The sequence below is a fragment of the Marinobacter sp. DUT-3 genome (assembly GCF_050379435.1).
Lineage (GTDB): Bacteria > Pseudomonadota > Gammaproteobacteria > Pseudomonadales > Oleiphilaceae > Marinobacter.
In genome coordinates, this window is sequence record NZ_JBNRMG010000008.1 from 115,344 (window position 1) to 230,686 (window position 115,343).

A 115,343-nucleotide genomic window follows, 5' to 3' on the forward strand; every position below is an offset into this window, starting at 1 on the left:
GGAAAGGCTCACTCGTGCCAGCACATCCGCGGGTTTCAGATGGTTGAGCTCCGCTGCTTCGGATTCGGTGAGCGTGTCGCGAACCGGCTCTTCCGGTGGCAGCGACAAGGTGTTGCCGGCATCGGCCAACAGGTTGGCCAGATCAATGCAGACATGGCCCCGGCCCACCTGATGGGAGGTCAGGGCAGCCAGCAGCAGGATCAGTGGATTCGGGCACTCGCCCTGCTCTTCCGAGAGTTCGCGGATCAGTCGGGCAAAACCCACATCCAGGGGGCGAACCCATTCCGCCTGTTGCCACTGATCCAGCAGGGCTTCGGTTTGCTCCAGGCTCGCCAACAGGCCGGCAGTATCGACGACCGGGTTAGTGCCTTTTTGCTGCGGGGCTGACGTCGGCTGGTCATCCCCCAGGTCCAGGGCGACCTGGTTTTCGGATTTGCGGGTCCGGCTCATGCGGCCACCTCCCCTGATACGGACTCGCCATCAAACAGGGCATCCAGTTGCTCGATCAGGGCCCTCGGTGGTTTGTCGGTGAAGGCGCCTCCAGTCGCTGAATTTACCCCGCGCAGGAACAGGTATACGGCACCGCCGATATGGCGGTCGTAATCGTAATCCGGCAGCCGCGCTTTCAGCAGGCGGTGTAGGGCCAGCAGGTAGAGTACGTATTGCAGGTCGTAACGTTTGTCGAGAATGGCGTCGCCCATGGCCTGATCGGTGTAGGCGTTGTCGTTCTCGCCCAGGGTATTGGATTTGTAGTCCAGCACGTAATACTGCCCGTTGTGTTCGAACACCAGATCAATAAAGCCTTTGAGCATGCCGTTGAAGTGGTTCTCCTCCACCCGGGGGCGGTCAGCTTGATTCAGGGTGTTCCGGGTAACCAGCTGATCGAGCTTTGTGATACTGACGTTGCGGCTTTCGAACCAGAACTCCAGCTCCGGGCGCAGGGTAGCCAGCTCACCCAGGCTGACGGATTCGCTGCCGGAGCGATCCAGCCGCAGGGGCCGGGTGATCAGCGCCAGCAGCCACTGCTCCAGCGGCGCTACCCAGTCAGACCAGCCGCGGGTGCTGCACCGGCGGCTGAGTTGTTCCCGCAGCATGGCGGGGTTATCCACAACCCGCTGGAAGCCCTGTTGGCTGCACCATTCCAGTACATCGTGCAGGAAGGTGCCGGGGCCGGCGCCTTTGGGGAAGTTGTGGTGGTTGCGGGTGTCCTGCGCTGGCACGGTGTCTTCCCCCTCTTCCTGGGCGCTTTCTTCCAGCAGGTTCTGGGTCTGGGCGTCTTCCACTTCTCCCGTGAAGGCGATTCCGGTGCCGGCCATGCCGGTGTATTCGATGGATGAGTAACTGGCAATCCACCAATCCTCTTTTGCCTCCCGGGTAGAAACCAGCGCCGGGCCAAGGGCTTCGGGAGCCTGCTCGGTGTATTGGGTCTGGTCCGCTTCCGGCAGCGGGGTCACGGTGATTTCCGGTCCGCCTTCGGCCAGTCTGCCCAGGCAATCCGGGATCTGGCTCTCCGCTTCGCCGGTGACCAGGTAACCCAGGCCGCTTTGCTGCCAGTTGTCGATGGCGGCAGCACCCACCCAGGTGGCGAAGCGGGCGCGGGTCAGGGCCACGTAAAGTTTGCGGATGTCTTCGCCCAGTCGTTCCTGATCGGCTTTGGCGACGTCTTCGGGGGTCGGGTCGAACACGGTGATCAGTGTGCCCTTATCGTCGTGGTAGCGCACAAAGGCCTGCTTTTCACTCTGGGCGCGGTAAGCGGTGCCGAAAGGCAGGAACACCAGCGGGTATTCCAGACCCTTGGATTTGTGCACGGTAATCACTTTTACCAGCCCGGCATCGCTTTCCAGGCGCAGGGTGCGGTGTTCGTCTTCCTCGTCCGCCGCCCGCAGGACCTGGGTGTAGTGGTGCACCAGGGCGTGTTCGCCGTCCAGTTGCAGGCTGTCCTGCTGCAACAGTTCGGCAATGTGCAGAATGTCGGTCAGCCGCCGTTCACCATCGGCCCGCTGCAGCAATCGGCCGGGTACCTGGAAATCCATCAGGAAGCTGCGCAGCATCGGCAGCACACCCTGTTTCTGCCATTGCTGCTGGTAACCCATAAAGCGTTCGATTTCCCGCTCCAGGGCGATCTCATCGGTGAGCAGCAGGTTCATGGCCTGCCAGGACTGCCCCAGTGTCGGTGTGGCCAGGGCCGCGCGGATGTAGGCCAGCTGCCGGGGCTCGGCAAAGGCCCGCAGCCAGCACAGCATTTCCTTGGCTTCCTGAGACGTCAGTACCGAATCCCGGTCCGACAGGTACACGCTCTTGATACGACGGCGACCGAGCGCGTCCCGCACCGCGCCCGCTTCGTTGCGGTTGTTGACCAGGATGGCGATGTCTTTTGGCGTGACCGGATCCAGATCATCCGGGTTGTCCGGTACGGCGAAACCTGCCTGTCCGGCTTGACCCAGGGTCAGCAGGCGGGCGATTTCGCTGGCGCAGGTCTCGGCCACATCGGCGGTAGCCGCGCCCTTGGCCAGGCCTTTCGGGTTGCCGTCTTTGCCCTCTTCATCGGATTCGTGGGTCCAGAACACCAGGCTGGGCTGCCGTTCGCCGTTGACTGACCACAGTCGTTTGGTGCCGTTGGCATCCACCCCCTGGAACGGCAGCGGCGAGCTGTCGCCCTTGCCAAACAGGAAGGCGCCGTCGCGGCTGTGCTGGTCGCTGTGTTCGAACACCCGGTTTACCGCAGCCACCATGGGTTTGGCGGAACGGAAGTTCCTGCCCAGGGTGTAGGTGCTTTGTTGTACGCCCTGGCGGGCCTGCAGATAGGTGTGGATATCCGCGCCGCGGAAGCCGTAGATGGCCTGTTTCGGGTCACCGATCATCAGCAGGCAGGTGTCCGGGTCGCTGCCGGCCACGTTATAGACCCGGTTGAAGATGCGGTACTGCACCGGGTCGGTGTCCTGGAATTCGTCAATCAGCGCCACCGGGAACTGGCGGCGGATGGTGGCGGCCAGCTGGTCGCCCCGGGGGCCGTGCAGGGCGTCGTCCAGGCGGGTGAGCAGGTCATCAAAGCCCATTTCCGAGCGCTTCTGTTTTTCCGATTCCAGCCGTTCGGCAATCCAGTGGCTGGCGTGGCGCAGGATGTCGGATTTGGCACTGGGCGGGTTCTGGCTGAACGCCATCAGCTCTTCGATAGCCTCGAAGGCCGGGTGATGGGGCGCGGGGTCATCCCCTTTCAGAATATTGTCCAGGCCCTCGGGGGTCTGGTTCCTGAAGCCGGCCTTATCGAGGCCTTCCGGCAGCAGGTCCTCGGATTCGGTCCAGGCAATCAGGGTGTCCCAGGTTTTCACCATGGCGTTCTTGCTGCCGCCATGGAGCCGTTTGCTCCTGTTCAGCTCGTTCAGCAGGTCGATCACTTCCCCCTGCCACTGAGCCCAGGGTTTTGCCTTCAGTTCCTGCGATCGTTCCAGGCGCTCGCTTACCACCTGGTTGATGGCCTGATGTACGTTTTCCGGCGGTGTGCCTAGGCTCTCCGGGTCATCGATCAGGTTGCGCACGGCCTTGCGCAGGTCAGCCGGGGTTTTCCAGTGGCTCAGGGCCTCGTCCATCAGTGCCGGTGGCAGCGGGTAAACAAACGTGCGCCAGTAATCCCGGGCCACGTCATCCAGCAGCTCGCTCTGGTCGGTTTCCAGGGTGAGCTTGAACAGGCTGCCGCTGTCAAAGGCGTGCTCGCTGAGCATGCGGTTACACCAGGCGTGGATGGTGGAGACAGCGGCCTCGTCCATCCATTCCGCGGCCAGCAACAGCTTCTTGCGGCACTCCGGCCAGGTGGCCGGGTCCAGGTAGCTGTCTTTGCGTAGCTGATAGATCAGCGCCGTTTCCGCCGGCGGATCGGCTTCGTCCGGCGCATCGGAAAACACCTCGGCGGCCTGGGTCAGGCGGGTACGGATACGGTCCCGCAGTTCCTTGGTGGCGGCATCGGTAAAGGTCACCACCAGCAGGTTGGGCGGCAGCAGGTTTTGCAGCGGGCTGTCTGTGGGCTGGCCATGGCCGAGTACCAGGCGCACATAGAGGATGGCGATGGTGAAGGTTTTGCCGGTACCGGCACTGGCTTCGATCAGGGCGCTGCCGTTCAGGGGCAGGGTTAACGGGTTCAGATTCGGATTGCGGTTGTTCATCTGGTCAGTCATTCCATGCTCCCGATCTGCTCTGCGGCCGACTTGCCCTGCTCTGTCTCCCACAGGGGGACATAGAGTTCATGCAAGAGGGCTTCGAATTCACCGCTGGCAAGCAGTAATTCTGCATTCTCGAACGCTCCCCGCAGGTAGCCCGTGTCCCTTTCCATGGCTGTGCTGTAGGCCTGCTCCGCATCACTGATCGCCCGTTCGTGGTCGCCCAGGAATTTCTTGCTCTGGTAGAAGCTGGTGATCCAGGCAAAGCCGGCTTCGCAGTGAATCGGCAGTGCCCGGGTGGTGGCGTCCATCCAGCGGCTGAGGATCGCGTCGAAATGCTGCCGGGCCTGTTCCGGCGCCATCGGGACAAAGCGGAACTTGCGGCCTTCTTCCTTGCCCAGGATCAGGGTTTCGAAGGGCTGCCCGCTGAGCTGACCGGCCAGGTGAATCACCCAGTCCCGCATCAGGTTGGCGTAACGTACTTTCTTGCTGTAACCGGAGCCGGTCAGCAGGCTGGAACTGGCGACCACCAGCCGGCACAACTGGCCCTCGGGGTTGCAGCGCAGGCTGTCGATCAGATCCACCACTTCCACTGAACCGATGGCGTTTTCAAACCGGTAATCGAAGGCCAGGGGCTCGGCCACCGCCTCCGGCCATTCGGCCAGGGCGTTACGGTAACGTTCGAACAGATCCGGCAAACGTCCGGACAGCTCGGAGCGCAGCCGGTGTTCGGTCACGCCCATACCCAGTTCGCCCCGTCGGGCCATGCGGTTCAGGGTGGTTTCCAGCCGTTCGTACAGTTCTTCCTCGGTGCCGGCTTTCAGCAGGCTTTCCTGAATCAGTTCGTTGTCCAGGCGCCAACGCTCCAGGCCATTCAGGTCGAAGTTTTCGTTGTCGGTGTCTTCGTCTTCCACATCGTCAAAGCGTACCTGCAGGCGGCGCTGGTAGAAGGTGTCGATGGGCTTTTTCAGGAAGCCGGCCAGATCGTTCAGGGTTATAGGTTCTTCCGGAGCCTGATAGGACAGCGCGTCCTGTGTCTGTTCGGCTTCCTCAACGCCATGGGCGCTGCGCCATTCCCGTTCGTAGGTGAACAGGTTACGGGCCTGAAGCACCTTGGCCAGCGGCTTCGGCGGGCTGTCCTCGCCTTCCTCCAGACCATTGGCTTGCGGGAAGTAGTCCCGGCTAAAGGGTTGCAGCGGGTGCTGGGTGGTCAGGGCTTTGGTGACTTTTGCATCGGGGGCGCCTGCCACTGTCCACAGGCTGTCGAGATGGTCCTGAAGCTGTCCCACCAGCACCGACGGTGGCCGCTCGGAATCGTCCTTGATGCTGCGCCCCACCCAGCTGATGTACAGCTGCTCCCGGGCCGACAATAGCGCTTCCAGGAACAGGTAGCGGTCGTCTTCCCGGCGGGAGCGGTCCCCTGGCCGATAATCCTGGGCCATCAGGTCGAAATCCACCGGCGGCCGGGAGCGGGGGTAGTCGCCATCATTCATGCCCAGCAGGCACACCTTGCGGAAGGGAATGGCCCGCATCGGCATCAGGGTGGCGAAGTTCACCTTGCCGGCCAGGAAGCGTTGGTTCAGGCCGCCTTCGTCCAGACCCTCCAAAAGCACATCCTTGACGATGTTCAGGGGCAGCTGCTGATCTTGCAGCCCGGCTGCCAGAGCATCGTCCAGCCACTGTTCCAGTTGGCGGCGGAAGCGGTTGAGCAGTAACAGGTCGCTGCCCTCGACCTTGTGGAAAAACTGCCCCAGCATGTCCGAGAACAGGGTTTCCCATTCGTCTGGGGTACGGATGGTTTGCAGCGCCTGCCACAGGCTTTCCAACTGATGCACGAATTCACTCAGTCGCCCGGCCAGGCTTGCCTGTAGGCCGCCGATCTCGCCATAAGGCTCCACCCCGGCCCAGGGTTCGTCCTCGCCCATGCCGTAACCCAGCAGCATGGCCCGCAGGCCGGATTGCCAGGTGTTGCGTTCCAGGTCCGCTGGCAGGTCCAGGCTTTCCCGGTGCCTGCCGTGCAGGCCCCAGCGGATGTTGGCGCCTTCCACCCAGCGCCGGGCCAGGGGAATCTCGTCTTCGCTGATGGCAAAACGGTCACGGATGCCGGGCACTTCCAGCAGGCTGATGATCTCACTCACGCCGAAGCGGCTGCGGGGCAGTGACATCAGGGTTTCCAGGGCAATCAGCACCGGTTCGTGGTGACGCTGGCCCTGATCGGAAATGGTAAAGGGTATATGGCGCTTGCGGCCGGGCTGGTAACGGCCGAACACAGCCTGGATGTGGGCCGCATAGACGTTGATATCCGGCACCATCACGATGACATCCCGGGGCCGCAGGTCGGGATCAGCATTGAATGCAGCCAACAGCTGGTCGTGCAGAATTTCCACTTCCCGCTGGGGACCGTGGGCATCGTGGAACACCAAGGAATGGTCGTGGGTCAGATCCAGCTGGCGCTGCTGCTCGCGGATTTCCTGCAGCGGGGTCAGGTTGTGGATATCGTTCTGCAACTGGTGCAGCAGGCAGGGCTCCTCGCCGGCACCGTGTTCCGAAAAAATATCGATCTTCTGGTCCGGGGTCTGGAAGCTGCTGCGATAGTCATCCGGGTTGTCGAACTCGTCCAGCAGACGGATATAGTCCCGGCCCTGCTTGCCCCAGGCTGCCAATAGCGGGTTGGCGTGCTGGTGCAGCTGATCCGGATCGTCAATCTGTGACAACACCGGATGGGCCGCGCCCCGCTTGCGCTCGGCTTTCAGCAGTTCCCGGTCGCTGATGATATCCGCCCAGTAAAACTGGCAGGGATTGTGAACACACAGCACCACCTGGCTGAAACGGCTGAGCACGTACAGGGCTTCCAGCGCCTGCCGGGGCAGTGACGACACGCCGAACACCACGATGCGTCTGGGCAGCCGGGCCGGATTGGCCGGGGTGTGAATGTGCTGGCCCTGTTCCATAAACCGGGTATGGATTTGCGAGCGGCTGGTATCGGAGGCTTCGCCCACGTCTTCCACCAGCTTGCGCCAGAGTAACGGTTGCCAACGGGTTTCCGGGTCCAGGGCTTTTTCTTCGCCCCGGGCGGTAATGATCACATCCTTGCCCTGCTCCCAGGCGGCCAGCCAATCGGCGCGGAACACCTGGTATTGGTCGAACAGGTCCGCCACTTTTTCGGCCAGCTGGAAATTGCGCAGATCCGGGTCGGTGCCTTCCAGAAACCGGGCCAGCGGGGTGAACGCCTCATCCTGCCCCACCAGTTCCGGCAGCAACCGGTACAGCCGCCATACCAGCTGGCGTTTGTCGAAAGGAGACTGCTCCGGCACTTCACCGTCCGGCAGCACCGCCCGGTAGGCCTGCCAGATGAAACGGGCCGGGAACAGGAAGTCCATGCCGGCAGCAATGCCCAGCCCGCCCTCGACACCGTCATCCGTGCGCTTCTCCGCCAGCGCCAGCTTCAGCCACTGGGCAATGCCGTTACTCTGCACCAGAAAGGTTTCGCTCTGCAGCGGCGGCATGGGGTTCTGCCGGCAGATGTACACCACGGCACGGCGCAGGTCTTCCAGGTGGTTGGCGTGGATGGCGTGAAAGCCGGGTTCGATGGCGCTTGTCTCGGGCATACCTGCTCTTTTGGGGTCCGGGTAAACGTGGCGACTACAGAGTAGCGCAAACCCGGGTGAAATTTCTCGAAAACCCATCCGCCAACCGAAGAATGGCGTAAGCTGTAGGTAGGGTTCCCGTTAAAGGATGCCGCTTATGACATCGTCCCTGATTCGTGCCCGAACCGGGCCTCCTGCCCTGTTGTTCATTGCCGTGTTGGTTTTCCTGGTACCGGCCTCGCCCCAGGCGGATAACACGGATTCTGAAATCCAGGGCACTATCCTGATGCAGATTGAGGCGTTCGCCAATGACGATGATGAAGCCGCATGGCAGATGGCGTCGGACGGGATCAAGCACCGGTTCGGCAGTTCGGAGGTGTTCCTGGAAATGGTTAAGCACGCCTATCCTGCGGTTCATCGTGCCAGTGCCATCGAATTTTTGAGACGGGTACCCCACGGTGATTTCGAGATTCAGGTGGTGCGTTTGAAAGGGCCGGAGGGTAAGCGCTGGGATGCCTATTACCGGATGGTGCTGGTTGAAGATGAGTGGAAAATCGGTGGTGTACAGATGCAGCCGGCGGAATTGGGTATTTGAGACTTGTTCCTGGCCATCGTAGAGTTTGGTGCACTGCAACCAAGCGGGTAGGTTCTGCCAAAATACGCTGTGAATACTTCCCTGTACGCTCGGCTCCGCCATCCATGGCTCCGCACGATTTTGGCAGAACCTACCCGTTTGATTGCGTGATAACTTGTGCCGGCTGCCTCGTTGAATAATTTTCCTGGAGCACCATGACCACCCAACCTAAAGGCCAACGCCTCCAGACGGCGGACCTTGAAGATCCCCTGTATTACCTGAGGAACATGGACACTGTCGTGTCGTGGGTGACCAGTCATCACGGGGATCTGCTGACCGCCGATGAGCAATCCCGTTTAGGTAATTTCTTCGTGCTATCTACTGCCGCGCGGGGACTGCTGACTCGCATGGTGATGCGAACGGGCGAGTTGTTTCGGGTGGACAAGCTGAACTATCCGGAACTGCCGGGTTCCGTGGCTGACGCCTTGGCCGAACTGAGCGACAGTCACTGGCTGGAGTCGTCCCCTTTGCTTGGGATTGATGATCTGTTCCGGCTGGTTACCCTCACCGAACTCCGACCGGTGTTTGCAAACCTACTGATGGAACTGGGCCTGCCAAAGAACCTGCCCAAAACCCGGATGCGTGAAGTATTGACGGAACATTTCCCGGAGCCGCAGCGCTTGTATGAATGGTTGGGTGATGAGGTTCCGGCGGTGGTTCGGCTACAGGATATGCCTCTGTTTGACCGCATCCGTTTGATGTTCTTCGGCAACCTGCGCCAGAGCTGGACTGATTTCGTGCTGGTGGAACTGGGTTATCAACAGTACGAGCAGGTGACTTTTTCCACCGATTCCCGGGCGTTTCATCAGCGGGCGGACGTGGATTGCTACCTGCGGATGCACCAGTGCCGGCAGTGGCTGGATGAGGGTGTGTCTGCCGTTGAGGTGTGGCCCGAGGTGCCCGGGCCTTTGGCTAATCCCTGGTTGAGCAGCCGGCGGGACCGGTTGTTGCTGGAATTGGGCCGGCAGGCGGAGCGGCAAGGCGAGCGGGAACTGGCGCTGGAAGTGCTGGCGGCCAGTCACCACCGGGAGGCGCGGCTGAAGCAGCTTCGCTTGCTGGAACGCCTGAAACGTTTCGAAGAGGCCTGGAACATCGCCCGGCGTTGGCAGACCCAGGATCTCAGTGATGCCGAGGCCCAGGGGCTGGCGCGTATCCTGAAACGGCTGGCGCCGAAAATGGGTGAGGCACCGCCGGTGGTGGATACACCACCGCCAATCCGCGAATTTACCGTCACCGTGCCGAAACCCGATACCGGTCCGGTGGAGCTGGCGGCCCAGCAGCATCTGGAAACCGATGAGGCCCCGGTGTTCTATGTGGAAAACACCCTGATCAACGGTCTGTTCGGATTGCTGTGCTGGAACACTGTTTTCGCGGCCATTCCCGGCGCCTTTTTCCATCCTTTTCACGTGGGCCCGGCGGATCTGATGCGGGAGGACTTTGTGGAACGACGCCAGCAGGCGTTCGATCAGTGCTTTGCCTTGTTGCAGGGTGACGATTACCGGCAGCGCATTCTCGAAACCTGGCGGGAAAAACACGGTATTGCCAACCCTTTCATAGTCTGGCCGGTGTTGTCGGAAGACCTGTTGATCATGGCCATGGACTGTATTCCGGCGCATCACCTGGAGCGGCTGTTCGAACGTCTGCTGAATAACCTGAAGGAGCACCGAAGTGGCTTCCCGGACCTGATCCGGTTGCACCCCAACGCCGCCGGCCCAGGGCCGCATTACGAAATGATTGAGGTAAAAGGTCCCGGTGATCGGCTGCAGGATCATCAGCGCCGCTGGCTGGCCTTCTTTGCCCGTGAGGGTATGCCCGCCAGCGTCTGTTACGTGCGCTGGCAGACGGATGAGGAAAGCGGATGAAGGTCGCCGTCCGTACCCTCTGTGAGTTCGCCGCTCGTCGTGGCGACCTGGACTTTCGTTATACCCCGGCACCCAGCGCTGAAGAGGGCGTTGCCGGCCATCAGTCTATCCAGTCACGGCGTGGCTATGGCTATAAGAGCGAGTACTTACTGACCGGGGAGTGTCTGGGGCTAGTGCTCTCGGGGCGAGCGGATGTTTACAATCCGCACAAGGGCAGGCTGGAGGAGATCAAAACCCACCGGGGTGACCTGTCCCGCATCCGCGAGCATCAGCGTGCACTCCACCGCGCCCAGCTCAGAGCCTACGGTGCCCTGCTATGCCGGCAGGAAAACCGCAAAAAACTGGAACTGGCGCTGATCTACTACGACACCGGTAAGGACAAGGAAACCCCGGTGACGGAAACCGCCACGGCGGATGAGCTCTGGCAGGAGCTTGAAGGCCTGTGCCGGCAATATAAGGCCTGGGCCGAGCAGGAAGCGCATCACCGGGAGCTGCGGGATGCCCTGTTATCCGAATTGACGTTTCCCTTCGCCGAATTCAGGCCGCGGCAACGCCAGTTGGCGGAAACGGTGTACAGGAATTCGATGAAGTCCGGCACGTTATTGCTGGAGGCGCCCACCGGTCTGGGCAAAACCCTGGGAACCCTGTTTCCAGCCCTGATGGCCATGCCGGCGGCTAGTCAGGACCGGCTGTACTACCTGACCTGCCGCAATACCGCCCGGCAGTTGGCCATGGATGCGGTGGCCCGTCTGCGTGCCGCCCAGAATCTGCCGCGTTGGCCGCTGCGAACCCTGGAGCTGGTGTCGAAAGACGATGCCTGTGAGCACCCGGACAAGGCCTGCCATGGTGATTCCTGCCCGCTGGCCAAAGGCTTTTTCGATCGCCTGCCGGATGCCCGGGCCGAGGCGGCACAGACGGAAGACACGTTGGATCAGGAAACATTGGCGAAGATCGCCGCCGGTCACGGCATTTGCCCCTATTTTCTCGCCCAGGAGATGGCGCGCTGGTGTGATGTGGTGATTGGCGATGTGAACCGGATGTTTGACCAGTCCGCCCTGCTCCACGGCCTGATTCGTCAGAACAACTGGAAGGCCAGCGTGCTGGTGGATGAAGCCCACAACCTGGTGGACCGGGGCCGGGGCATGTATTCCGTGCGACTGGAACAGCAACGACTGCTGAAGATCAAAAAGATTGCCCCCAGGCCGTTGAAGGCGGCAATTGACCGGACTGGCCGGGCCTGGCAGAGCCTGATCCGGGATCATCAGACCGACGACGACACCCCGGTGTTTCTCGACACCCTGTCCTCCCAGCTACTCGGGGCCTTGCAGGCCATGGTCTCCAGCCTCACCGATTATCTGGCGGACAATCCGCCGGATCTTGCCCTGCAGGAACTGCTGTTTGAAAGCGTGGCGTTCATCAAGCTGGCGGAGTCCTTCGGTGATCATTCCCTGTGCGAATTCCAGCGCACCGGCCGGGGCCGGGCCAGTCTCACCATCCAGAACCTGATACCGGCGGACTTTCTGCGGGAGCGGTTCGAGGCGGCGCAATCGGTCCTGTTGTTCTCTGCCACATTGAGTCCTGGCGTCTATTACCGGGACCTGCTGGGTATGCCAGAGGATGCCCGCTTCACGTCCCTGCCCAGTCCGTTCAGTGCTGATCAGTTACAGGTGCATTTCACGCCGGGCATCAGCACCCGTCAGAATCACCGGGAGTCCTCACTGCAGCCCATCGCGGACCTTATCGCCCGGCAATTCCGCGAACGGCCCGGTCACTACCTGGCGTTTTTCAGCAGCTTCAAGTACGCACAGGCGGTCAGTGAGACCCTTGCCAGAGAGGCGCCGGACATTCCCCAGCGAGCCCAGCAGCCCGGGATGAGTCCGCAGCAGCGGGCGGAGTTTCTGGCGGGCTTTCAGGAGCCTGAGGGGCGTGTTGCGTTTGCGGTTCTGGGCGGTGTGTTCAGCGAGGGCATCGACCTGCCCGGCGATCAATTGATCGGCGCCTTTGTGGCCACCCTCGGCCTGCCGCCCTTCGATGCCTGGCATGAGATTCTCAAGGCCCGTCTTGAGCGGCGATTCGGTGCCGGCTATGACTATACCTATCAGATTCCCGGCCTGCAGAAAGTCGCCCAGGCTGCCGGGCGGGTGATCCGTACCCCGGAGGACCGGGGCGTGATCTGGCTGATCGATGACCGGTTTCTGCGACCGGCGACCCGCTCATTGTTACCGCGATGGTGGTTTCAATAACCCCGTAGCTGATACGCGGATCACGCCGGCGTCTGATCAGGATTCCGGGTGTTTCCGTAACGAGGATTCCAGCGTTTTGGTTGCAGTAATATCCACCAGGGTGATGACGACCCCGTCAATCACATTATCCAATCTGCGGTAAGGTATGATCCTGACCGAAAACCAGCGGTCATCGTTGGTGGTAATCTGCTTCTCACTGACCGCCAGGGTCGTCAGGGTTTGCCGGGCGTCGTCCTGAAGCTCCGGGTAACGGAGGCTGGTGGTCAGGTCGCTGAGCGGGCGGCCGATGTCGTTCTCCCGCAGGCTGATAATGGCTGCGGCCCGCTCGGTATAGCGCCGTACATTCAGGTCCTGATCCAGGAACAGAACGGCGATTTCGATGCTGTTGAGCACGTTCTGCATATCGCTCTGGGCGAGCGCGAGGTCATCCAGCTTGGTTTGCAGCTCCGTGTTAATGGTTTGCAGTTCCTCGTTCATGGACTGCATTTCTTCTTTGGACGTTGTCAGTTCCTCATTGGCGGACTGCAACTCCTCGTTGGTGGACTGAAGCTCTTCGTTGGACGCCTGCAGTTCCTCCCGCGTCAGCTTTGCCTGTTGCCGCAGGCTTTCAATTTCCTTCTGATACCGCTGGATTTCCGCAGCGTGGTCCGATTCGTTGGCCGAGCCCGGTTTGCGGCGCCGGGAGGTCGCCGTCGCGGGAGCATCGCGGAACACCACCATGGTCATGCCCTTCAGGGCATCGGGGTCACGGATGGTCTGAAGGGTTACGTCAACGGCCTGAGTGCCAGCCTCGGTTTTCACCAATAATCCTGTGAGCTCCACCGGTTCTGTTTGGCCGGGCGTTTGTTTCAATGCGGTATACAGGGGTTCGCGCAACCCTTCCCGGGCCATGGCATGGATGTTCCAGTTGGCCTTGCCGGCTGCGGGTTCCAGATACTTGCCGGTACGCCCGCTGATATAAACGATATCAGCGTCTGCATTGAGCACCACGGCGGCCGGTGAATAGACCTGCAGCAGCAGATAATCCGCGGCGGATTGCAGGGTGGTGGCAGCCTCTTGTGAGGGAACCTGGTTGGATGGCACGGAATGCTCCTTCGGCAGGGTGGACATCGGAGGAAACGATTTTAGCAGGAAGTCAGAGTGGCGGTCGGATTGGAAGGGTTTGCATCGGTACAGGCGCATTTTCGGTTTCAGCGGTGAGAACAGATGATTCAGCCGGCCAATGGTTTCCGAGCTGCCGAGCATCAACAATCCGTTGGGACGAAGGCTGTAGTGGAACAGAGGCAGTATCCGGCGCTGCAGGGTGATATCGAAATAAATCAGCAGGTTGCGGCAGGCAATCAGGTCCAGCTTGGTGAACGGTGGATCCAGAATGACATCGTGCCGGGCAAACAATACCTTGTCCCGTATCGATGGACGTATCTGGTAATGATTGTCGTGTTTGGTGAAAAAGCGCGCCAGCCGGGTTTCCGACACGGAGTCTGCAATATTCAGTGGGTATTGCCCTCGCCGTGCCACGGTAATGGCTTCCGGGCTGATATCAGAGGCAAAGATCTGCAGGTCCAGTTTCCGGCCAGGTCCGATGTGTTCCTGCGCTTCGGTGAACGCAATGGCCAGGGAATAGGCCTCCTCCCCGGTTGAACAGCCCGCTACCCAGACGCGCAGGGTGTGTTCCGGTGACTGCCGGGAAAGGAGTTCTGGCAGCCCCGTATCGATCAGGTAGTCCCAGGTTTCGGGATCCCGGAAAAACTGGGTAACACCGATCAGCAGTTCCCGGAACAACAGCTCTACTTCCTGGTTGTTTTCGGTCAGGAAGCGGGTGTAATCGGTCAGATCAGAGATGCCATGAATGGCCATGCGGCGCTCGATCCGCCGGTTCAGGGTCGTCGGCTTGTAAAGGGAAAAATCGTGCCGGGTGTGCTGCCGCAGCAAGCGAAGGACGGGGTCCAGCCGTGTCAGCGAAGTGTGGGCCTTGGGAGTATGTTCCGGGCTATGGCCCGGCTCGGGAACGCGCCGGACATAGGCCAGTATGCGTTCCGGTAATTCATCGGCCGGCGCCACAATGTCGGCACAACCCGCGGCGATGGCGCTTTTGGGCATGGCATCGAACTGGGCCGAATCAGGACTCTGCACCACCGACAGCCCGCCAGTGGCCTTTATGGCCTGCAGCCCGAGGGTGCCATCAGAGCCCATGCCGGAAAGTACAACGGCAATGGCCCGCTCACTCTGTGCGCTGGCCAGGGATGAGAACAGTACATTGATGGGCAGGCGTAGCCCCCGGGGTTGCGCTGGCTGATCCAGCTTCAGGGTGTCATCAACCACCCGCAGCTCCCGGTTCGGCGGGATGACATAGACCGAATCCGCACGAACCGGCATGTTCTGCTCCACTTCATACACCGGCATTTCGGTATAGCGTTGCAGGAGTTCCGGCAGCATTGCCTTCTGGGTCGGGTCCAGATGCTGTACCACCAGAAACGCCATGCCGGTATCGCACGGCGTATTGCGAAAGAAGTCCTCAAGGGACGCCAGGCCGCCGGCGGACGCGCCGATACCAACGATCCGCATCAGGACCTGGCGGAGTCTGTCACGGCTTCAGTGAGGATTATCAGAACACAGTCACCGGAGACGGCAGAACTTGCGGTGATCGTCAGCCTCCTGAGATCCGGGAGCTCAACCGATACGCTTGCGGCACCCTTTGTACCTGAGTCTTGTTCTTTCGTCTTTCTGAGCAGAGCGTTCACTGCACCTTCCTGGCCGGGCGCCAGAAGCGCCTGCAGGGGCTTTCCGATCAGTGGCTGTGCGGATTCATCGAAAAGTACGCCTGCGGCCTGGTTGCCATCAATAATGTCACCGTCGTTAGCGACGATCAGATAGGCGGCGGGAGCCAGCTCATAGAGCGACTTGTAGTATGCCAGTTCCTCGCTGATTTCGTGTTCATTAGCCTGAAGCTGCTCATACAGAAGATCAAGCTCCACCTGATAGGTCTGAAGCTCATGGAGCAGTTTGAGGGCGTCGGCAGCGGATTCGGGTTTGCTCGCGCGCTGGTAAAGCAGTTGCAGCGCATCCACGCTGAGCGTACCGCTATGGTTGGGTGGCGGCACACCGTGGTCGATCAGATCCCTGGCGCTGCGGCGCAGCCGTTCATGGTTTCCGGCATTCGATTTTCCGTGGGTGTCTTCCATCGTGTCTCCCAAAAAAGTGCGCCCCAAAACCGGTTTCAGAGTTACATCAATTGAGTCTACTCCACCCTGAGGTCCCGTAATAGCGAGTGTTGGATGTTTCCGCCCAGAGGAATTCTCCTGTGTGCGTTAGCGAACGGACGATGTGCGGCCTGAGCCCCTAGTGTTACAGACGAGATACATTGCCGACCCGTGAAGCCGCGGAAATATCGAAAACAGGGAGTAAACCATGCTGCGATATCGAGATTTCTTCCCGATGGCGGCGGACACACAGGCCAACGCCGGCCTGGAAAAGAGCATTCCACTGAGTGATGCCCTGCCGTTGGGCATCCTGGTGACGGACCAACATGGCAAATGCCTCTATAGCAATGCGGCCTATCAGAAGCTCTGTGGCTGGCCCGCGGACGAGCTGATCGGATCGCACTGGAGTTCGGTTGTCCACCCGCTGGATCATGACAGGATCCTTCGGCACTGGAACGCGGCGGTGCAGGGGCATAAGGCGTTCCTGTGTGAAGCGCGGTTAAAGCGTGCAAACGGAGAGGTTATCTGGACCCGCCACAACGCGGCGATGCTGACCGATAATGTGCCCGGCGCTGGCTATGTGCATACGATAGAGGATATCACCATCTATAAAGCCCGTGAGCGGGCGGGGCGGAAGGCCGAGGAACAGCTGTACGAGGAGAAGGAGCGGGCCCAGGTCACCCTCGACTCCATTGGTGACGCGGTGTTGAGCACTGATATTGACGGGCGGGTTTCCTACATGAATCTGGTGGCGGAGACGCTGACTGGCTTCAGCCGCTACGAGGCCATCGGGCGGCCCTTGAGTGACATTTTTCGTGTGGTGGACGCGAGTACCCACAAACCGAAAGCTGATCCGGCCCGGCGCGCCATTCAGTCAGACAGCATTGTGGCACTGGAAGCGAACGCACTGTTGGTGGCCAAAGATGGCGTAGAGCTGGCGATCGAAGACTCGGCGGCGCCTATCCACAACCGCTTCGGTGTCGTTGTCGGAGCTGTGATTGTATTCCATGACGCCCGCTTTTCCCGGGAAACCACCGCCCGCATGGCGTATCTTGCCCAGCATGATGAGCTGACCGGCCTGCACAACCGCAACGCGTTCTATGAGCGATTCGAGCAGTCCCTTGCGTTGGCCCGGCGGCACAGCAAACAGATGGGACTGTTGTTTATTGACCTTGATAATTTCAAGGATATCAATGATGTTCTCGGTCATGACAGCGGCGACATTATCCTGGCGGCACTGGCCGGCAAACTGCAGAGTTGTGTAAGGGCGACGGATACTATCTGCCGCTATGGTGGCGATGAGTTTGTAGTGTTGTTAAGCGAGATCGCCCAGCCCGATCACGCCTTTGCCGTGGCCGACAAAATACGCGAAGCGGTTGCTGTTCCCATAGATATCGAAGGGCATGAGGTGGCGCTCAAGCTCAGTATCGGGGTGAGCGTGTATCCCGACAACGGCGAGACCGCCGAGGAGCTCCTGAAACAAGCGGATACTGCCATGTACCAGGTCAAGATACTGAACCGGCGGCCCGTGATCGGGGGGCTGACTCCTGTCCCGGAAAGACAACAATCAACCTAGTGTCCCGCAGTAGGTTAACGAATTAGCCAGGCGGGACACTAGTACTTCAGGTGGTCGGTAGCCAGACGGTCGGTTTCCCGCTTCACCACGGCGTAGCATTCACAGGAGAGCGCTTCGAGGCGTGACCTGTCAATGACCGTTATGTGGCCGCGATGATATTCGATGACGCCCAGTTTCTGTAGCTTGCCAGCGGCCTCGGTGACGCCTTCCCGGCGGACGCCCAGCATGTTGGCGATCAGCTCCTGGGTCATCGTCAGCTGGTTGTCTGGAAGGCGATCAAGGGATAGCAGCAGCCAGCGACACAGTTGCTGATCGATCGAGTGGTGGCGATTGCATACGGCGGTCTGGGACATCTGGGTGATCAGCGCCTGGGTATAGCGCAGCATCAGGACCCGCACGTCGGCGTCGTTGTTGAATTCACCCTTGAGTTCCGTCGAAGGCATCCGGTAAGCAAAGCCCCGGCTTTGCACGATGGAACGGCTGGGGGTGCTGTCTCCTCCCATGAACACCGCAATACCAGCCATACCCTCGTTACCCACCACCGAGATTTCGGCGGAAGCGCCGCTGAGCATCACGTAAAGCAGTGAAATGATGCAATTGGTCGGGAAATAGACAAAATCGATGGGCTGGCCGGATTCGTAAATCACGTCGCCCAGCTTCATTTCAACCAGTTTGAGCCGAGGAAAAATCCGTTCTTTGGCACTGTCCGGCAAGGCGGCCAGCAGATGATTCTGCTCGGGGACGATTGATGTGTCAGTCATTGTCACCTCCCTGGCAGAGTTGTGGTTGATGATGGCATGTCCTGTGCTGGTGTTCGGTGGCGGCTGGAGTGTGCACGCCATTAACCACATGAAGCTAACACAAAGTCATCATTCTGGCTGCAACATTATCGTTTAATGATGGTCTCCGCGGTTGAGTCTGGCCACTGGTCGCTTTTTGAGCGTCCGGTTAATGGTGACCGTTTTAACTGCGCTCTCATGTCCAATAGCGGCTATCGCCTGTGCCAGGGTCGCTGTGGCAATGGCCTCATGATTCTGGGGCAGGGAGTTTACCGCAAGGGGCAGGAAGTCCAGCAGGCGGTCATCGCCGAAGGTGGCCAGGCGCAGGTTGTCCGGCAGTCCCCCGGGTTGTTCGAGCAGCACATCCAGAACCCCCTGAAGCAGGGTGTAGGATGCGGTTACCAGGGCGTCTGGAAGGCCCTGATCCCGGAGAACCCGCTGCATCATTGCGGCACCGGAAGCGCGGTCATAATGGGGGCCGCTTTCTACGATGGTTGTGACACCGGCGTGATTGGCGGCGGCCAGAAAACCCTCGCGGCGCTCCCGTGTCATGGCAATCCCGGGTACGGCATCCAGCCAGGCGATGGTCGCGGTATCACTGTCCAGCACGGACCGGGTCAATGCTTCCGCTGCGGTCTTGTTGTCGCTGACCACGCAGCGGATCACATCCGGTGACTGGGCCCGGTCCACCGCAATCACCGGCAGGCCGTCCTGCTGTAATCCAGGGTAGAAAGAATCGTCCCGGGCCAGGGCACTGGCGACGATCAGCGCATCGCAGCGCCGCGCCTTGAGGGCCAGGGCTAACGCTTTTTCGGTGTCCGGGTTATCGTCCGAGCCGGCAATCAGCAACTGGTAGCCCTGGGCGCGGGCGCCTTGTTCCAGCAGTTTGGCGAGCCGGGCGTAACTGGTGTTCTCCAGATCCGGCAGGATGAATCCCAGCGTTCGGCTCGCGCCTCCCCGCAGGGCGGCGGCCTGGGTATCTGGCTGGAAGTTGTGTTCGCGGGCCACCGCCAGAACCTTGTCGATGGTGTCCGGCTTGATCCGCCGTGCCGCGCCCTGGCCATTGATGACATAGCTGGCGGTGGTTCTTGATACACCGGCCAGTCGGGCTAGTTCGGCGAGTGTCATGAACGGCTACTCCCTCGGTTTGTTTTCGACATCCAGAGATTGCTTGATTTCTGATCATATCTGTTTCATTATCGATTTTAAGCATGCTGACACGATTCAGCAACGAAAATATGATACCGCCGTATCACAACAACAAAGCGAGGCAACGATCATGCTGACGCTGACCGCCAACGACGTTCGACTCGGTGTAACCGCCACTGACTGGCAGGATGCACTGCAGCAGGCTGCCCGGGATCTGGAATCGGCCGGCCGCACTTCTACAGATTACCTGGCCGGCATGATGGCCCGGGAACAGCAGTCTTCTACCGTTCTGGGTAACGGCATTGCCATTCCCCACGGTACCCCTGAAAGTCGTGATGCGGTGCTGGATACCGGTATCCGCATTCTGCAGTTCCCACAAGGCATAAACTGGCACGATGGCGCCCGCGTTCATGTACTGGTGGCCATTGCCGCCCAGTCCGACGAGCACCTGGATATCCTGAGGCATCTGACCCGTGTGCTGGACAAGCCGGGCCTCGCCGACCAGTTGGCGAAGACGGCGGATGCCTCCGAACTGGTGGCACTGCTGTCCCGGGCGCCGGTGGTGTCGAAATGCGATGGTGACACCCTGTGCCTGGGGGTGGAGGCCCGAACAGCCAATGAGCTGGCGTTGATCGCGGCGGCCCGTCTGCAGAGTCTCCAGTGCGTGGGCACGGACTTCCTCAGCGAGATCGTTGGCCAGCCGCCGGTTGCGCTTGGGCAGGGGTTCTGGCTGACCCATCATACCGTCGGTGCCAAACGCCCCACCCTGTCACTGGCGACCCCAAAAAAGCCAACGGCGGAACTCAAGGGTGTGTTCTGTCTCGCCGGTCAGGGGGATGAATGCCATGACCTGCTGGACCGTATCGATAACTTCCTTGCCCGCAATGAGCCCATCGAAGGGTTGGGTGCCGACGCCGTGCTGGCGCGGTTGTCCGGTGAAGCGGCGAATGCGGTTACCGCAAAAGTGACCCTGCTCAATGCCCACGGACTGCATGCCCGACCGGCGAAACAACTGGTGCAGGAAGCCAGGCGTCACAATGCCTGTATTCGGGTGCGATTGCTGGACGGCGATGGTAGCGCGGTGTCCGCCACCAGCCTGACCCGGGTAATCGGTCTGGGCGCCCGCCGTGGTCAGGTGCTGTTGCTGTCGGCCACGGGCGAGGACGCTGAACAGGCCATTGCGGACCTGTCCCGGGCGATTACCGAAGGGTTGGGAGAAGAGGTTGCCCCGTTGCGGTCCAGTGAACAGGACGGGCTGGAGCAATCCCGGGCCGCACCCGATCCGTTGGTGGACGACCAGCCACTGAAGGCCGTTGCGGCCTCCCCCGGTTTGGCCCTGGCGCCGGCGTTCGTCCTGCGCCAGCCCACCCTGGATTACCCCGCCACCGCTGACGACAGTGAGCAACAGATCCAGCGGCTGAGTCGGGCCATTGACGACGCCGACGGCCAGTTGCGTACCCTGATTCGTCACGCCGAAGGTGGCGAGGCGGCGCCGATCCTGTCGGTGCATGTGGAAATGCTGCAGGACGATGACCTCTACCAGGCGGCACTGGAAGCCATCAACGAAGGCGGGTCCGCCGAGGCGGGCTGGTGGAAGGCCATCGATACCGCGGCCAGGGCCCAGGAAGCGTTGGCCGACCGCCTGCTGGCAGAACGTGCCGCTGACCTGCGGGACGTCGGCCGGCGCGTGCTCGCCAATCTTTGTGGTGTGACCATGCCGACGCCACCGGAGGCACCCTACATACTGGTGGCGGATGACCTCGGGCCTTCCGATGTCGCCCGCCTGGATACCTCCCGGGTTCGCGGTCTGGTGACCGCCCGTGGCGGCGCCACCTCCCACAGCGCCATTCTCGCCCGTGCCCTGGGGTTGCCAGCGGTAGTGGGGGCCGGGGAACAGGTGCTGACCATTGCCGATGGCGCCGACCTGGTGGTGGATGGCGAGCGTGGCTGCCTGGTACCCAATCCCGGTGCGGAGCGTTGCGAGCGCATCCGTCGCCGGTTGGAACAGCTGGAAACCCTGCAGGCACAAGCCCATGAAAATCGTCACCAATCCGCCACCACCCGTGACGGCCACACTCTGGAGGTCTGCGCCAACCTCGGCAATACTGCGCACACGCCGGATGCGGTGGAGCGGGGGGCGGACGGCATAGGGCTGCTGCGCACCGAATTCATCTTCATGGCACACCCGGAAGCACCGGATCTCGACACCCAGGTGCGGGAATACCGCCATGCCTTCGACGCCCTGAACGGTCTGCCCCTGGTGGCCCGCACCCTGGATGTCGGGGGTGACAAACCGCTGGATTACTGGCCCTTGCCCCAGGAAGACAATCCGTTTCTGGGCATGCGCGGCATTCGCCTGTCGCTGACCCGACCGGAGATTCTTGAAACCCAGGTGCGCGCGCTGTTAACCGCTGCCGGCGACCGTCCGCTGCGCATCATGTTTCCAATGGTCAAGGACCTGGAGGAGTTCCGCGCCGCCCGGGAGATTGTGTCAAAGGTTCAGGCTGAAGTGCCCGCCAGCGACGTCCAGGTGGGGGTAATGATCGAGATCCCCTCCTGTGCCCTGCTGGCACGAACCCTGGCGCCGGAAGTGGATTTCTTCTCCATTGGCACCAACGACCTGACCCAGTACACCCTGGCCATCGATCGCGGCCACGGTCAGTTGTCCGCCGAGTCCGATGGCCTGCACCCGGCGGTGTTGCGCCTGATCCAGCTGACGGTGGAAGCCGCCCATGCCCACGATCGCTGGGTGGGGGTGTGCGGCGAGCTGGCTTCCGATCCCCAGGCGATTCCCGTGCTGGTGGGGCTGGACGTGGATGAGCTGTCGGTGACCAGCCGCCGGGTGCCGCTGGTCAAGGCCTGCATCCGTGGCCTGACCCTGGACGGCGCCCGTCAGCAGGCGGAACTGGCCCTCGGCAAGGCCAGCGCGGCGGAAGTCCGCGATGCCCTGGAGGCACTGTGATGGCCAGCATTCTCTGCATCACGCTTAATCCCGCCCTGGATCTGACTGCCGACACTTCCACGGTCATTCCGGGCAGTGTGAACCGGGCCGAAAGTACCCGTCTGGATGCCGCCGGTAAGGGTATCAATGTCGCGCGGGTGCTGGCGCGACTGGGCCATTCGGTGACGGTCAGTGGGTTTCTGGGGGAGGCCAATGCCGCGCCCTTTGAACGACTGTTTGCAGACGAGAACCTGCAGGACGAATTCGTCCGGGTGCCCGGCCAGAACCGCATCAATATCAAGATTGCAGAACATGATGGCCGGGTGACGGAGCTGAACGGTCCGGGCTTTGAGGTCACGGGAGAGGCGTTGACGCAGCTAGAGCGTCGACTGGCGTTACTGATCCCCAAAAGTGACGCGGTAGTGATCGGTGGCAGTCTGCCGGGCGATTTTCCCGAATCTTCCCTGGCTGCATTGATTACAGGGATCAACGATGCGGCAAAGCCGGTATGGCTGGATACCAGTGGTGAAGCGTTGAAAGCCGGTGTGAAGGCTATGCCTACGGCCGTTAAACCCAACATTGATGAGCTCGCGGATTGGGCCGGTTCTTCTCTGGATTCTCTGGCTGCGGTGGCCGACGCCGCGGCCAGGCTGCAGTCAACCGGGATCTCGCAGGTCATCGTCTCTATGGGGCCGGACGGTGTGCTTTGGCTCTGCTCCGGCGGGAGTCTGCGGTCGTCACCCCCGGCGGTGTCCGTGGCCAGCACCGTCGGTGCGGGCGACACCCTGCTGGCGGGGATGGTGCATGGTGACCTCAGTCGCCATGGGGCGGAGCAGGTACTGGCCTTCGCCACGGCTCTGTCCGCGGAATCCGTCCAACATGTCGGTGTTGGCAACCCCGCCGCGCCGGCATTCCAGAAACTGCTTGAACAAACCCGGGTTCGGCCCTGGCCGGGCGAGAACAACAATGGGGAGATGCCGTTATGAATGTGATTCTTGTGACTTCCTGCCCCCAGGGCGTGGCCACCAGCTTTCTGGCGGCCCGGGCCCTGGAGCGGGCCGCCAGGCAACGCGGGTGGCATGTGACCACCGATATCCGTGGCCCCGGAGGGAAGGCGTCGTCGGCCCCGGATGACGCCACTATCCACGATGCGGATCTGGTCATCGCTGCCCTTGGCGTACCGGTGGATCTTAGCGCCTACGCTGGCAAGCCGCTGTATCAGTTGACGGTGACCGCCGCCCTGCCGGATCCCGCAGCCGTTCTGGACAGCGCGGTACAGGAAGCAACGCCCTGGGATCCGGAGGCGGCGGATGACGTTCCGGAAACCGCTTCACCGGCTTCCATGGGTAGTGGCCGGACGATTGTTGCCGTCACGGCCTGCCCCACCGGCGTCGCCCACACGTTTATGGCGGCTGAAGCCCTGACGGCGGCGGCGCAGGAAGCCGGGCACCACATCCGGGTAGAAACCCAGGGCTCGGTGGGCGCCCAGGATCCCCTGACCGACGAGGAAATCAAGGCAGCTGACGTGGTCATCCTCGCCTGCGATATCGAGGTCGACCCCAGCCGTTTTGCCGGTAAACCGGTGTGGCGTACCTCGACCGGTGCGGCGCTGAAGAAACCGGCGGACACCGTGCGCGAGGCCCTGTCGGATGCCGTTGTCCTGGATACGGACCAGCAGAAGGTGAGCGCCAGTGCCGGCAGCGGAGAGAAACGTGGCCCATACAAGCACCTGCTGACCGGGGTGTCGTTCATGCTGCCGATGGTGGTTGCCGGCGGCCTGCTGATTGCCCTGTCCTTTGTGTTCGGTATCGAGGCGTTCCAGGAAGAAGGCACCCTGGCGGCTGCGTTGATGCAGATCGGCGGTGGTACCGCCTTCAAGCTGATGATCCCGTTGCTGGCCGGTTACATTGCCTGGTCCATTGCCGACCGCCCCGGGCTGGCGCCGGGCATGATCGGTGGCTTCCTGGCGGGCGAGCTCGGCGCCGGCTTTCTCGGCGGTATCGCCGCCGGTTTCCTGGCGGGTTATGTGGCCCGATTTATCAGCCAGAAACTGCCCATGCCGGAGAGCATTGAGTCTCTCAAGCCGATCCTGATCATTCCGTTACTGGCCAGCCTGGTGACCGGTCTGGGCATGATATACGTGCTGGGCGAGCCCATGGCCGCCATCATGGATGGATTGACCGGTTTCCTGGAGAGCATGGGCACCACCAATGCCATTGTGTTGGGCGGCATCCTCGGCGCGATGATGTGTTTCGATCTGGGCGGACCGGTCAACAAGGCGGCCTATACCTTCGGGGTGGGGCTGTTATCCGAGGGCAGTGGCGGTTCCGCGCCCATGGCCGCCATTATGGCGGCGGGCATGGTGCCGGCCATTGGCATGGGTGTGGCCTCATTTGTGGCACGCCGCAAGTTTGCGGAAGCCGAGCGCCAGGCCGGTAGGGCGTCGTTCGTGCTGGGACTTTGCTTCATTTCCGAGGGCGCCATTCCGTTCATGGCCAAGGATCCGTTGCGGGTGATCCCGGTATGCATGATTGGCGGCGCGATTACGGGTGCCCTGTCGATGCTGTTCACGGTCAAGCTGATGGCGCCCCATGGCGGGTTGTTTGTGTTGGCGATACCCAATGCCGTCAGCGTGGTGTTGCCCTACCTCCTTGCCATCGCAGTCGGTTCGCTGGTAATCGGGTTCGGATACGCGCTGATAAAGACCGGCAAGGCGGAGGTGGTGCCCGGTCCTGCCTGATGGCAGGGGCAACCCACTGCAAATACCCACATAAAAAACATGGTTACAATTGCTGACAGAAATTCCCCGGAAAATCTCTAGAATTCATCGGCATAAAGGACGGAGGTCGTCCCTGTCACTGATTAAGGGGTAATCCTGGGATGAACAATACGGATCTGGTGTTTCAGAGCTACGGACGTTGCTGCAAGGACGAACAGTTCTTTGTGGATTTCTATGATCACTTTATGGGCAGCTCTGACGCCATTCGCAATCGTTTTGTGAACACCGATATGGCGGCTCAGCGCCATTTGTTGCGCAACGGCATCATGCAGCTGATTCTTGTCGCCCGGGGCATGTCGGATCGCAAGCTCCGGGATCTGGGGGAAAGTCACAGTCGCCATCATTACGACATCAGTCCGGAATGGTACGACTTGTGGCTTGAGGCTCTACTGAGAACCGTGCGGATGCATGATCCCGAGTACACGCCGGAGCTCCGTGAGGCGTGGGAACAGGTTCTCAAACCGGGAATCGAGATTATCCGCGGTGCTTATTGAGGCTCGGATTGCTCTGGCATGAGCCAGGTTTTTTGGAAATCAAATGGCCCCCGGATGAGGGCCGCTTCTGTTAACCGAAGTGGAAAAACGCCAGCTTGTTGCCGTCCGGGTCTTTCACGTAGGCGCCATAGAACTGATTCGGAATGCGCTGGCCCGGCTCACCGTCACAGGTCGCACCCAAATCAATCGCCTTGTGGTAGTGGGCATCCACCGCCTCCTTCGACCCTGGATGAATGGCCACCATGTTGCCATTACCCGGGTGATTCGGTTCACCGTTATACGGTTTGCAAACCGCCAGCATGGGAGAGCCCATGTTCTTGCCGATGAACGCGATGCGTTCCATATCCAGCAGCACTTTCGCACCCAGGTCGCCGAGCAGATCTGTGTAGAACTGCTTGGCCTTGTTCATATCGCTGACGCCAATGGTTACGTATCCGATCATGTTGTTCTCCGGTGTTGGTCCTGACTTCGTTTGTTGATGTTGCTGTGTTGCTGATCATGCCTCTGACCTCTTGTCTTTGTCTGCAACGCGAGACGCTTGAGGTAAATCAAAGCCTATCAAACAAAGTGGTCTAACTGGCGACTACCGGCCACCAGCCAGAGACAGGTACTTTCTCTGGTGCCGATACCGGTCCGAGAATATTCTCAAAAAGATATAGGGGGAAGATACGGAGACTACTGAAAAGACGGGAAAGTGGTCGGCGTGGCAGGATTCGAACCTGCGACCCCTTCGTCCCGAACGAAGTGCGCTACCAAGCTGCGCCACACGCCGATCAACGGCCGGTATTATACGGATTCGCTCTGGTTTTACCAGCCCCACTCGTGGGTCGGGTGCAAAAAAACCGGCCGGAATTTATGCACCACGGCATGGGAAATCACCGGTAAAGGGTGTATAAAACTCCCTCCAAGCGTGGTGTGTCCGGTTAGTGTGCCGCACCCTTCCTGCTAACGACCAATCAGGGTTCTGCTTGTTGTGAATATCCTGCCAATTGTTCAGATTCTGGGCTTCCTTCTGATCCTGCTCAGTTTTCTGATGACGTTACCTGTAAACCTGCTGATGTTCGGTGAGACGCCGGACTGGCTGGCGTTTGTAAAGTCCGCCGTCGTTTGCTTTGCGATTGGCCTGACTGCCTTGTTGCTCGCGGGACGGGAAAAACACGCGCTCCGACAGCGCCAGATGTTCATGTTGACGGTATCCGCCTGGGTCATTATTCCGCTGTTCTCCAGTTTGCCGCTGTTGTTGAGCGACATGAAGCTGACAGTGACTGATGCCTTTTTTGAGAGTATCTCCGGGGTGACCACAACAGGCTCAACGGTTTTAAGCGGACTGGACCATCTGCCCGATGATATCCTGTTGTGGCGTTCGATCATGCAGTGGATGGGGGGTATCGGTATTATCGGAATGGCAGTCGCCATCCTGCCATTCCTGAGAATTGGTGGCATGCGGCTGTTTGCCACGGAATCTTCCGAGTGGAGTGAAAAAGTGGTCCCCCGCACCAACAGCCTGGCCAGGAGCCTGGTGGTTATATACCTGGGGCTGACGTTCAGCTGTATTCTTACCTACTGGCTGCTTGGCATGGATCTGTTCGGCGCACTGAACCATGCCCTGACTACCGTCTCCACTGGCGGATATTCAACATCTGACAATTCCATGGGCCAGTTCGATTCGCCCTCTATCCTGCTTGCGTCCACCCTGTTCATGGCCACCGGGGCGATGCCATTTTTCCTCTTTGTCCGGTTTATCCACGGCCAGCGCCAACCTCTTCTCAGGGATCAGCAGGTGCGCTTTTTCCTCGGATTGTTAGTGGTGATTGCATTAATGTTAACGATCTACCGGGTTCTGAACGAGTCCGCCAATCCCTTTGATGCGTTCGTGCACGCCTTGTTCAACGTCACCTCCGTGGTGACAACCACTGGATATGCCTCGGCGGACTATTCTCTCTGGGGGCCATTCGCGGTGGTGGTTTTCCTGTTTATTACCTTTGTGGGCGGGTGTTCGGGATCGACTTCCGGAGGGATGAAAATTTTCCGTTTTCAGCTATCCATGCTGCTACTTCGTGAACAGGTTCGGCGCCTGCTCCATCCCCGTGCGGTATTTGCCCGGCATTACAATGGCAGGGTCATTGGTGACGACATCGTCGCGTCCAGTGTGGCATTTTCCTTCATTTTTCTCGCGACCCTGGCCGTGGTTACCGCTATTCTCGGGGCCCTCGGTCTGGATCTGGTCACCAGCCTTTCCGGCGCCGCCACGGCGCTGACCAATGTCGGGCCCGGTCTTGGCGATATCATCGGGCCGGCGGGCAATTTTCAGCCCCTGCCTGACACCGCCAAATGGGTGCTGATGGTTGCCATGGTGTTGGGGCGGCTGGAGCTGTTGAGCGTTTTTGTCATGCTCTCACCGGATTTCTGGCGAAGCTGAGCCGCCAGCCGGATCAGGGATTGGTCCAGATCACCCAGTCAGCGAAGGTGGCCAGGTTGTCGAAATGACGGACACCCGGGAGTGGCCGGGTTTCAAGGTGGTGTGTGGTATCCATGCCATTGCCGGTCATCACCAGAACCGGCTGGCAACCGGCATTCAGCCCGGCCTCAAGATCCTTACGGCTGTCGCCAACCATAATGGCCCCTTGCAGGTTATCCAGATGAAAGTGATCGCGGATCTGGTCCAGTAAGCCGGTCAGTGGTTTGCGGCAGGCGCACTGGTCCGTAGGGTGGTGCGGGCAATAGGCAATGATATCGATGCAACCGCCTTGCGCTTCAACCAGCTGTTCCAGTTTATCGTGCATGGCGTCCAGTTCATCGACGCCATAGTAGCCCCGGGCGATGCCTGACTGGTTGGTGGCGATGGCGATGCGATGCCCGGCGTTACAGAGCCGGGCAATTGCCTCAATGCTGCCGGGAATGGGGATCCACTCCTCTGCTGAGCAGATGTAGCTGCCATCGTATTTGTTGATGACCCCATCCCGGTCCAGAATGATCAGCATTGTGCTTTTACGCTTGCCTCTGGCTCAGCTCGCTGTTGGCAGCAGGGAGATGTCTGCCACCCGCAGGAACAGGTTACGGAGCTGGTTGAGCATGGCCAGACGGTTATTCCGAATGGCTTCGTCTTCCGCCATCACCATGACCTCGTCAAAGAAGGTGTCTACCGGCTCGCGCAGGCTGGCCAGCGAGGTCAGCGCGGCAGCGTAGTCACCTTGCTCGAACAGCGGCAGGACCGTGTCTGCCTGCTGGCTGATCTGCTCGGCCAGTGCCTGCTCGGCCTGATCCTGCAGCAGGCCCTTGTCCACGCGTTCACCGATGGCGTCGCCACCCTGCTTGGTGAGAATGTTGGACACCCGCTTGTTGGCGCCGGCCAGGGCCAGGGCTTCCGGCAGCTGGCGGAACGCTTCCACGGCTTTCACCCGGCGGTCAAAGTCCAGCGGTTTGGTGGGACGACGGGCATGTACCGCCAGGTAGACTTCCGCACCAATGCCCTGCTCTTCGTAATGGGCCCGGAAACGTTCCAGCATGTAGTCCACCACGGTGGCGGCGGTGTCCTGCTCGGTGAGGACTGTGAAGTTCTCTTCCGCCCACTGGCAGCAGGTTTGCAGGTCCAGCGGCAGTTCGCGCTCAATGATGATGCGCAGTACGCCCAGGGAGGCGCGGCGCAGGGCGAACGGGTCGCGGGTGCCGGACGGTGGCTGGTTGATGCCGAACAGGCCGACCAGGGAATCCAGGCGGTCGGCGATGGCGACGGCACAACCGGTCAGCGTGGTGGGCAGGTCGTCACCGGCGAAGCGCGGCATGTACTGTTCGTTCAGGGCCTTGGCAACGTCTTCCGGCTCGCCGTCGTTGGTGGCGTAGTACTGACCCATGATGCCCTGGAGATCGGTGAATTCCAGAACCATCTCGGTGACCAGATCGGTCTTGGCGAGCATGGCGGCGCGCTCGGCCAGGGCCGGATCACTGCCAATGGCGTCGGCAATCTTCTTCGCCAGCGCAGCGACGCGTACGGACTTGTCATAGATGCTGCCGAGCTTATCCTGGAACACGATCGGTTTGAGCTGTTCGATACGGTCTTCCAACCGCGTCTTGCGGTCGGTCTCATAGAAGAAGGCGGCATCCGCCAGGCGTGGGCGGATCACCTTTTCGTTCCCGGAGACGACCTGGCCGGGGTCTTTGCTTTCCAGGTTGGCCACGGTGATGAACAGCGGCAACATGTCGCCATTCCCAGCAACCACGTGGAAGTATTTCTGGTGTTCCTTCATGGAGGAAATCAGAGCTTCCGCAGGGACATCCAGGAAGCGTTCCTCGAACCGGCCGATCAGCGGTACCGGCCATTCGTTCAGGGCGGTCACCTCGTCCAGCAGGTCTTCATCGATCACTGCCTTGCCGCCGGCCTCCTTCTCTGCCAGTGCTGAAACACCGGCACGGATCTGCTCCCGGCGCTCGGCGAAATCGGCAATCACATAGCCTTCCTGCTTCAGCACCACCTCATAATCGCTCGGTGTCGGCACGATCAGGGATTTCGGGCAGTGAAAACGGTGGCCGCGGGTCTTGTTGCCCGGGGTCAGTCCCATGATGGGTGCATCAATCACCTTGTTGCCAAACAGCATGATGGCCCAGTGCACCGGCCGAACAAACTCGGTGCGGTGGGCGCCCCAGCGCATGCGCTTGGGAATGGGCAGCCCGGCCAGGGACTGATCCACCAGTTCCGGCATCAGCTCGACGGTGGGACGGCCCTTCTCGACCGTGCGGTAGACCACCCAGGCGCCCTTGTCCGTTTCCAGGGTGTCCAGTTGATCCGGGGTCACGCCCAGCGACGTGGCGAAACCGGTCAGTGCCCGGGTCGGGTTGCCGGCGTCGTCAAAGGCGGCTTTCACGGCTGGACCGCGTTTTTCCACGGACTTGTCCGGCTGGGCATCGGCCAGATCACGGACCCGTACCGCCAGACGGCGTGGTGCGGCAAAGCTTTCGACCTTGCCAAAGGCGATGCCGGCGTCTTCCAGGCCTTTGGCGATACCGGCGGAAAAGGCGTCAGAAAGCGGCTTGAGGGCCTTGGGGGGCAGTTCTTCGGTGCCCAGTTCGACCAGAAAATCCTGTGTTGCCATGATTATGCGTTCCCCTGTTCCTGCTGAACTTTCTTCGCTTTCTTACCCTTCTTGCCTTTGGCCTTTTCATCGGCGGCTTCGGCGGCGGCCAGCACTTCCTTGCGCAGCGCATCCGGCGCCAGCGGGAAGCCAAGCCTGCGGCGGCTGTCGAAGTAGGCCTGGGCAACGGCACGGGCCAGGGTGCGAACGCGCAGGATGAAGCGCTGACGCTCGGTCACGGAAATAGCGTGGCGGGCATCCAGCAGGTTGAAGGTGTGGGAGGCTTTCAGCACCTGCTCGTAGGCGGGCAGTGCCAGGCCGGCTTCGATCAGCCGCGCGCTCTCACGCTCATGGACATCGAAGCTGTGAAACAGGAACTCGGTGTCGGCATGCTCGAAGTTGTAGGTGGACATCTCCACCTCCTGCTGGTGGAAAACGTCTCCATAGGTGACCACGCCGTCCGGGCCTTCGGTCCACACCAGGTCGTACACGCTGTCCACGCCCTGCAGGTACATGGCGATGCGCTCCAGGCCGTAGGTCAGCTCGCCGGTGACCGGATAGCATTCCAGGCCACCGACCTGCTGGAAGTAGGTGAACTGGGTCACTTCCATGCCGTTGAGCCAGATTTCCCAACCCAGGCCCCAGGCGCCGAGGGTGGGCGATTCCCAGTTGTCTTCCACAAAGCGGATGTCGTGAACCAGCGGGTCCAGCCCCAGGGCCTTCAGGGAATCCAGGTACAGCTCCTGGATGTTGTCGGGCGAAGGCTTCAGTACCACCTGGAACTGGTAGTAATGCTGCAGGCGGTTGGGATTCTCGCCATAGCGTCCGTCGGTGGGACGGCGGCTGGGCTGAACGTAGGCGGCATTCCAGGTTTCGGGGCCAATGGAGCGCAGGAAAGTAGCCGGGTGAAAGGTGCCCGCACCCACTTCCATATCCAGTGGCTGGAGTACCACGCAGCCATGCTGCGCCCAGAAGTTCTGCAGAGCCAGAATCAGACCCTGGAAAGTTTTGACGTCCGGGGTATTGTGAGAAGTTGCCTTGTCTGTCACGACGATTGCCTGCTGATCGGTCTGTGTGTGGCACCCCGCCAAAAACGATGGGGTACTCTGAAAAAAGGCGCATTATACGCTGGCCAAACGTGTATTTCTAAGTGGCGTTCACAGCCTTGTTTTTGCGCTGTTTCTGTCAGAAGAACGTGAGGCCCACCTGGAACAGTTTTTCCACGTCCCGTATCCGGGTTTTGTCCACCAGGAACAGGATCACGTGGTCGTCCGGCTGTACCCGCAGGTGATCGTGGGCGATCAGTACCTCATTGTGGCGAACGATGGCGCCGATGGTGGTGCCTTCGGGCAGCGATATCTCGTCCAGGCGCCTGCCGACCACCTTGGAGGAGCGATGATCGCCGTGGGCAATGGCTTCGATGGCCTCGGCGGCGCCCCGGCGCAATGAGTGAACGTTCACCACGTCCCCGCGGCGGACGTGCGTCAGCAGGCTGCCGATGGTGGTTTGCTGGGGGGAAATGGCCACGTCAATGTCGCCGCCCTGGATCAGGTCGACGTAATCGGGGTTGTTGATCAGGGTCAGTACCTTGCGGGCGCCGAGGCGCTTGGCCAGCAAGGACGCCATGATGTTGGCCTCGTCGTCGTTGGTGACGGCGCAGAATACATCGGTGCTCTCGATGTTCTCTTCCAGCAGGATGTCCTTGTTGGCGGCGTTGCCCTCCAGCACTACGGTCTTGCGCAGGTTTTCCGACAGCATTACGCAGCGTTCGCGGTCACGCTCCAGCAGTTTGACCTGATAGCGGCTTTCCAGGGTATGGGCCAGGCGCTGACCGATGTTGCCGCCGCCACAGATGAAGATGCGCTTGTAGGGTTTCTCCAGGGGTTGGAGTTCACTCATCACCGAGCGTATATGGTCGGAGGCGGCAATGAAGAACACCTCGTCGCCGTCTTCAATCACCGTGTCGCCCTGGGGCATGATCGCCCGGCTTTTGCGGAAGATGGCCGCCACCCGGGTGTCGATCTTGGGCATGTGGGTACGCAGGTAAGACAGCTCGTGACCCACCAGCGGTCCCCCCTTTGTGGCGCGAATGGCGACCAGCCGGGTCAGGCCTTTCGAGAATTCCAGTACCTGTAGTGCGCCGGGGTATTCGATCAGCCGGGTAATGTGTTTGGTGACCAGGTGTTCCGGACTGATCAGAACGTCGATGGGAAAGCCGCGCAGGCTGTCCAGGTCCTTTTTTTGTTCGCGCTGGTAAAACAGCTCTGATTTCGCCAGGTAGGCATTGGCCCTTACCCGGCAGATCGTCGTTGGTGTTTTGTACAGCAACTTGGCCACCTGGCAGGCCACCATGTTGGTTTCGTCGCTGTTGGTGACGGCGATGACCATGTCGCCATCCTCCGCACCGGCCTGTCTCAGTACCGTGGGAAAGGATGCCTTGCCCTGTACCGTACGAATGTCGAGGCGATCCTGGAGCTCCCGCAAGCGGGTGCTGTCGCTGTCGATCACGGTGATGTCATTGGCTTCGTTGGCCAGGTTTTCCGCCAGTGTGCCGCCGACCTGGCCGGCGCCGAGAATCAGGATTTTCATAGGTCAGGTTTCTCCAGCACGGCGTAGAAAAAGCCGTCATGGCTGTCGGGGTTCGGTAACAGTTGTCGTCCTGCGGCCATGTCATGGCCCCAGGGAACATCCGGCTCCAGCAGCATCGCTTCGGACTGCTGCTTGAGGAATCGTTGAATTATACGGTGGTTTTCCTGGGGGAACACGGAACAGGTGGCATAAACCAGCCGGCCGCCGGGCTTGAGGATTTGCCACATGGCATCCAGCAATCCGAGCTGGATCGACGCCAGGGGCACAATATCCGATTCCCGTCGCAATAGCTTGATGTCGGGGTGACGGCGAATGACTCCGCTGGCGCTGCAGGGCACATCCAGCAGGATGCGGTCAAACGGCTGGTCATCCCACCATTGATCGATGGCGGCGGCGTCTGCTTCCAGAAGCGTTGCCCGTAAATCAAGTCGGTCCAGGTTTTCCTGTACCCGCGGCAGGCGTTCGGCGGATTCGTCGATGGCCACCACTTCCCCGAGTTCGCCACAGGCTTCGAGGATGGCGCAGGTTTTTCCACCGGGGGCAGCGCAGGCGTCCAGCACCCGCTGACCGGGAGCGAGGTCCAGCAGCGTGGTGGACAGCTGGGCGGCTTCGTCCTGCACGCTGACGGCGCCGTCGGCAAACCACGGCAGGCGATCCACCGGCACGGGCGTGTCCAGCTGAATGCCGTGGGGTGCGAACGCGGTGGCTTTGCCCTGGATGCCGGCTTCGGCGAGATGGCCCAGGTACTCTTCACGGGAAAACCGCAGGGCATTAACCCTCAGGGTCATGGGGGCCTGGGCGTTATTGGCTCCGAGAGTGGCCTGCCAGTCATCGGGCCAGTTGTGGCGCAGTTTTTCCACCGTCCACACCGGATGACTGAAGCGGGCGGCATCGTTTGTGGGCTCGGGTGCACCGTCCCGTTCGGCGCTGCGTAGTACCCCGTTGACCAGGCCGGTCAGGTTGGGTTTGCCGAGGGCGCGGCAGGCTTCCACTGTCTCATTCAGTACGGCGTAGGTGGCCTGCTGGCTGTAGCGCAGTTGAAACAGCGCCACCAGCATCAGATGGTGAACCACCCGGTCCTGTTTGCGCAGGGGCTTTTTCAGGCGCTGATCCAGTTCGTCGTCGAGACGGTGGAACCAGCGGCAGGTGCCGTAACAGATCGCCTGCAGTTCCGGACGCTCGTTCGGCGCCAGCTGGTTCAGGGCCGGCGGCAGGCACTGGGTCAGTGACTGGCCATTCTCCACCGATTGCAGCACGCGGGCGGCCAGGGCACGCATGGACTGACTGCGGTCGTTCATTCAGTTCAGCTCCTGGCCCGGCAGCAACAGTTCCTTGCCGCCGTTGATCAGGTCGCTGGCACTTTGGGCGCGGGCACCAGGCAGTTGCAGGCTGGTGATTCTCAGCACCCCGCTACCACAGGCCACGTCGATGCCATCCCGTTCCCGTCTCAGTACGGTGCCCGGAGCCTTGCCGGAAGATTCGTTCAGAAGTTGCGCGCGGTGGATGCGAATACGCTGATCATTGAGATCGGTATAGGTGCCGGGCCAGGGATTGAAGGCGCGAATCAGTCGCTCAATGGTTGTGGCGTCGATGGACCAGTCGATGTGGCCTTCATTCTTGGACAGCTTATGGGCGTAGCAGGCCTGATCGTCGTTCTGGGGCTCGCCCTGAAGTTCGCCTTTTTTCAGCAGTGCCAGCGCCTTGACGATGGCCTCTCCGCCCATGTCCGCAAGGCGGTCGTGGAGACTGCCACCGGTATCGCCGGCTTCAATGGCGGTCACTGCTTTCAGCAGCATGGCACCGGTGTCCAGGCCTTCGTCCATCTGCATGATGGTGATGCCGGTTTCCTTGTCCCCGGCGGCGATGGCGCGGTGGATAGGCGCGGCACCACGCCAGCGTGGCAACAGCGAGGCATGGATGTTGAGGCAGCCGTGGGTGGGGATGTCCAGCACCGCTTTGGGCAGGATCAGACCATAGGCGGCCACAATCATCACATCCGCCTCCAGGCTGCGGAGTTCATTCTGGGCTTCCGCGGTTTTCAGGCTTTCCGGCTGAAACACGGGGATGTCGGCGTCCAGCGCGACCTGTTTCACCGGGCTCGGGGTCAGCTTGCGGCCGCGACCGGCCGGACGATCGGGCTGGGAGTACACGCCCACCACATTATGGCGGTCGGCAAGGAGAGCTTTGAGGGCGGTGGCTGCAAAATCCGGGGTGCCGGCAAACACGATTCGCACGGTGATAGTGTCTCTGTTCCGTTGAATACGAAAAGACCGGGTATCCACCCGGTCCGTTAGTTCTGGCTGTTGTCGCTGAGCTTCGAGCGCTGGGAAACAGTACCGGGAAAGATTACCGGTGATCAGGCACTCTTCTTGTGGAGCTTTTCTAGCTTCTTGCGAATCCGATTACGCTTCAGGGCGCTCAGGTAATCCACGAACAGCTTACCGTTGAGGTGGTCCATCTCGTGCTGGATACACACGGCCAGCAGCCCCCGGGCCTCGAGTTCATAGGGCTTGCCGTCACGGTCTAGGGCGCGAATCATGCAATGTTCGATACGGGACACGTCCTCGTAGAAGCCGGGCACCGACAGACAGCCTTCCTGCATGTCTTCCAGTTCACCGTCCAGCACTTCCACTTCCGGATTGATGAACACCCGTGGCTCGCTCTTGTCCTCGGACAGATCCATCACGATGATCTGTTTATGCACGTTGACCTGGGTCGCCGCCAAGCCAATGCCGGGCGCATCGTACATGGTCTCGAACATGTCGTCGATGAGCTTACGGTCGGCGTCCGTTACCTCATTCACCGGTTTGGCGATGGTGCGCAGACGGGGATCCGGGTATTCGAGAATCTCTAATATCATGTTGCTCGTACTTTTGGCCTGTTAACCTGAATGATACCGTTATGATTTGTAACAGTGTGACTGCTATCTCCGAAATGCGACAGCGTACTGCGCATATTTCCAGTCCGGGTCTATTATGACCGGGTATTCCATATTATCCCCTATCTTGACGATTGAGTACAAACTGATCAGTTGATAGTTAAAATCTCTCGATGGTGGGGTAGAATTTACTGGAAGAACAAAAGATAACATCACAATTTGCGAGACATCTTCTATAGTATCGGAATCAGCAACATAATAAGCTGCACCCGACTGGCTGCATATCAAGAACAGAATCTGTCGATTCAAGGCACGCGATCAAGGACTTACATAATGAGGAAACTGCTGTACGCTCTGGCAGCAAGCATGCTGCTGCTAACCTCCTGGGCCCATGCGCAACCAGAGCTCAGGTCCGATCATCCCGAGCGTTACACTGTCGTGAAGGGTGACACCCTGTGGGATATTTCCGCCCGTTTTCTGGAAGACCCGTGGCAATGGCCGGAAATCTGGCACGTGAATCCCCAGGTGGAGAATCCTCATCTGATTTATCCGGGTGATCGCCTGGCTCTGGTCTATATCGATGGTAAGCCACGCCTGACCAAGGTGACGAGCAACGGGGTGGTGAAATTGTCACCGAAGGTGCGCTCTGAACCGATTGATACGCCGATCCCGGCGATCCCGCTGGATGCAATCAGCAGCTTCCTGTCCGAAACCCGTATCGTCTCTGCTGAGGAAATCAACGGAGCACCCTACGTTTTGGAAGGTGAAGACGGTCGTATCATCACCGGTGCCGGCGACCGCATTTACGCCCGTGGTGACAAGCCGGCGGACAAGGTCGGCATTTTCCGCCGCAGCCAGGAGTTTCGTGATCCGGAGACCGGTGAGTTCCTGGGACTGGAAGCGCGCAGCATTGCCAGGGGCGATATCAACGCCGAAAACGGTGATGTGCTGACACTGAGCCTCACCAAATCCAGCGAAGAGGTTCGTATCGGTGACCGGCTGCTGGTGAGTGAAGACCGCCGCCTGACCACCAACTTCGTGCCCAGCTCACCGGACGAGGAGCTTGAAGGTGAAATGATCTCCGTAGAAGGTGGCGTCAACCAGATCGGCCAGTTCAATGTGGTGGCGATCAACCGCGGCGAACGCGAGGGTCTGAAGCCGGGTAACGTGATGGCGGTTCTGAAGAGCGGCAATATGGTCCGTGACCCGGTCACCAACGAAACCATCGAACTGCCGTCCGAGCGCGCTGGCCTGCTGATGGTATTCCAGACCTACGAAAAAATGAGCTACGGTCTGATCCTGCAGGCTACCCGCCCATTGTCGGTCGGGGACAAGGTAACCAATCCCTGAACCCGCCTGATCTCAGAACGCGGATCACTGAACGGGAGCCGGTCACCGGCTCCCGTTTTTTATGACATAATCATTATCGCCGGTGCCAGGAAGGCACATGCCGGAATGCAGCTCTGTCTGCTGCCACATCCACTACCCAGGGAAGGATCCCATGTCTGATGTAGTCACAGCCCCGAGTCCTTCGGAGGTAACCTCCGATCTTTTCCAGAGCGTCGCCGGTCCCTGGCTGATGCTATCCCGCCTGCCGAAATTCGGCATACGCCGTCGCCAGGCTGCGCTGTCCGCGATGGCAGACCTGACTGCGGTTCTGGGCGCCAGCGTCGCGACGCTGAAAGCCATCGGCCTGACCATGGAAACCATCGAGCCCGTGCAGGCGTGGCAACGACAGGACCGGAATCATCCGCTGGTGCGGCAGGTCCTTCAGACCTGGGAAACGTGCCGTGCCCAGGGTGTCTGGCTGTTAACTCCCGGGGATGATGATTACCCGGATCCGTTGCGCCATATTCACGATGCCCCGATGGTGCTTTACTGCCTCGGTGACCGGCAGCTGTTAACGCGGGATCAGATCGGCATTGTCGGCAGCCGTAACGCCACCCGGGCCGGTCTGGACCATGCACGGAATTTTGCGGCCGCCCTCGCCCGGGAGGGATTCCTGGTGACCAGCGGTCTCGCGCTTGGTATTGATGGCGCCGCCCATGCTGGTGCCCTGGACGCGGGCCACGATACCCTGGCGGTTATTGGCAGTGGTTTTGACCAGCTCTATCCCAGCCAGCATCGCAAGCTGGCGGATCGCATTATCAGCCAGGGGTTGCTGATGTCCGAGTACCCGCCCGGTACCCGCGCCCGCTCAGCGCATTTCCCACAGCGTAACCGCATTATCAGCGGTATGAGCCGTGGCATACTGGTGGTGGAGGCCGGCCTCAAGAGCGGGTCGCTGATTACCGCCAGGCTGGCGCTGGAACAGGGGCGAGAGGTGTTCGCTATTCCCGGTTCGGTCCACAGCCCGGTGGCCCGGGGCTGCCATCACCTGATCAAGCAGGGTGCGCGCCTGGTGGAAACCGTGGACGACGTGCTTGAGGAGCTGGGAGCCTGGTGGTCGCCGCCCGTGGCGTCGCAGGCCACGTCTGCTGAGGCCTCCCCAACTGTGAATCTGGAGCCGCGGGAAATCGCGGTGCTGGAGGCTTTAGGGTATGATCCGCAATCAACCGATCAACTGTGTTCAGAAACCGGATTACCCGCCGATCAGTTGATGCAGTCGCTGCTGTTGCTTGAACTTCAGGGATTGGTCAGCTCGGTTCCGGGAGGTTTTCAGAGGATAGCCTGAGACATGCCGCATTCGCCCAATCCCCTCACTGACTGGCAACTGCACTGTGCCCGCCGCACCCTTCTGGGTGGTGGTGTCATCGCTTATCCGACGGAAGCGGTTTGGGGGTTGGGGTGCGATCCCTGGGATGCAGAGGCGGTAGACCGTATCCTCGACCTGAAGCGGCGTCCGATGGACAAAGGCGTGATCCTGGTGGCGTCCTCCGTCGACCAGGTGCGTTTCCTGCTGGATCCCCTGCCTGTGGCCCTGCAGCGGGAAGCTGAGCAGCACTGGCCCGGGCCGGTCACCTGCCTGTTGCCGGATGTGAAGCAGCAGATTCCCGAGTGGGTGCGCGGGCGCCACAGCTCCATTGCGGTGCGGGTGAGCAGCCACCCGGTGATCCGTGCCCTCTGTGAAACCGCCGGTATGCCGCTGGTGTCCACCTCCTGTAACCCGGCGGGGCGTCAGCCCGCGCGCTCCATCTGGCAGGTGCGCCGTTATTTCGGTGACGAGCTGGACTGGATCGTGCCCGGGGATCTGGGCGGCAACCGCCAGCCCAGCCGGATTCTGGATATCGTCAACGGCCGTCAATTGCGGTAGGAGAAGCAGATGTCGCAGCAACCCGACAGTAATGCCGTCAAACAGTACCTGCTGGCGCTGCAGGAGAACATCGCCCAGCGGCTGGCTGCGGTGGATGGCAAAGCAGGATTCATCACCGATGCCTGGGACCGCCCGGAAGGCGGCGGCGGGATCAGCCGGGTGATCACTGACGGCGCCGTGTTTGAGAAAGGCGGGGTGAACTTTTCCCATGTGATGGGTGACACCATGCCGCCGTCTGCCACAGCCCATCGCCCTCACCTGGCCGGCGCGCCCTGGCAGGCCATGGGGGTGTCCCTGGTGATCCACCCCCACAACCCGATGGTGCCCACCTCCCACGCCAACGTGCGGTTTTTCATCGCCACGCCGAAAGATGCCGAGCCGGTGTACTGGTTTGGCGGTGGCTATGACCTGACGCCCTACTATGGCTTCGAGGAAGATTGCGTGCACTGGCATCGCACCGCCCGGAACGCCTGCCAGCCCTTCGGTGACAACATTTACCCGCGCTTCAAGCACTGGTGCGATGAATATTTCTACCTCAAACACCGGGACGAGCCACGGGGCATTGGTGGTCTGTTTTTCGACGACCACAACACCGGCGACTTCGCCCGCGACTTCGGCCTGATGCAGGCGGTGGGCAGCAGTTATATCGATGCCTATGAGCCCATCGTGCAGCGCCGCAAGGATCTGCCCTACACGGAACAGCAGCGGGATTTCCAGTTGTACCGTCGCGGCCGCTATGTGGAATTCAACCTGGTGTACGATCGTGGCACTCTGTTCGGGCTGCAGTCCGGCGGCCGCACCGAATCCATTCTGATGTCGCTGCCGCCGCTGGTGCGCTGGGACTACAACCGCAGCGCGGAGGCCGGCTCCGAGGAGGCGCGCCTGACCGATTACTTCCTCACGGATCGTGACTGGCTGGAGCTGAACCATGAACAATGATCTCTACGCCGTGGTTGGCCACCCGATCAGCCACAGCAAATCCCCCCGCATTCACAGCCTGTTTGCACGACAGACCGGCGAGGCAGTGGAATACACGGCGATTCAGGCGCCCCTGGACGATTTCGCCGCCACAGTACGGGATTTTTTCCGTCAGGGCGGTATGGGCCTGAACGTCACCGTGCCCTTCAAGGAGCAGGCCTGGTCGCTGGCGGACCGACGGACGCCGGAGGCTGAAAAAGCCGGGGCCGCCAATACCCTGTTTGTCGACGCTGAGGGCTTGTTGACTGCTGATAACACCGACGGCAAGGGGTTGGTGACCGATCTGACCCGCAACCACCAAGTGGCACTTCAAGGCAGGCGCATTCTGGTGCTGGGCGCCGGTGGCGCTGTGCGTGGTGTTCTGGGTCCGCTGATCGCCGCACAGCCTGCCGCCATCACCCTCGCTAACCGGACGGTGTCCAAAGCGCAGGCGCTGGCGGACCTGTTCCGTGCCGATGCCGGTGACGTGGCGCTCTCGGCGTGTGGTTTCGAGGCACCCGATGATGCTTTTGACGTGATCATCAACGGCACCAGCGCCAGCCTGCAGGGAGATTTGCCGCCGCTGTCGCCAAATGTGATCGGTGCCGACACCGTGGTATACGACATGATGTATTCTCTGACCACCACCACTTTTAATCAGTGGGCGCTGGATCAGGGCGCAACCCGGGTGTTTGATGGCTTGGGTATGCTGGTGGAGCAGGCTGCCGAGTCTTTCCGCATCTGGCGGGGTATTCGCCCGGAAACGGCGGCGGTGATGGACGAATTACGTAACGACTGAGCCGGGCAGCCCGGGATGGGCTATGCTCTGGGTCAAAACACTGGAAAGGTCCCGGATGGATATTCTTACCCTTGTGGGTCTGGTGGCGGGCGTGTTGATCGTGGTACTCGCCATGCTGGCCAACGCCTCCATACTGACATTCCTGAATCTGCCTGGTCTGGCCATTGTGCTGGGCGGCACCTTCGCGGTGACCCTGATCAAGTTCCGGCTGTCCTCGGTTATGAGCGCCTTTCGCCTGGCATTTTCCGCGGCATTCAAGGAGCAGGTGGCCCGCCCGACCGAGCTGATCCGGGAAGTGGGTGAGTTGGCCATGGTGGTGCGCAAGGAAGGTATTCTCGGGCTTGAGGACCACGTAACCGCGAACGGTTTCCTGAAAAAAGCCATTAACCTCTGTGTCGACGGCCATCCACCGGAACTGGTGGAAGAGGCCCTGACACAGGAAACGCAGCAGACAGCGGAGCGTTACGAGGTCGCTGAGCGGGTGTTCCGTGGCATCGGCGAATCGGCCCCGGCCATTGGCATGCTCGGTACCCTGGTTGGTCTGGTGCAGATGCTCAACACCCTGGATGATCCCTCGTCCATTGGCCCGGCCATGGCCATCGCCCTGTTGACCACGCTCTACGGTGCCTTTATTGCGCAACTGATTGCGCTGCCGCTGGCGGACAAGCTACAGCTCAAGGCAGAGGATGAAGCCCGTAACCAGTTGCTGATCACCACTTCGATCCGCAACATCATGCGCGGAGAGAATCCCCGGGTGATGACCGAACTGCTGTCCTCCTTCGTGACTCCGGACCAACGCACCGGCCTTGCACCGGAGCGGGAGGCCTGACAGTTTGACGGGTATCAGTCAGCATCGCCGTCGCAAGCCGCAGAACCGCACCCCGGCCTGGATCGTCACCTTTGCCGATCTGGCCACCCTGCTGTTGACCTTCTTTATTTTGCTGCTGTCCTTTGCCGAAATGGACATCGAGAAATACCGCGCCATGGCCAATTCCATGTCGGTGGCCTTCGGCAGCAGCAACGTACTGGCGGACGATGTCGGAGGCTCCCCTCTGACCCTGATCGAGTCGGACACTGTCTCCCTGCCCGAGCCGAGCGAATCCATGGCCGATGAGCCGGAGTTCATTGATGAGCGAACCGAAGGTCGCGGAGAAACCGGCATTCCAGCCGGCATTGTTGATCTGGCCACCCGAATGATCAGTGAGCTGGAGAACGAGGTGGCGTCAGAGGCCCTGAGTGTCAACTACGATGAGAAAAAAGTGGTGATCCGCTTTTCCGAGGAGGCCACCTTTCGCTCAGGCGACGCCACCATCAAACCGGATATGATCCCCATTATTGAGCGTGTGGTCGGGGTGCTGGCGGACTGCACTGGTGATGTGCTGGTGTCCGGTTATACCGATGATCGTCCGATTTCCAGCAGCCGTTACCGGTCCAACTGGGACCTTTCCGCGGCCCGGGCGGTGTCTGTGGTCCATGAACTGGTCATGAACCGACAGGTACCGGCGGAGCGTGTGGTGGCCGCCGGTCGGGCGGAAACAAACCCGCTTGCCCCCAACAACAGCGATGAAAATCGGGCCAAAAACCGGCGTGTGGAAATCGCCATCCGTGATCCCGAATGCATCGAATCCGCTGCCACGGAAGCGCTACCCGTGGAAATACTGCCCTGACCGCTTATGCTCCAGTGATAGCTTCTCATAGTCATTTCAACTAACTTCTTTGCTTTCAGATCTTTATACTGTGGCCCCAAGTTTGAACCATCAGCCGGACAAAGACCGGGAGAGACTATGAGCGGACCAGACAAACCGAAAGTCATTGGCGAAGAGTGGAGCGACGAGCGGGTCAGGAGCTTTCTCGCCATCGAGCCGGCGGACGCTGGCGAAAATGCGGATTTCCACGTGTTGCAGAAAGCCTATCGGGCGATGCGTGCAGAAGATTTCGAACGCTTCATCGGGTTTTTCGTGGAAGCAGGCAGAAATCTGGATGCCGTCGGAGAATCAGGGGAAACCATTCTCGACCATATCCTGCAACATCAGCGCAGCACGGCGTATGCCGATGCCCTCAAGGCTGCGGGTGCAAAGACAAAGGCAGAAGCCGGGAGCTGAGCGCCCCCGGCTCCGCAGCAGGCATCCGGACCGTTACTGAACTTCCACCTCGATGGCTTTGGGTTCAGCCGGTTCGGATTTCTGCAGGGTCAGTGACAGCACGCCGTCCTTGAAGTTGGCCTTGATGCTGTCCTCATCCACATTTTCCGGCAGAGTGAAACGGCGCAGGAAACTGCCATAAACCCGTTCGATACGGTGGTGCTTCCTGTCTTGCGTTTCTTCTTCATGCTTGCGTTCACCCTGGATGCTGAGCACACCATCGTGGACGGTAACTTTGACGTCTTCCCTGTTCATACCCGGCAGCTCAGCCTCAATGGTGAAGGCTTCCGGGCTTTCCTTGATATCAACGGCGGGCGCCCAGTCGCTGCGACTGAACAGATCCTTGCCCTCCCGTTCACCGTTGCCACGTGTCAGGCCCAACAGCCGGTTGTAACGGTTCATCAGGTCATCAAATTCACTGACTGGATTCCAACGTGCAATGTTGCTCATGATGAAACTCCTCCTTTACGAATCTGAAATCGTGAGACATCAGCTTCGCTCGCGGAACAGCTCCATACCGGTGGCGCCAGCCGGATGGGACTCCGTGAACTTCTGCTATTTTCGAATGTAGGATCACCGCAGAAGTTTTCAAGCCCCAGTTTGAGCAAATTTTGACCTGCGTCAGGTGCGAGAGGATCAATCCTGTCCGTTCAGATATTCGTCCTTCAATTTCACGTAGTTGGCGGCGGTATATTTGAAGAACGTGCGCTCGTTGTCGGTCAGGGCGCGCGCCTTCTTGCAGGGAGACCCGACATAAAGGTGGCCGGATTCCAGGGTCTTGCCGGGGGGTACCAGGCACCCCGCCGCGACAATAACTTCATCCTCCACCACGGCCCCGTCCATGATGATGCAGCCCATGCCCACCAATACTCGGTTGCCGACAGTGCAACCATGCAGAAGCGCCTTGTGGCCAATGGTAACGTCGTCACCAATGATCAGCGGCCAGCCGCCGGGATTGAAGTCGCTGGCGTGGGTGATGTGCAGCACCGACCCATCCTGGACACTGCAGCGGTCACCAATGCGGATTTTGTGCATGTCACCGCGAACAACCGTCATCGGCCAGATGGAGACATCGTCACCGGTTTGAACGTCACCGATAACCACTGCGCTGGGATCAATCCAGGCGCGCTCGCCAAATTGTGGCGTGGTACCCTTGTGTGAACGTACATTCGTCATTACATATACCTTTATCGCGTTTACCCGGAGGCTGGGGGTACCTGTGGGGAGACCTGTCCAAAACTGTGCGGAGCCATGGATGGCGGAGCCCAAGCGCCACATGGATGTGCTTGAGCGTGTTTTGGACAGGTCTCCCCACAGGTGCCTTGCTCCGATGGCTGATATGACGAAGCTACCCTACAAATTGACAGCTGAGAAGGGGACTTATGAATAACCCATTATTGACCGACGACCTGTTGCCGAAGTTTGACCATGTGCGTACCGAACACATGGAAACGGCAATTGACCAGATTCTCAGCGAAAACCGCGTGAAAATCGCCGAACTGGCCCAGCAGGAAGATCCCACCTGGGACACCCTCGCCCAGCCGATGCAGGCAATGGAAGACAAGCTGAGCAACGCCTGGTCGGTGATTTCCCACCTGAACGGGGTGATGAACAGCGACGACCTGCGCAAGGTCTACAAGAACTGCCTGGAAAAGCTCACCGAATACAGCACCGAGCTGAGCCAGAACGAAACCCTGTGCAACGCCTACAAGAAACTGGCGGCGCGGGACGATTTCAGCGAGCTGAGCGAAGCCCAGCGCAAGTCCGTGGACAACACCCTGCGGGATTTCCACCTGGGCGGTGTCGACCTGCCGGCGGACCAGAAAAAGCAGTACGCGGAGCTGTCCCGGGAGCTGGCGGAGCTCTCCAACCGCTTCAGTGACAACGTGCTGGACGCCACCCAGCACTGGTACAAGCACATCACCGACGTGAACGAGCTGTCCGGGTTACCGGAAAGCGCCATTGAGGGCGCGAAACAGGCGGCGAAGCAGAAAGACCTCGACGGCTACGTGATCACCCTCGACTTCCCCAGCTTCTTCCCGGTCATGACCTACGGGGACAACCGCGAGCTGCGTCGCGAAGTCTACGAAGCCTTTGTCACCCGCGCCTCGGACATGGGCCCGGACGCCGGCACCTGGGACAACACCCCGGTGATGGCGGAAATCCTCAAGCGTCGCCACGCACTTGCCCAGCTGCTGGGTTTTGACAACTACGCCGAGCGCTCGCTGGCCACCAAGATGGCCCGCGGCACCGACGAGGTTCTGGATTTCCTGAACCAGCTCGCGGCCAAGTCCAAGCCGGTGGCGGAAAAAGAGTTTGCCGAGCTGACAGCCTTCGCCCGGGACAGCCACGATGTGGAAGAGCTGGAAGCCTGGGATATCGGCTACTACAGCGAAAAACTGCGCCAGGAACGGTACGACATCTCCCCGGAAACCCTGCGTCCCTGGTTCCCGGTGAACAAGGTGGTTCCGGGTCTGTTTGCTGTGGCGGAAAAGCTGTTCGATGTCCAGATCGAAGCCAGGCCCGAGGTGGAAACCTGGCATGAAGATGCCACCGCCTACTGCATCAGCCGCAACGGCGAGCCGGTGGCCTGGTTCTACTTCGACCTGTTCGCCCGTCAGGGCAAGCGTGGTGGCGCCTGGATGGCCGATTGCCGGGTGCGCTGGCGCAATCAGCGCGGCCACCTGCAGCTGCCGGTCGCGTTCCTGACCTGCAACTTCACCCCGCCGGTCAACGGTAAGCCATCGCTGCTGACCCACGACGAGGTCACCACCCTGTTCCATGAGTTCGGCCATGGCCTGCATCACATGCTGACTCAGGTGGATGTGCTGGAAGTATCCGGTATCAACGGCGTGGCCTGGGATGCGGTGGAGCTGCCCAGTCAGTTCCTGGAAAACTGGTGCTGGAACCCGGAATCCCTGGCGCTGATCGCCTCGCACCACGAAACCGGCGAGCCGCTGCCCGAGGACCTGCTGCAGAAGCTGCTGGCGGCCAAGAACTTCCAGTCCGGCATGGCCATGGTGCGCCAGTTGGAATTCTCACTGTTCGACTTCCGCCTGCACGCGGAATTTACCAGCGAGGCCCCGACCAACCCACTGGATATGCACCGCAAGGTGCGGGAAGAAATTGCCGTGGTGCGGGCACCGGAATTCAACCGCTTCCCCAACAGCTTCTCCCACATCTTTGCTGGCGGTTACGCCGCAGGCTACTACAGCTACAAGTGGGCGGAAGTGCTGGCGGCGGATGCGTTCTCGCTGTTCGAGGAACGCGGAATCTTCGATCCGGAAACCGGCAAGGCGTTCCTGCAGAATATCCTGGAAAAAGGCGGCTCCCAGGAGCCCATGGAACTGTTCAAGGCCTTCCGCGGTCGAGAACCGCAGGTGGATGCATTGTTGAAGCAGAACGGCATCACGGACGACGCTGCCTGATGAAAACACTGTCGGATTACGGCCTGCGGCCTAATCCGACCTACAGCATTGGCGCTGTCTGCCCGGCTGCGGTAACGCTGTCCGAGCTACGAAACCGTAGGTCGGGTTAGGCCAAAGGCCGTAACCCGACAAGCCAATGCCCAAACGTACTGGAGCAATCTTATGGCGAGTCCTAAACGCTTCATCGCCGGCGCCGTCTGCCCCCGCTGTGCGGAGATGGACAAAATCATGATGTTCACCACCGACGATGACGATCAGGTGCGCGAATGCGTGGCCTGTGGCTTTACCGATGCGGTGTCTGACACCGAACAACCGACCAACCCTGAACTCGAAACACGGGTTAACAAGCGCGACAACGAAGACGATCATACCGTCAAGCAGGTAGTGTTTTTCAAGTCGAAACAGGACCAGTAAAGAGGTGGCCGTGTGCACCGATGCATGGCATTGCCTTTTTTGACAGTGTAAGATTGCCGCCCACATATTGATTCACGCCTCATTGGCGTCGAACTATCTATAAGCTGGCCTGACAGGAGTTGAAGTACGTCCCATGGATGGGGACGTCAGCAATCATGTTTTCCCGCCTTTTTAAAAGACGACGTTCCAGAACTGAATTTTCCCGCCGACTGGATGTGGGCCTGCGAGGCCGTCTGCAGAAAGCACTCTGCTGGCTTCTTTCGCTGTCCTCCCTCCATGTCGTTGCGATGGTGATATTCGAGGGCCTGAGCCTCAATGATGCGGTCTGGTTGACGCTCACCACGCTGACCACGGTCGGGTACGGGGACTATTCAGCCAGCACCATCGCCGGAAGGTCAGCCACGGTCATCCTGCTGTACATCGCTGGCATTACAATCCTGGCTCAATTGGCCAGTGATTACATCGACTACCGGCTCAAGCGGAAGGAATACATGATCAAGGGTCAATGGAGATGGCATATGAAAGACCATGTATTAATCATCAATAGCCCGAAGCACGACCCTGCCGTGTATTTCCACAGGCTGGTCGACCAGTTGAGGGCTACCGACGCGTTTGCAGATGTCCCCGTTCAGATTTTGACGGATGCGTTTCCTGAGGGCTTGCCCTCGTCTCTCAGGGAGCGGGAAGTGGTTCACTACCACGGTGAGTCGTCGGACTTTTCTGCTTTGGAGGCTGCCTCTGCCGGGGATGCGAGTGCCATCATTGTATTGGCGCGAGATGAATACAGCCGTGTTTCGGACAGTGTGACGCTCGACGTACTGATGCAGCTGGATGAGCTTTGTGGCGAGGCAAAGCCCTATGTCGTCGCCGAGTGCGTGCAGGATGAGAACCGAAATCGTGCGGAGCGGGCCGGTGCCAGTACCACCATCCGTCCGGTCAGAGCTTACCCGGAGATCCTCGTCCGTGCTCTGGTGGCGCCCGGCACAGAGAAAGTCCTGGAGAACCTCTTTACCCACCATGACGACCATGCGATGCGTTATCGGGTATCGCTCAAGGGCGTGGTCTGGTCTGACGTTGCCTGTGATCTCATGCGTGCCGGACTCGGTACGCTGATGGCCTATGTCAGGGAGGATGGGCATGTGGAGTGTCATCCGGCACCGGACCACCGCTTTGATGCCGCCAGCATTATTCTTATGGTCCGCGAGGTGGCCATTCCAACGGAAGCGGACGTCAATGAGGCTCTTAGACCCTCTCCAGTCCCCCTCTGAATCTCAGTTTATCAAGGAGCGATCATCAACATGTCAACGTCATTTGAAACCATAAAAACCTACATTGCCGCTCTGCCCCTTATGGTGGATCACGAGGATCCCGAAGAGCAGATGCTGGTTGTAAGCGCTGAACAACAGGGGATCCATCGACTGGTGATTGATTGCGAGGACGACATCCTCGTGATCGAGCAGTTCCTGTTGGATTTACCGTCAGCCAGTAAGGACAACTACCGGGACCTGCTGAAAATTAATCGGGAACTGATACACGGAGCCCTGTGCCTCGACGAGTCTGGTACCAGGCTGATTTTCCGTGACACCCTGGCGCTGGCCAATCTGGACCTGAACGAACTGGAAGGCTCCGTGAACGCTCTAAGCCTGATGCTTGCAGAGCATGCTGATGAGCTTATTCAGCTCTCCCAGCAAGGAGGTGCTGCTGCATGAACCTATTCAAGCGACTGTTCAAATTAAGCTCTGCCGAAGCCCACTCGGCCGTAGACAAGCTCGAAGATCCGATCAAGATGAGCGAGCAGGCCATCCGGGACCTGAAAACGGACCTGGACAACAGTCTGCAAAGCCTCGCTGAAATCAAGGCTATCGCCATTCGTAGCCGGCGGGAGTTTGAGAATGCCTCAGCGGATGTGGAGGACTATAAGCGCAAAGCCATGCGGTTGTTGCAGAAGGCGTCGGTGGGAGAGTTGTCCCAGGAAGAGGCTGATAAGCTGGCATCCGGTGCTTTGGAAAAGCAAAACCAGTCGCAGCAGGTGGCGGAACGAAGCCAGGTGGAGAAGGATAAGTACGACCGACTCTCCGCCGATCTTGAATACAAGATCCAGGAGCTGAAAGGTCAGATTTCCCAGTGGGAAAACGAGCTCAAAACACTGAAGGCCAGGGCCAAGGTCAGTACTGCCACCAAGAAGATCAATCGTCAGATGGCCCAGGTGGATTCCTCCTCGACCATTTCGACTCTGGAGAAGATGCGTTCCAAGGTCGAAGAGGAGGAAGCCCTGGCTGAGTCCTATGGCGATATGATCCAGTCCTCCCGGTCGCTGGACGATGATATCAATCAGGCCCTCAACAAAAGTGGTGGCAGTAACGCCCTGGCGGAACTCAAGGCACAAATGGCCGACCAGTCATCCGAGAAAAAGCCGGGAGTCTAGGTCATCATGGTTATGGATCTTCTGTTACTGGTGTTGCTGGTCGTTGCCGGCGTTATCGGTTATCGAATGTGGTCCCGGCGGGCGGTATCGTCAACCGCCGCGTCCGGGGCCGCCCACTCGCCAATGGGTGGCATTGAGAGTGTCCGTGTCGGTGGCGTAATACAGCTTCCGCCTTACGGGGCGGAAATGACTGAGGTGGATGTGCAGGTCACGGCCAGGCACGTCTATCAACAGGATGGCTACCAGTGGTTCGAACTCGAGGGCGAGACTGGCTCAGGCACTGTTTGGCTGGACGTGGATCGGGACGATGAGCTGGAAACCAGCGTGACGCTCAAGAGGCTGCGAATCGACGAGTTGGGTCTGGACGACGCCGGTGTGGGACGGTTGAAACCCGGGGCGGTCGTCCACTTCGATGGCGATGTGTTCCGGATGACCGAACATGGAACTGCGAGATTCCTGCCTGATGGAGACGAATCCCGGCCAGAGACCCTGGAATTCTGGGATCTCGAAGGTGACAACGAGACTCACGATGTGACCATCGAACGATGGGGACAGGACTACCGGGCCTACCTGTCGCAGCGAATCCCGCCTACCCGCATCAAGGTATACAGAACGACGGATCAAGGATGATTGCTATGGAGTTTAATCCGGATGTGCTGCTCAGGGGCGCCAGCATGCTGGCGCTCTACATTGCGCTTTTCCTGGTTGCGAAATATCTGAAGCGTCTGTTGACGCCCTATTGCATCGACCGTGAGTTGACCAGTTCTGACAATGCGGCTCAGGCAACCAGCCTTGCAGGCTATTACGCTGGTTTCACGGCCATATTTTGCGGTGCCTATCTAGGGCCTAGTACTGGCCTGTGGATGGATCTGCTCTTGGTGGGTGGTTATAGCCTGATGGGCATGGTGTTGTTGAATCTGTCGCGCGTACTGAACGACCGCTTCATATTACACACCTTCTCCGTGGCTGGGGCCATCAAGGACAACCACAATAAGGCTGCAGGGGCGATACAGGGCGCCAACTACATCGGATCAGCCCTAGTGGTTGCCGGAGCGATCCACGGAGAAGGGGGTGGCATTGTTTCCGCTCTTGTCTTCTACGCCATCGGCCAAGTGGCACTGCTGATCTTTAGCAGGCTGTATGAGTGGATGACGCCATACGTCATACAACAGGAAATCGAGAACGATAACCTGGCTGCGGGGCTGGGTTTCGGGGGCACGTTTGTCGCCATCGGCCTGATTATCATGGGCTCGGTCAAAGGCGATTTCGTCAGCTGGACCGACAACCTGTCCTGGTTGGGCGTTAATCTTCTGGGTGTCTTTATCTACCTGATCGTGGTGCGATTTTTCTTTGACAAGGTGGTTATCAGCCGTGATGACCTGAACAAGGAAATCGCTGAGGATCGCAACACAGGCGCCGGCTTGCTCGAGTTCGCTGTTGCGGTCAGTTTTGCCACAGTTCTGTACTTCATGATCGGGTGATGACCATGACAACCGAGACCAAAACCAACCGTATTCCCTTTGTTCGAATCCTGTTTGCGTTTGCCGCCATCTGTCTGGTCACCTCCTGTGGTCTGAGCCTCACCGATGGCTCCGGAAAGCTCTTCGAGAAGCTGCCGGCTGACGGCGGCATGATTGGTCCCCTGGTCATCGAAGACCCGGGCACGATTCTTGATATTCAGGTATACCAGCCGATCCCCCTCGGTCACTGGAGTTCAGTGACCGTTTCGCTACTGGATGCGAAACAGCAGTATTTGCTGGGTCTGGGTGACGGTTTCTGGCACGAAGAGGGTCGTGACTACGAAGGCTATTACTGGCGGGAATCAGAAACCTCCTATCAGGGAAAACTGACGATCGAAAAGCCTGGTGAATATCTAATCGGGGTCAGTACCGAAAACAACTTCGAACACTCTGACCTTGGTAGAGCCCCGATCACCGTGGATATTGATGAGGGAGGCTTCAGCCCTATTCCCCATAGGGCCGCAGGGATCCTAGCCCTGATTCTTGCGATTGTCATCGGTCTGATTCGTTACCGGGGCGTCTTTCTAGAAATGATTCAGGAACAGTAATCAACAGGGACGTTTTGATATGAAATTGAAAACCGGTTTGATTCTGGCGTTGGTAACAGCAGCCTATTTGGGCCTGTTCAGCTGCAGCAGTCAAGGTTATGGCTATGCGGGCTACAATGGCTATGACAGTGGGCCGTCGTTCTGGTATTTTGGCGGCCCCCGCTACTACCCCAGTCGCAGTGTTCGCAATGGCGCGCCTGGTGGTCCGGGTAGCCGGGGCACTGGCATTCATTATGGGAAGTAGAGCCGGTCATGACAGTCGTTGAGGCCAATCTTTCCCGCCAGAAACAGGTGCTGATCGGTTCAATCCTGATTGCCGGCCTGTGCTCGATCATCTATGAACTCCTGATCAGCACCACGGCATCTTATTTCCTGGGTGACAGTGTTCGACAATTTTCTCTGACCATCGGCATCTATATGGCCGCCATGGGGTTGGGGTCGTGGGCGTCCCGTTGGATCAAGGGCGACCTGCTGGCAGCGTTTATCGGCGTTGAGCTGGTCCTGGGGGTTATCGGTGGGCTGTGCGTTCCGTTCATGTATCTGGCTTATGCCTATACGGATCTGATCCAGCCGGTGATGGTGCTGCTGATTGTGCTGGTGGGGACGCTGACCGGGTTGGAAGTTCCGTTGCTGACGCGCATCCTCGAGCATCAGGATGTTCTGGCCAGGAACCTTTCCAATGTCCTGTCGCTAGACTATCTTGGGGCTTTGCTGGCGACGTTGGCCTTTCCTTTCCTGGTAGTGCCGTTCATGGGGGTTTTTCAGTCGTCTCTGATTTTCGGACTTCTGAACATTGCCCTGGGATTGCTCAACCTCTGGTATTTTGCGCCACAGTTGGATCTGCCCAGAAAACGGGTTCTGGGGTGGTCAGGCTTCGTGGTTACGGCTTTTCTTGCGGTCATGCTGATCTTCTCAAAGGGGTTGCTGGATCACTGGTCGAGCTCTTTGTATAGCGACCGCGTTGTACACAGGCAGCAGACCCCTTACCAGACCATTGTACTTACTCAGTACAAGGACGACCTGAGGCTCTTCCTGAACGGCAACCTACAGTTTTCGTCGGTGGATGAGTATCGCTACCATGAGTCCCTGGTTCATGCCCCCTTGTCCCAGCATCCGCACCCTTCCCGCGTCCTACTGCTTGGGGCGGGAGATGGACTGGCGGTGAGAGAGCTCCTCAAGTACCCGGATATAGAGCAGATTACCCTGGTGGATCTGGACCCGGCAGTGGTTGATTTGGCGGCAAACGATGCCCGGTTGGTAGCGATAAATGAAGGGAGCCTCAGCGATGATCGTGTGACCATTGTTTCCCAAGATGCCATGGTTTATCTGGATGAGAACCGGGAGCCGTTCGACGTTATCCTTGCGGACCTCCCGGATCCCAACAACGTGTCCATTGCCCGGCTTTACAGTAGGGAATTCTATCGTCTGGTACGCCATAATCTGGCGCCGAACGGTATCTTTACGACCCAGGCCACCAGCCCTTATTTCGCAACGGATGCCTTTTGGTCCATTGTGTCTTCAATAGACGCTGCCGGTTTTGACGCAGTGACTCCTTACCACGTCCAGGTGCCGTCCTTTGGCGACTGGGGATTTGTGTACGCCAGTGCCGAAAGCCGCCCGCTGGTGCCACGGCCCATCGATGTGTCCACACGGTACCTTGACAGATCCGTCGTGGACGAGGCGCTGACTTTTGAGAAAGATGTTCAGCCTGTAAAGGACATTCGCGTCAGCTCGCTGGACCAGCCCGCCGTTCATGAATACTACCTTAAGGGCTGGTCCTACTGGCATTAAAGCACCATAGCCGCCAACCAACCGAAACCGAGCAACGGCACGTTGTAGTGCAGGAACGTGGGAACAACGGTGTCCCAGATGTGGTTGTGCTGGCCGTCGACGTTGAGGCCGGCGGTGGGGCCGAGGGTGGAATCGGAGGCCGGGGAACCGGCGTCACCCAGGGCGCCGGCGGTGCCGACCAGGGCCACAATGGCCAGGGGGCTGAAGCCCATTTCCAGGGCCAGGGGTACGTACAGGGCTGCGATGATGGGGATGGTGGAGAACGAGGAGCCGATGCCCATGGTGATCAGCAGGCCCACCACCAGCATCAGGAAGGCGGCCATGGCCTTGTTGTCTCCGATGGTAGCGACCGAGCTTTCCACCAGGGTGGCGATTTCGCCGGTTTCGCGCATGACTTCGGCAAAGCCGGAGGCGGCGATCATGATGAAGCCGATCATTGCCAGCATCTTCATGCCTTCGGTGAACAGATCGTCCGCTTCTTTCCATTTGACCACTCCGGACACGTTGAAGAGCACGAAACCGGCCAGCGCGCCGAGGATCATGGAGCCCAGCCAGAGCTGGACCACGAACGCGGTAACAATCGCAATCAGTGCCATGGACAGGGTGCGGCCGTTGTACTGGATGTCGACCCGCTCGGTTTTCTCGATGGTGTCCATGTTGTATTTGCGGTCGCCCCGGTAGCTGAAGAACACCGCCACCAGCAGACCGCAGAGCATGCCCAGGGCCGGCAGCGCCATGGCGGACATGACGTTCAGTTCGGAAGCATCGACGCCGTTGTCACCGACGTTAGCCAGCAGAATTTCGTTCAGATAGATGCCGCCGAAACCGATCGGCAGGAACATGTACGGGGTGATCAGGCCGAAGGTCAGCACGCAGGCGACCAGGCGGCGGTCCATGTTCAGTTTGGCCATCACGTACAGCAGGGGCGGTACCACCAGCGGAATGAACGCAATGTGGATCGGCAGGATATTCTGGGACGAGATGGCAATGGCCAGCAGCAGACCCACGATCAGGAAGCGGATGCCGCCGACGGCCTTGCCATCGTCCTGTTTGCCCACCAGTGCCAGGGCCTTGTCTGCCAGGGCGTGAGCAAGGCCGGACTTGCCGATGGCGACGGCAAACGCGCCGAGAGTTGCGTAGGACAGTGCGACGGTGGCTCCGCCGCCAAGACCATTATTGAAGGCCTCGATGGTGGCTTCCAGGGGCAGGCCGGCGATCAGGCCGCCGGCAACGGCGCCGATGATCAGGGCGACAACAACGTGGATGCGGCACAAACTCAGGACGAGCATGATGGCGACCGCGGCGACAACGGCATTCATGGCAAACTCCGGGCGTAATTCGATGGCTCTCGCTACCGCTTATGGGTAGCCGGTTCGGGAAAGCGCGCTAATGTGCAGGAAATCATCGCCGCAGTCAAAAATCCGGGTGGAAGTCAGTTCTCACTGACCCAGGAAAAACGGGGTACCTGTTCGCCGGCAACTTCGACGGTTTCCTGGAACATGGACAGGGGTCTTACCCAGAGGCTGAAATCGCCATACAGGCACCGGTAAACCACCAGTTTTTCCTCGGTCTCGCTGTGGCGGGCAATATCGATGACCTGATAGTCCTTGCCTTTGTAATGGCGGTAGCGACCCGGCTTTATCTCCGTTTTTCTCTCGGTCATGTCTGGTCTCCGGGTGTTTTGTGCGGTTTATGTTACCGGCAGGAGAAGTTCTCCCGGTAACCGTCTAAACTTATCACCAATCTGGCAAGGATGCATAAGGGGCTTACTACCCCGTTCTGTCGTGCAGAATCACTGAACCGGGTGCCGGATATCCGTTTATGAACCACTATGCATTGCATCTCTGCCAGTGGCTGATCCTGGTACTGACACTGACAGGCTCCGGCGGCCTGAGAGCGGAGACCTCTGCATTTGCATGGCTGGAGGATGACAGTGCCGCTCTGACGGTGGAGGAAGTGCGGACACTGCCCGCCGGGCAGTGGCAACCGTTTACGCCACCGGACATCCTCAATCTGGGGTTCAGCAGTGGCGGGTTCTGGCTAAAAGTCCAGGTACCGCCGGAGCCGGTAAACCGGCTGCTGGAAATCGGTTACCCCCTGCTTGATGACGTGTCGGTATTCTGGGAACTGGACGGTCAGTTGATTGAGCAGCACCGCACCGGCGACCAATGGGCGTTTGACAGCCGCCCGATTCACCATCGCAATTTTGTGTTCCTGGTGCCTTCGAACACCGAGCCCGTCACAGCCTACGTCAGGATAAGAACCCAGGGGGCGGTGCAGATTCCGGTCCGGATTGTTCCCTCGGGGCAGTTCCTGAAAGAGGAGCAGTTATCGTACGGCTGGCAGGCCGTCTTTCTGGGCATCATGTTGGCGATGGCGCTGTACAACCTGTTTGTCTTCGTTATTGTCCGGCATCCCACCTATCTCTGGTACGTACTCACGGTGGTGGCGGCAGCGATGGTGCAGCTTCACCTCCATGGTCTGATGTTCCAGTGGCTGTGGCCTGACTGGCCGGCCATGAACCGCTATTTCACCGCGCCGGTGATTGCCCTCAATATCGCCTTTGCCACCGTGTTTACCATAAGTTTCCTGGCGTTGAAGCGATACAGCCCGTTGCTGTTCCGTGCGGCCCAGGTGATGGTTGGGCTGGCGGTACTGGCGTTTTTCTATGGCCTGTTCGGTCCTTACCAGCACGGAATTGTGGTGGTCAGTGTGTTTGCTGCGGTGATCACGCCGGCGGCCTGGATTCTGGGGTTATGGATCTGGCGTAAGGGGCAGGTGCTGGCGGGGTTTTATGTCCTGGCCTGGACACCCCTGTTGATGGGGAATCTGATTCTTGCAGTCAGCAAACTGGGGTACCTGCCCCGCAGTTTTGTGACTGAATTTGCCCCGCAGCTGGGGGTGGCGCTGGAGGTTATCCTGTTGTCCTTCGCGCTGGCCTACCGCATCAGCCTCGAGAGGCAGCGGCGGCTGCAGGCGCAGGAGCATGCGCTGGCGGTTCAGCGCCAGGCCAACCAGACCCTGGAGGCGCGAGTGCAGGAGCGCACCGAGGCACTGGAGCAGGCGAACGAGCAGCTCAAGGCCATTTCGCTCACCGATGGCCTCACCCAGGTAGCCAACCGACGGCGTTTTGATGAAAGGCTGACGGTGGAGTGGAATCGTGCCGCTCGGCAAGGTCATCCATTGTCACTGTTAATGCTGGATATCGACCATTTCAAACAGGTCAACGACCAGCTTGGCCACCTGGTGGGCGATGATTGCCTGATCCGTGTGGCCCAGCTGTGTGCGGATGAACTCCAGCGCTCGGGTGATCTGCTGGCCCGATACGGTGGCGAGGAATTCAGTGTGTTGCTGCCGGCGACCCCCGAACAGGGTGCCCGGAGTGTGGCCGAGCGGTTACGGATGATTGTTGCGCAGACCCCGGTCTACGCCGGTGACGGTGCCAGCCCGGTCAGCCTGACCGTGAGTGTTGGGGTTGCCACCATGATGCCAGAACCGGGCGTGGAACCTGAGGCGCTCATCCGGCAAGCGGATGAGGCGCTCTATCAGGCCAAGGAATCCGGTCGCAACCGGGTAGTGCAGTGGTTCAGTTCTTCAGCTTGTAGCGGCCCGGGCCGAGAAAAATCAGGGCAATCGCGGTAAACAGGAAGAAACCCTGCAGCTCAAGCGCCCAGCCACCACTGCTACCGAGGGCCAGCAGCTCATGGCCATGCACCAGGGCAATGGCCACCAGCATGTTGAAGGCAATCAACAGGGCGCCGATGCGGGTCTGGTAGCCGAGAATCACCATCAGCGGCCCGATCAGCTCACCGATAAACACACCATAGGCGAACAATGCCGGAATTCCATGGCTGGCCAGCTGGCCTTCGATGAAACCGGTACCGTGAATCAGTTTCGAAATGCCGTGAAACAGCATCAGTCCGCCCAGCGTCAGGCGAATAATCAGTTTTCCAAGGTCAGCGTTATCCAGCAAGGGAACCTCCGTCAGGTAAGCATGGGGTAGGATTCAGGAAGGTGCTAGATTAACCGCAATCAGAGGCCGTTGCCCAGAGAGAAACGAATGTGGTTTCTTACCAGGAGGTTTTCCCAGTACTGCCGCATCCAGTCCCAGGCGGCGTTTTGTGCGTGCTCGACGAAGGGATCCAGATTGAGTTCGTAGTAGTCAGGGGTGCCGGCAATCTGCAATACCGTCAGGGTAATGGCATCGTCCAGTTCGTTGGCGAAGGGCTCGCCAATCAGTTGATGAACCAGCAGATTGGCTTGGGTTGCCTCGATATCCACCAGATCGCTGGCGCGAATAGAGCGGTTGTTTTCGTACATTTCTTCCATCAGGCGATGGCAGAGATAGGCCCGGATAAGCAGCCCGTCCAGGCCATCATAGCGAACGAGCAGCACCGAAGGCTGGGTGAAATAACGGGTTGCGGCATCAATAAACGGGGCAAACAGGTCTGATTTTCCGGCTTCCCGGGCGCAGGCATCGACGCACTCAATCAGCCGGGGAGCCATCTCGATGTATTCCACGGCAAACTGAAACAGACAGGTGGCTGGTTGGTAGCCCTCAATGGTGATGGTCGCAGGCAGCGACGACGCCTTCTCTCCCAGTTGCCGGAGAAAAGTGCCGGAGTGGGCTTCCTGCCGTCGTGCCTGATCAATAATGTCTAGGACTGCCTGTGGTGTCATTTCAGGAGTTGCCGGTGTCTGAACGAATTGAGGTCGCAAGGCGCCTCCCGTTATTCGCTAGGGGTCGCTGGAGGCAGGTAAGCAGGGGCTGGCTACCGCAACAAGCCTGCCGTTTACGACAATTGTAGTCGAGATTTTTTGACCTGCTTCCGGCCCATCATGAAAATCCGGCCATTTAATGTTTGCTCTGTTGGAACGCTAGGGTTTCTCAAACCAGCGATCGTGCCGGGTATGGGAAAGGAACAACCAGCCCATCGTCGCGGCGCGGGCCAGCATCAGGCAGATCAGCGAGAACCAGAGGCCATGATTGCCCCAGCCGGTGGTCAGCCACCACACCGGAAGGAACACCGCCAGAGCCGAAAACAGCATGGTGTTTTGCATGTCCCGGGTGCGGGTAGCGCCGATAAACACGCCATCCAGAAGGTAGCCCCAGATGGCGGCGAACGGCAGCATCCAGAGCCAGGGCAGATAGTGCCCCGCCGTGGTCCGGACCGCTTCGATGCCGGTCAGCAGGCTGATCAGCCAGCGTCCGCCCAGTACGAATGCGATGGTGAACAGCAGCGCTCCCCACAGGGACCAACGCAACGCCGTCAGGAAAATCATCCGGAAGCGACGCCGGCTTCCCTTGCCCACCGCTTCGCCAATCAGCGCCTCGGCGGCATTGGCAAAGCCGTCCAGGCCATTGGAAATAATCAACAGAAAGGTGAGCAGCACCGCGTTGGCGGCCAGGATGGTATCACCCTGGCGCGCGCCCTGGGCGGTGAAAAAGGCCAGCACCAGCAGCAGCGCTATGGTGCGGACCATGATGTAGCGGTTGACCTGGAGTATGCGCAGATAGTCCGCCAACTGCCCCAGCAGGGCACGGCTGAACGACAGCCCCGCCGGCATCCTCAGCAGCACCAGGCGGATACCAATGAGAGTGGCGGAGTATTCGGCGAAGACCGTTGCTGCGGCGACCCCCTGGCTGTTCCAGCCCAGAACCGTCACGAACAGTATGTCGAGCACAATATTCAGGCTGTTCGCCACAATCAGCATGATCATTGGCGCCCGGGGAAACTGGGTACCGATCAGCCAACCCACCAGGGTGTACTGGCACAATACCGCCGGCGCGCTCCAGATTCTGATGGCGGCGTAATCGGCAGCCAGCTCCGCAACCCGCTCACTGGGATTCATCAGAGTCAGGCCGATGCTGATCAGGGGCTTGTGGAAAACGATAAGCAGCAGGCCAATGCCGACCGCGAGGATGATGGACCTGACCAGCAGTGCGATCTGGGCAAACTCATCGCGTTTGCCCCAGGCTTGCGCGGCAAGCCCGGTGGTGCCCATGCGCATGAAACCGAACGTCCAGTACAGAATGCTGAACAGGTTGGCGCCAATGGCAACGGCGCCGAGGTACTCGGGGCTTTCCAGGTGGCCAAGCACGGCGGTATCCACCAGACCCAGAAGGGGAACGGTGAGATTGGTCAGCATCAGCGGCCAGGCCAGCGCCCATAAGCGCCGGTCCGTGGTGGACAGAAAACGACTTATATTCGATTTAATTATCAATATTCCAGGGTTATAACGTTTGGGTTTAGTCGGTGTTTAGCTTTTTCCGGATCTGTGTCTATACTCAATCCTGAGTTATCCATAAGCAGACTTCCACTCTGGCCTGACAGGTGTGTGCGAGCTCCGTCAGAACAGAGGGATTGGACGCAAAATCCGACAAGAATAACACTCTGTGGAGACACAGTATGCGCGTGCACGCTAAGCGGGCAGGTGCCCTTTTGGGCGGCCTTTTGTTCCCCGCCTGGTCCATGGCGGACTGGACATTGAACATGGCCCCCGGGGTTACCGGCACCAGTAACGAAATTTTCAGCCTTCACATGACCATCCTCTGGATATGCGTTGTCATCGGCATCGTGGTATTCGGGGTGATGTTCTGGTCCATCTTTGCCCACCGTAAGTCCCAGGGCTACAAGCCGGCCAACTTCCATGAAAACACCCTGGTGGAAATCCTCTGGACCATCATTCCGTTCGTGATCCTTGTTGTTATGGCCATTCCGGCGACGGCAACGCTGGTGGATATGTATGACACCACCGAGTCCGAGGTGGACATCAAGGTGACGGGGTACCAGTGGCGCTGGAAGTATGACTACATCGAAGAAGACTTTGGCTTCTTCTCCAACATGTCGACCAGCAAGGATGAGATCTACAACCGCACCACCAAGAGCGAGAATTATCTGCTGGACGTGGATAACCCGATGGTGGTTCCGGTAGGCGCCAAAGTGCGCCTGCTGTTGACCGCCAATGATGTTATCCATTCATGGTGGGTGCCTGCATTTGGCGTCAAGAAAGATGCCATCCCCGGTTTTATCAACGAAACCTGGACCCGCGTGGACGAGCCGGGTATTTACCGTGGCCAGTGCACTGAATTGTGCGGCAAGGACCATGGCTTCATGCCGGTGGTGGTCAAGGCGGTACCTCAGGAAGAGTACGACGAATGGGTGGCTGAGCAACGCGAAGCCGCCGAGCGTGAGCGCGAGCTGACTGAGAAAGACTGGACCCTGGAAGAGTTGATGGAGCGTGGCGAGACAGCCTACGCCAGTGCCTGTGCTTCCTGCCACCAGGCAGACGGCAGCGGCGCGCCTCCGGCCTTCCCGGCTCTGAAGGGCAGTCAGGTGGTACTTGAAGACATGGACGCACACCTGGATATCGTGGTTAACGGTGTCTCCGGTACCGCCATGCAGGCTTTCGGCGGCCAGCTGAGCGAAGTGGATCTGGCCGCGGTGATTACCTACGAGCGAAATGCCTGGGGTAACAACACCGGCGAAATGATCACGCCGAAAGAAGTCTTTGAGTACAAGAATCAGGAATGATTCGCCAAATAACATCACCAGCCAGAATAACAAGGCGGTAACGGGGGTTTTTCATGAGTGCGGTTGCAGATACCCACGCCCAGGATCATCATCACGGCCCGGCCAAAGGCTTCAGCCGGTGGTTGCTGACGACCAACCACAAAGACATCGGGTCCATGTACCTGATCTTCAGTTTTGCCATGTTCCTGCTCGGCGGCACCATGGCCATGGTTATCCGCGCCGAGCTGTTCCAGCCCGGCCTGCAGATTGTCGAGCCGGAATTCTTTAACCAGATGACCACCATGCACGGCCTGATCATGGTGTTCGGTGCGGTTATGCCGGCCTTCGTGGGGCTGGCCAACTGGATGCTGCCGCTGATGATCGGCGCACCCGACATGGCGCTGCCGCGGATGAACAACTGGAGCTTCTGGCTGTTGCCGTGCGCGTTCCTGATCCTGGTGTCCACGCTGTTTATGTCCGGTGGCGCCCCCAACTTCGGCTGGACCTTCTACGCGCCGCTGTCGACGACGTACGGTCCGCCGAGTACCACCTTCTTTATTTTCGCCGTCCATATCATGGGTATTTCCTCGATCATGGGCGCCATCAACGTCATCGCCACCATTCTCAACCTGCGGGCGCCGGGCATGACCCTGATGAAGATGCCGCTGTTCGTCTGGACCTGGCTGATCACCGCTTTCCTGCTGATCGCCGTGATGCCGGTGCTGGCGGGCGTGGTTACCATGATGCTAATGGACATCAACTTCGGCACCAGCTTCTTTGATGCCTCCGGTGGTGGCGATCCGGTACTGTTCCAGCATGTTTTCTGGTTCTTCGGGCACCCCGAGGTCTACATCATGATCCTGCCGGCGTTCGGGGCGGTGTCGCACATCATTCCGGCGTTTTCCCGCAAGCCGTTGTTCGGTTATGCCTCCATGGTTTACGCAGTGGGTGCCATTGCCCTGCTGTCGTTCGTGGTCTGGGCGCACCACATGTTCACCGTGGGCATCCCCATCGCCGGCCAGCTGTTCTTCATGTACGCCACCATGCTGATCGCCGTGCCCACCGGGGTGAAGGTGTTCAACTGGGTGGCCACCATGTTCCGTGGCGCCCTGAGTTTCGAGACGCCGATGTTGTTTGCCATAGCCTTCGTGATTCTGTTCACCATCGGCGGATTCTCCGGCCTGATGCTGGCGATTGCACCGGCGGACTTCCAGTACCATGACACCTACTTCGTAGTCGCTCACTTCCACTACGTACTGGTGCCCGGTGCCATTTTCGGTATTTTCGCCTCGGCCTATTTCTGGCTGCCCAAGTGGACTGGCCACATGTACGATGAAACCCTGGCCAAGACTCACTTCTGGCTGTCGTTTATCGGTATGAACCTGGCGTTCTTCCCCATGCACTTCCTCGGACTGGCGGGCATGCCGCGGCGGATTCCGGATTATGCCCTGCAGTTTGCCGACTTCAACATGGTGTCCAGCGTGGGCGCGTTCATGTTCGGCGCCACGCAGCTGTTGTTCCTGCTGATTGTGGTGAAGTGCATCAAGGGCGGCGAGAAAGCCTCCGCCAAGCCCTGGGACGGTGCCGAAGGGCTGGAGTGGACGGTGCCTTCGCCGGCGCCTTACCACACCTTCTCGACGCCACCGGAAGTGAAGTAGGACAGAGCCGGTAGGCAATTATCGGATCAGGACAACAACAATCGATAACGGATAAGCCATCGGAGATTGTCATGGCGGAAAACCAGACCTATTACGTGCCCGAACAGAGTAAGTGGCCGATCATTGCAACGGTTGGTCTTGGGGTAACCCTGTACGGCGTTGCCGCAATCATGGTGAATGGCAAGCAGGGGGAATCGACCACCGGTTCCTGGGTCCTGTTTCTCATCGGCGCCCTGATCATGGCCTACATGCTGTTCGGCTGGTTCGGGAGTGTGATCAAGGAAAGCCGTTCAGGCCTGTACAGCCCGCAAATGGATCGGTCGTTTCGCTGGGGTATGAGCTGGTTTATCTTCTCGGAAGTCATGTTCTTCGCCGCTTTCTTCGGCGCCCTGTTCTATGCGCGGGTGTTTGCGGTGCCCTGGTTGGGCGGGGAAGGCGACAGAGGCAGCAGTAACATGCTGTGGGAAGGTTTCCAGGCGACCTGGCCGCTGATCAATAACCCGGACCCCGAGGCCTTTCCCGGGCCCAGGGAAGTGATTGGGCCCTGGGGGCTGCCGCTGATCAACACCATCCTGCTGGTCACCTCGTCCTTTACGGTCACAGTGGCGCATCACGCGCTGAAAGAAGATCATCGCAAGAAGATCAAACTCTGGCTCGCGGCTACCATCGCCCTGGCTGTGGTGTTCATGTTTGTTCAGGGCTATGAGTACGCTCACGCCTATCAGGATCTGGACCTGACGCTGCAATCCGGCATTTACGGCAGTACGTTCTTCATGCTGACCGGCTTCCATGGTGCGCACGTCATGCTCGGGACGCTGATGCTGGCCATCATGCTGATCCGCATTCACAAGGGCCACTTCACTGCCGAGAAACATTTCGGATTTGAGGCGGCCGCCTGGTACTGGCACTTTGTGGATGTTGTCTGGCTGTGCCTGTTTGTCTTCGTGTACGTTATCTGAGGTGGCCTCAGGGAGTCGGGTTCAGCACCAGGCTCCCTTGCCACAGGGAAATCACAATCACCAACAGTAGCAACACACTCAGCGCCACCCGCACCGCAAGTGAGTTCACCACCCGGTTGGTTTTACCGCCGTCCTTGAGCAAAAAGAACAGCCCGCTGAACAGACTAAAGATGACAGCCAGCATGAGTATGATTACAACTGCTTTCAGCATGGGGTTTCCCGTTTCTGATTGTGTTTATTCTGAGGCCACTATAGCAGAGCATGTCTGATACCGGTTCTTCCGAGCGTCGCCAATGGCATTTTGACTGGCGGCTACTGTTGTTTGCCGGGCTCTTTCTGCCGGTTCTGATCGGCCTGGGGATCTGGCAACTCGGGCGGGCGGAAGAAAAGCAGCTGCAGCTAGAACAATGGGACCAGCAGGCGGAAGACCTTGGCTGGTCCGAGCAGATATCCAGGGGGTTGACGCCGGGGCGCCCGGTGACACTGCGGGGACATTACAGCGACACTACCTGGCTGCTGGACAACCGCACGCGGGATGGGGCTCCCGGGTATGAGGTGCTGACTCTGTTTTATCCGGACGACGGACCACCGGTGGTGGTCAACCGGGGCTGGATACAGGCGCCGCGAACCCGGACAAGCCTGCCGGATGTAAGCATCCCGGTCGGGGAAGTGGAAATACGTGGCCGTATGGGCGCATTTCCCGTGCCTCCGGTGCTGGCCGACAGCCGTGAACAGCGTGACGGTTGGCCGCGGCGTGTGCAGGCCCTTCCGGAGTCACTTGCCAGTGAGCAGGAGCCGGATGTGGCATCGTTGGTGGTCAAGTTGTCGGGCCGGGAGCAGCCGGGCGCCTACCGGGCCGACTGGGAGCCGGACCTGATGGGGCCACAAACCCATTACGGATATGCATTTCAGTGGTTTTCACTGGCCGTTGCACTGGTTATATTGACGGTGGTAGCGAGTTACCGAAAGACAGGAGCCAATAATGACAACGACAATGGCTAACCGGGAATCCGATCAGCAATCCGGAGGCCCCACGCCCGAACAGGTTCGCCGTGGCCGGCGCACAGCCCTGCTGCTGTTCGCCATTGGTTTCGGCCCCATGGTGTTTGCCACCATCATGTACTACACCGGCTGGTTGAATCCCACGGGGCATACCAACAATGGTGAGCTGGTAAAGCCCGTGGTGCCGATCACCGAACTCCACATGCAAACCTCCGATGGCCAGCCGCTGGCTGAATGGTTCGGCCCCGAACGGGCTGACGCCGAATGGATGATGATGGTGGTTGCCGGTAATTGCGCGGAAGACTGTGAAAATCTGCTTTACCTGGCCAGGCAGGTGAACATCGCTCTCGGTAAAAACGCTAATCGCATGTCCAGGGCGGCATTTCTCGGAACCGTGCCTGCGGGGTTGGAGCGTCGCTGGACTGAAGAGTACAGCGCCATGGAGCGGTTGCAATCACAAGGGGACCGGGCCCCGGCCTGGCCTGCGGGTGTCCGGCCGGATCAGGAGCCGCGAATCCTGCTGGTGGATCCCTTCGGCAACGTCATGATGCATTACGGCAACGAACATTCAGGGAAGGACATGCTCAAGGATCTCAAGCATCTGATGAAGCTGTCCCAGATTGGTTAACCCGATGCCCGGAGGAAACTGAACTTGCTCCAGCCCAAGGCCAGCTTGTCACCGCACCCCTCGTCAAATCGTGCCCGTCATATGGGGCGTTGGTCATTGTTCGCCACATTGCTCGCGGTGGTGGTTATCATGTTGGGAGCCTGGACCCGGCTGGTGGACGCCGGCCTCGGTTGTCCTGACTGGCCCGGCTGTTATGGCTTCCTGGCGGTGCCGCAGAGTGCCGAGAGTATCGCCATTGCCAATGCCCGTTTCCCGGAGACGCCAGTAGACGTGGCCAAGGGCTGGCCGGAGATGATTCATCGGTATGCTGCCGGCACCCTCGGGTTGGTGGTGTTCGGGCTGGCGGGCTATGCCATTCGTCATCGCCGGGAAGGCCTGCCGGTGAAACTGCCGTTGTTTATTGCCGCCTTTATCGTACTGCAGGGTGCGTTCGGGATGTGGACCGTTACCCTGAAGCTGTGGCCCCAGGTTGTAGCACTGCACTTGCTGGGTGGCTTTACCACACTCAGCGCCCTGACCCTGTTAACTCTACGCTTGCGAGCGAGACATAAGGAGATATCGGGCCTCGGCCCCTCACGACCGACCCTTAACCGTTTCCGGCCGTGGTTATACGGTGGCCTTGCCCTGGTCATACTGCAGATTGCCCTCGGCGCCTGGACGGCGGCCAACTACGCTGCCGTGGCATGCCCGGAGCTGCCGACCTGCCAGGGGGAATGGTGGCCAGCGGACATGGATTTCCAGCACGGCTTTGACATTGCCCAGCACGTGGGTCCCAACTATCTGGGGGGGCAACTGACAGCCGATGGCCGCGTGGCCATTCATTTCACTCACCGCCTGGGCGCGATACTGGTGCTCGGCTACTTTGCCTTGCTGCTGGGCCTGATGTGGCGGCGAACCCGCCATACCGGCATGGCCTGGCACGTCCAACTGGTCGCTATTGTGTTGGCGGCCCAGGTGACCCTTGGGCTTGCCAATGTGGCCTTCCATATTCCACTCTCTATTGCGGTTGCTCATAACGCAATGGGGGCGGGCTTGCTACTGGCGGTGATTAACCTGCTGTGGCGCCTGCACGAACACCCGCAAGCAAACGCTGAAAGCAGTCCACACACAACAACAATCAATCGAGAGGTGACGGCATGAGCGAGCATGTGAAACCACTGCCGGCCCATAGCGCAGAGACACAGACAGACGCATCCATTTCCTGGCGGGATTTCCTGGAGCTGACCAAGCCCCGGGTCGTTGCGCTGATGATTCTGACCTCGGTGATTGGCATGCTGCTGGCGGCGCCGGGCGTGCCTGGCTGGGAGGTCCTGCTATACGGCAACCTGGGCATCGCGCTGCTGGCGGGCGCCGCGGCAGTGGTCAACCATGTGGTAGACCAGAAGATCGACACGGTGATGGCGCGCACCCGCAAGCGTCCGGTCGCTACCGGTAAGATCAGTCCGGTGGACGCCATGGTTTTTGCGACCCTGCTGGCAGCCGCTGGCATGGGCATCCTGATGTGGCAGGTCAATGCCCTGACGGCCTGGCTGACCCTCGCGTCCCTGGTCGGGTACGCCGGTGTTTATACCCTGTTCCTCAAGCGGGCAACACCCCAGAACATCGTGATCGGCGGCCTTGCCGGTGCGATGCCGCCACTGCTGGGCTGGACAGCCGTGACCGGCCAGGTCGAAGGTCACGCCCTGTTACTGGTGCTGATCATCTTCGCCTGGACACCGCCGCATTTCTGGGCCCTGGCCATCCATCGCAAAGAGGAATACGCCAAGGCTGGTATTCCCATGCTGCCGGTGACCCACGGGAACAAGTACACCGAGCTGCACATCGTGCTCTACACGTTCATGCTGCTGGCGGTCAGCCTGTTGCCGTTCGTTACCGGTATGTCCGGAGGTATCTATCTTGTGGGCGCACTGGCACTGGGCTTGCGTTTCCTGCAGTATTCCATCCGCTTGCTGCGGGGGGATGATCGCCGGGTTGCCCTCAAGACCTTCAAGTATTCCATCACCTATCTGATGGCCCTGTTTGTGGTATTGCTGGTAGACCACTTCGTATTCTTCTGATTCGCCTACACCGGAGACTGCATGAACCGCTCGATTCGCCTGACCCTGATTGCCCTGCTGCTGATTGTGGTGCTGATCTTCGGTCTGGTGGTCGCGCGGCAGGCATTTCTGGGCGGTGAGCAGGAACCGGCCCCCGCGCCCGAACTTGCTGAGCTCAATACCTACGTATACGACCAGGGCCGTCCCCTGTCCGAATTCGAACTGTTGAATGAAAACGGTGACACCGTAACCCGTGACAGCCTGAAAGGACGCTGGACTTTCGCCTTTGTCGGCTACACCAATTGCCCCGACATCTGCCCGGCCGCCATGGCCAACCTGCGGCGGACCGACAGCCTGCTGGCGGATGACCTGCCCCAGCCGGAGTACCTGCTGATCAGCGCAGACCCCGAACATGACACCCCGGAGCAGTTGAAGGACTACGTCGGCTTCTTCGGCGACAACTTCCACGGCCTGACCGGCGATCTGGACACCTTGCGGGCGCTTGCCAAGAGCCTCAATGCAGTGTTCGTCCACCGGGATGTAGACGGCGAACTGCTGGTGGATCACAGCGGCCATTTCGCCTTGCTGAATCCCGATGGCGAAATGATCGCGGTCATTCAGCCGCCGCACGATCCCGAAGACCTGGCAGAGGCGTTCGAACGGATCTACGAGTGGGCGAAGGCCAATCATCCCCGGGCGAGCTGACAGCTCTCCCCATAGCTTCCACTGACTTCATTGCCCAAGTGGCTTAAACTACCGCCCTGTTTTTTCAGGGATGTCTGCTATGTCTGTTTCTCGCCAGAGCTGCACTTCACCGCGGGAACTGTTTTCGGTACTGGCCGCTGGTGCGGTGGTTCTTCTGGTTGTTCATGGTCTGGGCCGGTTTATTTACACGCCGTTGCTCCCTTACCTGGTGGACGATGGCCAGTTCGGTGCCGCAGAAGGGGCCGCCGTCGCAACCTGGAACTACCTCGGCTACCTGATGGGCGCCATGGTGGCGATTCGCTGGCATCGCATAGATCAGATCCGCATCCTGCTGCCGGTCTCGCTGGCCGTGCATGTCGCCACCACCCTGATCGTCACCCAGACCGACCACCTCACCGTTATCTCCGGTGCCCGCTGGCTGAACGGCGTGGCCAACGGCATCGTCTTTGTGCAGGCGCCGGCACTGATCCTGGAATGGCTGGTGTTGCGCAATCGCGCCTCCATGAGCGGACTGGTCTACATCGGCGTCGGCTTCGGCCTGCTGCTGTCCAGTGGTGTGGTGACCGGCAGTGCCGACTGGCTTGAGGGCGCTCAGCGCTGGTGGCCAGCCGCGCTGTTATCGGTCCCCCTGGCCTGGTGGGGGGCGGCACGCCTGATGAAATTGGACGTACCGGTTCGCCAGCAGGAAAACAACACTCACGCAGTTACCACCAGCCCCCTGTTCGATCGAGCCAGTATCCCGCTGTTCCTGTCCTACGCTGGCGCGGGTCTTGGCTACATCCTGCCGATGACGTTCCTGCCGTTACTGGCGAAAGTGGAGTTGTCCGCCGGCCACTGGTTGCTGAACGGTACCTGGCTGATTGTCGCGTTGGCCACCATTCCCGGCCCCTGGATCTGGAACAAACTCGGGGCCCGTATCGGCGACCTGCCGGCCCTCAAACTAAACTTCCTGATCCAACTGATCGGTGTCCTGGCGGCTGTCGTTCTGCCCAGCGAGATTGGCCTGATCCTGTGTGCCGCACTGGTCGGCGGCACCTTCCTCGGCACCGTATTGCTGACCCAACGCATCGGCCGCGCGCTCCATCCCCACCAGGGCCCCCGACTCTCCGCGGCCATGGTGGCGCTCTATGGCTTCACCCAGATGGTCGGGCCATGGCTGACCAAACAGTGGCTGGATGGCGGTGGCACCCTGGTCAGTGCGTTCGGCATTGGCGTGGCGGCTCTGCTCTTTGGGCTGGTTTTTGTGTTTTTTGTGCCTCGGTCGGAGTAGGGGTGATTGGTTCTTTTCAGGACTGTTGGTTGTGGGGATTGATAGGGGTGGAGGGGGTTCTAAAAGCCTCTTCCGGCCAAACCCAAGCCTAACCATGGTATGTTGAAAACGACAACTGGAGTTACAGCTGGGTATGGGGGTGATATCTATTTTTTGGCGGACAAAGGTGTCTGAGCGAAGCGAGTTCTTTTCCGCCAAAAAATAGATATCACCCCCGTGCCCTCCCCCAAACATCACAGTCCTGTACAAAGCAGAAAGCATGCTCCCCATAGACCAAATCCTCCCAGAACTAACCCGAACCCTGGCGAACTCCACCACCGCCCTGTTACAGGCCCCACCGGGCGCGGGCAAGACCACCCGTGTGCCCCTGGCATTACTGGAAGCACCCTGGCGGGAGGACCGCAGGATCCTGATGCTGGAACCCAGGCGGTTGGCGGCACGGTCAGCGGCACGGTTTATGGCTGGCCAGCTCGGGGAGAAGCCGGGGCAGACCGTCGGGTACCGGACGCGGCTGGATACCCGGGTGTCGGCGCAAACCCGCATTGAAGTGGTGACCGAAGGTATCCTGACCCGGCTGATCCAGAACGACCCGATGCTGGAGGACTATGCCGCCGTCCTGTTTGACGAATTCCATGAGCGGTCCCTGCAGGCGGATCTGGGGCTGGCGCTGGTGCGGGAATCCCAGCAGGCGTTGCGGGAGGACCTGCGGGTGCTGGTGATGTCGGCGACGCTGGATACCGCGCCCCTGGCCCGGGTACTGGGGGAGGTGCCGGTGATCACCAGCGAGGGGCGGGCGTTCGACGTTGATGTGCTGTATCGGCCATTGCCAAGGAACGCCCGGATTGCGGATCAGATCACCGGTGTGATCCATGAAGCTTTGCGGGATCAGGGTGGTTCGTTACTGGTGTTTCTGCCCGGTGCGGGTGAGATCCGGCGCGTGGAGCAGCAATTGCGGGGGCAGGTGCCGGAGCACGTAGTGATTGCACCGCTGTACGGCAATCTCAAGTCCGACGAGCAGGACCGCGCAATTGCGCCGGCTGCGGAGGGACAACGCAAAGTGGTGCTGGCCACCGCGATTGCCGAGACCAGCCTGACTATCGACGGCATTCGTGTGGTGATCGACAGCGGCCAGCAGCGCCGCGCCGTGTTTGATCCCAATAGCGGCATGACCCGGCTGGTGACCGGTCGGGTTTCCAAGGCCTCTGCCGAGCAACGCAAGGGCCGCGCCGGGCGTCTGGAGCCGGGAGTGTGTTATCGGCTGTGGAGTGAATCCGAGCAATTCGGCCTGGCGGATTTCACGCCGCCGGAAATACAGGAAGCGGATCTGGCGCCACTGGTACTGGAACTCGCCCAGTGGGGCGCACGCTCTCCGGGCCAGCTGGAGTGGATTGATCTGCCGCCGGCGGCACACTGGCAGCAGGCGGTGGCACTGCTGCAATGGCTGGACATGCTGGATGCAGACGGCGGGATCACCGAACATGGCAAGGCTGCCCGGGATATGGGGATTCATCCCCGGCTGGCCCACATGATTCTTCGCGGCTGCGATATTGGCCATGGCTACCTTGCGGCAGAGCTGGCGGCTTTGCTGGGAGAGCGGGATCTGGCCGGACGATCGGCGGGGGCGGATATGCAGGAGCGGGTCCGGATACTTCGGGGCCGTGGTCATGGTGTTGATGTGGCGAGGGTGAAAGCCATTGGCAAGTCGGTGTCGCGGTTGGCATCTGGTCTGGACCGCCCCGACGTTATGCCCACCGATGACGAGGTGGGGCGCCTGCTGGCGCTGGCCTACCCGGACCGGGTGGCCCGTAAACGGCGAGGCGATGCTCCGCGTTATCAGCTCAGCAATGGCCGCGGCGCCAGCCTCCGTGACGACGACCCGTTGGCCCGTTACCCGTGGTTGGCCACGGCCGAGCTGGATGGCAAAGCCAGGGAAGCCACGATCTACCTTGCCGCACCGGTTGATCCAGCGCTCCTGGAACAGGATCTGGCCACTCACATCCATGAACGGGACGAAGCGGTCTGGGACGACAGTCGCGGAACCGTGGTGGCCCGCCGTGTCAAAAAGCTGGGGCAACTGGTACTGGAAGAAACGGCCTTACCGGCCCCATCCCCGGAACTGGTGCAACAGGGTCTGCTGGCGGCTGTGCGTAAAAAGGGGCTCAGAAGCCTGCCCTGGACACCGACGGCGGAACAGTGGCTCGCCCGGGTTGCCATGCTGGCACGGTGTTTCCCTGGTGATTGGCCGGACGTCAGCGAAGGCTGGCTGCTGGAGAATCTGGAAACCTGGCTTGGCCCTTTCCTGGCGGGGATGAACCGCTGGCGTGATCTGGAAAAGCTCAACCTGAAGCAGGCCCTTGCCAGCCTTCTGAATTACCAGCAACAGCAGGTGCTGGAGGATCTGGCGCCAACGCGCCTCACTATTCCCACAGGCCAGTCGGTTTCACTGGACTACATGGCGGAAAACGGGCCAGTGCTGGCGGCCAAGCTCCAGGCCCTGTTCGGCTGGACCGAAACCCCGAAAGTGGCCGGTGGCCGGGTGCCTGTGGTTATCCACCTGCTCTCCCCGGCGCAACGCCCGCTGGCCGTCACCGCGGATCTGGCCAGCTTCTGGCAAAACGCCTATCCGGAGGTTCGCAAGGACATGCGCGGACGCTACCCCAAACACCCATGGCCGGAAGACCCGCTCGCTGCTGAGGCGAGTCAGGGAACGAAAAAACGCCCTGCTCGCTGATTCTGCCCGTAACCAGAGACTCCGGAGCTACATGCTTCGACAGCGCAAGTGTCGGTTGTCCGCAAGGTTACTCAATCACCGTGCGGCTGGTTTCCAGATAGGCTTCACCATTGCTGGCAACGCCTTCGGTATCAGCGCGTTCCGAGGCAAGATGGATTTCTTCCAGGGTGACCGCCAGCCCGTCAAATTCCTCATTGATTTTGCCAAGGGCATTTTCCAGCGTGTAGGTAAGCTGGTGAACTTCGTTCATGGCTTCCGGGGTCAGTTCGCCCTTGAGGATCGTTTCCAGCTTTTTGTTGTACTCCGAAAAGTTGGCCACCGCTGCTTCGAGCGTGGCCGATTGCTTGCCTTCGAAGTGTTCAACCTCGTCAGCAAACGAGACCACTGGAAAAGTCAGGGCAGCACAGGTGAGCAGCGCCAGGGTTTGTTTTTTCATATCACTTTCTCCTTGTCGATATCGCTAATGATAATTGTTCGCGTTAAAGATTAAGGTAAGTTTTAGTGGGTGGCAATGATTTCTGTCAGTTTTGGCTTGGTGGCGGGCAAGAAACGCTGTATAAAATGCGACCAACTCAACCATGCACCCAACCCACATGAAACTGGTTTCCTTCGATATATTCCGCACCCTGGGTTTCCCGGACACCAAAACCCTCAAGCCCGAACAGCTCCTGGCTCACAAGGAACTGCTCAGAGACGCAGACTGGGTTCTGTTCCCCGAATACTGGCAGTTGAATGCGCTGGTTCATGGCTTGAAATGCCGGGTATTTCCCAGTGTTGCCAGTTACCGCATCGGCCACGACAAGGTAGAGATGACTCGTGCCTTCCAGGTGGTGGCTCCAGAGCACACGCCATGGACACTGATTGAGGCCAACGGCCCCGAGGAACAGCAGACGGTTTGGGATGCCATGGCATTGCCCTTTGTTGCCAAGTTACCGAAGGCCAGTATGGGGGAAGGCGTGTGGTTGATTGAGAGTCGGGCGGACTGGCAGCGCTATTGCGAGCGGACCCCTGTGTTGTACGCCCAGGAATATCTGCCGATCGACAGGGATGTGCGGGTGGTCATTGTCGGGGACAGGGTGGTGTCTGCTTACTGGCGAACCCAGGCGGATCAAGGTTTTTACAATAATGTGTCACGGGGCGGGCGTATTGATAACGGCCCGGTTCCATCCGTGGCGACTGATCTGGCCCTTCGGCTGGCGAGGGAACTGGATGTGGACCATGCTGGTTTCGATATTGCGCTTGTGGAGGGATATCCCTACGTACTTGAGTTCAACCGGCTATTTGGAAATCAGGGGCTGGGCCAGGGCTCCGATCTGAAAGCCGCGATTCTGGACTACCTGCGGCGCCATGCAGAACCCGAAGACCCGGACGGGCCCACCGGGCCGGCACCGTTGTGGCCGATAGCGGTGTAGTCTCCGTCAGGCCCTCACGTCAATGGTGGCGCCGACCTGTTCAGAGGGATTGGCGCCGGTGGTCGCTACTGCGGTCTCAGTCACACTCTCCAGCAACTGCATGGCGTTCTGTTGGGCCATGTCCCGGGACTGCTTCATAACCGCAATCTGGGCCTGTTCCTGGACGTTTTGCTGGCTCATCTGGGTGCTGCTGGCGACCATGGATGCAATGTCGGACATACAGACTCTGCGAATGTGGTGAATTTCTGACCACCGTATCACATCAGATTGGGCTTTCCAGCGGCTGTTAGCAGAACGTTACATAACTCTCCGCCAGTGCAACCAAACGGAACTGGCCGTGCCAGGGTGAGCTGTGAAGTGGCTTGCAAGTATGGGTAGATATGCTCATATCCGGACCCGGGGAAAAGCCCGATGATCGCGCTATTAACGGGTGCTGCAGCGTTGCTGTGGTGCTTTTTTTATGCCTGTTTGCCCGCTGGAGGGAAACACCATCCATGACCGAGTCTGCCAACGCTCATCTCGCCGATTACTACGATGCCGAGACTTTTGCCCGTATCAAGGCCTTTGCCGATACCAGGGAGACCCCCTTTGTAGTGATCGACACCGCCACCGTTGACCGTCAGTACGACGAGTTGGTGGAAGGTTTCCCTTACGCCAGGGTCTACTACGCGGTGAAGGCCAACCCTGCCCCGCAGATTCTGACCATGCTGCGTGACAAAGGCGCGTGTTTCGACATCGCCTCGGTGTATGAGCTGGACAAGGTGATGGCACTGGGTGTGACCGGTGACCGCATCAGCTACGGCAACACCATCAAGAAGGCGAAGGACATTCGCACCTTCTACGAGAAAGGTGTGCGGCTGTTTGCTACCGACTCCGAAGCCGACCTGCGCAACATTGCCAAGGCCGCCCCGGGCTCGAAGATATATGTGCGTATCCTCACCGAGGGCACGCTGACGGCGGATTGGCCCCTGTCCCGCAAGTTTGGCTGCCAGACCGACATGGCCATCGATCTGCTGATTCTGGCCCGCGATCTGGGACTGGTGCCCTATGGTGTGTCTTTCCACGTGGGTTCCCAACAGCGTGAAATCGGCGCCTGGGACGCCGCCCTGGGTAAGGTAAAGGTCATCTTTGAACGCCTGAAGGAAGAAGACGGCATCGAACTGAAGATGATCAACATGGGCGGTGGTTTCCCGGCCAACTACATTACTCGCACGAACGAGCTGAAAGTATACGCGGAAGAAATCGCCCGTTTTCTCCATGAAGACTTTGGTGACAATCTGCCGGAAATTATTATCGAGCCTGGCCGTTCGTTGATTTCCAACGCCGGAGTGCTGGTGAGTGAAGTCGTGCTGATTTCCCGTAAATCACGTACCGCCCTGCACCGCTGGGTGTTCACGGATGTGGGCAAGTTTTCGGGCCTGATCGAGACGCTCGACGAGTCCATCAAGTTCCCGATCTGGACAGAAAAAACCGGTGAAGGCGAAGACTGCGTGATCGCCGGCCCCACCTGCGACAGCGCGGATATCATGTATGAGCATCACAAGTATCCGTTGCCACTGAATCTGGCGATTGGCGACCGGATGTATTGGTTGTCTACGGGTGCCTACACAACGACCTACAGCGCTGTGGAGTTCAATGGTTTCCCTCCGTTGAAGGACTATTACATCTAACCGGGAGTCTGGCCGTGGGGGGGGGTGTCTTTCCTCTGGGAAAAGTAACTCGCTTCGCTCAGACATCTTTTTCCCGGCGGAAAGACACCCCGCCCCACGGCCTTTCGGCCATTGGTGATGGCGTTCTTTTGTAAGGATCAGCTTTCGGGCTGGTCCTTTTTTCGTGTCAGGTCCAGGGTGAACGCCAGGGGGAGGACCAGCGTGCTGTAAGCGACGATGGTGAGGATGGCGTGTCGGGCATCGCCGGTCCAGTCGGCCAGCAGGCCTCCCAGCATCGGGACGGAGAATGCCATAGTGTAGCCGACGAGGAAGGTGCCGGCGGACAGACGGCCGGTTTCCTGTGACGAGGTGACCAGCGGTGGCACGGCGACCAGCAGGATTAGCAGGATGCCGGCGGTGAAGCTCATAAGGGTGGCGCTGGCGATGGACCACCAGCCGGTGAAGGTAATGGCGCCCAGGGTGCCTATGATGCTCAGGGAGGCAGTAACGATGATCGCGGAGCGGCGGCCTACCCAGGCTCTGGCCATTTTGAGCATGACCAGCGAGGCGAAGACCTGGGCGATGTTGTACCAGAACAGGGCGTCGGCGAGTTTGTTGAACTGGCCTTGCTGTTCCAATAGGTTGCCCATGTAGGCGTTGAGGCCGAAGAACATGGAGCCGGAAAGGCCGAGGAGCAGGCCGATTTTCAGAGTGAGCGGGTTGTTCCAGTCCGGTAGCCAGGAGACTTTGCCTACCGGTTTTGCCCGGTCTCTTTTGGGCAAATACAGGGCGGCAGCAACCAGTAAGGCCGGTAGCGACCAGGCCAGCATGGTCGCACGCCAGCTGTTGTCCATCAGGGGCATGAGCACCGGCAGGGTGATGCCCGCACCTATGAATTCCCCCATCAACATGCCGTTCATATAGATGGCGGAGCCCAGGGCCAGGTGGTGAGGTTCCAGCCAGCGCGGCAGCAAGGCTGGCAGGGCCGGTTGCATCATGGCGACGCCGAGGCCCATGACGGCGCTGGCGAGCATCAGGGTAAAGGTGTCCGGCACCAGTCCGCGCCCGGCGGAACCGATAACCATGATAACCATGGCCAGCGCCAGGGTATGGCGTGGACCGATACGGGCGATGGCCAGGGAGCCGGGCATGGAGCCGATGGCCAGCATCAGGATAGGCAGGGTGGTCAGTGCCCCTGTCAGCGCCTGGGACAGGGCCAGCTCGTCGCCAATGAAGGGCGCCAGCGGCGGTGCCACGAGTATCGGTACGCGCAGGTATACACCGGCGAGCCAAAGCAACACCGCCACCGGAAGCAGCTTTGCCTGCGGTGGCGGTGTGATTGCGGCTTGGGGATCAGCCACGGAAGGCGACTTAGTTTTCGCCGGTATCCGGCAGGTAGGCGCCGTCCTCGTCGTGCACTTCGCGACCGGTGACCGGCGGGTTGAAGGCGCAGATCAGGCGCATGTCTTCGGTGCCGCCACGGAGCGTATGCTGGTCGTGCTTGTCGAGTGCGTACAGCGTTCCGTCGGAGATGTCGTGGGTTTCACCGGTAGCCTTGTCCAGGATGGTGCCGTTACCGGCAACACAATAGACGGCTTCCAGGTGGTGCTTGTACCAGAGGTTGAGCTCAGCGCCGGCGGGGATGATGGTCTCGTGGAAGGAGAAGCCCATGCCGTCCTTCTTCAGCAGCATGCGACGGCTGGTCCAGCCCGGCCCGCTGACTTCGCGCTCGGTACCGATGATGTCTTGCACTCGTACGATTTTCATTCGCATTCCTCATTCTGTGATGGAATAGCTCTACAGTATAAACATCCCTGTCAGGTCCGGTTCAACCGCCAATCGTCGTAAACGGTCATCGCCTGTTCAACGGCGGCGGCAAAGGTAACCCGCAGGCGTTCGTCGGGCGTTCTGTGTTTACGAAACCGGTCGAAGGCTCTCTGGATGTCCTGTCGGCTTTTCCGATCCAGGTTTTCCAGCCAGTGGCTATCGGCTGGTGCAAGGTCCAGCTGATCGCGCCCGGCATGGTTGCGGTGGCTGATATGCCACCAGTGATCCACAGCACGCCCTAATACAACATAGCCGAACTGGCTGTCCTGTACAGGGCCGAAGGTGGCGGTTTTCAGACCATCCCTCAGGGTGCCGATGTTGAGCGCGGGCAGGGCCAGCCGGTCGCCGTAGAAATAACTGCCGGCCGCGCCGAGAATACCCCCTACCAGGGCGACGGTACCCAGTGACGATCCGAAGGTGAGCGCGTCGATGCCAGCACCGCCAACGGCGCCCGCGCCGAAGCCTGCGGTGGCCAGGTAGCGCCGGCTGACGGACCAGGCACGGCGGCTGTCTTCACTGAACAGGTCGTGATCGCTGTGCCATTCCAGCTCTGCTTCCTGGCGCTGAATCCGCTTGTGCTGGTACAGGTGTTCAATGGACACCCGCAGAGTCTGTTCCCGCCGACGCTGGTGATGGTACCAACTGCGCCTGAGGGTATCCGCCAGGGTCTGCTCGCTGGTTTCCGTGGCCTGATTTGTGGTCAGAGTGCGTTTTTCCTGGTGCGACATTATGTCTTCCAGGGCCTTGGCAATCAGCCTGGCGGCCTGGGTTTTACGCTGGCTGCGCTGATCCGCGAGAAAACCGGTGGCCTGTTCCAGGGGCGCCTCCCAGGCCGGTTCCAATTGACCAAAGGCTCTCAAAAGGCTGAGATGCTGGTCGAATGGTGCGCGAACGGCGTCGAACTTGCGGACAACCTGAAAGAACTGGCCCAGCGCCGCCTGCCAGGTATTGCTGTAATCGTCGGGGCCAATGCTGTTAATCAATGCCAGGCTGGGCCGGCCGGTCCAGCGCAGGATGCTCATTTCCGCTTCGTGCTCCGCGCTGTATGGCACCGAACCGTCGACCACGTAGATAATACCGGCACCTTCCACCAGGGGTGTCAGTAGCTCGCACTCGTCGGTGAAGCGGGCGTCGTCGCGGTGTTGAGTCACGAAAGCAGCCACTGTTTCGGCCCGATCCGAGGCCGATACGCTGTGGGCATCCAGCCATTCCAGCACCCGTCGTGGGCGCTGGAACCCCGGGGTGTCCACCAGTGTGTAGAGCGTCCTGCCATCCACGGTTAACGGATAGGCCTGACGCTGACGGGTGGTGCCTGGCTCCAGGGCAATGGCGATGGCGTCGTTCTGGGACAGTGTCGCCACCACGCTGGATTTGCCTTTGTTGGGGTGGCCGACCACCGCAAAAACCGGGGCATTGTCCATGGCTTACAGCTCCCCCTGTTGGTACGGGTTCTGGAGTAGCGACGGCGGAAGGCTGACGCCGGCAAAGTCGGTTCCCAGCCGTTCGGTAAATCGCAGCCACTGCTGTAACTGGTGCGCGGGCGGTTTTTCCAGCCCGGAGGCGGTCAACGGAACCAGCGCCACGTGGCTGGCAGAGGGCCATTGCTCGCGGGCCTGTTGGAGAAAATCCTGCAGCTCACCGGTGGGTGGCTCCCAGCTGCGGGTAACCACAATGACAGCGGGCCGGGTGATGTTCGCAAGGTGATTGGCGGCTTGGTCCAGGGTGTTCGTGTCGTCCTGAAGCGAAGCCCGGCCGCCGGCACGAAGCACCAGGGTATCGGGTCCATTCAGGGCATCCGGAAGCTCTGGTTCTCCGGCGCCAGCCCAGCAGATAACGGTGTCGCTTTCCGGTAGTGGTTTCAGTTGACTGTTCGTCGAGGTGTCCGGTTGGTGCTCGGCGTCGTTATGGGCGTTGCCGGTTTCCAGTGCCGGCGTTTCCATCCGATACTGTAATGCGGTCAGCCCCGGGTGACGGTCAAGCAGCCGGCGGGCCCTTAATCGCAGGTGGCCATCGGCAACGATGGCCAGTATCAGTCGCGGCAGCAGGACATAGCCTATCCACACCATGACGACGAATGGCCACCAGTCGCCCAGTCGGGCCGGATGAGTGGTGATACTGCCGGTTTGGGCACGGAAGAAACGGGTAGTCTCCACCAGGTTGGCGTCGGGCACCGCGACGGGCCAGAGCCACTGCCAGGGAGCGGCAATGGCCTGTACAAGGCCGAGGAAGCTGTGGCTGTCCGTGTTGAGCGTGGTGCTCCAGCCAAACGCCAGATCCTGAACCACCACCATCACCAGCAACGTCAGCAAGCCACTGATGCCGAACGCCACGGCGCCAGTATGGGCCGCCCTTGCCATCAGCTGTGGCTGGAGCCTGCGCAGGGCCGTGGTTGGTTCCCCGGAGGAAAGCCGGGCTATCAGCGGGCGCCAGGGTTGCCATCCGGCAAAGGCCTGGAGCGTGGTAAAGGCGGCCAACAGGCACTGGAGAAAAACGAAGGCGAGAATAACGGTGACATTGATCCGCTGGCCGCCTTCGTAAAACAGCAATCCAAGCATGGTGATCACGCCCAGGAAGGCGCCCGCAAGGAGAAACCCCGCCATAATACGTCGCCAGATTCCGAGAGCCGCATCTGCGCCGGGCCCGCCTCCCGGCCCACTCAAGCGCTCAACATGAGCCAGCCAGTCCCTCGGTGACGGGGTAACACCGCGCTGCTGGCAATTCAGGGCATATTTCCGGTCGCGCCGGTGCAGAAACGCCGGCGCCTGCTCCTGATCGCGGCGTACCCTGTCGTCAAATTCCAGCAACAGGCGGATGGCGGTGTCGGTCATTCAACGTCCTGGCGGCAAGTTCGGTAGGTCATCCTCATGAATGCTAGGATATAGGGATTCCGGCCATTGATACCAGACCAACCATGCCCCACCATCTGATGAATCTCCGCCACGTACCCGATGACGAGGCGGATGAAATCCGCGAACTGTTCGAATCCCACGAGGTTCGCTACTACGAAACGCCGCCCAGTCGCTGGGGGATCAGCATGGGGGGCTTCTGGGTGCACGACGATGAGGAGGCCGCCCGGGCCCGGGCATTGCTGGATGACTACCAAAGTCAGCGCCGCACGCGACAGCGGTCGGAATACGAGGATGACCTTGCGGCGGGTCGTGTCGGTGGATTCTGGTTCCGGTTGCGGCAAAAACCCGTGACTACGCTGGCCGCCTGCCTTGCCATCATTGTTATTGCCGCCCTGAGTCTGCTGCCCTTCGTCAGAATTGGTTAGGAACCACCGGCTGATGACGGATTGTGCCGGCGCAGAAAATCTGCTGCCCTCTCGACCGCCCGTCCTGCGGTCAGGAAACTGGTCAGGTGGCCGCGAAGGTGCATCCGGTAGAGTTCATTGTCCACGTTGTTCTCATTCAGAGCCTCATGCAGCCGCTCTGCCTGGCTAAAAGGCACCAACATATCCATGCCACCATGGAACAGGAAGAACGGCGGAGCGGATGGGGTGACATGGGTCACCGGTGATGCCTGCTGGTAGATGTCGGGTATATCCTGCTGCTCTCCTCCCAGGAACTGTCGAATCAGTTTGCCGGAATCAAATGCCTGCAGGTCCGCCGGGATTCCGCCGGCAACGACGGCGCTGGGACGGCTTGTGTCTCCGCCATACGGGGCATTCAATGGGCTGTCAGAACTGGCCACCAGGGCCATCAGTGATACCAGGTGAGCACCGGAAGAGAAACCGAAGGCGCTGATTGCGGAGCGCGCCAGTCCGTATTCGCTACTGTGGTCGTGAAGCCAGCGCATTGCCACCTGCACATCGTGGAGCTGCGCGGGAAACGTGTACTCCGGCGCAAATCGGTAATCGATATTCATCACCGCGAATCCCCGGCTGGCGAGGTCTTTGGCAATCCACTCCATATCCTTGCGGGAACGCCTTTCCCATCCGCCGCCGTGAACCAGTAGTACCGCAGGAGATTTGCCACTGGTTTCGGGTAGGTAGAGATCGGTGTAGAGGGCCTGCGGCCAATCCGCAGGGGTATAGGCAATATCCGTGAGCACCCGAAAGTCGGTATGGGAATGGTCCGGTGTGGTTTCAGGCGCCCCGGAGTGAGTGGCACAGCCCCACAGGCTTGTCAGCATCAGCAGGGTAGTGGCTACCTGGTAGCGGAATGGGTTGGGCATTTTGAGCTCCCGAAGGGACAGTGCACTAGGTCATGAGGTGTTTACGGGCGGGTGGTGGTATCGGATGCATTTCAGGTCTGTGATTTTTCTCACATTTTGCTGAAGCCGCTGGCGACATGTCGGAAACGGAATTTCTGAAAATCTAAATAAAACAGCAAGTTGTCATATGTCGCATTTGTGATGACCCGGTAGCCAGGATATCCGGGGCTACCCTGCCAATCTGAACCCGAAAAGGAGAGTTTAGGGTTCCTCCCCACGAATGACTCGGGCCTATCGCTCGGACCACCAATTCCCGCGTGTCTAAAGGAACTTAGCCATGTCGTACCTGCTCCACAGATCCGTGCTTTTGTCCCGCCTTGTTATCGCCACAAGCCTGGCCGGTCTGTCCCCCCTGGCGAATGCGAGTATGGGCAATATTGGATCAACCTATGGCGTGTTGCCGACGGACATTGCCTCGGCACAGGCGTTGTCGATGTTTAACACCCAGGTGTCGGCCAATTTCTACAATCCCGCTTACCTGGCATCAGATCCACGTGGTGAGCTGACCACAGGCCTGTTGCATGCCCAGCCGGATCTTCAGGCCACGGGTAGTAACGGCACCTTCAGCTTTGAAAAGGAAAGTCAGCATGTACTGATCGGCATGAAAACCGATCTCACCTCCATGCTTCGAGATGGCCCCCCGATCTACCTCGGGTTTATTGCCGGTGTGGAAAAGTACGGCAAAGAAATGTTGGCCTTTGGATCGCAGACATCCAGCGAGGGGCAGTTCCTGGAGTATGGCCGAGAGCCATTGTTTCTGAACATCGGCGCTGCCTCGAATGTCTGGCGCGGGATCAGTGTTGGCGCCTCGGCGCGGGTAACGCTCCATGCCGCCGCGGATCTGCGAGCTGTCAGTGACCTGGCGGGGAATACCGAGCAGGAAAAGCTGTCGGTCGACGCCGAACCCTCTTTTCGCCTGATCTATTCCACCAGTGTTGACCTGGGGCGCACCGTCTGTCCGGAGAGTCAGTGCCTGCTCAGTGGCTGGGAGGTGGCCGCGGTCTATCGCACCAGTTCAGACACCAATACCACGGTGGATTCGAGTGTGGTCATTCCCGGGTTGATACCGGCGTCCGCTCCTCTGGAGTTCACCATCCGGACCTATGATTCCTACCAGCCCGAAACCCTGGCGCTGGGGCTGCAATACAAAGGCGACGGCTGGCGGATTGGCGGCAGCCTGGAGCAACAGAACTGGTCTGGCCTGAGTGACAAGTTTGAAGGGGATCAGATCAAGGATCAGGCCGAGGTGCACTTTGACGACATTATTGTCCCCCGTATTGGCGGCGAGTATCAGTTCCATCCCAATTTTGCGTTGACCACCGGGCTGGCCTACCAGGAATCACCCCTCGGGGATGGCCTGACACCGGATGTGAACTATTACGACAGTGACCGATACATCGTTGGTCTGGGTCTGTCTGCGCAGTACGAGCAAACGCGTGTGCTGGCTTATCCGGTCAGGCTGGATATCGGGTACCAGTACCACCGGCTGGAGGAGCGGGATTTCGAGTTAAGCAACACCGGTTCCGGTAACGAAACGGTGACCAACGGGCAGGTCACCGCCGACGGGGATGTCCATGTCATCGCCGGTTCCGTCACGCTTAAATTCTGAACAGGAGAATGCCATGAACCTGTGGAAAGTCGGCGCACTGACGCTGGTTCCGGCCTTGTTGGCAGCATGCGGGGGAGAAGACTCCAGCATGCAGACACCAGGCCCCGCGCCCTCATTGATTTACAGCTACCCCGCAGATGGTCAGCGGAATGTCTCGCCCCGCGCCGATCTGGTCTTGAGGTTCTCACAGCCAGTGGATCAGCCTGAACTGGCGCTGAAGGCGGGGGATGAACGGATCGACCATGAGCTGACACCGGTGGATGGTGGCCAGAGCTGGGTGATTCACCCTGTTGCCGCCCTGAAGCCTGCCGCCACCTACAGCGTTAGCCTGCAGCGACCGGTCACGGCCGGTGATGTTGTCATTGAGCAACTGGGCAGCGAGAGCAGCCTGGAGTTCCAGACCCGTGGCAGCTTCACTGGTATTCCCTCACTCTCCGGCACGGCGGCCGAATTCCGGGTCGAGGGGAGGATTCCTGACGGAGAACGCTATCCGCTGGTGGATTTTTCCACTCTCCGACTGACCTTCAGTCAGCCGGTTCACCCGGCAGGGGTAGTCTACGGTGAGTCAGTCAGGCTGGAGGACAGTGCCGGCAATCTGGTTCCGGCGCGGGTGTTGTCCGGGGAGCGGCGCCTTGTGATCGATCCGGTTGCCGGTAAGGACGCATCGGAATCTGCTCTGAACCCCGGGGAAACCTATCGGCTCGTTGTCCGGGATTTGCCCAATGCCTATGGCGATCAGCTGGCAAACTATGAAACCACCCTGACCCCGCAGGACTCGGGCCCGGGTGAAATCCTGTACCAGGCGGCGGTTGCCAACTCGGATGCCGAGGACCTGCGTTCGGTACTGAACGGGGAGCCGATTAACGGCATTGCCCTGAGTTCGGTGTTGCTGGGGAATACGCCCACCTCCTACCAAACGGGCGAAATGTGGGCAGAGCTTGCCTATGCGCCGGATTACCCCGAAATGACGCCGTTGCAAATCCCCGCCGGGACGTTGCTGAGCAGCACCTCCCTGGATGTGAACGTCGGCGGTGTGGTGCCGTTGATGACCAACAGCGGGGTCCAGAAAACGGGGGCCATCCGGGTCACCACGATTACCGACGCGGTGGGTTACCTGTACCGGAACCCGTATTCCGATGCGGATGACGTCCCTCGCCATATTCGTCTGTTCATGGATGTCGCCATGAGCACCGAGGAAGCGCAACCGAATGCTGCTCTGTCCCAGAATATTCTGGGTCTGGAGCTGGTGGGAACCGCGATCATCAAGAACGGGACTCTCGAAATCGACGCCCTGAGCATGGTCGAACCGCGGTTACTGGGCCTTGAGCATGCGGTGGCCTCACTGGCATTCCGGATTGAGGCCGAAACCCTGGACCGAGCCCAACAGAATGCGCCGGACCCATTCGTGGATACCCGGGGCCCCGAGCTGTTGAGCTGGATGCCCGATGAGGCGGGCACTGGCCTGCACAATGCCCATCGGCCAGGGGATCCGATTACCCTGTTTTTCGATGAACCGATATCGCGCGAATCCCTCGCTGACGGGCTGCGGGTACTCGCCGATGGGAATCCCTTGGAGGCGCTGGACCTGTCCGTGGATGGAACCAGTGTGTCGGTGATGCCGGCCGACGGGCTTGTTCACGGCACGCATTATCAGATCCGGCTGACATCGGACCTCACCGACCTGGCCGGTAATGGCGCTGTGCCCGAGGAACTGTCGTTTGAGCTCCCGGTCCAGGCGGACCCGTCTGCGTCATCGCCGCTGGCGGTGGCGGTTTATCCCGGATTTCCCTGTGTCACCAAGGGGCTGGATCTGTTGAACGATCAACATGGGCGTTGCGTTGGCGCCATCGATGGCAACGGCGTTGACTACAACCTGGATGACGAGAGTATGCCGGTGGTTTCGTTGCCCGCCAACCGGCCCATCGCGGTGACTTTTTCCCAGTCCATGGATCCTGCGTCCATCCGCCTGAATGAAACCTTCACAGTGGAAAAGGTGACCGAACTGGGTGATGGCACCGGTGATAACGTCGAGGTTGCCCAGGAACCGGTGGCAGGCCGGCTTGAGATGACCGCGCGGAAACTCTGGTTTTATCCGGAGCAGCCGTGGGAACAAGGGGCCCGGTACCGATACACGCTGTCTTCGGAGGCCTCTGAATCCCCGGACTGCAACACCGCCATCTGTTCTGTCGGAGGTCAGGCTCTGGAGACCGATGCCCTCGCCGGTTTGAGTCAACCGGGCGGCCCGGATATGACCATTTACTTCCGCGGTGGCGCGACGTCCGATACGGTGCTCCTGCCCCTGAGAAATCTCCCGGTGCGGGATGTGAACGCCGATGGGGCGATTCAGTGTGGCATCGTGGATGAGACCGACAGTGATGGTGTTGTTATCCGCAAGGTCTATGAGCGTGACTGCACAGAGTCACCCGATGTGACGCTGGATGATGCCGGCCAGCCACTCACACCGCCCCAGGCTACCCGGGTCGTCAGCCGGAACCGCGAAGAGGCCCGTGTGGGCTGTAACCGCGACCGTAAGGATATCTACTCGCCCTGGATTGAAACAGAGTGCCCGGAGCTTCAGTTCATCTACATGACCGGTGCCTTGAACACCGAGGTTGTGGGGCCGGTGGACCCCGATGATCCTGCGGCGGGTGTCCGGGTTCTGCTTCATCCCACCCTGCTGACCACCACCTCCCTGACGGTGAATGCCAAAGTGGGCACAGATCTGACATGGGCGGAGACGCCGACCGGTCCGCAGATTATCCGTATGCGTTATGCCGAGGATGAAGAGGGCAATCGCACACGTCTGATCCCCGGAGTGATCCGCACGGGTGATGATGGTTTTCCGGTGTTTGAGACCGATGTGAAGATCTACCTGGACGCGCCGGATCTGGCGACCCCACTGGATCTGCCCCACAACCTGCACAGTGTGCCCCTGGATCTGGACCTGGCCGGTGAAGTGCGCTTTCTGGATGATGGTCGCCAGGTGATCGAGCAATATAATCAGGTGGCGCAAACCCTGGCGGTGGATGTGGGCGGCATCGTGGCGTTCGATCTGGAGATACCGGCCAATGGCCTGCGCTTGAGCTACCTGTCATCCCCGGTCAAACCCATGATTGGGGTCAATTCAGCGCGCTGAGCCGTCAGCGACTCTGCCCTTTCGGGGCGGAGTCGCTGCTTACTGCCCTCGCGGAAGCGGTGATTGTTCGAGCTTTCGGACAGTGTCTGGTTATCCGGACATTCGCATTAACTGCCTGTTTTCAGTCCTTCTGAGAGTTATTGGTGATCCGCCAGTGTCCGGAATTCCGGATAATCCTCGATGATTTTCTCGTCTTTCCGATAAATATTCTGCATTTTCAATGCCTTGGTGAGTTGGCACAGCATCCGCATAACATCCAGTCAGGCCGGAGTGCCTGAGGTTCGGCCTGACCGTTAACAACAACAAACAAGGAACGAATCATGAGACGATTGCTGCTATGCACCCTGATCGGTGTAACCGGGGCTGCGCTCGCCGCTGGCAATGAGGGCAAGCCTCCGTTCAATGCAATACCCGACTTTATCGCCAGTGATATTCAGCAGACCTGGTACGACGGCCTGACCGACGACCTGCTGACAGCCGGCCTTGGCGCCGACGGTCTGGCCAGCGCAACCCCGCCGGCCTTTGATGATGCCCTCAACCCGACCCCCGGGGAACTCCGACGGCTGGCGATCTACAACAACTACCGCGCGCTGGTGGATACCGCGCCGGGCGGCGGTTATGGCACGTTCTTTGGGCCCCGGGTCGGGGTTAGCGGGAACGGCATGATTGCCGGCGAGGAATCCCTCGCGTTGATGACTGTTCCTGGTCATGAAGAGCAAGGCCATGAAGTGCCGGTGACGGTGATGGTCCAGGTGCCGGACAGCTTCGATCCCCGCCGGCCCTGCATGGTGACTGCACCTTCCTCTGGTTCGCGGGGTGTGTATGGTGCGATTGGCACCGCCGGTGAATGGGGGCTGAAGAAAGGTTGTGCCGTGGTCTATACCGATAAGGGGACCGGAACGGGTGCCCACAACCTGGAAACCAACAGTACCCAGCGTATCGACGGTACGCTGACCACCACCGACGATGAGCCGGTGCTGTTCCGCGCCGACCTGGATGATGCCGCGCGGGCGGACTTCAACAGCCAGTGGCCGGACCGCTTCGCCTATAAGCATGCCCACTCCGGAGTGAACCCGGAGGCTGATTGGGGGACCCATGTGCTGCAGTCGATCGAGTTTGGTTTCTATGTGCTGAACGAGAAATTCGGTCGCGAACTCGGCAACGGTGAGCGGTTGATTACCATCAAGCCCAAAAACACCCTGGTCATTGCCTCCAGCGTATCCAATGGCGGTGGTGCGTCAGTGCGGGCGGCTGAACAGGATGACCGGGGTCTGATTGACGGCGTTGCGGTTTCCGAGCCCAATGTAAACCCGAGGGTGAATACCTCGTTCACCATTCGTCAGGGCAATGGCCCGGTCATTTCCGGGCACAGCCGCAGCCTGCTGGATTACACCACGGCGTTGGCGGTGTATCAGGGCTGTGCCAACCAGGCCCCGGCTATCCGGGATGTGGCACCTCTGAACGCGGTGTTCAATCCGCCGGCCATTGGCGAAAACATTTGCGACTCGCTGGCCAGCAAGGGCCTGGTATCCGGTATGACCACCGAGGAGCGTGCCACCGATGCCTTGCGGATTCTGAACGAAGACTTTGGCATCCAGCCCGAGCAAAACCTGCTGGCGCCAGTGCATTTTGGTCTCTCGGTGGCCCAGGGCATCTCGATGACTTATGCGAATGCTTATGGTCAGGCGGGTGTTGAGGATCGGATTTGCAGCTTGAGCCTGGCGGCGACGGATGGGACCGGTGCGGTGACTCCGTTGGCTCCGGCACAGGAAGCCGCCCTGTTCTCGGCCAGTAACGGCATTCCGCCGAGTGCCGGGGTGAATCTGGTGTATGACGACGCCCTGGGTCAGCCGACCCATCTGGCTATGAGTGCTTCGGCCAGTACCGGTCAGCTGGACTTTGGTCTGGATGCGCTGCTGTGTTTGCGCAGCCTGGTTCAGGGAGTGGATATTGCAACCGGCAACCCGCTGGCGGGTGCCGACGCCGCCCTGGCCGATGCGGTCAGTCAGGGCATTGAAGACATTCGTGCCAGTGGTGACCTGCGGGGCAAGCCCGCGGTGTTCGTCACCGGGCGGGCCGATGCGATCCTGCCGATCAACCACACGTCCCGGCCATACCTGGCCCTGAACCGGATGGTTGAGGGGGAGGACTCGGGCCTGCGTTATTACGAAATTCTCAACGCCCACCATCTGGATGTGCTTAATGGTTTCCCGGGCGTCGCGGAGCGTTATGTTCCCCTGCACCATTACTACTTCCAGGCACTGGATCTGGTCTACGAACACCTGACCGAGGGCCGGCCCCTGCCGCCGAGCCAGGTGGTACGAACGGTGCCGCGAGGTGATATCACCACGGCGTTGTCGGAAACCAACGTGCCGGATATCCAGGATCAGCCGCCGCAGAGCGATCTGATCGTGTTTGCTGATAACCAGCTGAATATCCCTGATTGACGGGCTGCCCAGGTTTTGTACCATGCAAGACACTCTCCCTGGCGGTAACCGGTACATGACACAGCTATTTGCCCACAATAAAAAGAAAGGCCTGACCCGAGAACTTACCGAAGCTCTTATTCCGATGTTCGAGGAGGCCAGTGCCGGGGCAATCGCCGTGGACCGTGACAGCCGGATTACCTGGATCAACGCCAGCTATGCCGGATTGCTGGGGCTGAAGGAACCGTCTGAGGTAATCGGCCGGTTCGTGCGGGATGTGATTCCCCACACCCGCATGCCCGAGGTGGTGGAGACCGGGAAACCGCTGCTGCTGGATATCATGGAACACCAGAACCAGCAGTTTGTGGTTACCCGCCTGCCATTCTTTGATGAAGACGGCGGGATTGTCGGCGCGGTGGCCTTTGTCCTCTACGACGACCTGCAGCCGCTGACGCCGCTGGTTAGCAAGTTCCGGCGTCTGCACCAGGACCTGGCTGCGGCCCGAAAGGCGCTGGCAAAAAAAGCCCGTGGCACCCGCTACAGCCTGGGGGATTTCGTGGGCGCGAGTCCGGCGGCCCTGGAGGTCAAGCGCCGTGCCCGGCTGGCCGCCGGTCGGGATATGCCGGTGTTGCTGTTGGGCGAGACCGGCACCGGCAAGGAAGTGCTGGCCCAGGCCATTCACACGGTATCCGGCCGTGCGGACAAGCCCTTCGTGGGGGTGAACGTGGCCGCCATCCCCGACAACCTGCTGGAGGCGGAGTTCTTTGGTGTGGCACCCGGCGCCTATACCGGCGCTGATCGCCGTACCCGCGATGGCAAGTTCCAGCTTGCCAACGGCGGCACCCTGTTCCTGGATGAGGTGGGCGATATGCCGCTGGCGTTGCAGGCCAAGCTGTTGCGGGCGCTGCAGGAAGGCGAGATTGAACCCCTGGGCTCCAACAAGGTGGTGTCAGTCGACGTCCGTGTCATTGCTGCAACCAGTCGCAACCTGGAAACCATGATGGCCGAAGGCAGCTTCCGCTCGGACCTGTATTACCGGCTCAATGTTCTGGAAATTCCGATTCCTCCCCTGAGAGAACGGCTGGCGGATCTCGGTGTGTTGTGCGAGGCCTTGCTGGAAGACATCTGTGACGGCCTGGAAATACGCGGTGAGATTACCGATGCCGCAGTGTCGGCACTGGGAAGCTATGACTGGCCGGGCAATATTCGTGAGCTCAGGAACGTGCTGGAACGGGCGCTTACCATGGGCGAAGACAACGGGCTGCTTGATGCCGATGCCATCTTCAAGGTGCTGCCCCGTAACGGATCACGCCCGCAATTTTCTCTCTCCCCCCGGCCGGTGAGACCGTTGGCGCAGGTAATGGCTGAGGCGGAAGCTCAGGCCATCGAGTCCGCACTGGTGGCCTGCCGGGGAAACCGCACCCGGGCAGCCAAGCTTCTGGGTATCTCTCGCTCCGTTTTGTACGAAAAGCTTGCCAGGATGTCCTGATTTCCGGACGCTTGTTCGGTGATCAGGACAACTACGTACGACATAGGTATTAATGTGTCCTGATTTACGGACAGTTCGGTTTTCCTCCCTTCTATCGATTTATCCTAAAGTGCTGATTTTAGAATATTTCCTGTGACTGGCACGGCATCTGCTAAATCTTCGATGCAGGACGTCAGAACAACGCGGAAAACAAGACTGGCGCTCAACGTTGGACCCACAATATTTATTGTCTGTCTCGTTCTCTGCGATGTCTGACTACAATCAGACTAGGACCGTCAGTCAAGAACCGGCGGCCGGATAAAACAACAATGCTAGGAGACATGCCAATGAAACTCTTCAAGGCTCTCGCCGGAATCACCGGTGCGATCGCCCTGTCCACAGGATCGGCGTTCGCAGACGACCTTCGCTGGAAAATGCCTGTTGCCTTTGCCACCAACTTACCGGGCCTGGGTTCACCTGCCGCCTGGGTTGCCGAAAACCTCACCACCGCTTCCGACGGCAGCATCCAGGTTCGCGTCTACGAGCCCGGTAAGCTGGTACCCCCATTCGATATCTTGCAATCCGTTTCCGATGGCAAGGTTGAAGCAGGTTACACCTGGATTGGTTACGACCAGGGCAAGGTACCTGCGATTCCTCTGTTTGCAGCCGTACCCTTCGGCATGAAGCCCTGGGCCTACACTGCCTGGTATTACTACGGTGGCGGTCATGAAATGCTGCAGGAAGTCTATGCCAATAAGGGCTTCGACGTGCACGCCCAACTGTGCGGAATTATCGGGCCTGAAACAGCGGGCTGGTATGCGGAACCCATCGAAACGCTGGAAGACTACAAAGGCCTGAAGATTCGCTTCGCGGGTCTGGGTGGCAAGGTTCTGGAGAAACTGGGCGCCTCCGTCACCATGATGCCCGGTGGTGAGCTCTACCAAGCGCTGGAAAAAGGCACCATCGATGCCACCGAATTCTCCATGCCCGCCATCGACCAGATCCTCGGCTTCAACCAGGTGGTCAAGTACAACCTGTTCCCGGGCTGGCACCAGCAGTTCACCGCCCAGTACATGCTGATCAACAGGGATCAGTGGAACAAAACCACTGAGGCACAGAAGGCGCTGGTTGAGGCCTCCTGTACTGCTGCTACAACGCTTGGCCTGGCCGAGGGTGAATACAAGAATGGCAAGGTCCTGGCCGAGTTCCAGGACAAGGGCGTCCAGGCCGACCAGATCCCCCGTGACGTTCTGAAAGAGTTGGAAGCGGTCACCGAGGAAGTGCTGAAAGAAGAAGCGTCCAAGGATGCCGACTTCAAGCGCGTTTATGAAAGCCAGAACGAGTTTATGGAAACATACAAGATCTGGGATACACGCGCCTACGTTCCGTCGGACCTGTAAGGATCCCGGGCCGATCCTGAGAGACCGGGCCTGCTTCCGGTACTCTCCGACAAAGTCTGGATGGCCCTTCGGGGCCATCCTTGTTTCACAATCGGCTTTCTGAGCGAGGAACTGCTGTATGACGGTGTCTGGTAAAGGCTCACCGCAGAGTGGGCGGCCATCGGTGTCCGATACCGACCAAATTCTTCATCATCACACGGAGTTGCCCACAACCTGGGTCAGTCAGGGTATGGACCGTGTGATTTCCGCGATCGGCAAGAGTGCTTCCTGGCTCTGGTTAGTGATTACCGGCGTGATTATCTACGCGGTCGTTGGTCGCTATGCCTTCGGCGCGGGTTCTGTAACCCTGGAAGAAGTCCAGTGGCACCTGGCTGGCGCAGGCTGGATGTTGGGGCTGGCCTACACACTGGTCGTTGATGGCCACGTGCGAGTGGATGTGATTCATGAACGCCTGTCCCTCAGGGGCCAGGGATGGGTTGAACTGTTTGGGCTGGTGTTCCTGTTGCTGCCGTTTCTCGGGCTGGCAGTCTGGGAGATGATCCCCTACGCCCATAGCTCCTGGCAGCAGGGGGAAACCAGTCAGGCACCCGCCGGGCTTCCCTATCGCTGGGTTCTCAAGAGCGTCGTGGCATTGTCGTTTATTCTTCTGACCCTGGCTGCATTATCCCGCTTGCTGAAAGTAACCGCACTGCTTTTTGGCTTTCCGAAGCCCATCCGGATCGAGTCCGGGAGTAACAAGAAAGGGGATGCGTCCTGATGGAGCTTGAAACACTTTTTGTAATCGGCATGTTCCTCACCTTTGGGGCGCTGCTGATGACGGGCTATCCTGTCGCCTGGGTGCTGGGTGGTACCGCCGTAATCTGGACGCTGATTGGCGTCATCGCCGTCGAAAATTTCGGCGCTAACCTCTGGTTTGATTATCAGTCTTCAATGGGACTTGTCCCCGAGCGAATATGGGATGTCGTCAACAGCGAGACCCTTGTCGCTCTGCCCATGTTCATATTCATGGGCATCATGCTCGATCAGTCCGGCGTTGCCGAAAAACTGATGAACAGCATGGTAAAACTCTTTGGTGCGGTTCGTGGTGGATACGCTGTAACGGTGGTTGTCATTGGCGTATTGCTGGCGGCCACCACTGGTATCATCGGGGCGTCCGTGGTGCTGCTGGGGATGCTCTCCCTGCCGGTGATGATGGAGAACAAGTACGACAAGGGTTTTGCCGTGGGCACTGCCTGCGCCACCGGTACCCTGGGAATACTGATCCCCCCGTCCATCATGCTGGTGCTGATGGCCGACCGGCTGGCGGTTCCAGAGGCATCCGTGGGTGATCTGTTCATGGGTGCGTTCCTGCCCGGTCTGCTTCTGGGCGCCATGTACGTCGCCTATGTGATGATCCGTCCTCTGTTTCAGCCACATATTGCCCCAGTGCCGGCGGGCACCGAGAAAGTCTCCTGGAGCATCGTCTGGGAAGTGGCCAAGGCAGTGGTGCCCACAGCGGCGCTGATTCTCGGCGTGCTGGGTTCCATCTTTGCCGGTATCGCCACGCCCACGGAGGCTTCCGGTGTTGGCGCCCTTGGCGCCCTTGTACTGGCGCTGTTGTCACGCCGACTGAGCGTGAAAGTGCTTAGATCCTCGATGGAGCAGACAACCCGCACGGCTGCTTTCATCTTTGCCATTTTCCTGGGTGCAACGGCGTTCTCTGTTGTACTGCGGGGGCTTGGTGGCGACCAGGTAATCGAAGACGCGCTACTGGGGCTGCCATTCGGACCTTATGGCGTGGTTCTGACCATTCTGTTCGCGGTGTTCCTGCTGGGTTTCTTCCTGGACTGGGTTGAAATCACCCTCATCATTCTGCCGCTGGTGGCGCCGGTGGTTCAAACGCTGGGTTTCGATCTGGTGTGGTTCACCATCCTCTTTGCCATGTGCCTGCAGACGTCGTTCCTGACGCCGCCGGTCGGTTTTGCACTGTTCTATATCAAGGGTGTGGCGCCGCCGGAAATCGACGTGATGGACATCTACAGGGGCGTCATACCCTTCATCATTATTCAGCTTGTAGCTCTGGCCATCGTGTTCCTGGTACCGGAAATCGCGACCTGGCTGCCGAGTGTGGCTTACGACTAAGGAGAAAATATCATGCGTCTGGAAAACCGGATTGCCCTGGTGACAGGTGCCGGCCGTGGCATCGGCCGGGCGATTGCCGAACACTATGGGCGTGAGGGCGCGAAGGTCGCGGTTGCCGACCTGACCCTGGAAAGCGCCCGCGACACCGTTCAGGCAATAGAAGGCAGCGGTGGCACAGCCATGGCGCTGGCAATGGATGTCACCAATGAGCAGGCCGTTGACGAGGGCGTAGCCGCCATTGTCGAGCAGTGGGGTGGTCTGGACATTGCCGTTGCCAACGCCGGTGTCCAGCATATCGACCCGGTGCACAAGCTGGCTTTTGCGGACTGGAGCAAAGTGATGAGTGTGCATCTGGACGGTGCGTTCCTGGTCACCCGCGCTGCCCTCAACCAGATGTACGCCTCCGGCGGCGGCATCATGCTGTATATGGGGTCGGTGCATTCACTGGAAGCGTCGCCCCTGAAAGCACCCTATGTTGCCGCCAAACACGGTATGCTGGGGCTGTGCCGTGCTGTTGCCAAAGAGGGTGCAGAGCATGGCGTGCGCAGCAACATCATCTGCCCGGGCTTTGTCCGCACCCCGTTGGTGGACAAACAGATTCCAGAGCAGGCAAAGGAACTGGGCATTTCCGAGGAAGACGTCATCAGCAAGGTGATGCTGAAAAATACCGTGGATGGAGAGTTCACGACTCTAGAGGATGTATCCGAACTGGCCGTTCATCTGGCTGCCTTCCCGTCTGCAGCCCTGACCGGCCAATCCATTGTCGTCAGCCACGGCTGGCACATGCAGTAATCAGCAGGAGAGACGGATGAGCAATACAGAACAATCACCGGTGGTCTGGTCACCCTCGGAAGACACCCTGACCAACTGCCGGATGGCCCGCTTCAAGGCGTGGCTGGAAGATCAGGGATTCGGACCTTTTAACGATTACCACGCCCTGCACCGTTGGTCCATCGACGAGCTGGACACCTTCTGGGCGAAGGTATGGGACTATTGCGGCCTGGTCAGTGACACCCCGGCGGAGCGAGTATTGGGCAGCCGCGCCATGCCGGGCACCGAATGGTTCCCGGGCATGAAAGTGAACTTTGCCGCCAACCTGCTGCGCCTGGCGGATGGCGAGCAGGCCGATAGCGAAGCGGTCGTTGCCTATTGCGAAACCCGACCGGTGTTGCGTCGCAGTTATGCCGAACTGAAGGCCGACACCGGCGCCCTCGAAGCCTTCCTGCGCAATCAGGGCATCCAGCAGGGTGACCGCGTTGCCGGCGTAGTCACCAACGGTTACGAAGCCCTGGTTGGCATGCTGGCAGCCACCAGTCTGGGCGCGATCTGGAGCTCCGCGTCTCCCGATTTCGGCGTCGGCGCGATTCTTGACCGCTTCGGCCAGATTGAACCTGCGGCGCTGATCGTGGTGAACGGCTATGGCTACGGCGGCAAGGTATTTGCCCGCCAGCAGGGTTTTGCCGAGCTCATTGCCGGCCTGCCATCGCTGAAATGCGTGGTCAGCGTCCAGCAGCTGCCGGATGAAGCCCCCATCGCTGGCGAGCGCGTCACCACCTGGGACGATGCCCTCGCCTTCGGTGCCGGCCAGGCGCCTTCCTTTACGCCGCTGCCCCCGGATCATCCGGTCTACATCCTGTATTCCTCCGGCACCACCGGCAAACCCAAGTGCATCGTTCACGGCGCCGCTGGCTTGCTGGTCAACCACGCCAAGGAACTGATGCTCCACGGCGATGTGGGGCCGCAAGATCGTTTTCTCTACTTCACCACCTGCGGCTGGATGATGTGGAACTGGCAGGCCTCCGCCCTGCTGACCGGTGCGGCGGTGATCACCGTGGATGGCTCCCCCGGCTACCCGGATCTGAGCTTTCTATGGCAGGTGGTTGCTGACGAAAAAGTCACCCACTACGGCACCAGCGCCCGCTTCATTGCCGGCTGCCGCAAGGCCGAACTGGCGCCGGCGAAAACCTTCGACCTGAGCGCCCTTCGCGTCGTCTTCTCCACCGGCTCACCGCTGTTGCCGGAAGACTACGACTGGGTCTACAGCGACGGCGCCCCCAACGTACTGCTCGGCTCCATCGCCGGCGGCACCGACATCTGCGGCTGCTTCGTGGGCGCCACCCCGCTGCTGCCCGTGCGCCGCGGCGAAATCCAGTGCCGCTTCCTGGGTGTGGACGCCGTGGCGTATGGCGACGACGGCCAACCGGTCAGTCAAGGCCGTGGCGAACTGGTTTGCCGCCAGCCGCTGCCCTCCATGCCGGTGAGCTTCTGGCAGGATCCAGACGGCGAGCGTTACCGCGACGCCTACTTCAATACCTTCCCCGGTGTCTGGGCCCACGGTGACTTCATCGAATTCACCGAACACGGCGGCGCCATCATCTACGGCCGCTCCGACGCCACCCTGAACCCGGGCGGTGTCCGCATCGGCACGGCGGAAATCTACCGCCAGGTAGAAACCGAAGCCGCGGTGAAAGACAGCCTGGTCATCGGCCGCCAGATCGACGGCGACGTGGAAGTGGTGCTGCTGGTGGTTCCGGCTGAGGGCGATAGCCTCGGGGAAGAACTGGTCAAACGCCTGAAAACCCGCATCCGCGAAGGCGCCAGCCCGAGGCACGTGCCCAGGCACGTGATCACCGTGCCGGACATTCCCTACACCCGCAGCGGCAAGAAAGTGGAACTGGCCGTCGCGAGACTGATCAACGGCTCCGCTCGCAGCGACAACCGCGACGCGTTGGCCAATCCAGAGGCGCTTGATCAGATCCGCGAGTGCCTGGCGGAGGCGAATTTGCTGCCGAAGGCGTAATCCGACCTACGGTTCCAGGAGGAAATTCCAACAGTGCATCAAGGAGTATGGCCGGGGGAAGTCCCAAAACAGTCAGGGAAGCCACGCTTTCCGTTTTGGGACTTCCCCCCGCCCTACTCGGGGGGGAAACCCGTTTTTTTTTTGGGGGCCCTCCCCCCGCCCACCCTCCGCGCCCCACAGCGCTCAGGAAATCCCTGCTTTCCGTTTTTGGGAAACTTCCCCGACCATCCTCCGAGCCCCCAAATCCCCAACCCTGATGTCCGAAAGTTTCGTAAATTCCAGACTTTTCATCGCCCTGTAACAGGTTTTAGCGCATTTTTAGTCCGTTGTTATACTAAGATCGTACCCAAAATCCGCGAAAAAATGGTATCTTAGTAGCCCTATCAAAAGTTCCCGTATCAGTCATTGCTCAGGTTGGGCGTTCACAAGACACCTGACCCCGCCATGACCGTCCTGAACTCACACTCTAGCCTGAGGACGAAAATGACAACATCCAAAACCAAGATTATCTACACCCTGACTGACGAGGCGCCAGCTCTCGCCACACGCTCACTTCTTCCCATCCTTGAAACCTACGCCAAGCCGGCCGGCATCGAATTCGGAACCAGCGACATCTCCCTGGCGGCGCGTATTCTGGCGGCATTTCCGGATTACCTTGAAGAAGACCAGCGAGTTCCCGATGCCCTGGCGGAGCTGGGTGAGTACACCAACGATCCTGATGCCAACATCATCAAGCTGCCCAACATTTCTGCCTCCATCCCGCAGTTGCGTGCAGCCATCAGGGAACTGAACGAACAGGGTTACAAGGTTCCCGAGTACAAGGAACACCCTGAGACAGACGAAGAGAAAGAAGCCCAGTCCCGTTACGCCAAAGTACTCGGCAGCGCCGTCAACCCGGTGCTTCGGGAAGGCAACTCAGACCGTCGTGCACCGACCGCGGTCAAGGCCTTTGCCCGTAAACACCCCCATTCCATGGGTGAGTGGAGCCCGGCTTCCCGCACCCATGTGGCTCATATGCGCGGTGGTGATTTCTACTCCAACGAGCAGTCCGTCACCCTGGACAAGGCCACCAATGCTCGCATCGTATTCGAGAGCAGCAAAGGCGAACAGACCGTTCTGAAGGCCGACCTGCCGCTGCAGGAAGGCGAAGTGCTGGACGGCATGTTCATGAGCAAGAAGGCGCTGATCAAGTTCTTCGAGGATGCCATTGCAGACTGTGAAAAGACCGGCGTCATGTTCTCCCTGCACGTAAAAGCCACCATGATGAAAATCTCCCACCCGATCGTCTTCGGTCACGCGGTGAAGGTTTTCTACAGGGATCTGTTCGACAAGTACGGTGAACTGTTCGACGAGATTGGCGTCAACCCGAACAACGGCCTTTCCAGCGTGGTTGAGAAGATCAAGCAACTGCCGGAATCCAAGCAGGAGCAGATCCAGGAAGACCTGCACGCGTGCTACGAGCACCGTCCGGAAATCGCTATGGTGGATTCCGTTAAAGGCATCACCAACCTGCACGTACCGAGCGACGTTATCGTTGACGCCTCCATGCCGGCGATGATCCGTAATTCTGGCAAGATGTGGGCCCGGGACAACAAGCTCAAGGACACCAAGGCGGTCATGCCTGAGTCCACCTACGCGACCATTTACCAGGAAGTGATCAACTTCTGTAAGACCCACGGCGCGTTTGATCCCACTACCATGGGTACCGTGCCGAACGTGGGTCTGATGGCCCAGAAGGCGGAAGAATACGGCTCCCACGACAAGACCTTCGAAATGAAGGATGACGGTGTGGTGCGCGTGGTTGCCGAAGATGGCACCGTGCTGACCGAACACAAGGTCGAGAAAGGCGATATCTGGCGCGCCTGCCAGACCAAGGACCTGCCGATCCGTGACTGGGTCAAGCTGGCCGTTAACCGTGCCCGTGCCACCGGTATGCCGGCGGTGTTCTGGCTGGACGACGAGCGTGCCCACGATGCTGAACTGATCAAGAAGGTTCAGGCCTACCTGAAAGACCACGACACCGAGGGGCTGGATATCCATATCATGTCTCCGGTTCGCGCCATCCGCTGGACCATGGAGCGCCTGATTCGCGGCCTGGATACCATTTCCGTCACCGGTAACGTGCTGCGTGACTACCTTACCGACCTGTTCCCGATCCTGGAGCTGGGCACCAGCGCCAAGATGCTGTCCATCGTCCCGCTGTTGAACGGCGGTGGCCTGTACGAAACCGGCGCCGGCGGTTCCGCGCCCAAACACGTGCAGCAGTTGCTGGAGGAGAACCACTTGCGCTGGGATTCACTGGGTGAATTCCTGGCGATCGCGGTTTCCCTGGATGAACTGGGGGAGAAGCACAGCAACGAGCGCGCGCGCCTGCTGGGCCAGACCCTGGACAAGGCCACCGAGCGCCTGCTGGAGAACAACCAGTCTCCGTCCCGCGTGACCGGTGAGCTGGACAACCGTGGTTCTCACTTCCATCTGGCCCGTTACTGGGCGGAAGAGCTTTCCAAACAGGACAGCGACAAGGAGCTGAAGGAGTTCTTCGGCAAGTTGTCCAAACAGCTGGAAGAGAACAAGGACACGATTCTGGAAGAGATGAGCGTGATTCAGGGTCACCCTGCGGATATCGGTGGCTACTACCACCCGCCGGCGGACAAGGTTTGCGCGGTGATGCAGCCGAGTGAAACCCTGAACAGGATCCTGGCGGAAGCTCGCGACTCTGTGAAGTAACGGCCGGGCTTGAAGAAAAACCGGGTGGCTGTGAGGCTGCCCGGTTTTTTTATGGCTGGGAGTTGAGGTTTCGTAGCCTGCCTGATGGGTGCTTGGTCCCGGGGTGGGGGCCTTCAGGCTTGTAGGGGCGCGAACTGTGCTGTGGTCAGTTTGGCCAGGTCCTCCGGTGACAGTTCGATTTCCAGGCCGCGGCGGCCGGCGCTGATGTAGATGGTGTCGAAACGCTGGGCAGAGTCATCAATAAAAGTCCTGAGCCGTTTTTTCTGGCCCAGGGGGCTGACGCCGCCGAGAACGTAACCGGTGCTGCGCTGGACATCCTGTTTGTCGGCCATGGTGGCTTTCTTGCCTCCAGCCGCTTTGGCAACCAGCTTCATACTCAGCATGGCGGTGACCGGCACCACGCCAACGGCCAGGTCCTTGCCATCAATGGCGACTACGAGAGTTTTGAAGACTCTTGCCGGGTCTACTCCCATCTTCTCCGCAGCTTCGGTACCGAACGATTCGCTGGCGGGGTCATGGTGGTATTCGTGAATCCGGTGGCTGATTTTCGCCTTTTTTGCAGCGTTGATGCCTGGTGTCATGATTGGATTGGGGCTCCGCTAGTCCGTGAACGGGTGAAGTCCTGCAAATCTTCCCATGACAGTGGGCGCGAATACCAGAATCCCTGGTAGCTGGTGCAGCCGAAGGATTTGAGCGTGTTGAACTGTTCTTCGGTTTCCACCCCCTCGGCGACAACGTCCATGCCCAGCTCATGAGCCATGGACAGGGTGCCCCGGGTAATTGCTGCATCCCGGTGACTGGAGGTTATGCCGTTGATGAAAGTGCGATCGATCTTGATCTTGTCGACCGGCATATCCCGCATGTAGCTCAAACTGGAAAAACCCGTTCCGAAATCATCGATGGCGACCACCACGCCGAGGTTCTGTAATTCCCGCAGCTGTTTGATGGCTCCCTGGGGGTCGTCGAGGAAAACATTTTCGGTGATCTCCACAGACAGCCGTCCCTTTTCGATTCCATGTAGATCAATCAGTTGCGCTATTCGTTCCACCAGTCGATGGCGCTGGAACTGCAGCGGTGACAGGTTGATGGCGATGTTGGGTACTCCCAGCTCCGCAAGCCGTGAAATCATTCCGGCAGCCTCCGCCATGACCCACTCGCTGATGGGAATAATCTGACCTGTACGTTCCGACAGGGGAATGTACTCGGCGGGAGAAATGAAGCCGCGGGTAGGATGTTTCCATCGTATCAGCGCCTCCACGCCAATGATCTCGAGATCGTTGCCGAACAGCGGCTGGTAGAACAGCTGGAATTGATTGAGGGTTAGTGCTTCCTGCAGTTGCTGGCGCAGCGTTACCTCGTGTTGGGCGTGCTTGTTCAGGCCGTCGTTGAACCACTGCCAGGTGTTGCCGCCCAGTTTCTTGGCCTGGTACATGGCCATATCCGCCTGTTGGACAAGTAACATGGCATGCGGCAGGGCCTCTTTACCGACGGCGATGCCGATGGCAGCGGACAGGGTGACCTCGACGCTGTCGTACTGGAAGGGCTGGGCGAACTGGGCAAGGATATTTTCTGCCACCTGATTGAGGTGAACGCTGTCGTCCGTCGCCGACACCAGGGCGATGAATTCGTCACCGCCAAAGCGAATCAGCGTGGCCCCGGTTGGCGATGCATCCGCCAGCCGGCGGGCGGTTTGCTCCAGGATCTGGTCGCCAAAGTGATGGCCGAGGCTGTCATTGACCGGTTTGAATCCGTCCAGATCGATAAACATGACATAGATGGATTGCCCCTTGTCGAGAGTTTGCTGGCAAATCTCGGCAAGGTGCGCTTCGAGGTAGATCCGGTTGGGCAAACCGGTCAGGGCGTCATGGCTGGCCTGAAACGCCAGGTTTTCCTCCTGCTTTACCCGGGCACTGATATCGTTTTGCACCCCGACGAAGTGGGTGACTTCCTGGCGATTATCGCGCACCGGAGCGATGTACAGATCGTTCCAGAACGTCGTGCCGTCCTTGCGGTAGTTGAGGATGGAGGTATGCACTTCGCGGAATTCGGAAAGCCTTTGCCGAATACGGTTTTTTGCCGATTCTCCAGTGGCGGGGCCCTGCAGCAGGCTACAGCTGCGACCCAGAATTTCCTCACGTGTGTATCCGGTTATGGTTTCGAAGGCCGGGTTCGCGTAGATCAGGGGATAACCCGGCTGCCTGGCATCGGCGATGGTGACACCGTTGGCTGAAGCTTCCACCCCACGCTCCAGCAATCTCAGGCGGGCTTCCGTCCGCCTCTGTTCCGTTCGGTCCTTGGCAACGCCATGAATCCCCGTGACCTTGCCATTGACGATAATGGGCATGTTGGTGATATCGATATCGAGCATACCCCCCGAGCGTTGGAATACCTTGATCTCATAACGTTGCGGCACCCCTTCTTTGGCGCGTTCAAAATGCTCGCGCGTGCGCTCGATGTCCTCGGGAGGAACAAGCGCTTCGTAGTTCTGCCCGAGAATTTCCGCCTCGGAATAGTGGATCAGGTCGCTGCCGGCCTGATTGAACTGGATGAACTTCCCGTCCAGGTCCAGGGTAAACACGGCGTCGGGATTGTGGGTGAACAGGGACCGGAAATGCTGCTCGTTATGCTCCCTCTGAATACGCTGGTTGTGATGTTCCAGCATCAGGCTGACCATGTGGCGGGTGCGCTCAATCAGGCGGGTCTGCCGCTTGTTAGGGCTTCTCCGCTGGTGAAAGTAGACGGCAAAGGTGCCCAGCAGATCGTCGTTGTCGGCGATAATGGGAAAGGACCAGCAGGCCACCAGTTTGTACTGATTCAGCAGCTCCGTGTAAGGCACAAAGCGTTCGTCCTGTCGCATGTCTGCAATCATCACTGGCTGGTGGCGGAAAGCCGCCGAGCCACAGGCGCCGGCATTGTCCTCAATCGGCATCGCCTCCAGGGCAGTGCGGAATTCAGCGGGAAAACTCGGGGCGGCCCATACGGACAGGGCGGTTCTCTGCTCGTTGGCCAGCATTACGGTGCACATGGCCCCGCTCACCTGATGCTCGATCAGGTAACAGATCTCATTGAGCTTGTCCTCCAGCGCTGCTTGCCGGGTAATCGCTTCAATGGCTGAGTACTGATCCTGAATCAACTGGCTGAGACGATGTTTTTCCTGGCGGTTGTACCACCATAACGCCGCTGCCATCACAGCGATGGATAAAGCGAAAACGGACAGTGTCGCGGGCAGGGTCAGAACCAAGGCTTACCTCATTTCCGGTCAAAAGTCCGGACAGGATTCCGGATTAAGAATCGGGTTTTTGTTTTTAACCACTTTAGGTGAGTTTCGTCGGGAATGCATTGGAAGACCGAAGGTTATGGTGTCGTTTGCGGAAGAAGCCCATAATCCCTGACAGTCGCGGTTGGAAAGACTGACATTCCCGCAACCGCCCTCCGGCCAATGTTCCGGCTCTGGCCAGCGTTGATCATGAAATAGAAACAGCAACCTGAACCAAGGCTTAGCGATGAATCGAATTGCCCGTCGAGCACTGCACACCTGCCCGGTCCCCAAGGACCTGTCCGCCATCACCTTTCGTGACACCAACGGAGAGAATCCGCAGGCCGCCGGCGTCGACCCCCAGGTGGTGGAAGACATCTGGCACAGTGTGGAGAGGCTCTACCGTACCGGCGTCCATCCCGGTATCCAGTTGTCCGTCCGCCACCGGGGTGAGCAGATACTCCACCGTGCCCTCGGCCACGCCTCCGGAAACGGCCCCCACGAGCCGACAAACGCTGTTCAGGTGCCGATGACCACGGATACGCCCATTTGCTATTTCTCTGCGTCGAAAGCCGTGACGGCGTTATTGATGCATATGTTGTCGGAGCAGGGGCTGGTCAACCTGATGGATCCGGTATCCTATTATTGCCCGGAGTTTGCCGCCAATGGCAAGCGCACCATCACGGTGCATCAGATCCTCTCCCATCGCGGCGGGATTCCGGCCATCCCCAGGGAAACCCCCATTGATGTGCTGTGGAACCGGGACGAAATCTGGAAGATTCTGTGCGATGCCAAACCGGTGGAAGTCGATGGCTCCAAGGTGGCCTATCACGCCATTACCGGCGGGTTCGTGTTGCAGCGGGTATTGGAAAAAGTGACCGGCGACACCATCGAGAATTTCCTGGACCGCCACCTGCGCCAGCCCATGGGCATGCGCTGGTTCACCTACGGAATTGCAGCGGACAAGGTCAACGATCTGGCCACCAATTACGCAACCGGTCCGACACCGCGTTTTCCGGTGTCCTGGATTGTGAACCGGGCACTGGGTGGTGACATTCACACCGTTGAGCAGGTGATCAACGATCCCCGGTTCCAGGAGGCGGTGATTCCGGCAGGGAATCTCTGTGGTACCGCGGAGGAGATGGGGCGCTTCTTCCAGATGATGCTGAATGGCGGCGTCTGGAACGGCAAACGCATCTGCAGCGAGATGACCATTCGGCGCTCTATTCAACAGTTCGGTTCGCTCCAGATCGACCGCACCATGATGATTCCCATGCGTTTCAGCGCGGGTATGATGCTCGGGGGCAATCCGTTCGGATTGTGGGGGCAGCAGAGTCGCTATGCCTTCGGACACATCGGTCTGATCAATAAGCTGTGCTGGGCCGATGCGGGCAGGGATATTTCCGTCAGCCTGCTGAATACCGGCATTCCCATCGTCGGCCACCATCTGCCGGCACTGGCGAAGTTCGTCTATACTGTGTGTGACCGCTTTCCGCTGATTCCCGAGGACCAGCGGCCCCTGATCGCGGCCTGAACCGGTTCAGAGCGTCTGCAACTGGTCTTCCAGTATGCCCAGCACTGACGACAGGATGTCGCGGAAATCCGTCAGTGTCTGGGTGCGCTGGATCACGTCCTCCCGATACTCATCCAGCCTCTCAAGTTTCGGAACCACCCGGCGTATGCCCTCGGTGATGACTTCGTAGGGGTAATGGTGATCCATCACGCTGAGCTTGTTTATCTCAGACACTTCCTGACTGAAGATGCTGATGATGTCGTACAGCATGTCCTTGTGCCGGATGCAGCTGGCTTCCCAGTACGCGTCGTCCAGTAGCTCTAGCAGTGAGAGATATTCCCTCAGGGTATCGGCAACGGATGTCTGGCTCATGGGTGGCGCTCGTCTGGTTGGTGTGTTTGTTCGTATAACTCCAAACTATAGCAGGAGAATGTGGGCCTGTTTTCAGGGCGCAGTGCCCGTGCCGCACAAAATATATGAAACTAAATTCATCATTGTTGAGTTCTGTCTGACAGTTGTGCAAAATTCAAAGTGCGGTACGGATACCCACTACTCAATGGAAGAGACGCGTGATGGAAGACAACCTTCACATTCCCACCGGGCAGGACGATGCTCGCCTGGTCAAGCTGGATCACCACGATAGCGTGCGTTCCCACGTCCGGGCGCAGGTCAGTTCCGAGGTGGAACGCCTGGAGCGGCGGATTGAAACCCTTCGCCTTGTCAGTGCCCCCCATGCAGCCATCATGATTTCCGCTTATGAGCGAATGCTGGACCGCAAGAAAGGTTTTCTGCGGAACTGGGGGCTACGGGATGGCGGTAGTTACTGACGGCGCCCGATGGCAATGGTGTCATAGCGGCGGGTCTCCTCGCCATTCTGCTGGTTGCCGCAATGGTTCGGATTGGCGGTCACCTCCCCATTCTCTGCTATCGTTGGTGGCTCATCGCTGGAGGTAAACACCCGAACCTGCTGGTCGTTATAGTCGAGCACGGCGCGGATGCAGTCAGGATTTTCACCGTTGATGCTGATACCGCTGGCGCTGGTCAGCGTCAGTGTATCCCGCTGGTTGCCAACGAATTCCTGAAGAAGCTCCACGTTGCCCAGGGTTCGGCCGGTAAAACTGGTGGCCGCAAACTCGGGTTGGTTGAATCCGGAGGTGCCAAACGTGCTGGCATCGTAGCGGCCGCTCCATGATGCGCTGGCGACCTCTGCTACGGTTTCATCATCGTCCCCCGGTTGTCTCGCGACATACTGGGTTGCCCGGAAAACCTTGCCCAGGTTCGGTGTATTGGTCCAGTCCAGCATGGGGTAGATCCAGGTACGGTCGGCCGTTGGCGCGCTGGCGTCTCCGTTTGTTTCGCTGAAGCGGATCAGTGCATCGTTTGCGGGTGTGTTGTAGGTGGAGGCTTCACCTTCACTGACGCTGTCCCGCATCAGTTGCCGGCCTTCATTGAAATTGTCGACCGTCCCCAGGCGAATAACTTCGTTGATCAGGTCCAGCGGGTTCCTCACACTGGTGTAGTCAGTACCCTCCCCGTTGGGGGTGGCGCCGAGGAACGGATCCAGGTGTTCCCGCAGTGCCCGGGCGGTGCCTTCGTCATCGCCTTCATTGGCGGGCTGGATGCCGCGGTAGAAATCCCGGAATATGGTGTATTGCAGAACCGGCGCCAGGCCTTCGGTATTCTGGAGCCGGAAGGTCGCCACGGGCAGGTCCACGTCCGTGGCCGGGTTGAGGTAGCCGTCGCCTCCTGAGCTGTCGGGGCCACACCCCACCAAACCCGAGGTCATGATGGTTGTCACGGCAATAACGCAGGCATGTCTCATTTCAGGTGGTCCCGAGGTGCGAAAAGGGTGTTTAAACGCTAAAGTGACGGTCTGCGGAGCGCGAACACCTTGCCCCGGTCCGACTGCTGACAATAAACCATAAAACAGGTAGCTACCCTCGCGGAGATCACATTTTGCGGCAACGGCCACTGCCTATCCATCGATTGATGGGACCGATCCTTGCCCTGCTGGCGCTTTGCCTGTCTACCGTTACAGTCGCCAGTGATCAGTGCCAGGACGGCAACATTGTGCTGAACAGTGCGACGACGAGTGTGCGGGACCTGGGGAACTGCGTCTGGTTCCTGGAGGACCCCGACCATTCCCTGGGCTTCAACGACATTGTGTCTGAAAGCGCCCCCGCTTTTACCCGCCATGAAGGTGGCGTGCTGAACTTCGGCTATACCGAGTCGGCCTACTGGGCCAGGTTTGATGTCCGGGTCGGTGCGGGTGCCGCGCTCTCGGACTGGATTCTGGAACTGGCGCTGCCGTTGGTGGACGAGGTGGTGCTCTATGTGGTGCAGGATGGTGAGCTGGTCGAGCAACGCCGGGCCGGTTATGAGGGAGGCTGGTCCTCCCGTGATCTGGCGGTGCCCAATCCGACGTTCCGGCTCTCGCTGGCGGCGGGTCAGCCCGCCCGTATTTACCTCCGGATTACCAACACCAACACCTTTCGCTTGCCCATTTCGCTCTGGCATCCGGACAGCTACATTGAAAAAGTATCGGTGGACGAGGCCGTCCGCGGCATCCTGCTTGGCAGTATTCTGGCCATCCTGGCCTACAACCTGTTTGTTGCGGTATCGGTACGGGAACGCAGCAATATCTATTATGTGCTCTACCTGGTGTCGGCCACGGTGTTCATCGCCACCGAGCAGGTGCATGGTACCCAGCTGTTTGCCGAGCGACCGGCCTTCCTCGACAAGGAATACCTGCATTTCCAGATCATGATGACCTGGTTCTGGGGCCTGTTGATGGCCCGGTCGTTGCTGGAAACCCGGGAACGGTCGGCGGGCCTGGACCAGGTTATCCGACTGTGCCTTTATTCGGTGGTGGTAACGTTTGTGCTGTCGTTCTTCCTGCCCTACCACCTGGCCATGGAGTGGATCGTGCTGGGCTCCATCCTGCTCAGCATTCTGATGATTCTGGTGAGTTTCCTGTCCTGGCGCTATTACAACCCGGCTGCCCGCTCCTATTTCTTTGCCTGGACGCTGGCCCTGGTCGGGTTTGGCATCTATGCGCTGACAGTCATGGGGTACCTGCCGGTGAACATGTTCACATCCTACTCGCCCCAGTTTGGCCTGACGGCGCAGATCATCCTGTTCTCCTTTGCCCTGGCTGATCGAATCAAGCAGGTTCAGGGAGAAGCGCTGGGCTGGAGCGAGCGTGCCCTGGCCAACCTGCGCCGGTACCAGTCGCTGTTCGATAACGCCATTGAAGGGGTTTTCCAGATGTCCCTGGACCGGCGTTTTGTAACCGCGAATCCAGCGATGGCAAGGCTGATGGGTTATCACAGCAGTCGCGAACTGCTGGACGACAACCCCGACGTGCTGACCACCTGTTTTGCCGATGAGCGGGTGCGGCGGCGGGTGGTGGAGCAGCTGGAGACCCGGGGAACCGTGAAGGGGATAGAGGCCCGCTATTATACCCGTTCCGGCACCGAACGCTGGGCTACGATCTCTCTGCATGCGGTATACGACGCTGCCGGTCTGCCGGCCCACCTGGAAGGCACCTGCATCGATGCCACCGAGCGGCATCAGCGCCAGCGTATTGAACGGGAGCGGGAGCAGGAACGGCTGGAAAAAGAGCTGGCCCGCAACTCCGCAGAGGCCAAGAGTCAGTTCCTCGCTAACATGAGCCATGAGATCCGCACGCCCCTGGCGGCGATCATCGGATACGGTGAAACCCTTCTCGATCCGGGACTGAGTGAGCGCGAAAAGCACAGCAGCGCAGAAACGGTGGTGCGTAGCGGTCGCCACTTGCTGGATCTGGTGAACGACATTCTCGATCACTCGAAGATCGATGCCAATAAGCTGGATGTGGACATTGTGTCCGTCGACCTCCCGGAGCTGCTGGAGGAAGTGCGTGCTTTCTTTGCGCCCCGGGCCCGGGAAAAGGGCCTGGATTTCCAGATTAACTGCGCCTTTCCATTGCCGGAAACCATTCGTACCGACCCCACCCGTTTCCGGCAGATCATCATCAATCTGTGTGGGAATGCTCTGAAGTTCACCGAAAATGGTCGGATATCCATGGAAGTGCGCTGCGATCAGCAGCAGGAGCAGCTGCTGGTCCGGGTGTTGGATTCGGGGATCGGCATGAAGCCGGAGCAGCTGGAGCGATTGTTTGATCCCTTTGCCCAGGGCAGCGCCGCCATTGCGCGTCAGTACGGAGGCACGGGGCTGGGGCTGAGTATCTCGCGCCGGCTGGCGCAACTGCTTGGCGGTGAAATCAGGGTGTCCAGCACCTACGGCGAAGGTAGCGAGTTTGAAGTGTCTATCGCCACCGGAGCGCTGGATGGCGTCCATTTCCTGCGTGATGCCTCGGAGCTCGGCCAGCGCCGGCGGACCATACCCATGGCGCAGGCGCCCCGGTTAAGCGGTCGTATTCTGTGCGCCGAAGACAATGAGGTGAACCGCCGGCTGGTTTCCATGCTGGTTGATCGTACCGGAGCGGACATCGTGCATGTCTGCAACGGCGCGGAAGCGCTGGAAGCCGGTACCCGGGAATCCTTCGATGTCATTCTCATGGACATCCAGATGCCGGTCATGAATGGCCGTGACGCAACCGCCGCCTTGCGGGAGGCGGGGATAAACACGCCGATTGTTTCGCTCACAGCCAATGTGATGGCCGAAGATATCGCCGATTACCGCGCTGCCGGCTGTAATGAACATCTCGCCAAGCCTATCGACAGGCAGCGTTTTTACGAAGTGCTGGCGCGTTACCTGACGGTTTTGCCCGCGTCGAGCCATGGTGCGTCCCGCCGGTATCAGGGTACGGTGCTGGTGGCGGAGGACAACGACGACAACCGCCAGCTGGTTGAGCGCATGCTGCGTCGCCAGGGGGTGGAGGTTATCCCGGTCACCAGTGGCGACGAGGCGGTGCGCACCGCCCTGTCGGCCTCTGTTCAGCTGGTGTTGATGGATCGACACATGCCGGGGATGGATGGGGTGGAAGCGACCCGGCTGTTGCGGGAAGCCGGGTTCCGGCGACCGATTATCGCCTTTACCGCGGGTGACCAGCAGGAAATCGAGGCGCTCGGGGCGGCCGGCTGTGATGGCGTGCTGCACAAGCCCATAGACATTGGGCATTTACTGGCGTTACTGGACCGGACATTGACGCCCGCGCGGGAAGCAGATGAAAGTTTCCCTGAAACCGGCGAAGATGGTGATATCCATGGTCTGGTGGTGCAGTTCCTGTCCGGTCTGGAGGCCCGCCAGCAACGAATGGACGAAGCCCTGGCACAGGCGGATGCCGGAACCCTGAGGCAGGAAGCCCACCAGATCAAAGGTACGGCGGGAGCCATGGGTTACCCGTCGATGACCCGTCAGGCCGGCGCACTTGAGGCCATTCTGAGGGACGGGGAACCGGACTGGGATGGTGTTCGCAGCGAGCTGTTCCGGCTCAATGAGATGATTGATCAGGCCCTGAAGGCACAGCAAGCGCGGACCTGATGACCCATTGGCAAGAATCAATAACGGGAACCGGATAATGAGTGACAGTCAACAACGGCAGGAGCAGCATTCCCTGAGTATGATGTACGGCACCTACGCGGATATCCTGTTTGTGCTGTTCCCGTTCCTGGTGATCACCATGCAGCGGCTGTGGGACGGTAACCTGGCGGACATCCTGATGCGACCTGACCTGAGCATTGCCGCTGCCATCCTGGCGGGACTGGCGATTGGCAAGTTCGTTCTGGGTCTGGTCAGTAATCGCGATCTGGGCCGCTTCAAGGAGCGGATTGTGTTCTTTATCGCGCTGACCCTGTTTGTGGTGCTGGGTCCCGCGATTATTCTGATGCTCAGTATTGTGGGTAGCGGCAACGTACCGGGATTCGTCGCGTTCGTGCAGCCCGTCCTGTTGATTATTGCGATCTCCCTTTACACCACGGCAGTCAGCATCAGCAATATCCTGACCCGGGAAGGTCCTGGAGACACGGACACCGGCCCATCCGGGGGGCTGCACGGTCCGGCAGCGCCGGCCGCTGGCCACGAACCATTGGCCATCCCGAGCCGCACAGACAGTGACACGATTTGAATCGTGATCAGGGATGTTAAGGAGAAAACCGATGAATGAACTCAGAGTGCTGGTGGTGGAAGACGAGCCTGTCATGTGTGAGCGTCTGGTGCAGATGCTGCTCAAGGCCGGTGCTACCGGCGTTGAATCCGCCCCGGATGCGGCGGGTGCCCGTGCGGCGTTTGATGCTGCGGAGTTCCAGATCATCCTGCTGGACCTTGGATTGCCGGATGGCAACGGCCACGACTTGATGGCGGAGTTCAAGGGAGTGAAGGAGAGTCAGCATGTGGTGCTGGTGACGGCCGATGATTCCATCGACAGTATCCAGAAGGCGATCAGTGCCGGTGCCAATGGCTACGTGGTGAAGCCCTACTCCCAGGATAAGATACGCGATGTGCTGAACAACTACGCCATGGTTCACGGTGGTGACCTGGCGATGATGCAGGGCCTGGGCCGTCAGCATTGACCGGCCCGGGCCCCGGAATGGCGGGTTACGCCACCTGACGGGCAATCCATGAGTTGTAGCGGGTTGCCAGTGCCCTTACATACCGGGCTTCCGCGCCGCCAAGGTTGCCAAGGACACCATTGAAGATCCAGCCCCGCTCGTACAGACCCAGCACCCGCTGTTCGTCGTCCAGGTTAACGCGCTGATTCAGTTTCTTGCAGATGGCATCCAGCAGCGGCAGCTTGTCAGGACGCTTGATCGCGCCCAGTTGGTTGCCGGCCGGCTGGTTTGCTGCACGTGTTGTTGGATGTCTTTTCATGATGTTCTCCTCGTCGTTTTGCGGCTGCAAAAACAAAAACCCCGGTGCCTTGGCAACCGGGGTCTCGCGGAGAAGCTGGCCCGGTTGCTCGAAAGGCTCCCGGGACTGACCGAAAGCCGTTAGTTGTCTTTCACCATAGCGAGTACACACTGGCCGGCGTGGCAGCCTGCGCCTGTGTAGGTCATGGAATGTCGGATAACGTATTGCATGGTTTCGGACTCTGTTCCGGCGGTGCTAGAGGCGCCGGTCTGTCAGCAATTATCGGTTTCGGTACAGTGATCAGTGTATAGCCTGCCGGCGGGTTTGCAAGAGGCAAGACGCTTCGGCAAACCCCTACAGACGGCGTGGTGAGAACTGATCATAATTCGTCCTGTCACGTGTTTTACGTTGTGCAATCCTTGGTGTCAGCCACCCAGACGTGGGGCACCATTTGGATCTCTCCTTTCGACGCAGCCTTCTGGGCTGCGTTTTTTTTTGGATAGTGGTTAATTCGTAGCCACTAGTTCGTACAGAATTTCCCCTCTGTTCTGTCGATAATATGCTTGCTAACCAATCATTCATCTCAACAGATATCCAGAGGTTGAAACCTAAGAAAATGCCTGACGAATCAGGATCTGCCAGACAAAAGTTCCGTTCACACGTTGTTATCGAAATGTTTCTGGTCGCCGCACTGGCCGCGTACCTGCTGATGGCCAGGGGGCAGGTTGTGGGGGATGACCTCACGTTTACCATGGTAGGAGCAGGTCTGATGGTGCTGGTCACGTACTGGACCCTGAATACCCTTCGTGATGGTCTGGAAGTTATTGCCGTTCGCGCCGGTCGGCTGAAACACTGACGTCCGTTGACGGGAGTGGCTCAGGCCTGGTGGCTCTGACCCGGGACGGTTTGCACGCCGCCGGCATCCAGATCAATCTGCTCCCAGGTTTTGTGCAGGATCAGTGCGTCATTGGCGGCGCGGTGGACCGGTAAGCCCAGCTGGTTGATGACATCCTGGCGGATGGCGGACCAGTGCCTGACCTGAACCGAATTCAGCAGCATGGATATGGATTCCAGCTGAAATGCTGGTTGTACGCCGGCAACCCGATACAGGCGATGCAGCCAGAAGCTGTCAAAGGTCCAGGCGTCACAGAACACCTGGTCGGGAAGCAGTTCGTTGAGACTGTGCGCCACCTCCGTAACCGGGGTGCCTTCGTTTTCCAGCGTGGAGCGGTCGATGCCGTGAATCCGCTCGGCGCTTTCCGACCAGTCCTGCCAAAGCACATGGGGGCGAATCAGCCAGCTGTGTAGTTGTCCGTCGGGCAGGCAGATTCCTACCTCGATCGGGTAACTGGCAATAAGGTCGAGGCTGGATGCCTCGAAATCGATAAATGCTGGCCTGGTCTCGGAGTTCATTCTCTCTGATTTTTTATTGAAGTGCCGTGATTCGAGTTTACCCGCCCCATTGTTCAGACGCGAACCCATCGTGTCATTCCACTGTTACAATATGCCCATCGAATGTAAAACCCCAATGACAGCCAAGAGGTTGTTATGGGTACTAACGGGATTCTCTGATGTCTGAAACTGTTGTTGTTATTTATTCCGGGGGAATGGATTCCTTCACGCTGTTGCACCTGGCCCGCGCTCGCGGCTATCAGGTCCATGCCCTGTCCTTTGACTATGGTCAGCGCCATGTCCGTGAGCTGGAGTGTGCGGGCAAGGTCTGTGATGACGCCGGTATTCCCCACAAAATTATTGATATCCGTGCGCTCGGGGCGGTCATGGCCGGCTCGGCCCTGACCTCCGACGTTGACGTGCCCGAAGGTCACTACGAGGAAGGCTCCATGAAGGCGACCGTCGTGCCCAACCGCAACATGATCCTGCTGTCCCTGGCGACCGGTTATGCTGTGACCGCCGGGGCCAGTTCGGTCTGGTATGGCGCTCATGGCGGGGACCACGCGATTTACCCGGATTGCCGCCCGGCATTTGTCGAAAAGATGGATGCCGTCTGCCGCGTGGCGAATTACGAGTCGGTGGGAATCGAGGCGCCGTTTATGGCCATGGACAAATCAGAGATTCTTGCGGAAGGGCTGAAACTGGGGCTGGACTACAGCCAGAGCTGGACTTGCTACAACGGTCGCGACAAGGCCTGTGGCCGTTGCGGTTCCTGTGTTGAGCGTCTTGAAGCCTTTGCTGCCCATGGCCTGGTTGATCCGTTGCCGTATGAGGATGGGGTCTGATGTACCGGGTCAAGGAAGCCTTCTACACCCTTCAGGGGGAGGGTGCCCAGGCTGGTCGTGCCGCAGTATTTTGTCGGTTCAGCAAGTGCAACCTGTGGACTGGCCGTGAAAAGGACAGAGCAACTGCGGTGTGTGACTTTTGCGACACGGACTTTGTGGGGACCGATGGCCAGAACGGCGGTCGTTTTGATACCGCCGATGACCTGGCCGCCCATATTTGCAAGTTGTGGCCCGACGCCCCTGGCCGCCCCTACGTGGTGTGTACCGGTGGGGAGCCTCTGTTGCAGCTGGACCGGGATCTGATTGCAGCCTTTCATCGTTCGGGCTTTGAGATTGGCGTGGAAACCAATGGCACCCTGCCGGCGCCGGAGGGTATTGACTGGCTGTGTGTCAGTCCAAAGGCGGATGCCCCGGTGGTGATTGAACGCTGTGACGAGCTGAAGCTGGTTTACCCCCAGCCCAAGGCCATGCCTGAAAAATTTCTGCACATCCTGGCGAGCCATTATTTCCTTTCGCCGATGGCTTCCCCGTCGGCGCCGGAGGGCGGGGCTGATTCGCTAAAGCAGAGCAATACCCGCAAGGCCACCGAGTATTGCCTGGCTCACCCGCAGTGGCGGCTGACACTGCAAATGCACAAGATCATCGGCATCGACTGACCCCGGTCAGGCTATCCGCATCAGGCTGTCGCCCGCATGGACGACGATGCCTGAGTCTTGACCGGTTGCAGTGCCTGGCTGCGATAGTGGCTCGGGCTGGTGCCGGTCCAGCGTTTGAATGCCCGGGTGAAATTGGCGGCATCGGCATACCCCAGCACGTCCGCAATCTGGCTCAGATTCATGCCGGTATTCTTCAGCAACTCCCCTGCTCGTTCCAGGCGGACATGGTCCACCAGATTCTGGAAGCTGGCGTTCTCTTCCTGCAGGCGCCGTTTCAGAGTGCGCTCGGATACGAACAGGGTGGCCGCCACCCTTGCCAGCTTGGGAGGAAACGGGTGGCTGGTTTCAATGACTCGCCGCACCCGGCAGGCAAATCCAGCGTCCTCGGTCAGCTGTTTCAGGGCTTCTTCACATTGTGCCCGCGAGGAAGCCGCGAGCTGGGCGTCACTGAAACGCACCGGCATGCTCAGCTGTGCGCGGGGAATGACCAGGGCATCTTCCCGGGATTCGTAGCGTACCGGCACCGCAATATGCTGGCGGAAGCGCTGAAAGTAGCCGGGCTCCGCGCCCCGGCGAAGGATGGCGGAGCCGGGAACGGCAGTGCCGGTCAGCTGAGCGCCCATGGACACGCAACCGAACAGCATGGCGTCCATGATAAATCCGTGCAGAGGGCCCAGATCAACGCCACAGGACACGTTGAACAGTACGTTGTTGCCCTCCTGGCGACGGGACACCTTCAGATGGGGGGCTCTCAGGGTCAGGTAGCGGGTCATCAATTCCAGGGCTTCGTCCAGTGAGCGGCTGCTCATGACGGCGGTACCCAGGGCGCCATGGAGCGGCAGCTTGAGCTCCCGGGCGAGCATGATGCCAAGGCCGGGTTCGCCACTTTCGATGATGGCGCGGGTCACAAATTCACTGGCCTGGGACTGGCTGACACGCAGGTCCGTTGATTTCAGACGGGCCGGGTCGAGACCGACACGTAGCAGCAGGGCCCGCTCGTCAACACCAATGGTGTTCAACAGCTCCGCTAGCAGGTGCAGGTATATGGCCGGCATGCCCAGATCCTGAACGGTCGATACTGAGGCGCGCATGGTTTTTCCTCGTTTTATGCTGTTTTTGTTATGTAAGGGAATGACATTCAGACATGATTATGACCGTTACCTCGGTCCAGCCCCATGACTTCGCTGACGGGTCAAGAGGCCATGCAGGCCAATCATTGCTGGTGGCGATCAATGAATCTGGCCAGGGTCGCGGCCGAACGTCCGGGGTTTTCCAGCATGGGAAGGTGGCCAACACCGGGAAAGACATGAATGTCGGCTTCCGGCGTCGCGGTGCGGAACCAGTCCACGCAGCAGGTCGGGGTAATGACGTCGCGGTCCCCCCACTGAACCTGCAGTGGTGGCGTGGTTTTGCCCAGGTAGCGGGCCGGCGCCAGGGCGTCCGCCAGCATGTCGTTGAAAATATGCCGCAGGGCATCGCCCCGCTGTAGCAGGTCCGGGCCCAGCAGACCGGTCATGGCAATGCCCATCACCGTGGGTTTGCCATTGCCGACAGTGTTGAACATGCGATAGACGCCGGTCCAGTCCCTGGGTATCAGGATTTCGTCCCGGTCGGATTCGAACGGCGCGTCGATATCGACATCGGCGTGTTCCGGAATACCGGCGCTGTTCAGCAGTGTCACTGAGCGGGGCGCCGGCTCCATGCGGTGCGCCAGCACGGCGGCAATCGCCCCGCCCATGGAGCTGCCGGCAATATGAATGTTGCTGGTGGGGAAGGTGGCCAGCCAGTCCCTCAGCCTCAGGGCCTGGGCCTCGTAACGGTAACTGGCATCATCGCGGTAATCGCTTTCACCGAGCCCGGGAAGGTCTGGGGCCAGGATGTGCCAGTCCCGGGGCAGCTTCTGCAGCCAGAATGCCCAGTTCTCCTTCATTGCCGCGAAACCGTGGATCAGCAACACCGTGGGCTTGTCGGCCGAGGGGGTTCCGCGCTCGAGATACACCATGCGGTGTCCGTCAACCATGGCTTCCCTGCGTTTGGCCTGAAGCATCCAGCGCTGGCCGGTGCGGGCCAGGGGCCAAAGATTCGGGGTAGGTACTTTCATTGTGTTGTTCCGATGCCAGGGTATGGAACCAGTGTACCGTTATGGTAAGGATGGGCGATGGCCTTGCCGCCCGTGAGTGGCGGCAGCCGAGCAATTGCGGAACGGGTGTTCAGAGAGCGAGATCGGTGATGACCGGGTTATGATCGGAGGATCGCCAGGGAGAGTCCTCCGGGGTTTGATCGGCATTCCGGTAGCTTAGGGCTCTCGGCTCGTCGGCGTTGACAGCCCAGCTCCAGGCTCCGGTCACTCTCGGTGCCAGCGCCGGTGATGCCAGTGCGTAATCCAGGCTGC

98 protein-coding genes and 1 tRNA gene (2 of these 99 cut by a window edge) are annotated in these 115,343 nt (G+C 59.6%); 59 read left to right on the forward strand and 40 right to left on the reverse strand.

The window, feature by feature from the left end; all coding sequences use genetic code 11:
- The 3 genes in view from recD to recC are tightly spaced (each overlapping or abutting the next) and all read right to left on the reverse strand, a layout consistent with a single transcriptional unit that may run on beyond the window.
- Positions 1-450, reverse strand: the beginning of a protein-coding gene (gene recD / locus ACQUWM_RS12745) for an exodeoxyribonuclease V subunit alpha (RefSeq protein ID WP_428922404.1). It extends 1,824 nt beyond the left edge of the window; 450 of the gene's 2,274 nt are visible here — the first part of the coding sequence; the start codon lies at positions 448-450; its stop codon lies off the left edge, out of view.
- The gene (gene recB / locus ACQUWM_RS12750) at positions 447-4,169 is read right to left on the reverse strand and encodes an exodeoxyribonuclease V subunit beta (protein ID WP_428922405.1); all 3,723 of its coding nucleotides are present in this window, start codon (positions 4,167-4,169) and stop codon (positions 447-449) included. Before recB ends, recD begins: the two co-directional genes overlap by 4 nt.
- Entirely contained in the window at positions 4,166-7,759 is a 3,594-nt protein-coding gene (gene recC / locus ACQUWM_RS12755) for an exodeoxyribonuclease V subunit gamma (RefSeq protein WP_428922406.1), read from the reverse strand. Before recC ends, recB begins: the two co-directional genes overlap by 4 nt.
- Before the next feature lie 136 nt (positions 7,760-7,895).
- Here recC and ACQUWM_RS12760 point away from each other — a divergent pair, with 136 nt between their 5' ends.
- From ACQUWM_RS12760 to ACQUWM_RS12770, 3 genes are all read left to right on the forward strand, one after another.
- Positions 7,896-8,333: a DUF4864 domain-containing protein gene (locus ACQUWM_RS12760; protein ID WP_428922407.1), complete on the forward strand. Its 438-nt coding sequence runs from the start codon at positions 7,896-7,898 to the stop codon at positions 8,331-8,333.
- A 194-nt stretch (positions 8,334-8,527) separates the two neighbouring features.
- A complete protein-coding gene (locus ACQUWM_RS12765; protein WP_428922408.1) occupies positions 8,528-10,234 on the forward strand; it encodes a VRR-NUC domain-containing protein in 1,707 nt (568 codons plus the stop codon).
- Complete coding sequence (locus tag ACQUWM_RS12770; protein ID WP_428922409.1) at positions 10,231-12,477, forward strand: helicase C-terminal domain-containing protein; 2,247 nt, start codon at positions 10,231-10,233, stop codon at positions 12,475-12,477. The genes ACQUWM_RS12765 and ACQUWM_RS12770 overlap by 4 nt, the downstream gene beginning before the upstream one ends.
- Positions 12,478-12,513: 36 nt before the next feature.
- Here the strand turns inward: ACQUWM_RS12770 and ACQUWM_RS12775 are convergent, their stop codons facing one another.
- Together ACQUWM_RS12775 and ACQUWM_RS12780 are read right to left on the reverse strand one after the other, a co-directional pair.
- Positions 12,514-15,042 (reverse strand): chemotaxis protein CheB, encoded by a 2,529-nt coding sequence (locus tag ACQUWM_RS12775; RefSeq protein ID WP_428922410.1) that lies wholly within the window; start codon positions 15,040-15,042, stop codon positions 12,514-12,516.
- Positions 15,042-15,659, reverse strand: a complete 618-nt coding sequence (locus tag ACQUWM_RS12780) for a PAS domain S-box protein (RefSeq protein ID WP_428922411.1) — start codon at positions 15,657-15,659, stop codon at positions 15,042-15,044. The genes ACQUWM_RS12775 and ACQUWM_RS12780 overlap by 1 nt, the downstream gene beginning before the upstream one ends.
- Positions 15,660-15,885: 226 nt before the next feature.
- Here ACQUWM_RS12780 and ACQUWM_RS12785 point away from each other — a divergent pair, with 226 nt between their 5' ends.
- The gene (locus ACQUWM_RS12785; RefSeq protein WP_428922412.1) at positions 15,886-17,253 is read left to right on the forward strand and encodes a diguanylate cyclase domain-containing protein; all 1,368 of its coding nucleotides are present in this window, start codon (positions 15,886-15,888) and stop codon (positions 17,251-17,253) included.
- 38 nt (positions 17,254-17,291) lie between these two features.
- On the opposite strand, the gene ACQUWM_RS12790 is transcribed toward ACQUWM_RS12785, so the two are convergent.
- Complete coding sequence (locus tag ACQUWM_RS12790) at positions 17,292-18,014, reverse strand: Crp/Fnr family transcriptional regulator (RefSeq protein ID WP_428922413.1); 723 nt, start codon at positions 18,012-18,014, stop codon at positions 17,292-17,294.
- Between the two features lie 132 nt (positions 18,015-18,146).
- Positions 18,147-19,160, reverse strand: coding sequence for a catabolite repressor/activator (cra, locus tag ACQUWM_RS12795; RefSeq protein ID WP_428922414.1), 1,014 nt, complete (start codon positions 19,158-19,160; stop codon positions 18,147-18,149).
- A gap of 151 nt (positions 19,161-19,311) precedes the next feature.
- Between cra and ptsP the strand changes: the two genes are divergently transcribed.
- The 4 genes from ptsP to ACQUWM_RS12815 all read left to right on the forward strand — a co-directional run bounded on the left by ptsP (position 19,312) and on the right by ACQUWM_RS12815 (position 25,395).
- A complete protein-coding gene (gene ptsP / locus ACQUWM_RS12800; protein ID WP_428922415.1) occupies positions 19,312-22,143 on the forward strand; it encodes a phosphoenolpyruvate--protein phosphotransferase in 2,832 nt (943 codons plus the stop codon).
- Positions 22,143-23,108, forward strand: coding sequence for a 1-phosphofructokinase (gene pfkB / locus ACQUWM_RS12805; protein ID WP_428922416.1), 966 nt, complete (start codon positions 22,143-22,145; stop codon positions 23,106-23,108). The genes ptsP and pfkB overlap by 1 nt, the downstream gene beginning before the upstream one ends.
- Positions 23,105-24,862, forward strand: coding sequence for a PTS fructose-like transporter subunit IIB (locus ACQUWM_RS12810; RefSeq protein WP_428922417.1), 1,758 nt, complete (start codon positions 23,105-23,107; stop codon positions 24,860-24,862). Before pfkB ends, ACQUWM_RS12810 begins: the two co-directional genes overlap by 4 nt.
- Positions 24,863-25,002: 140 nt before the next feature.
- On the forward strand, positions 25,003-25,395 hold the full coding sequence (locus ACQUWM_RS12815) for a globin (protein WP_407001658.1): 393 nt from the start codon (positions 25,003-25,005) through the stop codon (positions 25,393-25,395).
- A gap of 70 nt (positions 25,396-25,465) precedes the next feature.
- Here ACQUWM_RS12815 and ACQUWM_RS12820 read toward each other — a convergent pair whose 3' ends face one another.
- Positions 25,466-25,837, reverse strand: a complete 372-nt coding sequence (locus ACQUWM_RS12820) for a VOC family protein (protein ID WP_407001659.1) — start codon at positions 25,835-25,837, stop codon at positions 25,466-25,468.
- A 253-nt stretch (positions 25,838-26,090) separates the two neighbouring features.
- Positions 26,091-26,167, reverse strand: a tRNA-Pro gene (locus tag ACQUWM_RS12825).
- Positions 26,168-26,368: 201 nt separating this feature from the next.
- Here ACQUWM_RS12825 and ACQUWM_RS12830 point away from each other — a divergent pair.
- Positions 26,369-27,814 carry a TrkH family potassium uptake protein gene (locus ACQUWM_RS12830; protein ID WP_428922418.1) on the forward strand — a complete coding sequence of 482 codons (1,446 nt, stop codon included), beginning with the start codon at positions 26,369-26,371 and terminating at the stop codon, positions 27,812-27,814.
- Positions 27,815-27,827: 13 nt separating this feature from the next.
- Here ACQUWM_RS12830 and gmhB read toward each other — a convergent pair whose 3' ends face one another.
- From gmhB to def, 7 genes are all read right to left on the reverse strand, one after another.
- Positions 27,828-28,376, reverse strand: a complete 549-nt coding sequence (gene gmhB, locus ACQUWM_RS12835) for a D-glycero-beta-D-manno-heptose 1,7-bisphosphate 7-phosphatase (RefSeq protein WP_428922419.1) — start codon at positions 28,374-28,376, stop codon at positions 27,828-27,830.
- A gap of 24 nt (positions 28,377-28,400) precedes the next feature.
- Positions 28,401-30,482, reverse strand: coding sequence for a glycine--tRNA ligase subunit beta (glyS, locus tag ACQUWM_RS12840; RefSeq protein ID WP_428922420.1), 2,082 nt, complete (start codon positions 30,480-30,482; stop codon positions 28,401-28,403).
- Positions 30,483-30,484: 2 nt separating this feature from the next.
- A complete protein-coding gene (glyQ, locus tag ACQUWM_RS12845; protein ID WP_407001675.1) occupies positions 30,485-31,510 on the reverse strand; it encodes a glycine--tRNA ligase subunit alpha in 1,026 nt (341 codons plus the stop codon).
- A gap of 136 nt (positions 31,511-31,646) precedes the next feature.
- The gene (gene trkA / locus ACQUWM_RS12850) at positions 31,647-33,050 is read right to left on the reverse strand and encodes a Trk system potassium transporter TrkA (protein ID WP_407001676.1); all 1,404 of its coding nucleotides are present in this window, start codon (positions 33,048-33,050) and stop codon (positions 31,647-31,649) included.
- Positions 33,047-34,348 (reverse strand): 16S rRNA (cytosine(967)-C(5))-methyltransferase RsmB, encoded by a 1,302-nt coding sequence (rsmB, locus tag ACQUWM_RS12855; protein ID WP_428922421.1) that lies wholly within the window; start codon positions 34,346-34,348, stop codon positions 33,047-33,049. Before rsmB ends, trkA begins: the two co-directional genes overlap by 4 nt.
- Positions 34,349-35,284, reverse strand: a complete 936-nt coding sequence (gene fmt, locus ACQUWM_RS12860) for a methionyl-tRNA formyltransferase (protein ID WP_428922422.1) — start codon at positions 35,282-35,284, stop codon at positions 34,349-34,351. It lies immediately after the preceding gene.
- Positions 35,285-35,406: 122 nt separating this feature from the next.
- Positions 35,407-35,910, reverse strand: a complete 504-nt coding sequence (def, locus tag ACQUWM_RS12865; RefSeq protein ID WP_407001679.1) for a peptide deformylase — start codon at positions 35,908-35,910, stop codon at positions 35,407-35,409.
- A 351-nt stretch (positions 35,911-36,261) separates the two neighbouring features.
- Between def and ACQUWM_RS12870 the strand changes: the two genes are divergently transcribed.
- From ACQUWM_RS12870 to ACQUWM_RS12905, 8 genes are all read left to right on the forward strand, one after another.
- Complete coding sequence (locus ACQUWM_RS12870) at positions 36,262-37,278, forward strand: LysM peptidoglycan-binding domain-containing protein (RefSeq protein WP_428922423.1); 1,017 nt, start codon at positions 36,262-36,264, stop codon at positions 37,276-37,278.
- 151 nt (positions 37,279-37,429) lie between these two features.
- Positions 37,430-38,602 (forward strand): DNA-processing protein DprA, encoded by a 1,173-nt coding sequence (gene dprA, locus ACQUWM_RS12875; RefSeq protein WP_407001681.1) that lies wholly within the window; start codon positions 37,430-37,432, stop codon positions 38,600-38,602.
- A 3-nt stretch (positions 38,603-38,605) separates the two neighbouring features.
- The gene (locus tag ACQUWM_RS12880; RefSeq protein WP_428922424.1) at positions 38,606-39,181 is read left to right on the forward strand and encodes an L-threonylcarbamoyladenylate synthase; all 576 of its coding nucleotides are present in this window, start codon (positions 38,606-38,608) and stop codon (positions 39,179-39,181) included.
- A gap of 9 nt (positions 39,182-39,190) precedes the next feature.
- On the forward strand, positions 39,191-40,120 hold the full coding sequence (gene hemF, locus ACQUWM_RS12885; RefSeq protein ID WP_428922425.1) for an oxygen-dependent coproporphyrinogen oxidase: 930 nt from the start codon (positions 39,191-39,193) through the stop codon (positions 40,118-40,120).
- Entirely contained in the window at positions 40,110-40,937 is an 828-nt protein-coding gene (gene aroE / locus ACQUWM_RS12890; protein WP_407001684.1) for a shikimate dehydrogenase, read from the forward strand. Before hemF ends, aroE begins: the two co-directional genes overlap by 11 nt.
- Before the next feature lie 55 nt (positions 40,938-40,992).
- Positions 40,993-41,766, forward strand: coding sequence for a motility protein A (locus ACQUWM_RS12895; RefSeq protein ID WP_407001720.1), 774 nt, complete (start codon positions 40,993-40,995; stop codon positions 41,764-41,766).
- A 4-nt stretch (positions 41,767-41,770) separates the two neighbouring features.
- A complete protein-coding gene (locus ACQUWM_RS12900) occupies positions 41,771-42,604 on the forward strand; it encodes a flagellar motor protein MotB (RefSeq protein ID WP_407001685.1) in 834 nt (277 codons plus the stop codon).
- 117 nt (positions 42,605-42,721) lie between these two features.
- Positions 42,722-43,039: a PA4642 family protein gene (locus ACQUWM_RS12905; protein ID WP_406989827.1), complete on the forward strand. Its 318-nt coding sequence runs from the start codon at positions 42,722-42,724 to the stop codon at positions 43,037-43,039.
- A gap of 33 nt (positions 43,040-43,072) precedes the next feature.
- Here ACQUWM_RS12905 and ACQUWM_RS12910 read toward each other — a convergent pair whose 3' ends face one another.
- On the reverse strand, positions 43,073-43,528 hold the full coding sequence (locus tag ACQUWM_RS12910) for an Hsp20/alpha crystallin family protein (RefSeq protein ID WP_407001687.1): 456 nt from the start codon (positions 43,526-43,528) through the stop codon (positions 43,073-43,075).
- Between the two features lie 186 nt (positions 43,529-43,714).
- Positions 43,715-44,254 carry a gamma carbonic anhydrase family protein gene (locus tag ACQUWM_RS12915; RefSeq protein WP_428922426.1) on the reverse strand — a complete coding sequence of 180 codons (540 nt, stop codon included), beginning with the start codon at positions 44,252-44,254 and terminating at the stop codon, positions 43,715-43,717.
- A gap of 206 nt (positions 44,255-44,460) precedes the next feature.
- Here ACQUWM_RS12915 and prlC point away from each other — a divergent pair, with 206 nt between their 5' ends.
- The 10 genes from prlC (at position 44,461) to ACQUWM_RS12965 (ending at position 53,204) form a co-directional block, all read left to right on the forward strand.
- Positions 44,461-46,506, forward strand: coding sequence for an oligopeptidase A (prlC, locus tag ACQUWM_RS12920; RefSeq protein ID WP_428922427.1), 2,046 nt, complete (start codon positions 44,461-44,463; stop codon positions 46,504-46,506).
- A gap of 162 nt (positions 46,507-46,668) precedes the next feature.
- Positions 46,669-46,920 carry a YheV family putative zinc ribbon protein gene (locus ACQUWM_RS12925; protein ID WP_407001690.1) on the forward strand — a complete coding sequence of 84 codons (252 nt, stop codon included), beginning with the start codon at positions 46,669-46,671 and terminating at the stop codon, positions 46,918-46,920.
- A gap of 155 nt (positions 46,921-47,075) precedes the next feature.
- On the forward strand, positions 47,076-48,188 hold the full coding sequence (locus ACQUWM_RS12930) for an ion channel (protein ID WP_428922428.1): 1,113 nt from the start codon (positions 47,076-47,078) through the stop codon (positions 48,186-48,188).
- 30 nt (positions 48,189-48,218) lie between these two features.
- Positions 48,219-48,629, forward strand: a complete 411-nt coding sequence (locus ACQUWM_RS12935; protein WP_428922429.1) for a YbjN domain-containing protein — start codon at positions 48,219-48,221, stop codon at positions 48,627-48,629.
- Positions 48,626-49,345, forward strand: a complete 720-nt coding sequence (locus ACQUWM_RS12940) for a PspA/IM30 family protein (RefSeq protein WP_428922430.1) — start codon at positions 48,626-48,628, stop codon at positions 49,343-49,345. Before ACQUWM_RS12935 ends, ACQUWM_RS12940 begins: the two co-directional genes overlap by 4 nt.
- Before the next feature lie 6 nt (positions 49,346-49,351).
- Entirely contained in the window at positions 49,352-49,975 is a 624-nt protein-coding gene (locus ACQUWM_RS12945) for a DUF4178 domain-containing protein (protein WP_428922431.1), read from the forward strand.
- Between the two features lie 5 nt (positions 49,976-49,980).
- Positions 49,981-50,826, forward strand: coding sequence for a DUF350 domain-containing protein (locus ACQUWM_RS12950; RefSeq protein WP_407001695.1), 846 nt, complete (start codon positions 49,981-49,983; stop codon positions 50,824-50,826).
- 5 nt (positions 50,827-50,831) lie between these two features.
- Positions 50,832-51,413: a hypothetical protein gene (locus ACQUWM_RS12955; RefSeq protein WP_407001696.1), complete on the forward strand. Its 582-nt coding sequence runs from the start codon at positions 50,832-50,834 to the stop codon at positions 51,411-51,413.
- Between the two features lie 19 nt (positions 51,414-51,432).
- Positions 51,433-51,657, forward strand: coding sequence for a hypothetical protein (locus tag ACQUWM_RS12960; RefSeq protein WP_428922432.1), 225 nt, complete (start codon positions 51,433-51,435; stop codon positions 51,655-51,657).
- An 8-nt stretch (positions 51,658-51,665) separates the two neighbouring features.
- Positions 51,666-53,204 (forward strand): polyamine aminopropyltransferase, encoded by a 1,539-nt coding sequence (locus ACQUWM_RS12965; protein WP_428922433.1) that lies wholly within the window; start codon positions 51,666-51,668, stop codon positions 53,202-53,204.
- Here the strand turns inward: ACQUWM_RS12965 and ACQUWM_RS12970 are convergent.
- A complete protein-coding gene (locus tag ACQUWM_RS12970) occupies positions 53,201-54,523 on the reverse strand; it encodes a Na+/H+ antiporter family protein (protein ID WP_428922434.1) in 1,323 nt (440 codons plus the stop codon). The two genes, ACQUWM_RS12965 and ACQUWM_RS12970, sit on opposite strands and share 4 nt — an antisense overlap.
- A 113-nt stretch (positions 54,524-54,636) precedes the next feature.
- Complete coding sequence (locus ACQUWM_RS12975) at positions 54,637-54,867, reverse strand: DUF1653 domain-containing protein (RefSeq protein WP_407001700.1); 231 nt, start codon at positions 54,865-54,867, stop codon at positions 54,637-54,639.
- A 158-nt stretch (positions 54,868-55,025) separates the two neighbouring features.
- Here ACQUWM_RS12975 and ACQUWM_RS12980 point away from each other — a divergent pair, with 158 nt between their 5' ends.
- Positions 55,026-56,846, forward strand: a complete 1,821-nt coding sequence (locus ACQUWM_RS12980; RefSeq protein ID WP_428922435.1) for a sensor domain-containing diguanylate cyclase — start codon at positions 55,026-55,028, stop codon at positions 56,844-56,846.
- Here ACQUWM_RS12980 and ACQUWM_RS12985 read toward each other — a convergent pair.
- The 3 genes from ACQUWM_RS12985 to ACQUWM_RS12995 all read right to left on the reverse strand — a co-directional run bounded on the left by ACQUWM_RS12985 (position 56,791) and on the right by ACQUWM_RS12995 (position 59,354).
- A complete protein-coding gene (locus ACQUWM_RS12985; protein WP_407001702.1) occupies positions 56,791-57,177 on the reverse strand; it encodes a DoxX family protein in 387 nt (128 codons plus the stop codon). The genes ACQUWM_RS12980 and ACQUWM_RS12985 overlap by 56 nt on opposite strands.
- A 59-nt stretch (positions 57,178-57,236) precedes the next feature.
- Positions 57,237-57,884, reverse strand: a complete 648-nt coding sequence (locus ACQUWM_RS12990; protein ID WP_406989810.1) for a hypothetical protein — start codon at positions 57,882-57,884, stop codon at positions 57,237-57,239.
- 198 nt (positions 57,885-58,082) lie between these two features.
- Positions 58,083-59,354, reverse strand: a complete 1,272-nt coding sequence (locus ACQUWM_RS12995) for an MATE family efflux transporter (RefSeq protein WP_428922436.1) — start codon at positions 59,352-59,354, stop codon at positions 58,083-58,085.
- A 260-nt stretch (positions 59,355-59,614) separates the two neighbouring features.
- Between ACQUWM_RS12995 and coxB the strand changes: the two genes are divergently transcribed.
- From coxB to ACQUWM_RS13010, 3 genes are all read left to right on the forward strand, one after another.
- A complete protein-coding gene (gene coxB / locus ACQUWM_RS13000; protein ID WP_407001704.1) occupies positions 59,615-60,739 on the forward strand; it encodes a cytochrome c oxidase subunit II in 1,125 nt (374 codons plus the stop codon).
- Between the two features lie 53 nt (positions 60,740-60,792).
- Positions 60,793-62,376: a cytochrome c oxidase subunit I gene (ctaD, locus tag ACQUWM_RS13005; protein ID WP_428922437.1), complete on the forward strand. Its 1,584-nt coding sequence runs from the start codon at positions 60,793-60,795 to the stop codon at positions 62,374-62,376.
- 71 nt (positions 62,377-62,447) lie between these two features.
- On the forward strand, positions 62,448-63,335 hold the full coding sequence (locus ACQUWM_RS13010) for a cytochrome c oxidase subunit 3 (protein ID WP_407001706.1): 888 nt from the start codon (positions 62,448-62,450) through the stop codon (positions 63,333-63,335).
- Between the two features lie 7 nt (positions 63,336-63,342).
- Here the strand turns inward: ACQUWM_RS13010 and ACQUWM_RS13015 are convergent, their stop codons facing one another.
- A complete protein-coding gene (locus ACQUWM_RS13015) occupies positions 63,343-63,546 on the reverse strand; it encodes a twin transmembrane helix small protein (RefSeq protein WP_406989802.1) in 204 nt (67 codons plus the stop codon).
- A 50-nt stretch (positions 63,547-63,596) separates the two neighbouring features.
- Between ACQUWM_RS13015 and ACQUWM_RS13020 the strand changes: the two genes are divergently transcribed.
- From ACQUWM_RS13020 to hrpB, 7 genes are all read left to right on the forward strand, one after another.
- Positions 63,597-64,337: an SURF1 family protein gene (locus tag ACQUWM_RS13020; RefSeq protein ID WP_428922438.1), complete on the forward strand. Its 741-nt coding sequence runs from the start codon at positions 63,597-63,599 to the stop codon at positions 64,335-64,337.
- The gene (locus tag ACQUWM_RS13025) at positions 64,318-64,965 is read left to right on the forward strand and encodes a hypothetical protein (protein ID WP_428922439.1); all 648 of its coding nucleotides are present in this window, start codon (positions 64,318-64,320) and stop codon (positions 64,963-64,965) included. The genes ACQUWM_RS13020 and ACQUWM_RS13025 overlap by 20 nt, the downstream gene beginning before the upstream one ends.
- An 81-nt stretch (positions 64,966-65,046) precedes the next feature.
- On the forward strand, positions 65,047-66,105 hold the full coding sequence (locus tag ACQUWM_RS13030; RefSeq protein ID WP_428922483.1) for a COX15/CtaA family protein: 1,059 nt from the start codon (positions 65,047-65,049) through the stop codon (positions 66,103-66,105).
- Complete coding sequence (gene cyoE / locus ACQUWM_RS13035) at positions 66,102-67,022, forward strand: heme o synthase (RefSeq protein ID WP_407001709.1); 921 nt, start codon at positions 66,102-66,104, stop codon at positions 67,020-67,022. Before ACQUWM_RS13030 ends, cyoE begins: the two co-directional genes overlap by 4 nt.
- 21 nt (positions 67,023-67,043) lie before the next feature.
- Positions 67,044-67,706 (forward strand): SCO family protein, encoded by a 663-nt coding sequence (locus ACQUWM_RS13040; RefSeq protein WP_428922440.1) that lies wholly within the window; start codon positions 67,044-67,046, stop codon positions 67,704-67,706.
- Between the two features lie 79 nt (positions 67,707-67,785).
- Positions 67,786-68,976 carry a YbfB/YjiJ family MFS transporter gene (locus ACQUWM_RS13045; RefSeq protein ID WP_407001711.1) on the forward strand — a complete coding sequence of 397 codons (1,191 nt, stop codon included), beginning with the start codon at positions 67,786-67,788 and terminating at the stop codon, positions 68,974-68,976.
- Between the two features lie 259 nt (positions 68,977-69,235).
- Positions 69,236-71,707: an ATP-dependent helicase HrpB gene (gene hrpB, locus ACQUWM_RS13050; RefSeq protein WP_428922441.1), complete on the forward strand. Its 2,472-nt coding sequence runs from the start codon at positions 69,236-69,238 to the stop codon at positions 71,705-71,707.
- A 67-nt stretch (positions 71,708-71,774) separates the two neighbouring features.
- Here hrpB and ACQUWM_RS13055 read toward each other — a convergent pair whose 3' ends face one another.
- Positions 71,775-72,143 carry a DUF6746 family protein gene (locus ACQUWM_RS13055; protein WP_428922442.1) on the reverse strand — a complete coding sequence of 123 codons (369 nt, stop codon included), beginning with the start codon at positions 72,141-72,143 and terminating at the stop codon, positions 71,775-71,777.
- A gap of 157 nt (positions 72,144-72,300) precedes the next feature.
- Between ACQUWM_RS13055 and ACQUWM_RS13060 the strand changes: the two genes are divergently transcribed.
- On the forward strand, positions 72,301-73,119 hold the full coding sequence (locus ACQUWM_RS13060) for an ATP-grasp domain-containing protein (protein ID WP_428922443.1): 819 nt from the start codon (positions 72,301-72,303) through the stop codon (positions 73,117-73,119).
- Between the two features lie 6 nt (positions 73,120-73,125).
- Here ACQUWM_RS13060 and ACQUWM_RS13065 read toward each other — a convergent pair whose 3' ends face one another.
- Positions 73,126-73,338, reverse strand: a complete 213-nt coding sequence (locus ACQUWM_RS13065; RefSeq protein ID WP_428922444.1) for a putative motility protein — start codon at positions 73,336-73,338, stop codon at positions 73,126-73,128.
- A 275-nt stretch (positions 73,339-73,613) separates the two neighbouring features.
- On the opposite strand from ACQUWM_RS13065, the gene ACQUWM_RS13070 reads away from it, so the two are divergent.
- Complete coding sequence (locus ACQUWM_RS13070) at positions 73,614-74,789, forward strand: type III PLP-dependent enzyme (RefSeq protein ID WP_428922445.1); 1,176 nt, start codon at positions 73,614-73,616, stop codon at positions 74,787-74,789.
- Between the two features lie 137 nt (positions 74,790-74,926).
- Here ACQUWM_RS13070 and ACQUWM_RS13075 read toward each other — a convergent pair whose 3' ends face one another.
- Genes ACQUWM_RS13075 through ACQUWM_RS13090 form a run of 4 tightly spaced genes read right to left on the reverse strand, consistent with a single transcriptional unit; the run spans position 74,927 to position 79,423 of the window.
- A complete protein-coding gene (locus ACQUWM_RS13075; protein WP_428922446.1) occupies positions 74,927-76,129 on the reverse strand; it encodes a CynX/NimT family MFS transporter in 1,203 nt (400 codons plus the stop codon).
- Positions 76,130-76,139: 10 nt separating this feature from the next.
- Positions 76,140-76,535: an ectoine synthase gene (locus ACQUWM_RS13080; RefSeq protein ID WP_428922447.1), complete on the reverse strand. Its 396-nt coding sequence runs from the start codon at positions 76,533-76,535 to the stop codon at positions 76,140-76,142.
- Positions 76,536-76,585: 50 nt separating this feature from the next.
- On the reverse strand, positions 76,586-78,016 hold the full coding sequence (locus ACQUWM_RS13085; RefSeq protein ID WP_428922448.1) for a GTPase/DUF3482 domain-containing protein: 1,431 nt from the start codon (positions 78,014-78,016) through the stop codon (positions 76,586-76,588).
- 3 nt (positions 78,017-78,019) lie between these two features.
- Positions 78,020-79,423 carry a DUF2868 domain-containing protein gene (locus tag ACQUWM_RS13090; RefSeq protein ID WP_428922449.1) on the reverse strand — a complete coding sequence of 468 codons (1,404 nt, stop codon included), beginning with the start codon at positions 79,421-79,423 and terminating at the stop codon, positions 78,020-78,022.
- An 83-nt stretch (positions 79,424-79,506) separates the two neighbouring features.
- Between ACQUWM_RS13090 and ACQUWM_RS13095 the strand changes: the two genes are divergently transcribed.
- Positions 79,507-79,869, forward strand: a complete 363-nt coding sequence (locus tag ACQUWM_RS13095) for a DUF6164 family protein (protein ID WP_428922450.1) — start codon at positions 79,507-79,509, stop codon at positions 79,867-79,869.
- Here the strand turns inward: ACQUWM_RS13095 and ACQUWM_RS13100 are convergent.
- Positions 79,866-80,771: an alpha/beta hydrolase fold domain-containing protein gene (locus ACQUWM_RS13100; protein ID WP_428922451.1), complete on the reverse strand. Its 906-nt coding sequence runs from the start codon at positions 80,769-80,771 to the stop codon at positions 79,866-79,868. The genes ACQUWM_RS13095 and ACQUWM_RS13100 overlap by 4 nt on opposite strands.
- 316 nt (positions 80,772-81,087) lie before the next feature.
- On the opposite strand from ACQUWM_RS13100, the gene ACQUWM_RS13105 reads away from it, so the two are divergent.
- From ACQUWM_RS13105 to ACQUWM_RS13150, 10 genes are all read left to right on the forward strand, one after another.
- Positions 81,088-82,419 carry an outer membrane protein transport protein gene (locus ACQUWM_RS13105; protein ID WP_407001727.1) on the forward strand — a complete coding sequence of 444 codons (1,332 nt, stop codon included), beginning with the start codon at positions 81,088-81,090 and terminating at the stop codon, positions 82,417-82,419.
- 13 nt (positions 82,420-82,432) lie between these two features.
- Positions 82,433-85,555, forward strand: a complete 3,123-nt coding sequence (locus ACQUWM_RS13110) for an Ig-like domain-containing protein (RefSeq protein ID WP_428922452.1) — start codon at positions 82,433-82,435, stop codon at positions 85,553-85,555.
- 320 nt (positions 85,556-85,875) lie between these two features.
- The gene (locus ACQUWM_RS13115) at positions 85,876-88,002 is read left to right on the forward strand and encodes a 3-hydroxybutyrate oligomer hydrolase family protein (RefSeq protein WP_428922453.1); all 2,127 of its coding nucleotides are present in this window, start codon (positions 85,876-85,878) and stop codon (positions 88,000-88,002) included.
- Between the two features lie 55 nt (positions 88,003-88,057).
- On the forward strand, positions 88,058-89,470 hold the full coding sequence (locus ACQUWM_RS13120) for a sigma-54 interaction domain-containing protein (RefSeq protein WP_428922454.1): 1,413 nt from the start codon (positions 88,058-88,060) through the stop codon (positions 89,468-89,470).
- Positions 89,471-89,796: 326 nt separating this feature from the next.
- Positions 89,797-90,849, forward strand: coding sequence for a TRAP transporter substrate-binding protein (locus ACQUWM_RS13125; protein WP_428922455.1), 1,053 nt, complete (start codon positions 89,797-89,799; stop codon positions 90,847-90,849).
- A gap of 118 nt (positions 90,850-90,967) precedes the next feature.
- Positions 90,968-91,606 (forward strand): TRAP transporter small permease subunit, encoded by a 639-nt coding sequence (locus ACQUWM_RS13130; protein ID WP_428922456.1) that lies wholly within the window; start codon positions 90,968-90,970, stop codon positions 91,604-91,606.
- Positions 91,606-92,970, forward strand: coding sequence for a TRAP transporter large permease (locus ACQUWM_RS13135; protein WP_428922457.1), 1,365 nt, complete (start codon positions 91,606-91,608; stop codon positions 92,968-92,970). Before ACQUWM_RS13130 ends, ACQUWM_RS13135 begins: the two co-directional genes overlap by 1 nt.
- A gap of 12 nt (positions 92,971-92,982) precedes the next feature.
- Positions 92,983-93,762: a 3-hydroxybutyrate dehydrogenase gene (locus ACQUWM_RS13140; protein WP_428922458.1), complete on the forward strand. Its 780-nt coding sequence runs from the start codon at positions 92,983-92,985 to the stop codon at positions 93,760-93,762.
- 16 nt (positions 93,763-93,778) lie between these two features.
- On the forward strand, positions 93,779-95,770 hold the full coding sequence (locus ACQUWM_RS13145) for an acetoacetate--CoA ligase (protein WP_428922459.1): 1,992 nt from the start codon (positions 93,779-93,781) through the stop codon (positions 95,768-95,770).
- A gap of 483 nt (positions 95,771-96,253) precedes the next feature.
- On the forward strand, positions 96,254-98,497 hold the full coding sequence (locus ACQUWM_RS13150; RefSeq protein ID WP_428922460.1) for an NADP-dependent isocitrate dehydrogenase: 2,244 nt from the start codon (positions 96,254-96,256) through the stop codon (positions 98,495-98,497).
- Positions 98,498-98,610: 113 nt separating this feature from the next.
- On the opposite strand, the gene ybaK is transcribed toward ACQUWM_RS13150, so the two are convergent.
- Positions 98,611-99,078 (reverse strand): Cys-tRNA(Pro) deacylase, encoded by a 468-nt coding sequence (gene ybaK, locus ACQUWM_RS13155; protein ID WP_428922461.1) that lies wholly within the window; start codon positions 99,076-99,078, stop codon positions 98,611-98,613.
- Positions 99,075-101,738: an EAL domain-containing protein gene (locus ACQUWM_RS13160; protein ID WP_428922462.1), complete on the reverse strand. Its 2,664-nt coding sequence runs from the start codon at positions 101,736-101,738 to the stop codon at positions 99,075-99,077. The genes ybaK and ACQUWM_RS13160 overlap by 4 nt, the downstream gene beginning before the upstream one ends.
- Before the next feature lie 262 nt (positions 101,739-102,000).
- Here ACQUWM_RS13160 and ACQUWM_RS13165 point away from each other — a divergent pair, with 262 nt between their 5' ends.
- A complete protein-coding gene (locus ACQUWM_RS13165; protein WP_428922463.1) occupies positions 102,001-103,287 on the forward strand; it encodes a serine hydrolase domain-containing protein in 1,287 nt (428 codons plus the stop codon).
- Between the two features lie 6 nt (positions 103,288-103,293).
- Here the strand turns inward: ACQUWM_RS13165 and ACQUWM_RS13170 are convergent, their stop codons facing one another.
- The gene (locus ACQUWM_RS13170) at positions 103,294-103,638 is read right to left on the reverse strand and encodes a hypothetical protein (RefSeq protein WP_407001739.1); all 345 of its coding nucleotides are present in this window, start codon (positions 103,636-103,638) and stop codon (positions 103,294-103,296) included.
- Positions 103,639-103,838: 200 nt separating this feature from the next.
- Here ACQUWM_RS13170 and ACQUWM_RS13175 point away from each other — a divergent pair, with 200 nt between their 5' ends.
- Positions 103,839-104,093 carry a hypothetical protein gene (locus tag ACQUWM_RS13175; RefSeq protein ID WP_406989744.1) on the forward strand — a complete coding sequence of 85 codons (255 nt, stop codon included), beginning with the start codon at positions 103,839-103,841 and terminating at the stop codon, positions 104,091-104,093.
- Here the strand turns inward: ACQUWM_RS13175 and ACQUWM_RS13180 are convergent.
- A complete protein-coding gene (locus ACQUWM_RS13180; RefSeq protein ID WP_407001741.1) occupies positions 104,087-105,088 on the reverse strand; it encodes a hypothetical protein in 1,002 nt (333 codons plus the stop codon). The two genes, ACQUWM_RS13175 and ACQUWM_RS13180, sit on opposite strands and share 7 nt — an antisense overlap.
- Positions 105,089-105,255: 167 nt before the next feature.
- Between ACQUWM_RS13180 and ACQUWM_RS13185 the strand changes: the two genes are divergently transcribed.
- Genes ACQUWM_RS13185 through ACQUWM_RS13195 form a run of 3 tightly spaced genes read left to right on the forward strand, consistent with a single transcriptional unit; the run spans position 105,256 to position 109,781 of the window.
- A complete protein-coding gene (locus tag ACQUWM_RS13185; protein ID WP_428922484.1) occupies positions 105,256-108,753 on the forward strand; it encodes a response regulator in 3,498 nt (1,165 codons plus the stop codon).
- 37 nt (positions 108,754-108,790) lie between these two features.
- Complete coding sequence (locus ACQUWM_RS13190; RefSeq protein WP_428922464.1) at positions 108,791-109,336, forward strand: hypothetical protein; 546 nt, start codon at positions 108,791-108,793, stop codon at positions 109,334-109,336.
- Between the two features lie 31 nt (positions 109,337-109,367).
- Positions 109,368-109,781, forward strand: a complete 414-nt coding sequence (locus ACQUWM_RS13195) for a response regulator (protein WP_407001743.1) — start codon at positions 109,368-109,370, stop codon at positions 109,779-109,781.
- Between the two features lie 25 nt (positions 109,782-109,806).
- Here ACQUWM_RS13195 and ACQUWM_RS13200 read toward each other — a convergent pair whose 3' ends face one another.
- Complete coding sequence (locus ACQUWM_RS13200; RefSeq protein WP_407001744.1) at positions 109,807-110,079, reverse strand: hypothetical protein; 273 nt, start codon at positions 110,077-110,079, stop codon at positions 109,807-109,809.
- A gap of 595 nt (positions 110,080-110,674) precedes the next feature.
- Here ACQUWM_RS13200 and ACQUWM_RS13205 point away from each other — a divergent pair.
- Positions 110,675-110,914: a hypothetical protein gene (locus ACQUWM_RS13205; protein WP_407001745.1), complete on the forward strand. Its 240-nt coding sequence runs from the start codon at positions 110,675-110,677 to the stop codon at positions 110,912-110,914.
- A 20-nt stretch (positions 110,915-110,934) separates the two neighbouring features.
- Here the strand turns inward: ACQUWM_RS13205 and ACQUWM_RS13210 are convergent, their stop codons facing one another.
- The gene (locus ACQUWM_RS13210; protein WP_407001746.1) at positions 110,935-111,471 is read right to left on the reverse strand and encodes a 3'-5' exonuclease; all 537 of its coding nucleotides are present in this window, start codon (positions 111,469-111,471) and stop codon (positions 110,935-110,937) included.
- Between the two features lie 158 nt (positions 111,472-111,629).
- On the opposite strand from ACQUWM_RS13210, the gene queC reads away from it, so the two are divergent.
- Together queC and queE are read left to right on the forward strand one after the other, a co-directional pair.
- Complete coding sequence (queC, locus tag ACQUWM_RS13215; RefSeq protein ID WP_407001747.1) at positions 111,630-112,295, forward strand: 7-cyano-7-deazaguanine synthase QueC; 666 nt, start codon at positions 111,630-111,632, stop codon at positions 112,293-112,295.
- On the forward strand, positions 112,295-112,951 hold the full coding sequence (gene queE, locus ACQUWM_RS13220; RefSeq protein WP_428922465.1) for a 7-carboxy-7-deazaguanine synthase: 657 nt from the start codon (positions 112,295-112,297) through the stop codon (positions 112,949-112,951). Before queC ends, queE begins: the two co-directional genes overlap by 1 nt.
- Positions 112,952-112,971: 20 nt before the next feature.
- Here queE and ACQUWM_RS13225 read toward each other — a convergent pair whose 3' ends face one another.
- The 3 genes from ACQUWM_RS13225 to ACQUWM_RS13235 all read right to left on the reverse strand — a co-directional run.
- The gene (locus tag ACQUWM_RS13225; RefSeq protein ID WP_428922466.1) at positions 112,972-114,042 is read right to left on the reverse strand and encodes an AraC family transcriptional regulator ligand-binding domain-containing protein; all 1,071 of its coding nucleotides are present in this window, start codon (positions 114,040-114,042) and stop codon (positions 112,972-112,974) included.
- 122 nt (positions 114,043-114,164) lie between these two features.
- Positions 114,165-115,052: an alpha/beta fold hydrolase gene (locus ACQUWM_RS13230; RefSeq protein ID WP_428922467.1), complete on the reverse strand. Its 888-nt coding sequence runs from the start codon at positions 115,050-115,052 to the stop codon at positions 114,165-114,167.
- Positions 115,053-115,161: 109 nt separating this feature from the next.
- Positions 115,162-115,343, reverse strand: partial view of an ExeM/NucH family extracellular endonuclease gene (locus ACQUWM_RS13235; RefSeq protein WP_407001751.1) — the 3' end only. The gene runs 1,588 nt beyond the window's last position; 182 of the gene's 1,770 nt are visible here — the last part of the coding sequence; the start codon falls outside the window, past its right edge; it ends in the stop codon at positions 115,162-115,164.

Coding starts and splice junctions, on each gene's coding strand:
- ACQUWM_RS13170 (WP_407001739.1), bottom strand. CDS start 103,638: ATGAGCCAGACATCCGTTGCCGATACCCTGAGGGAATATCTCTCACTG.
- ACQUWM_RS13065 (WP_428922444.1), bottom strand. CDS start 73,338: ATGTCCGACATTGCATCCATGGTCGCCAGCAGCACCCAGATGAGCCAG.
- ACQUWM_RS13055 (WP_428922442.1), bottom strand. CDS start 72,143: ATGAAAAAACAAACCCTGGCGCTGCTCACCTGTGCTGCCCTGACTTTT.
- hemF (WP_428922425.1), top strand. CDS start 39,191: ATGTCGCAGCAACCCGACAGTAATGCCGTCAAACAGTACCTGCTGGCG.
- def (WP_407001679.1), bottom strand. CDS start 35,910: ATGATATTAGAGATTCTCGAATACCCGGATCCCCGTCTGCGCACCATC.
- ACQUWM_RS13145 (WP_428922459.1), top strand. CDS start 93,779: ATGAGCAATACAGAACAATCACCGGTGGTCTGGTCACCCTCGGAAGAC.
- ctaD (WP_428922437.1), top strand. CDS start 60,793: ATGAGTGCGGTTGCAGATACCCACGCCCAGGATCATCATCACGGCCCG.
- trkA (WP_407001676.1), bottom strand. CDS start 33,050: ATGAAAATCCTGATTCTCGGCGCCGGCCAGGTCGGCGGCACACTGGCG.
- ACQUWM_RS12910 (WP_407001687.1), bottom strand. CDS start 43,528: ATGAGCAACATTGCACGTTGGAATCCAGTCAGTGAATTTGATGACCTG.
- ACQUWM_RS13140 (WP_428922458.1), top strand. CDS start 92,983: ATGCGTCTGGAAAACCGGATTGCCCTGGTGACAGGTGCCGGCCGTGGC.
- ACQUWM_RS13095 (WP_428922450.1), top strand. CDS start 79,507: ATGCCCCACCATCTGATGAATCTCCGCCACGTACCCGATGACGAGGCG.
- cyoE (WP_407001709.1), top strand. CDS start 66,102: ATGAGCGAGCATGTGAAACCACTGCCGGCCCATAGCGCAGAGACACAG.
- ACQUWM_RS13125 (WP_428922455.1), top strand. CDS start 89,797: ATGAAACTCTTCAAGGCTCTCGCCGGAATCACCGGTGCGATCGCCCTG.
- ACQUWM_RS12965 (WP_428922433.1), top strand. CDS start 51,666: ATGACAGTCGTTGAGGCCAATCTTTCCCGCCAGAAACAGGTGCTGATC.
- gmhB (WP_428922419.1), bottom strand. CDS start 28,376: ATGCTGATCATTCTGGACCGGGATGGGGTCATCAACAAATACGATGGC.
- ACQUWM_RS12770 (WP_428922409.1), top strand. CDS start 10,231: ATGAAGGTCGCCGTCCGTACCCTCTGTGAGTTCGCCGCTCGTCGTGGC.
- ACQUWM_RS13045 (WP_407001711.1), top strand. CDS start 67,786: ATGTCTGTTTCTCGCCAGAGCTGCACTTCACCGCGGGAACTGTTTTCG.
- ACQUWM_RS13010 (WP_407001706.1), top strand. CDS start 62,448: ATGGCGGAAAACCAGACCTATTACGTGCCCGAACAGAGTAAGTGGCCG.
- ACQUWM_RS13190 (WP_428922464.1), top strand. CDS start 108,791: ATGAGTGACAGTCAACAACGGCAGGAGCAGCATTCCCTGAGTATGATG.
- ACQUWM_RS13100 (WP_428922451.1), bottom strand. CDS start 80,771: ATGCCCAACCCATTCCGCTACCAGGTAGCCACTACCCTGCTGATGCTG.
- rsmB (WP_428922421.1), bottom strand. CDS start 34,348: ATGAACGACCGCAGTCAGTCCATGCGTGCCCTGGCCGCCCGCGTGCTG.
- ACQUWM_RS13230 (WP_428922467.1), bottom strand. CDS start 115,052: ATGAAAGTACCTACCCCGAATCTTTGGCCCCTGGCCCGCACCGGCCAG.
- ACQUWM_RS13210 (WP_407001746.1), bottom strand. CDS start 111,471: ATGAACTCCGAGACCAGGCCAGCATTTATCGATTTCGAGGCATCCAGC.
- ACQUWM_RS12915 (WP_428922426.1), bottom strand. CDS start 44,254: ATGACGAATGTACGTTCACACAAGGGTACCACGCCACAATTTGGCGAG.
- coxB (WP_407001704.1), top strand. CDS start 59,615: ATGCGCGTGCACGCTAAGCGGGCAGGTGCCCTTTTGGGCGGCCTTTTG.
- ACQUWM_RS12895 (WP_407001720.1), top strand. CDS start 40,993: ATGGATATTCTTACCCTTGTGGGTCTGGTGGCGGGCGTGTTGATCGTG.
- ptsP (WP_428922415.1), top strand. CDS start 19,312: ATGCTGACGCTGACCGCCAACGACGTTCGACTCGGTGTAACCGCCACT.
- dprA (WP_407001681.1), top strand. CDS start 37,430: ATGTCTGATGTAGTCACAGCCCCGAGTCCTTCGGAGGTAACCTCCGAT.
- ACQUWM_RS12870 (WP_428922423.1), top strand. CDS start 36,262: ATGAGGAAACTGCTGTACGCTCTGGCAGCAAGCATGCTGCTGCTAACC.
- recC (WP_428922406.1), bottom strand. CDS start 7,759: ATGCCCGAGACAAGCGCCATCGAACCCGGCTTTCACGCCATCCACGCC.
- hrpB (WP_428922441.1), top strand. CDS start 69,236: ATGCTCCCCATAGACCAAATCCTCCCAGAACTAACCCGAACCCTGGCG.
- ACQUWM_RS13195 (WP_407001743.1), top strand. CDS start 109,368: ATGAATGAACTCAGAGTGCTGGTGGTGGAAGACGAGCCTGTCATGTGT.
- recB (WP_428922405.1), bottom strand. CDS start 4,169: ATGACTGACCAGATGAACAACCGCAATCCGAATCTGAACCCGTTAACC.
- ACQUWM_RS13060 (WP_428922443.1), top strand. CDS start 72,301: ATGAAACTGGTTTCCTTCGATATATTCCGCACCCTGGGTTTCCCGGAC.
- ACQUWM_RS13115 (WP_428922453.1), top strand. CDS start 85,876: ATGAGACGATTGCTGCTATGCACCCTGATCGGTGTAACCGGGGCTGCG.
- ACQUWM_RS13070 (WP_428922445.1), top strand. CDS start 73,614: ATGACCGAGTCTGCCAACGCTCATCTCGCCGATTACTACGATGCCGAG.
- ACQUWM_RS13165 (WP_428922463.1), top strand. CDS start 102,001: ATGAATCGAATTGCCCGTCGAGCACTGCACACCTGCCCGGTCCCCAAG.
- ACQUWM_RS13205 (WP_407001745.1), top strand. CDS start 110,675: ATGCCTGACGAATCAGGATCTGCCAGACAAAAGTTCCGTTCACACGTT.
- ACQUWM_RS13135 (WP_428922457.1), top strand. CDS start 91,606: ATGGAGCTTGAAACACTTTTTGTAATCGGCATGTTCCTCACCTTTGGG.
- aroE (WP_407001684.1), top strand. CDS start 40,110: ATGAACAATGATCTCTACGCCGTGGTTGGCCACCCGATCAGCCACAGC.
- ACQUWM_RS13085 (WP_428922448.1), bottom strand. CDS start 78,016: ATGGACAATGCCCCGGTTTTTGCGGTGGTCGGCCACCCCAACAAAGGC.
- ACQUWM_RS12775 (WP_428922410.1), bottom strand. CDS start 15,042: ATGCGGATCGTTGGTATCGGCGCGTCCGCCGGCGGCCTGGCGTCCCTT.
- ACQUWM_RS13015 (WP_406989802.1), bottom strand. CDS start 63,546: ATGCTGAAAGCAGTTGTAATCATACTCATGCTGGCTGTCATCTTTAGT.
- ACQUWM_RS13150 (WP_428922460.1), top strand. CDS start 96,254: ATGACAACATCCAAAACCAAGATTATCTACACCCTGACTGACGAGGCG.
- ACQUWM_RS12760 (WP_428922407.1), top strand. CDS start 7,896: ATGACATCGTCCCTGATTCGTGCCCGAACCGGGCCTCCTGCCCTGTTG.
- ACQUWM_RS12780 (WP_428922411.1), bottom strand. CDS start 15,659: ATGGAAGACACCCACGGAAAATCGAATGCCGGAAACCATGAACGGCTG.
- ACQUWM_RS12925 (WP_407001690.1), top strand. CDS start 46,669: ATGGCGAGTCCTAAACGCTTCATCGCCGGCGCCGTCTGCCCCCGCTGT.
- ACQUWM_RS12785 (WP_428922412.1), top strand. CDS start 15,886: ATGCTGCGATATCGAGATTTCTTCCCGATGGCGGCGGACACACAGGCC.
- ACQUWM_RS12790 (WP_428922413.1), bottom strand. CDS start 18,014: ATGACTGACACATCAATCGTCCCCGAGCAGAATCATCTGCTGGCCGCC.
- ACQUWM_RS13025 (WP_428922439.1), top strand. CDS start 64,318: ATGACAACGACAATGGCTAACCGGGAATCCGATCAGCAATCCGGAGGC.
- cra (WP_428922414.1), bottom strand. CDS start 19,160: ATGACACTCGCCGAACTAGCCCGACTGGCCGGTGTATCAAGAACCACC.
- ACQUWM_RS13180 (WP_407001741.1), bottom strand. CDS start 105,088: ATGAGACATGCCTGCGTTATTGCCGTGACAACCATCATGACCTCGGGT.
- ACQUWM_RS12815 (WP_407001658.1), top strand. CDS start 25,003: ATGAACAATACGGATCTGGTGTTTCAGAGCTACGGACGTTGCTGCAAG.
- ACQUWM_RS12975 (WP_407001700.1), bottom strand. CDS start 54,867: ATGACCGAGAGAAAAACGGAGATAAAGCCGGGTCGCTACCGCCATTAC.
- ACQUWM_RS12960 (WP_428922432.1), top strand. CDS start 51,433: ATGAAATTGAAAACCGGTTTGATTCTGGCGTTGGTAACAGCAGCCTAT.
- ACQUWM_RS12765 (WP_428922408.1), top strand. CDS start 8,528: ATGACCACCCAACCTAAAGGCCAACGCCTCCAGACGGCGGACCTTGAA.
- pfkB (WP_428922416.1), top strand. CDS start 22,143: ATGGCCAGCATTCTCTGCATCACGCTTAATCCCGCCCTGGATCTGACT.
- queE (WP_428922465.1), top strand. CDS start 112,295: ATGTACCGGGTCAAGGAAGCCTTCTACACCCTTCAGGGGGAGGGTGCC.
- ACQUWM_RS12995 (WP_428922436.1), bottom strand. CDS start 59,354: ATGCTGACCAATCTCACCGTTCCCCTTCTGGGTCTGGTGGATACCGCC.
- queC (WP_407001747.1), top strand. CDS start 111,630: ATGTCTGAAACTGTTGTTGTTATTTATTCCGGGGGAATGGATTCCTTC.
- ACQUWM_RS12980 (WP_428922435.1), top strand. CDS start 55,026: ATGAACCACTATGCATTGCATCTCTGCCAGTGGCTGATCCTGGTACTG.
- ACQUWM_RS13020 (WP_428922438.1), top strand. CDS start 63,597: ATGTCTGATACCGGTTCTTCCGAGCGTCGCCAATGGCATTTTGACTGG.
- ACQUWM_RS12990 (WP_406989810.1), bottom strand. CDS start 57,884: ATGACACCACAGGCAGTCCTAGACATTATTGATCAGGCACGACGGCAG.
- ACQUWM_RS12950 (WP_407001695.1), top strand. CDS start 49,981: ATGGAGTTTAATCCGGATGTGCTGCTCAGGGGCGCCAGCATGCTGGCG.
- ACQUWM_RS13225 (WP_428922466.1), bottom strand. CDS start 114,042: ATGCGCGCCTCAGTATCGACCGTTCAGGATCTGGGCATGCCGGCCATA.
- ACQUWM_RS13110 (WP_428922452.1), top strand. CDS start 82,433: ATGAACCTGTGGAAAGTCGGCGCACTGACGCTGGTTCCGGCCTTGTTG.
- ACQUWM_RS13040 (WP_428922440.1), top strand. CDS start 67,044: ATGAACCGCTCGATTCGCCTGACCCTGATTGCCCTGCTGCTGATTGTG.
- ACQUWM_RS13130 (WP_428922456.1), top strand. CDS start 90,968: ATGACGGTGTCTGGTAAAGGCTCACCGCAGAGTGGGCGGCCATCGGTG.
- ACQUWM_RS12880 (WP_428922424.1), top strand. CDS start 38,606: ATGCCGCATTCGCCCAATCCCCTCACTGACTGGCAACTGCACTGTGCC.
- ACQUWM_RS13185 (WP_428922484.1), top strand. CDS start 105,256: ATGGGACCGATCCTTGCCCTGCTGGCGCTTTGCCTGTCTACCGTTACA.
- ACQUWM_RS13120 (WP_428922454.1), top strand. CDS start 88,058: ATGACACAGCTATTTGCCCACAATAAAAAGAAAGGCCTGACCCGAGAA.
- ACQUWM_RS12810 (WP_428922417.1), top strand. CDS start 23,105: ATGAATGTGATTCTTGTGACTTCCTGCCCCCAGGGCGTGGCCACCAGC.
- ybaK (WP_428922461.1), bottom strand. CDS start 99,078: ATGACACCAGGCATCAACGCTGCAAAAAAGGCGAAAATCAGCCACCGG.
- ACQUWM_RS13175 (WP_406989744.1), top strand. CDS start 103,839: ATGGAAGACAACCTTCACATTCCCACCGGGCAGGACGATGCTCGCCTG.
- ACQUWM_RS12955 (WP_407001696.1), top strand. CDS start 50,832: ATGACAACCGAGACCAAAACCAACCGTATTCCCTTTGTTCGAATCCTG.
- ACQUWM_RS12970 (WP_428922434.1), bottom strand. CDS start 54,523: ATGAATGCCGTTGTCGCCGCGGTCGCCATCATGCTCGTCCTGAGTTTG.
- glyS (WP_428922420.1), bottom strand. CDS start 30,482: ATGGCAACACAGGATTTTCTGGTCGAACTGGGCACCGAAGAACTGCCC.
- ACQUWM_RS12930 (WP_428922428.1), top strand. CDS start 47,076: ATGTTTTCCCGCCTTTTTAAAAGACGACGTTCCAGAACTGAATTTTCC.
- ACQUWM_RS13090 (WP_428922449.1), bottom strand. CDS start 79,423: ATGACCGACACCGCCATCCGCCTGTTGCTGGAATTTGACGACAGGGTA.
- ACQUWM_RS12905 (WP_406989827.1), top strand. CDS start 42,722: ATGAGCGGACCAGACAAACCGAAAGTCATTGGCGAAGAGTGGAGCGAC.
- ACQUWM_RS12820 (WP_407001659.1), bottom strand. CDS start 25,837: ATGATCGGATACGTAACCATTGGCGTCAGCGATATGAACAAGGCCAAG.
- ACQUWM_RS12940 (WP_428922430.1), top strand. CDS start 48,626: ATGAACCTATTCAAGCGACTGTTCAAATTAAGCTCTGCCGAAGCCCAC.
- ACQUWM_RS12945 (WP_428922431.1), top strand. CDS start 49,352: ATGGTTATGGATCTTCTGTTACTGGTGTTGCTGGTCGTTGCCGGCGTT.
- ACQUWM_RS13030 (WP_428922483.1), top strand. CDS start 65,047: ATGGGGCGTTGGTCATTGTTCGCCACATTGCTCGCGGTGGTGGTTATC.
- prlC (WP_428922427.1), top strand. CDS start 44,461: ATGAATAACCCATTATTGACCGACGACCTGTTGCCGAAGTTTGACCAT.
- ACQUWM_RS13105 (WP_407001727.1), top strand. CDS start 81,088: ATGTCGTACCTGCTCCACAGATCCGTGCTTTTGTCCCGCCTTGTTATC.
- ACQUWM_RS12935 (WP_428922429.1), top strand. CDS start 48,219: ATGTCAACGTCATTTGAAACCATAAAAACCTACATTGCCGCTCTGCCC.
- ACQUWM_RS13200 (WP_407001744.1), bottom strand. CDS start 110,079: ATGAAAAGACATCCAACAACACGTGCAGCAAACCAGCCGGCCGGCAAC.
- ACQUWM_RS13080 (WP_428922447.1), bottom strand. CDS start 76,535: ATGAAAATCGTACGAGTGCAAGACATCATCGGTACCGAGCGCGAAGTC.